General features: G+C 64.9%; 99 protein-coding genes, 1 other RNA gene and 1 pseudogene (2 of these 101 running past the window's edge). 44 read left to right on the top strand and 57 right to left on the bottom strand.

Annotated features, from left to right (window positions below; all coding sequences use genetic code 11):
* A protein-coding gene (locus ACLE20_RS11510) for an SDR family NAD(P)-dependent oxidoreductase (RefSeq protein ID WP_410940424.1) crosses the window boundary here: on the top strand, positions 1-541 show its 3' portion. It extends 425 nt beyond the left edge of the window; 541 of the gene's 966 nt are visible here — the last part of the coding sequence; its start codon lies off the left edge, out of view; the stop codon is at positions 539-541.
* 191 nt (positions 542-732) lie between these two features.
* Here the strand turns inward: ACLE20_RS11510 and ACLE20_RS11505 are convergent, their stop codons facing one another.
* The 4 genes from ACLE20_RS11505 to ACLE20_RS11490 all read right to left on the bottom strand — a co-directional run bounded on the left by ACLE20_RS11505 (position 733) and on the right by ACLE20_RS11490 (position 7,116).
* A complete protein-coding gene (locus ACLE20_RS11505; protein ID WP_410940423.1) occupies positions 733-3,864 on the bottom strand; it encodes an efflux RND transporter permease subunit in 3,132 nt (1,043 codons plus the stop codon).
* On the bottom strand, positions 3,861-5,300 hold the full coding sequence (locus ACLE20_RS11500) for an efflux RND transporter periplasmic adaptor subunit (RefSeq protein ID WP_410940422.1): 1,440 nt from the start codon (positions 5,298-5,300) through the stop codon (positions 3,861-3,863). The genes ACLE20_RS11505 and ACLE20_RS11500 overlap by 4 nt, the downstream gene beginning before the upstream one ends.
* A 238-nt stretch (positions 5,301-5,538) precedes the next feature.
* The gene (locus ACLE20_RS11495; protein WP_410940421.1) at positions 5,539-6,045 is read right to left on the bottom strand and encodes a DUF427 domain-containing protein; all 507 of its coding nucleotides are present in this window, start codon (positions 6,043-6,045) and stop codon (positions 5,539-5,541) included.
* A gap of 105 nt (positions 6,046-6,150) precedes the next feature.
* Positions 6,151-7,116, bottom strand: coding sequence for an alpha/beta fold hydrolase (locus tag ACLE20_RS11490; RefSeq protein WP_410940420.1), 966 nt, complete (start codon positions 7,114-7,116; stop codon positions 6,151-6,153).
* 80 nt (positions 7,117-7,196) lie between these two features.
* Between ACLE20_RS11490 and ACLE20_RS11485 the strand changes: the two genes are divergently transcribed.
* The 7 genes from ACLE20_RS11485 to ACLE20_RS11455 all read left to right on the top strand — a co-directional run bounded on the left by ACLE20_RS11485 (position 7,197) and on the right by ACLE20_RS11455 (position 13,815).
* Positions 7,197-7,808, top strand: a complete 612-nt coding sequence (locus ACLE20_RS11485) for a TetR/AcrR family transcriptional regulator (RefSeq protein ID WP_410940419.1) — start codon at positions 7,197-7,199, stop codon at positions 7,806-7,808.
* Positions 7,809-7,992: 184 nt separating this feature from the next.
* Positions 7,993-8,337 (top strand): DUF2147 domain-containing protein, encoded by a 345-nt coding sequence (locus ACLE20_RS11480; RefSeq protein ID WP_410940418.1) that lies wholly within the window; start codon positions 7,993-7,995, stop codon positions 8,335-8,337.
* A gap of 165 nt (positions 8,338-8,502) precedes the next feature.
* A complete protein-coding gene (locus tag ACLE20_RS11475; protein ID WP_410940417.1) occupies positions 8,503-9,555 on the top strand; it encodes a type III polyketide synthase in 1,053 nt (350 codons plus the stop codon).
* On the top strand, positions 9,552-10,058 hold the full coding sequence (locus tag ACLE20_RS11470) for an isoprenylcysteine carboxyl methyltransferase family protein (RefSeq protein ID WP_410940416.1): 507 nt from the start codon (positions 9,552-9,554) through the stop codon (positions 10,056-10,058). The genes ACLE20_RS11475 and ACLE20_RS11470 overlap by 4 nt, the downstream gene beginning before the upstream one ends.
* Complete coding sequence (locus tag ACLE20_RS11465; RefSeq protein WP_410940415.1) at positions 10,018-11,607, top strand: DHA2 family efflux MFS transporter permease subunit; 1,590 nt, start codon at positions 10,018-10,020, stop codon at positions 11,605-11,607. The genes ACLE20_RS11470 and ACLE20_RS11465 overlap by 41 nt, the downstream gene beginning before the upstream one ends.
* A 169-nt stretch (positions 11,608-11,776) precedes the next feature.
* Entirely contained in the window at positions 11,777-13,372 is a 1,596-nt protein-coding gene (locus ACLE20_RS11460) for an EAL domain-containing protein (RefSeq protein ID WP_410940414.1), read from the top strand.
* Positions 13,372-13,815, top strand: coding sequence for a BLUF domain-containing protein (locus ACLE20_RS11455; RefSeq protein WP_410940413.1), 444 nt, complete (start codon positions 13,372-13,374; stop codon positions 13,813-13,815). The genes ACLE20_RS11460 and ACLE20_RS11455 overlap by 1 nt, the downstream gene beginning before the upstream one ends.
* Positions 13,816-13,944: 129 nt before the next feature.
* Here ACLE20_RS11455 and ACLE20_RS11450 read toward each other — a convergent pair whose 3' ends face one another.
* The 7 genes from ACLE20_RS11450 to ACLE20_RS11420 form a co-directional block, all read right to left on the bottom strand.
* Positions 13,945-14,721: a molybdopterin-binding protein gene (locus ACLE20_RS11450; protein WP_410940412.1), complete on the bottom strand. Its 777-nt coding sequence runs from the start codon at positions 14,719-14,721 to the stop codon at positions 13,945-13,947.
* Positions 14,718-15,572, bottom strand: coding sequence for a cytochrome b/b6 domain-containing protein (locus tag ACLE20_RS11445; protein ID WP_410940411.1), 855 nt, complete (start codon positions 15,570-15,572; stop codon positions 14,718-14,720). The genes ACLE20_RS11450 and ACLE20_RS11445 overlap by 4 nt, the downstream gene beginning before the upstream one ends.
* A gap of 105 nt (positions 15,573-15,677) precedes the next feature.
* Positions 15,678-16,304 (bottom strand): hypothetical protein, encoded by a 627-nt coding sequence (locus ACLE20_RS11440; protein WP_410940410.1) that lies wholly within the window; start codon positions 16,302-16,304, stop codon positions 15,678-15,680.
* 69 nt (positions 16,305-16,373) lie between these two features.
* Complete coding sequence (locus tag ACLE20_RS11435) at positions 16,374-16,964, bottom strand: TetR/AcrR family transcriptional regulator (protein ID WP_410940409.1); 591 nt, start codon at positions 16,962-16,964, stop codon at positions 16,374-16,376.
* Positions 16,965-17,161: 197 nt separating this feature from the next.
* A complete protein-coding gene (locus ACLE20_RS11430; RefSeq protein ID WP_410940408.1) occupies positions 17,162-18,145 on the bottom strand; it encodes an aldo/keto reductase in 984 nt (327 codons plus the stop codon).
* A gap of 129 nt (positions 18,146-18,274) precedes the next feature.
* A complete protein-coding gene (locus tag ACLE20_RS11425) occupies positions 18,275-19,702 on the bottom strand; it encodes an MFS transporter (RefSeq protein ID WP_410940407.1) in 1,428 nt (475 codons plus the stop codon).
* Between the two features lie 82 nt (positions 19,703-19,784).
* Entirely contained in the window at positions 19,785-20,318 is a 534-nt protein-coding gene (locus ACLE20_RS11420) for a TetR/AcrR family transcriptional regulator (protein ID WP_410940406.1), read from the bottom strand.
* Positions 20,319-20,551: 233 nt separating this feature from the next.
* Between ACLE20_RS11420 and ACLE20_RS11415 the strand changes: the two are divergent.
* A pseudogene (locus ACLE20_RS11415) lies at positions 20,552-20,747 on the top strand (FAD-dependent oxidoreductase); the annotation flags it as partial.
* 140 nt (positions 20,748-20,887) lie between these two features.
* Here the strand turns inward: ACLE20_RS11415 and ACLE20_RS11410 are convergent.
* Positions 20,888-22,576 carry an FAD/NAD(P)-binding protein gene (locus tag ACLE20_RS11410; protein ID WP_410940405.1) on the bottom strand — a complete coding sequence of 563 codons (1,689 nt, stop codon included), beginning with the start codon at positions 22,574-22,576 and terminating at the stop codon, positions 20,888-20,890.
* Positions 22,577-22,950: 374 nt separating this feature from the next.
* Here ACLE20_RS11410 and ACLE20_RS11405 point away from each other — a divergent pair, with 374 nt between their 5' ends.
* From ACLE20_RS11405 to ACLE20_RS11385, 5 genes are all read left to right on the top strand, one after another.
* On the top strand, positions 22,951-23,877 hold the full coding sequence (locus ACLE20_RS11405; RefSeq protein ID WP_410940404.1) for a manganese catalase family protein: 927 nt from the start codon (positions 22,951-22,953) through the stop codon (positions 23,875-23,877).
* A 94-nt stretch (positions 23,878-23,971) separates the two neighbouring features.
* The gene (locus ACLE20_RS11400) at positions 23,972-25,141 is read left to right on the top strand and encodes a glycosyltransferase (protein ID WP_410940403.1); all 1,170 of its coding nucleotides are present in this window, start codon (positions 23,972-23,974) and stop codon (positions 25,139-25,141) included.
* Between the two features lie 64 nt (positions 25,142-25,205).
* Positions 25,206-27,650 carry a UDP-galactopyranose mutase gene (gene glf, locus ACLE20_RS11395; RefSeq protein WP_410940402.1) on the top strand — a complete coding sequence of 815 codons (2,445 nt, stop codon included), beginning with the start codon at positions 25,206-25,208 and terminating at the stop codon, positions 27,648-27,650.
* A 94-nt stretch (positions 27,651-27,744) separates the two neighbouring features.
* Positions 27,745-30,978 carry a glycosyltransferase gene (locus ACLE20_RS11390; RefSeq protein WP_410940401.1) on the top strand — a complete coding sequence of 1,078 codons (3,234 nt, stop codon included), beginning with the start codon at positions 27,745-27,747 and terminating at the stop codon, positions 30,976-30,978.
* On the top strand, positions 30,975-33,230 hold the full coding sequence (locus ACLE20_RS11385) for a glycosyltransferase (RefSeq protein WP_410940400.1): 2,256 nt from the start codon (positions 30,975-30,977) through the stop codon (positions 33,228-33,230). The genes ACLE20_RS11390 and ACLE20_RS11385 overlap by 4 nt, the downstream gene beginning before the upstream one ends.
* A 72-nt stretch (positions 33,231-33,302) precedes the next feature.
* On the opposite strand, the gene ACLE20_RS11380 is transcribed toward ACLE20_RS11385, so the two are convergent.
* Together ACLE20_RS11380 and ACLE20_RS11375 are read right to left on the bottom strand one after the other, a co-directional pair.
* Complete coding sequence (locus ACLE20_RS11380) at positions 33,303-34,226, bottom strand: TauD/TfdA dioxygenase family protein (protein WP_410940399.1); 924 nt, start codon at positions 34,224-34,226, stop codon at positions 33,303-33,305.
* A gap of 188 nt (positions 34,227-34,414) precedes the next feature.
* Complete coding sequence (locus ACLE20_RS11375; RefSeq protein WP_410940398.1) at positions 34,415-35,005, bottom strand: TetR/AcrR family transcriptional regulator; 591 nt, start codon at positions 35,003-35,005, stop codon at positions 34,415-34,417.
* Between the two features lie 97 nt (positions 35,006-35,102).
* Between ACLE20_RS11375 and ACLE20_RS11370 the strand changes: the two genes are divergently transcribed.
* Positions 35,103-36,110 carry an NAD(P)-dependent oxidoreductase gene (locus ACLE20_RS11370; protein ID WP_410940397.1) on the top strand — a complete coding sequence of 336 codons (1,008 nt, stop codon included), beginning with the start codon at positions 35,103-35,105 and terminating at the stop codon, positions 36,108-36,110.
* On the opposite strand, the gene ACLE20_RS11365 is transcribed toward ACLE20_RS11370, so the two are convergent.
* The gene (locus ACLE20_RS11365; RefSeq protein ID WP_410940396.1) at positions 36,111-36,659 is read right to left on the bottom strand and encodes a TetR/AcrR family transcriptional regulator; all 549 of its coding nucleotides are present in this window, start codon (positions 36,657-36,659) and stop codon (positions 36,111-36,113) included. It abuts the gene before it with no gap.
* A 146-nt stretch (positions 36,660-36,805) separates the two neighbouring features.
* On the opposite strand from ACLE20_RS11365, the gene ACLE20_RS11360 reads away from it, so the two are divergent.
* Together ACLE20_RS11360 and ACLE20_RS11355 are read left to right on the top strand one after the other, a co-directional pair.
* Positions 36,806-37,663 carry an alpha/beta fold hydrolase gene (locus ACLE20_RS11360; RefSeq protein ID WP_410940395.1) on the top strand — a complete coding sequence of 286 codons (858 nt, stop codon included), beginning with the start codon at positions 36,806-36,808 and terminating at the stop codon, positions 37,661-37,663.
* 155 nt (positions 37,664-37,818) lie between these two features.
* Positions 37,819-39,624, top strand: a complete 1,806-nt coding sequence (locus tag ACLE20_RS11355) for a methyl-accepting chemotaxis protein (protein ID WP_410940394.1) — start codon at positions 37,819-37,821, stop codon at positions 39,622-39,624.
* Between the two features lie 278 nt (positions 39,625-39,902).
* Here the strand turns inward: ACLE20_RS11355 and ACLE20_RS11350 are convergent, their stop codons facing one another.
* On the bottom strand, positions 39,903-40,382 hold the full coding sequence (locus ACLE20_RS11350; protein ID WP_410940393.1) for a PadR family transcriptional regulator: 480 nt from the start codon (positions 40,380-40,382) through the stop codon (positions 39,903-39,905).
* A gap of 446 nt (positions 40,383-40,828) precedes the next feature.
* Between ACLE20_RS11350 and ACLE20_RS11345 the strand changes: the two genes are divergently transcribed.
* Both ACLE20_RS11345 and ACLE20_RS11340 read left to right on the top strand, forming a co-directional pair.
* Positions 40,829-41,701, top strand: a complete 873-nt coding sequence (locus ACLE20_RS11345) for a DMT family transporter (protein WP_410940392.1) — start codon at positions 40,829-40,831, stop codon at positions 41,699-41,701.
* Between the two features lie 122 nt (positions 41,702-41,823).
* Complete coding sequence (locus ACLE20_RS11340) at positions 41,824-42,015, top strand: hypothetical protein (protein ID WP_410940391.1); 192 nt, start codon at positions 41,824-41,826, stop codon at positions 42,013-42,015.
* A gap of 51 nt (positions 42,016-42,066) precedes the next feature.
* Here the strand turns inward: ACLE20_RS11340 and ACLE20_RS11335 are convergent, their stop codons facing one another.
* The 4 genes from ACLE20_RS11335 to ACLE20_RS11320 form a co-directional block, all read right to left on the bottom strand.
* A complete protein-coding gene (locus ACLE20_RS11335) occupies positions 42,067-43,887 on the bottom strand; it encodes a methyl-accepting chemotaxis protein (RefSeq protein ID WP_410940390.1) in 1,821 nt (606 codons plus the stop codon).
* Positions 43,888-44,193: 306 nt separating this feature from the next.
* A complete protein-coding gene (locus tag ACLE20_RS11330; protein WP_410940389.1) occupies positions 44,194-46,014 on the bottom strand; it encodes a methyl-accepting chemotaxis protein in 1,821 nt (606 codons plus the stop codon).
* A gap of 166 nt (positions 46,015-46,180) precedes the next feature.
* Positions 46,181-47,866: an FAD-dependent monooxygenase gene (locus ACLE20_RS11325; protein WP_410940388.1), complete on the bottom strand. Its 1,686-nt coding sequence runs from the start codon at positions 47,864-47,866 to the stop codon at positions 46,181-46,183.
* Between the two features lie 2 nt (positions 47,867-47,868).
* Complete coding sequence (locus tag ACLE20_RS11320; RefSeq protein WP_410940387.1) at positions 47,869-48,357, bottom strand: MarR family winged helix-turn-helix transcriptional regulator; 489 nt, start codon at positions 48,355-48,357, stop codon at positions 47,869-47,871.
* Positions 48,358-48,528: 171 nt separating this feature from the next.
* On the opposite strand from ACLE20_RS11320, the gene ACLE20_RS11315 reads away from it, so the two are divergent.
* From ACLE20_RS11315 to ACLE20_RS11305, 3 genes are read left to right on the top strand one after another with little or no spacing between them, the layout of a single operon-like run.
* On the top strand, positions 48,529-50,322 hold the full coding sequence (locus ACLE20_RS11315) for a YbhB/YbcL family Raf kinase inhibitor-like protein (RefSeq protein ID WP_410940386.1): 1,794 nt from the start codon (positions 48,529-48,531) through the stop codon (positions 50,320-50,322).
* Positions 50,323-50,352: 30 nt separating this feature from the next.
* Complete coding sequence (locus ACLE20_RS11310; protein ID WP_410940385.1) at positions 50,353-51,393, top strand: alpha/beta hydrolase fold domain-containing protein; 1,041 nt, start codon at positions 50,353-50,355, stop codon at positions 51,391-51,393.
* A gap of 23 nt (positions 51,394-51,416) precedes the next feature.
* Positions 51,417-51,968 carry a DUF4142 domain-containing protein gene (locus ACLE20_RS11305; protein ID WP_410940384.1) on the top strand — a complete coding sequence of 184 codons (552 nt, stop codon included), beginning with the start codon at positions 51,417-51,419 and terminating at the stop codon, positions 51,966-51,968.
* 70 nt (positions 51,969-52,038) lie between these two features.
* Here the strand turns inward: ACLE20_RS11305 and ACLE20_RS11300 are convergent, their stop codons facing one another.
* The 3 genes from ACLE20_RS11300 to ACLE20_RS11290 form a co-directional block, all read right to left on the bottom strand.
* Positions 52,039-53,319 carry a Gfo/Idh/MocA family protein gene (locus ACLE20_RS11300; protein WP_410940383.1) on the bottom strand — a complete coding sequence of 427 codons (1,281 nt, stop codon included), beginning with the start codon at positions 53,317-53,319 and terminating at the stop codon, positions 52,039-52,041.
* A gap of 151 nt (positions 53,320-53,470) precedes the next feature.
* Positions 53,471-54,520, bottom strand: a complete 1,050-nt coding sequence (gene uvsE, locus ACLE20_RS11295) for a UV DNA damage repair endonuclease UvsE (RefSeq protein ID WP_410940382.1) — start codon at positions 54,518-54,520, stop codon at positions 53,471-53,473.
* Positions 54,520-55,584, bottom strand: a complete 1,065-nt coding sequence (locus tag ACLE20_RS11290) for a phosphoesterase (protein ID WP_410940518.1) — start codon at positions 55,582-55,584, stop codon at positions 54,520-54,522. The genes uvsE and ACLE20_RS11290 overlap by 1 nt, the downstream gene beginning before the upstream one ends.
* Positions 55,585-55,779: 195 nt before the next feature.
* Here ACLE20_RS11290 and ACLE20_RS11285 point away from each other — a divergent pair, with 195 nt between their 5' ends.
* The gene (locus tag ACLE20_RS11285; protein WP_410940381.1) at positions 55,780-57,954 is read left to right on the top strand and encodes a putative bifunctional diguanylate cyclase/phosphodiesterase; all 2,175 of its coding nucleotides are present in this window, start codon (positions 55,780-55,782) and stop codon (positions 57,952-57,954) included.
* A 30-nt stretch (positions 57,955-57,984) separates the two neighbouring features.
* Here ACLE20_RS11285 and ACLE20_RS11280 read toward each other — a convergent pair whose 3' ends face one another.
* Both ACLE20_RS11280 and ACLE20_RS11275 read right to left on the bottom strand, forming a co-directional pair.
* A complete protein-coding gene (locus ACLE20_RS11280; RefSeq protein WP_410940380.1) occupies positions 57,985-58,683 on the bottom strand; it encodes a BA14K family protein in 699 nt (232 codons plus the stop codon).
* Between the two features lie 251 nt (positions 58,684-58,934).
* Positions 58,935-59,345 carry a hypothetical protein gene (locus ACLE20_RS11275; RefSeq protein ID WP_410940379.1) on the bottom strand — a complete coding sequence of 137 codons (411 nt, stop codon included), beginning with the start codon at positions 59,343-59,345 and terminating at the stop codon, positions 58,935-58,937.
* A gap of 71 nt (positions 59,346-59,416) precedes the next feature.
* On the opposite strand from ACLE20_RS11275, the gene ACLE20_RS11270 reads away from it, so the two are divergent.
* The 5 genes from ACLE20_RS11270 to ACLE20_RS11250 all read left to right on the top strand — a co-directional run bounded on the left by ACLE20_RS11270 (position 59,417) and on the right by ACLE20_RS11250 (position 63,833).
* Complete coding sequence (locus ACLE20_RS11270; RefSeq protein ID WP_410940378.1) at positions 59,417-60,037, top strand: TetR/AcrR family transcriptional regulator; 621 nt, start codon at positions 59,417-59,419, stop codon at positions 60,035-60,037.
* Between the two features lie 96 nt (positions 60,038-60,133).
* Positions 60,134-60,460: a hypothetical protein gene (locus tag ACLE20_RS11265; RefSeq protein ID WP_410940377.1), complete on the top strand. Its 327-nt coding sequence runs from the start codon at positions 60,134-60,136 to the stop codon at positions 60,458-60,460.
* Between the two features lie 134 nt (positions 60,461-60,594).
* Positions 60,595-60,759 (top strand): hypothetical protein, encoded by a 165-nt coding sequence (locus tag ACLE20_RS11260; protein ID WP_410940376.1) that lies wholly within the window; start codon positions 60,595-60,597, stop codon positions 60,757-60,759.
* A 213-nt stretch (positions 60,760-60,972) separates the two neighbouring features.
* Positions 60,973-61,365, top strand: coding sequence for a hypothetical protein (locus ACLE20_RS11255; protein ID WP_410940375.1), 393 nt, complete (start codon positions 60,973-60,975; stop codon positions 61,363-61,365).
* A gap of 308 nt (positions 61,366-61,673) precedes the next feature.
* On the top strand, positions 61,674-63,833 hold the full coding sequence (locus tag ACLE20_RS11250) for a putative bifunctional diguanylate cyclase/phosphodiesterase (protein ID WP_410940374.1): 2,160 nt from the start codon (positions 61,674-61,676) through the stop codon (positions 63,831-63,833).
* 87 nt (positions 63,834-63,920) lie between these two features.
* Here the strand turns inward: ACLE20_RS11250 and infB are convergent, their stop codons facing one another.
* From infB to ACLE20_RS11165, 17 genes are all read right to left on the bottom strand, one after another.
* Positions 63,921-66,587, bottom strand: a complete 2,667-nt coding sequence (gene infB, locus ACLE20_RS11245) for a translation initiation factor IF-2 (RefSeq protein WP_410940373.1) — start codon at positions 66,585-66,587, stop codon at positions 63,921-63,923.
* A 136-nt stretch (positions 66,588-66,723) separates the two neighbouring features.
* On the bottom strand, positions 66,724-67,359 hold the full coding sequence (locus tag ACLE20_RS11240) for an RNA-binding protein (protein WP_410940517.1): 636 nt from the start codon (positions 67,357-67,359) through the stop codon (positions 66,724-66,726).
* Positions 67,360-67,429: 70 nt separating this feature from the next.
* Positions 67,430-69,040, bottom strand: a complete 1,611-nt coding sequence (gene nusA, locus ACLE20_RS11235; RefSeq protein WP_410940372.1) for a transcription termination factor NusA — start codon at positions 69,038-69,040, stop codon at positions 67,430-67,432.
* Between the two features lie 100 nt (positions 69,041-69,140).
* Positions 69,141-69,764, bottom strand: a complete 624-nt coding sequence (gene rimP, locus ACLE20_RS11230) for a ribosome maturation factor RimP (RefSeq protein WP_410940371.1) — start codon at positions 69,762-69,764, stop codon at positions 69,141-69,143.
* Between the two features lie 161 nt (positions 69,765-69,925).
* Positions 69,926-71,503, bottom strand: coding sequence for a glutamine-hydrolyzing GMP synthase (gene guaA / locus ACLE20_RS11225; RefSeq protein ID WP_410940370.1), 1,578 nt, complete (start codon positions 71,501-71,503; stop codon positions 69,926-69,928).
* Between the two features lie 103 nt (positions 71,504-71,606).
* On the bottom strand, positions 71,607-72,245 hold the full coding sequence (locus ACLE20_RS11220; RefSeq protein WP_410940516.1) for a 5'-methylthioadenosine/S-adenosylhomocysteine nucleosidase: 639 nt from the start codon (positions 72,243-72,245) through the stop codon (positions 71,607-71,609).
* Positions 72,245-72,697, bottom strand: coding sequence for a PaaI family thioesterase (locus tag ACLE20_RS11215; protein WP_410940369.1), 453 nt, complete (start codon positions 72,695-72,697; stop codon positions 72,245-72,247). The genes ACLE20_RS11220 and ACLE20_RS11215 overlap by 1 nt, the downstream gene beginning before the upstream one ends.
* Positions 72,698-72,760: 63 nt before the next feature.
* Entirely contained in the window at positions 72,761-73,267 is a 507-nt protein-coding gene (locus ACLE20_RS11210) for a TspO/MBR family protein (protein ID WP_410940368.1), read from the bottom strand.
* A 10-nt stretch (positions 73,268-73,277) separates the two neighbouring features.
* A complete protein-coding gene (locus ACLE20_RS11205) occupies positions 73,278-74,372 on the bottom strand; it encodes a DUF1513 domain-containing protein (protein ID WP_410940367.1) in 1,095 nt (364 codons plus the stop codon).
* 4 nt (positions 74,373-74,376) lie between these two features.
* Positions 74,377-75,513: an imelysin family protein gene (locus ACLE20_RS11200; RefSeq protein ID WP_410940366.1), complete on the bottom strand. Its 1,137-nt coding sequence runs from the start codon at positions 75,511-75,513 to the stop codon at positions 74,377-74,379.
* The gene (locus ACLE20_RS11195; protein WP_410940365.1) at positions 75,513-77,084 is read right to left on the bottom strand and encodes a di-heme oxidoredictase family protein; all 1,572 of its coding nucleotides are present in this window, start codon (positions 77,082-77,084) and stop codon (positions 75,513-75,515) included. The genes ACLE20_RS11200 and ACLE20_RS11195 overlap by 1 nt, the downstream gene beginning before the upstream one ends.
* Positions 77,085-77,191: 107 nt before the next feature.
* A complete protein-coding gene (locus ACLE20_RS11190) occupies positions 77,192-78,478 on the bottom strand; it encodes an imelysin family protein (RefSeq protein ID WP_410940364.1) in 1,287 nt (428 codons plus the stop codon).
* Between the two features lie 160 nt (positions 78,479-78,638).
* Positions 78,639-79,928 (bottom strand): RsmB/NOP family class I SAM-dependent RNA methyltransferase, encoded by a 1,290-nt coding sequence (locus ACLE20_RS11185; protein WP_410940363.1) that lies wholly within the window; start codon positions 79,926-79,928, stop codon positions 78,639-78,641.
* A 124-nt stretch (positions 79,929-80,052) separates the two neighbouring features.
* Positions 80,053-80,364, bottom strand: a complete 312-nt coding sequence (locus tag ACLE20_RS11180; protein ID WP_410940515.1) for a septal ring lytic transglycosylase RlpA family protein — start codon at positions 80,362-80,364, stop codon at positions 80,053-80,055.
* A 387-nt stretch (positions 80,365-80,751) separates the two neighbouring features.
* Positions 80,752-81,624: an SDR family oxidoreductase gene (locus ACLE20_RS11175; RefSeq protein ID WP_410940362.1), complete on the bottom strand. Its 873-nt coding sequence runs from the start codon at positions 81,622-81,624 to the stop codon at positions 80,752-80,754.
* Positions 81,624-82,775, bottom strand: coding sequence for a tRNA epoxyqueuosine(34) reductase QueG (gene queG, locus ACLE20_RS11170; protein WP_410940361.1), 1,152 nt, complete (start codon positions 82,773-82,775; stop codon positions 81,624-81,626). Before queG ends, ACLE20_RS11175 begins: the two co-directional genes overlap by 1 nt.
* Positions 82,756-83,448 carry a glutathione S-transferase family protein gene (locus ACLE20_RS11165; RefSeq protein ID WP_410940360.1) on the bottom strand — a complete coding sequence of 231 codons (693 nt, stop codon included), beginning with the start codon at positions 83,446-83,448 and terminating at the stop codon, positions 82,756-82,758. Before ACLE20_RS11165 ends, queG begins: the two co-directional genes overlap by 20 nt.
* A 198-nt stretch (positions 83,449-83,646) precedes the next feature.
* On the opposite strand from ACLE20_RS11165, the gene ACLE20_RS11160 reads away from it, so the two are divergent.
* Positions 83,647-84,453, top strand: coding sequence for an undecaprenyl-diphosphate phosphatase (locus tag ACLE20_RS11160; protein WP_410940359.1), 807 nt, complete (start codon positions 83,647-83,649; stop codon positions 84,451-84,453).
* Between the two features lie 103 nt (positions 84,454-84,556).
* Here the strand turns inward: ACLE20_RS11160 and ACLE20_RS11155 are convergent, their stop codons facing one another.
* The 5 genes from ACLE20_RS11155 to ACLE20_RS11135 all read right to left on the bottom strand — a co-directional run bounded on the left by ACLE20_RS11155 (position 84,557) and on the right by ACLE20_RS11135 (position 87,686).
* On the bottom strand, positions 84,557-84,721 hold the full coding sequence (locus ACLE20_RS11155) for a hypothetical protein (protein ID WP_410940358.1): 165 nt from the start codon (positions 84,719-84,721) through the stop codon (positions 84,557-84,559).
* A gap of 239 nt (positions 84,722-84,960) precedes the next feature.
* A complete protein-coding gene (locus ACLE20_RS11150) occupies positions 84,961-85,941 on the bottom strand; it encodes a complex I NDUFA9 subunit family protein (protein ID WP_410940357.1) in 981 nt (326 codons plus the stop codon).
* Positions 85,942-86,085: 144 nt separating this feature from the next.
* On the bottom strand, positions 86,086-86,373 hold the full coding sequence (locus ACLE20_RS11145; protein ID WP_410940356.1) for a DUF1330 domain-containing protein: 288 nt from the start codon (positions 86,371-86,373) through the stop codon (positions 86,086-86,088).
* A 57-nt stretch (positions 86,374-86,430) separates the two neighbouring features.
* Positions 86,431-87,144: an orotidine-5'-phosphate decarboxylase gene (gene pyrF, locus ACLE20_RS11140; RefSeq protein WP_410940355.1), complete on the bottom strand. Its 714-nt coding sequence runs from the start codon at positions 87,142-87,144 to the stop codon at positions 86,431-86,433.
* Between the two features lie 230 nt (positions 87,145-87,374).
* Entirely contained in the window at positions 87,375-87,686 is a 312-nt protein-coding gene (locus ACLE20_RS11135; RefSeq protein ID WP_410940354.1) for a hypothetical protein, read from the bottom strand.
* Positions 87,687-87,823: 137 nt separating this feature from the next.
* Here ACLE20_RS11135 and ACLE20_RS11130 point away from each other — a divergent pair, with 137 nt between their 5' ends.
* Complete coding sequence (locus ACLE20_RS11130) at positions 87,824-88,483, top strand: peroxiredoxin (RefSeq protein WP_410940353.1); 660 nt, start codon at positions 87,824-87,826, stop codon at positions 88,481-88,483.
* Positions 88,484-88,808: 325 nt separating this feature from the next.
* On the opposite strand, the gene ACLE20_RS11125 is transcribed toward ACLE20_RS11130, so the two are convergent.
* From ACLE20_RS11125 to ACLE20_RS11100, 6 genes are all read right to left on the bottom strand, one after another.
* Positions 88,809-89,891: an ABC transporter ATP-binding protein gene (locus tag ACLE20_RS11125; RefSeq protein WP_410940352.1), complete on the bottom strand. Its 1,083-nt coding sequence runs from the start codon at positions 89,889-89,891 to the stop codon at positions 88,809-88,811.
* 8 nt (positions 89,892-89,899) lie between these two features.
* The gene (locus ACLE20_RS11120) at positions 89,900-92,149 is read right to left on the bottom strand and encodes a glycoside hydrolase family 2 protein (protein WP_410940351.1); all 2,250 of its coding nucleotides are present in this window, start codon (positions 92,147-92,149) and stop codon (positions 89,900-89,902) included.
* 10 nt (positions 92,150-92,159) lie between these two features.
* Positions 92,160-92,987, bottom strand: a complete 828-nt coding sequence (locus tag ACLE20_RS11115) for a carbohydrate ABC transporter permease (protein ID WP_410940350.1) — start codon at positions 92,985-92,987, stop codon at positions 92,160-92,162.
* On the bottom strand, positions 92,984-93,880 hold the full coding sequence (locus ACLE20_RS11110) for a carbohydrate ABC transporter permease (protein ID WP_410940349.1): 897 nt from the start codon (positions 93,878-93,880) through the stop codon (positions 92,984-92,986). The genes ACLE20_RS11115 and ACLE20_RS11110 overlap by 4 nt, the downstream gene beginning before the upstream one ends.
* A gap of 330 nt (positions 93,881-94,210) precedes the next feature.
* Entirely contained in the window at positions 94,211-95,479 is a 1,269-nt protein-coding gene (locus ACLE20_RS11105) for an ABC transporter substrate-binding protein (protein ID WP_410940348.1), read from the bottom strand.
* A gap of 113 nt (positions 95,480-95,592) precedes the next feature.
* A complete protein-coding gene (locus ACLE20_RS11100) occupies positions 95,593-96,645 on the bottom strand; it encodes a LacI family DNA-binding transcriptional regulator (protein ID WP_410940347.1) in 1,053 nt (350 codons plus the stop codon).
* A 417-nt stretch (positions 96,646-97,062) separates the two neighbouring features.
* Between ACLE20_RS11100 and ACLE20_RS11095 the strand changes: the two genes are divergently transcribed.
* The 9 genes from ACLE20_RS11095 to ACLE20_RS11055 all read left to right on the top strand — a co-directional run bounded on the left by ACLE20_RS11095 (position 97,063) and on the right by ACLE20_RS11055 (position 105,115).
* The gene (locus tag ACLE20_RS11095; protein WP_410940346.1) at positions 97,063-98,169 is read left to right on the top strand and encodes a BMP family ABC transporter substrate-binding protein; all 1,107 of its coding nucleotides are present in this window, start codon (positions 97,063-97,065) and stop codon (positions 98,167-98,169) included.
* An 88-nt stretch (positions 98,170-98,257) separates the two neighbouring features.
* Entirely contained in the window at positions 98,258-99,373 is a 1,116-nt protein-coding gene (locus tag ACLE20_RS11090; protein WP_410940345.1) for an ABC transporter permease, read from the top strand.
* Complete coding sequence (locus tag ACLE20_RS11085; RefSeq protein ID WP_410940344.1) at positions 99,370-100,287, top strand: ABC transporter permease; 918 nt, start codon at positions 99,370-99,372, stop codon at positions 100,285-100,287. Before ACLE20_RS11090 ends, ACLE20_RS11085 begins: the two co-directional genes overlap by 4 nt.
* A gap of 28 nt (positions 100,288-100,315) precedes the next feature.
* Positions 100,316-101,089, top strand: a complete 774-nt coding sequence (locus ACLE20_RS11080) for a cysteine hydrolase family protein (RefSeq protein ID WP_410940343.1) — start codon at positions 100,316-100,318, stop codon at positions 101,087-101,089.
* Entirely contained in the window at positions 101,086-102,627 is a 1,542-nt protein-coding gene (locus ACLE20_RS11075) for an ABC transporter ATP-binding protein (protein ID WP_410940342.1), read from the top strand. Before ACLE20_RS11080 ends, ACLE20_RS11075 begins: the two co-directional genes overlap by 4 nt.
* A 1-nt stretch (position 102,628) precedes the next feature.
* Positions 102,629-103,309 carry a cysteine hydrolase family protein gene (locus ACLE20_RS11070; protein WP_410940341.1) on the top strand — a complete coding sequence of 227 codons (681 nt, stop codon included), beginning with the start codon at positions 102,629-102,631 and terminating at the stop codon, positions 103,307-103,309.
* A 3-nt stretch (positions 103,310-103,312) separates the two neighbouring features.
* Positions 103,313-104,086: a 5-formyltetrahydrofolate cyclo-ligase gene (locus ACLE20_RS11065; RefSeq protein ID WP_410940340.1), complete on the top strand. Its 774-nt coding sequence runs from the start codon at positions 103,313-103,315 to the stop codon at positions 104,084-104,086.
* A complete protein-coding gene (gene hpxZ / locus ACLE20_RS11060) occupies positions 104,086-104,460 on the top strand; it encodes an oxalurate catabolism protein HpxZ (RefSeq protein ID WP_410940339.1) in 375 nt (124 codons plus the stop codon). Before ACLE20_RS11065 ends, hpxZ begins: the two co-directional genes overlap by 1 nt.
* Positions 104,461-104,464: 4 nt before the next feature.
* Positions 104,465-105,115: a GntR family transcriptional regulator gene (locus tag ACLE20_RS11055; RefSeq protein WP_410940338.1), complete on the top strand. Its 651-nt coding sequence runs from the start codon at positions 104,465-104,467 to the stop codon at positions 105,113-105,115.
* Between the two features lie 65 nt (positions 105,116-105,180).
* Here the strand turns inward: ACLE20_RS11055 and nudC are convergent, their stop codons facing one another.
* A complete protein-coding gene (gene nudC / locus ACLE20_RS11050; RefSeq protein WP_410940337.1) occupies positions 105,181-106,158 on the bottom strand; it encodes an NAD(+) diphosphatase in 978 nt (325 codons plus the stop codon).
* Positions 106,158-106,511 carry an HIT family protein gene (locus ACLE20_RS11045; RefSeq protein WP_410940514.1) on the bottom strand — a complete coding sequence of 118 codons (354 nt, stop codon included), beginning with the start codon at positions 106,509-106,511 and terminating at the stop codon, positions 106,158-106,160. The genes nudC and ACLE20_RS11045 overlap by 1 nt, the downstream gene beginning before the upstream one ends.
* Positions 106,512-106,692: 181 nt before the next feature.
* On the opposite strand from ACLE20_RS11045, the gene ffs reads away from it, so the two are divergent.
* The 3 genes from ffs (at position 106,693) to ACLE20_RS11030 (ending at position 109,204) form a co-directional block, all read left to right on the top strand.
* Positions 106,693-106,790: signal recognition particle sRNA small type (ffs, locus tag ACLE20_RS11040), an RNA gene on the top strand.
* A gap of 131 nt (positions 106,791-106,921) precedes the next feature.
* Entirely contained in the window at positions 106,922-108,808 is a 1,887-nt protein-coding gene (locus ACLE20_RS11035; protein WP_410940336.1) for a DNA polymerase III subunit gamma/tau, read from the top strand.
* Positions 108,809-108,880: 72 nt separating this feature from the next.
* On the top strand, positions 108,881-109,204 hold the full coding sequence (locus tag ACLE20_RS11030) for a YbaB/EbfC family nucleoid-associated protein (protein WP_410940335.1): 324 nt from the start codon (positions 108,881-108,883) through the stop codon (positions 109,202-109,204).
* Between the two features lie 29 nt (positions 109,205-109,233).
* Here ACLE20_RS11030 and ACLE20_RS11025 read toward each other — a convergent pair whose 3' ends face one another.
* Entirely contained in the window at positions 109,234-109,863 is a 630-nt protein-coding gene (locus tag ACLE20_RS11025; RefSeq protein ID WP_410940334.1) for an MOSC domain-containing protein, read from the bottom strand.
* Between the two features lie 82 nt (positions 109,864-109,945).
* Between ACLE20_RS11025 and recR the strand changes: the two genes are divergently transcribed.
* Together recR and ACLE20_RS11015 are read left to right on the top strand one after the other, a co-directional pair.
* Entirely contained in the window at positions 109,946-110,551 is a 606-nt protein-coding gene (gene recR / locus ACLE20_RS11020; protein WP_410940333.1) for a recombination mediator RecR, read from the top strand.
* Positions 110,552-110,564: 13 nt separating this feature from the next.
* Positions 110,565-111,809 carry a lytic murein transglycosylase gene (locus ACLE20_RS11015; RefSeq protein ID WP_410940513.1) on the top strand — a complete coding sequence of 415 codons (1,245 nt, stop codon included), beginning with the start codon at positions 110,565-110,567 and terminating at the stop codon, positions 111,807-111,809.
* 12 nt (positions 111,810-111,821) lie between these two features.
* Here the strand turns inward: ACLE20_RS11015 and ACLE20_RS11010 are convergent, their stop codons facing one another.
* Positions 111,822-112,956, bottom strand: the 3' portion of a protein-coding gene (locus ACLE20_RS11010; RefSeq protein ID WP_410940332.1) for an MFS transporter. It continues 521 nt past the right edge of the window; 1,135 of the gene's 1,656 nt are visible here — the last part of the coding sequence; its start codon lies beyond the right edge, outside the window; its stop codon occupies positions 111,822-111,824.

The raw sequence follows: 112,956 nt of genomic DNA, 5'->3' as shown, positions 1-112,956 counted from the left end.
CATCGCCTCGCTCATCGCCGATGGCGGGCGGTTGGTGACCTTGTCGTCGGCCGGTCATCGCTTCTCCGATGTCGATCTCGACGATCCGAATTTCGACCGCGCGGACTACGATCCTTGGGCCGCCTATGGTCGCTCCAAGACAGCCAATATCCTCTTTGCCGTCGAATTCGACCGGAGACACAAGGCACGTGGCCTGCGCGCCTGTGCGATCATGCCCGGCGGCATCCGCACCGAGCTCGGTCGCCACATGACGCAAAGCGACGAGGAGGCACTGGTTGCCTCGATCAACGAAACCAACGCCAAGGCCGGCCTGCCGCCCTTCGCGTTCAAGACGATCCCGCAGGGTGCGGCAACATCGGTTTGGGCTGCCATTGTCGCCGATGCGGATCTTGTCGGTGGACGCTACTGCGAGGACTGCCATGTCGCCGAGATCGTCGAGGGCCAGGCGCTGCGCAACGGCGTTCGCGCCTACGCCGTTGACGGGGAGCGTGCAAAACAGCTCTGGGCGAAAAGCGAAGAATGGGTCGGGGAGCGCTACTGAGCACTCCTTTCCCTCAAGAGCGAGAGGAAGGCGGCGGCCCGGACGACAGGGCCTCCGATCCCTCCGCCCGAGCCTCCGCCAAGAGCGGTATCAAGCTGGTTGGGCTCAGTTGACGCAGAACCGCCCGGTTGCGGACTGATGCTCGAGATCATCCCATCTTCGACCAGCCAAGGACCGGCTCGGGCGGACTATCACTCAGCCGCCAGAGGTTGGGGCGTGCCCTCTGACAGCGGTGCGGGGGTGTGTGCGGTCGGCTCGCGGCGGAGGAGTCTCGCCGGCAGGCGCGACAGGCGGTCCATTTCCACGAAGATGACCGGCGTGATGAACAGCGTCAGTGCCTGGGAGACCAGAAGGCCGCCGACGATGGCGATGCCGAGCGGCTGGCGCAGCTCGGAGCTGGCGCCGGAGCCGAGCGCAATCGGCAGCGCACCGAGCAGCGCACAGAAGGTGGTCATCATGATCGGGCGGAAGCGGCGCAGGCAGGCCTCGTGGATCGCCTCGCCCGGGGTGATGCCGGTGCTCGTGCGCAGGGTTTCGAGCGTCACGTCGATCATCATGATCGCGTTCTTCTTGACGATGCCGATCAGCATCAGGAGGCCGATGATCGCGATGATCGACAGATCGAAGCCGGTCACCTTCAGTGCGACCAGTGCCCCCAGCGCGGCCGAGGGCAGACCGGAGAGAATGGTCAGCGGGTGGACACAGCTTTCATAGAGCACACCCAGCACGACATAGATGGTCAGCACCGCCGCGAGGATCAGGATCGGCATGGAGCCTTGTGACTGCTGGAAGATCTGCGCCGAGCCGCCATAGGCGGTAAAGACATCGGCCGGCACACCAATCGCGGTCTTGATCCGGTCGATCGCCGCCGTCGCGTCGCCGAGCGACACGCCCTCGGGCAAATTGAAGGAGACAGTGGTCGAGACCAGCTGACCGGTCTGGTTGATCGTCACGGGGCCGATCGTCCGGGTGACATGAGCGAAGTTCGACAATGGCACCAGCGCACCGCCAGCGCCGGGAACCCGGATGCGCGACAGAGAATTCTCGTCCCAGGCGCGTGCCGTGTCATACTCGACGATCACATTGTAGCTGCTGCCGGTCGACTGGATCTGTGTCGGTGCATAGGTGCTGAAGGCTTGTCGCAGCGTGGTGCGCAGCACGTCGGCAGAGATGCCGTAGCTGGCCATTTTCTCGCTGTCGATGGCGATCTCGGCCTGCAGCGCCTTGTTCTGCGCGTCGGAGACGAGGTCGGTGAAGCGGCCGTCGCGGCGCATGGCCTGCAGGATCTTGTCGGCCCAGAGGTTGGTCTCGGCGGCATCCAGCGCCTGGATGACGAGCTGATACTGGCTGGCAGTCTGTCGTCCCCCGAAGCGGATGTTCTGTTGCGGCGTCACGTAACCTTGAATGCCCGGTATGCTCGCGATCGCCTTGCGCAGCTCGGTCACGGTCTGGTCGAGCGGCGGGCGCTCCGCCTTGGGCTTCAACTCCACGAACATGGTGCCGTTGTTGAGCGGCGAGCGGGCGCTGCCGCCGGCGATCGACATGACATGGGCAACGGCCGGGTTCCGGCGCACGAGATCGGCCGCCTTGTTCTGCAGCTCCACCATGGCGGGGTAGGAGATATCCTGCCGGGCGCGGGTGGAGATATTGAGCCGGCCTATGTCCTCCGTGGGAAAGAAGCTCGTTGGCAGCACCATGAACAGATAGGCGGAGAGGCCGAGCGAGGCGAAGAAGACGAGCATGACCACGCCGCGGTGGCGAAGGCACCAGGCGACGGACGCACCATAGGCGCGGGTGATTGCAGCAAAGCCGGCATCGAACCAGCGGATGAGGAGCGGCGGGCGCCGATGCCCGCCGGAAATGCGCGCGCCAAGCATCGGCGTCACCGTCAGCGAGACGACCACGGAAGCGAGGATGGCGATCGACACCACCATGCCGAATTCATTGAAGACGCGTCCGACGACGCCACCCATCAGCAGGATCGGCAGGAAGACCGCGATCAGCGAGATCGACATGGAGATGATGGTGTAGCTGACCTCGGCGGAACCCTGCAGGGCCGCCTCGCGCACCGGCATGCCGGCTTCCACATGCCGCAGGATGTTCTCCAGCATGACGATGGCATCGTCCACCACGAGGCCGACGGCGAGCGTCAGCCCAAGCAGGGAAATGTTGTCGATACTGTAGCCCAGCACATACATGGCCCCGAAAGTGGCCACCAGCGAAAGCGGCACGGCGAGACCGGGAATGATCGTCGCGGTGAGATGGCCGGTGAAGAGATAGATGACGAGGATCACGAGGCCGATCGTCAGGATCAGCGTGAACTGAACGTCCGAGATCGCCTCGCGGATCGGTATCGAACTGTCGTTCATCACGAATGTCTCGACCGAGGCCGGCATGACCGCATGCAGCGCCGGCAGCTTGGCGCGGATGGCGTCCACCACCTCGACCGTATTGGCGCCCGGTTGGCGTTGGATGGCGAGCAGGATGGCGCGATTGCCGTCATACCAGCTGCCGGTCTTGTCGTTGGCGACGCTGTCCTCCACAGTCGCCACGTCGCTCAAGTGCACCGGCGCGCCATTGGGCGTGGCGATGACGAGCGAGCGGAACGACGCCGCATCGGTGCGCTGGGTATTGGCGCTGATCGTCAGGCTCTGCTGCTGGGTCTGGATCGCGCCGACAGGCAGCTGGCTATTGGCCGCCTGCACCGCCTTGTTGACCGTATCGATGCTTAAGCCACGGCTGAGGAGCTTGTCCGGGTCCACCTCGATCCGGACGGCATAGGTCTGCGCTCCATAAACCGTCACCTCGGCCACGCCGGGCAGCGTCGACAGCGAGGGGGAGATGATGTTCTCGGCGATATCGTCCAGCTTGCTGCGCGGCATGGTATCGCTGCGCACGGCCAGCAGCATGACCGGCGCATCGGCCGGATTGGTCTTGCGGTAGCTCGGCGGCGTCGTCATGTTGGCCGGCAATTGCCGGTTGGCAAAGGAGATCGCCGCCTGCACGTCGGCCGCCGCCGCATCAATGTCGCGGCTCAGGTCGAATTGCAGAACGATGTTGGTGTTGCCCAGCGAGTTGGTGGCGCTGATCTCACTGATGCTCGGAATGGTCTGGAATTGCTTGATCAGCGGCATGGCGACCGAGCTTGCCATCGTCTGCGGCGATGCGCCGGTCAGCGAGGCGGAGACGCTGATCGTCGGGAAATCGACCTTCGGCAGGGCGGCGACCGGCAGGAGATGATAGCCGGCGAGCCCGGCCAGCAGCATGCCGATTGCGAGAAGCGTGGTGGCGACCGGCCGCTCGATGCAGAAGCGCGGAATCATCGGGCAAGCTCCACGGCAGGCTCATGCGGGATGTCGGTGAATGGCTCGGCCGAGGCGAGGTCGAGCGGCCTGTCGCTGAAGGTCTCCTTCACCGTCTGGCCCTGATAGAGCTGGGCCTGGCCTTCGGTGACCACGTGATCGCCGGGGGCGAGGCCGGCGAGGACCGAGGTCCAATCGCCATTGACGCGGCCGACGGTCACCGGCGTTACCACGACCTTGCCGTCGCGAATGACATAGGCGATCGATCCGTCCGGCCCTGGGCCGATGGCGACCGTGGGCACGATCACCTGGGGATCGTCATTCTTGAGATGCACGACCAGATCGACCGCCTGGCCGGGCCATAGCGCGCCCGAGGGATTGTCGAACCGCGCCTTGACCAGGATGGTCCCCGAGGCCGGGTCGATCGCATTGTCGAAGAAGGAGATGGTGCCGCTGCGCACCGACGCCTTGGGCCCTGCGGGAAGCGTGGTCACGCCGACCGGCGCCTTGGCCAGCGCCCGCCGCAGAGGCTCCAGCAAGCGCTCCTCCAGATGCACGCCGACATAGATGGGGTCGAACTTGACGATCTTCACGATCGGGGCGCCGGAGGAGAGATAGGCGCCGGGGCTGACCAGGACCTCGCCGAAGCGGCCATCGAAGGGCGCGCGAATTTCGGTATGTTCGAGCAACACCTGATCGGCGGCGCGCGCGGCCTTGTCCGCCTCCACCGTGGCGGCAGCCGTGTCGCGCGCCGCTTGCGCCACGTCGAGGGATTGCTGCGTGCCGGCTTCGGCCTTGACGAGATCGCGCGCGCGACGCAGCGCCGTCTCCGCCTCGTCGAGCGTGGCGCTGTCGCGCAGGATCGCGGCATCGTCCTTGGTCACGGCGGCGCGCGCCAGCCGATCATCGAGCCTGGCGACCAGGTCGCCGACCTTCACCGTCTCACCGTCGCTGGCGAGGATCTCCGTGACGATGCCCTGTTCCCGGGCGGCGAGCGTCGTCGTCTGATCGGCCGTGGCGAGGCCCGTTGCCGGAATATCGAGTGGCAGAACGCCCGTCTGCGCCGCCACGGTGGTGACCGCCGCCGGTCCCGCACCACCGTGGCGGCCGCCGCCCTGGCCAGGCACACCTTGGCCGGACCCACCCAGCCCCGAACCCTGGCGGCCGCCGCCTTGGCCGGCAGCCTTGTCAGCGTTGGGATCCGCGATCTTGTCGGCGCCCGTTTCGACGTCCTGGCCCCCATGGTGAGGCTTGCCCCCACCGCCGGCAATCGTGCTGCCGCTCTCAGCCGATGCGGTCTGCTGAGTGACCGGCGGCAGCATTGCGCTCAGTCCGGGGATCTCGAAGGGAAGCTGCGCCTGCAGCCGGCTCGCTGCAGAGGACAGCTCGGCGCGCCATGTCCAGACGCCGGCGCCGATCACGGCGAGGAGGGCGACGGTGATCCAGAGCTTTTTCATGCGGGGTCCTCATGCGGCGGCAGGAACCAACGGCTCGGCTGAAGCAGCACCTGGTCGCAACGCCTGAAGAGCGTCACGCAAGCGCGCTTTCCGCGTATGAGTACAGCCTGAATTGCGGCGCCAAAAAGACACAATTCGCGCCGCAGCCCCAGATAAGGTCTTCTATCGGCTTAAATTTTCGTAATGTAACCGAGGCTTTGCGCACCGCGACCCGGACAAGTGCCGGGTCCCGCGCCCGTCACCAGAACTCCGTCCCGGGCGGGCCCTTGAACGGGCCGGCGACGGTGGAGGTGATCCATCCACCATAGAAGGGCCCGGCTTGGGGCACGACAGATTCACCGTCGACGAGGCACTCGTCCATCGGCTGCGGGTAGAAGGCGATGAAATCCTTGATGACCCGAAAGGTGTCGGTTGGATGCGGGTAGGACCAGGCCGCGTTGCGGCTTACCTTGTCGGCGGACACGACATCGAAATAGCGCGCCTCCCCCTTCCATTCGCAGACCGACCTTTGGCTGGTCTCACGAAGCAGGGAAAGATCGACATCCCCCGGAGGGAAATAATAGGTCGGCGGATGGCTCGTTTCGATCGTGCGGATGCCGGCCGTGGTCTCCGCGAGGATCCGGCCTGCGAAGATGATCTTGAGATGGTTGCGCACCGGCTGGGCGATGCTCGGTCTCGGGAAAGACCAGACGCTCTCCTGCCCCGGCAGGCAGGGATCTGGAACGGGATGCGGACGCTTGGGCATGATGTCCTCCAATTTCAGGGAAACATGCCACCGCATCGACGGTTTGCAAGACGTGAGGAGGGCGAACGAGATCTGCCAGACGGCTGATCCGGCAGATCAAAGGACTTACGGCAAGGGGACCGTCTTGCTGAAGGATGCCAGATCCTCGTTGAAGCGGTCCGCTTCTTCGAGGAACGGTGCATGCCCGGACTTCGCATAGACCGTCGAACGAATGGCCGGGTTCAGCGCCTTGGCGCGAGCAAGGCTCGCCTGCGCCTTCACCAGCGCGTCCTGTTCGCCATAGAGCATCAGAACCGGCACCTTGATCGCCGGCAGCGCATCAGCCGCCGAAACGGTCATCGATGGAACGCTGCGGGTCATCAGCCATGAGGCGGTGGCTGCATTGGCGAGCAGTCGTTCGAAGCTGCGCCGATCCGGCTGCGTTTCGAAGCAGAGCGACAAGAAGTCACGCACCGCATCGAGATGGGTCTTCAGATCCTGAGAAGCGAGGCCAGCATAGGCCTTGGGCTGCGGCTGCAGCAGATCGGGCTTGAGTTCGACGACCCCGCCGACATAGACCAGCCCGCCGAGGTCGTCGTCCCCATAGGCCGCAACATAGTTGGTGATCACCGCGCCGCCGAGAGACCAGCCGACCAGGATCGGCTTGCGCGCCTTGGCGCCCTGCAGCACTGCGCGCAGATCGCCCGCCCACAGCCGTCCATCACGATAGGCCTCTGCACTCTCCGGCTTGCCGGACACGCCATGGCCGCGCAGATCGAAGGTGATGAGGCGATAGTTGGACAGCGCAGCGCTTTGCAGCTGCTTCTCCCAGTTGAGATGGCTGCCGAGCAATCCATGAATGAACACGATGGGTTGCCCGTCCGCCCTGCCCGCTTCCTGGACGGCGATCGCGACGCCATCTGCAGACGTGACGGTGTAGCTCTTTTCAGCCGCTCCCGCCGGCGTTGCCGTCACCCCTGCGATGAGGGCCAGCCAGAGGGCGAGCAGGAACGCGGCGAAGGGTGCCGGTTTGCGGCTGAACCTCGTTGAATTTGAAACGGCCGGCACGGCGCGTCCAGAGACGATGGTCAAGTGCGATCTCCTTATCTTGTAGCGATCGCTACAAACTACGGACTTGCGCTTGGCTGTCAATCCTGTTTTTAGTGATCACTATGGATAAACTGACGAAGACACGGCGGGGCGGACCACGCAGCTTCGATCGCGATGAGGCTCTCGACATCGCCATGCGCCTTTTCTGGCGCCATGGGTTTGAAGGCGTGTCGCTTAATGATCTGACGTCCGCAATCGGAATCGCACCCCCAAGCCTCTATGCTGCCTTTGGCAGCAAGGCAGGGCTCTATCGCGAGGCGCTGGAGCGATATTCCGCATGGAGAGAACCCGGCGATTTCGGCCCGGCTATGGATCTGCTCACCGCCGTCCGTCAGTTGCTCGACCGCGCCATCAACTCTGTCACCGATCCCGAGGGAGAACGCGGCTGCATGATCTCCAGCGGAATGCTTGAATGCGGGGAGGATCATCTGGCGCTCGCCCGGGACCTGACGGACCGACGACAGGCCATGCGCGAGTCGATCGCTCTCAAGCTTCAAACCTGGCTGGATCCTGACCAGGCCGCCTCGCTGTCCCGCTATCTGATGACGGTTCTGCTCGGGCTTTCCGTCCAGGCACGAGACGGCGCATCGCGCGAGGACCTGCAGGAAATCGCCCGTCAGGCGGTGACGGCGGTCGAGGCCCGAGGGCTGGCCGGGGCGTCGAGCGGCGGCTAACCCGAAAGGCCAAGCTCCGGCCACCTTCGATCATTTGCCGGCTACCAGTCGCGAGCACCATTATTTCGGACCAGCTGGGGCTGCTTGACACGGTAACACGCCTTCGACGCAACAGTTTTCGAAATACGCCCCTTGTCGGGGAGCCCAGAGAGTCCATGTCTCTCCGAGCCAGGAGGATATCGTCGTGAAGCGCTGGATCGTCATTGCCGTCTTCGCTTTGGGCTCCGCCGGCTCAGCCGCGGCCGCCGATGCCGTCGTCGGAACCTGGAAGACGGAGAACGGCGAGCTTTCGGTGATCGAGCCCTGCAAGTCCGGCTTCTGCATCGTTGCCAAGACCGGGCAATATGCCGGACAAAAAATCGGCTCCGTCACGTCGCAAGGGGATGTCTATGCCGGTCGCATCACCGATCCCCGCAACAAGGCGACCTATAGCGGCAAATTGACGGTGGCCGGCGACAGCCTGAAGCTGCGTGGCTGCGCGACGCCGGTTCTGTGCAAGACCCAGACCTGGACCCGGGCGGATCGTTGACCGGGTTCCTTCGAGGCGGCGCAGCGGCGGGACGGCCCCCGTCCTGTCCGACCATGATCGACTTTCAGGACCGGGTTGCAGGGCGGATCTGAAACCAAACTGTGCTTGCGCTCGTCTTACCTCTCCGCGAGCGCTGTGTTCGCCCTCGTGCCGAGAAAGATCCTCATGCCCGACCCCGTCAAGCTCCTCTCGATCGGAGTGGCTGTTCCGCCCAACATCATCGACCAAAGCGACGCGGCCGTCGCCGCGCATGAAGCCTTCTCCGCCCGCTTCGGCGATTTCGACCGTCTCGTGAAGGTGTTCGACAGCGCCGGCATCAAACGCCGCTACGGCGTGCGCCCGATCGACTGGTATCTCCGAACATCCGGCTGGCAGGAGAGGAACGCCGCCTATATCGAGGGCGCTGGCGATCTCTTCGTCGAGGCGGCCAGGAAGGCACTCGACGCAGCCGGGCTTTCGCCCTCCGAGGTCGATGTCATCGTCACCGTCTCCTCGACCGGGATCGCGACTCCGAGCCTCGACGCGCAGGCGAGCGGCCGGATGGGCTTCCGCGAGGATGTCCTGCGCGTGCCGGTTTTCGGTCTCGGCTGTGCCGGCGGCGTGTCGGGCTTTGCGATTGCCGCCAACCTTGCCGCGGCAAGGCCCGGCTGCATCGTGCTCCTCGTTGCCGTCGAAACCTGCACGCTGGCCTTCCGAATGGACAAGCTGACCAAGGCAAATATCGTCGCGACGGCGCTGTTTGGCGATGGGGCGGCGGCCTGCGTCATCGCATCCTCCAGCCACGGCATTGCCGAGGTCGAGATGAGCGGTCAGCATACCTGGCCCGACACGCTGGATATCATGGGCTGGAGTGTCGAACCGGAAGGGCTGGGCGTGATCTTCGATCGCGCGATCCCGCCCTTTGCCGAGGCCAAGATCGAGCCCGCGATCAGTACGATCCTCTCCTCCGGCGATTTGACGCTTGCCGAAATCGACCGCTTCGCCTGTCACCCGGGCGGGGCAAAGGTGATCGACGCGCTCGAGACTGCGCTTCATCTCGATCCGGGCAGGCTCAATCACGAACGCGACGTGCTGTCCGACTATGGCAATATGTCCGCGCCGACCGTGCTCTTCGTGCTCGAGCGGCTGATCCGGTCCGGTCTTCCGCCCCGCACGCTGATGACCGCCATGGGCCCGGGGTTTACGGCGAGCTGCGTCTCCTTAAAGGCTGCGGCATGATTTGGTCGGTGCTTCTGCTCTTCGCGGTCACCTGCGAGCGGCTGTTCGAGCTCGTGCTGGCGCGGCGCAACACCGCAGGCTTGCTGGCGAAAGGCGGGGTCGAGGTTGCCGCCGGTCACTATCCGCTGATCGTGCTCCTCCATGCCGCCTGGCTGGCGGGTCTCTGGCTGCTTGCCACGGATGCCCCGCTGCATCCGGTCTGGCTGGCTGTCTTCGGCATGCTGCAGATCCTGCGCTTCTGGACCTTGGCCACGCTCGGCCGGCGCTGGACGACGCGCATCATCACCGTTCCAGGCGAAACGCTGGTTGCCGCCGGCCCCTACCGTTTCATTAGGCATCCGAACTATGTGGTGGTGATCGGCGAGATCGCCGTGCTGCCGCTCTGCTTCGGGCTGCCGCTCTACGCGCTGTTGTTTTCGCTCGCTAATGCGGTGATACTCACGATCCGCATCAAGGCGGAAAATGCCGCGCTTGCAGGATCGCCCCGTGCCCGGTCATCGTGACCTCCAGCCTGCTGTAGAAAGACCGATCCTTGTCTGGATGGGCTTTCTTGCCATGTGCATCGGCATGTTCATGGCGATTCTCGACATCCAGGTCGTGGCGACCTCGCTTCCAACGATCCAGGCGGCGCTCGACATCGATCCGGAGCAGATGAGCTGGATCCAGACGGCCTATCTGATCGCCGAAGTCGTCGCCATTCCGCTCACCGGCTTCCTGACCCGCGTGCTCACCATGCGCTGGCTGTTCGTGGTCTCGCTGTCGGTCTTCGTCATTGCCTCGGCGGGATGCGCGACGAGTACCAGCTTTGCCCAGCTGGTCAGCTGGCGGGTCCTCCAGGGTTTTTCCGGCGGAACGCTGATCCCCTCCGTCTTCTCTGCCGTCTTCATCCTGTTTCCGGAGAAGCGGCAGGCGCTGGCAACGACCATTGCCGGCGTGCTCGCCGTACTCGCACCGACGGTCGGTCCCATCATCGGCGGCTGGCTCACCGAGCGCTATTCCTGGCACTGGCTGTTCCTGATCAATGTGCTGCCCGGCCTCCTCGCCGCTCTCCTGGCCGCGCGCACGCTTCCCCGCCAGGCGGTCGCCCTCGCGCAGGCGCGGCAGATCGACGCCGTCGGGCTTGTGCTGATGGCCGTGGCGCTCGTCTGCCTCGAGCTTGGCCTCAAGAACGCGCCCACCAGTGGTTGGCTGTCTGTCTCGAGCGCGGGGCTTTTTGCCCTCTCGCTCGTTGCGGCCCTCCTCTTCATCCGCAGGACGCTCGCCAACCCGCAGCCGCTGGTCGATCTGCGCCATTTTCAGGACCGGAACTTCCTGGTCGGATCGACCTTGAGCTTTGTGCTCGGCATCGGTCTGTTCGGGTCGGTCTACCTGATCCCGGTCTTCCTCGCCTTCGTCCGGGGACATAATGCGCTGGAGATCGGGCTGACCATGCTGGTCACCGGCGTCGCGCAGCTGTTGACCGCACCTGTCGCCGTCGCGCTGGAAAAACGGATGGATCCGCGTCTGCTCTCCGGGATCGGCTTTGCGATCTTCGCCCTTGGCCTGGCTTTGAGCGCCTGGCAGGACCCGCAAACGGATTTCGACCAGATGTTCTGGCCGCAGGTCATCCGCGGCGTGGCGATCATGTTCTGCCTTCTGCCGCCGACCCGGCTGGCGCTCGGCAGCATCGACCCCGACCGCGTTCCCGATGCGAGCGGCCTCTTCAACCTCATGCGCAATCTCGGCGGCGCCATCGGCATCGCGCTGATCGACACGATCATCTACACCCGCTCGGAGCCGCTGATCGGCGAGATCACGACGCGACTGCAGCAGGGCGATGTTGGCACGGCCGCCTTCATCGGCGCGCCCGCAGAGGTCATCGCAGGTCACTCCGGCCCCTTCGATCCGGACATGATCGCCACGCTCGACCCCTTGATCCAGACGGCGGCCACGGTACAGGCCCTGAACGAGGCCTGGATGATCGTCGCCCTCCTGACCGCTCTCGCCCTCCTCTGCCTCCCCTTCGCCAGACCGCCGGCCGCATCCGCAACGCCTCAGTCAGCCGATCCCTGACTCGAAGATGGATTGGTAACCCTAAAGTTGCAACCCAGGATGATCGGCGAAGGAAGTTGCCGAACGTCAGCATTCGCTAACCATTGAGGCCTTAAGTCTTTTCACATCGAAAGGCTGGGCCACCATGAACACGCTGAGTTCCCCTCTACCGGACCTGTCCGCACAACCGATGGCGTCACCGAGCGCCGAGCGCATCCTCAACGGCCTCGTCCGCCCGGTTCTGGCGATCGATGCGGGCGGGCTGGTCGTCTATGCCAATTCTGCGGCCGAAGCTGCGTTCGAAGGCTGGGTCGCCGGCCTCGACCTGCGCGATCTCCTCCCCGGCTTCACTTTGTCCCTGATCTCTCCGGTTGGGCCGAGCGTCCAGCGTCTCGCCTGCCGGAGGAACGAGGCCTATGAGGTGACTCTGTCGCCCTTGCCGGGAGAGGGTTTCGTCGTCGAATTGCGGCTTGCAGCAGGCACGGCATCCGTCGCTCTCACGACCGAGCGTGACGAACTGACCGGTCTTGCCAAGCGCAACACGCTGATGGCCCACCTCGACGACGCGCTTGCGCAGGAGGATGGGCTCACCACCTTCGCGGTGCACTGCATCGATCTCGACCGCTTCAAGACGGTGAACGACACGCTTGGCCATGCGGTGGGCGACCTGTTGCTGAAGAAGGTTGCCGACCGGCTTTTGGCGGCCTGCCGCAGGAGCGATCTCGTCGCGCGACTGGGTGGGGACGAATTCGTCGTTCTGCAGCGCGATGTCGAGGATCTAGCCGCTGCCGAGCGTCTGGCTGCGCGAATCGTCGATCTGGTCGGTCGGACCTATGTGCTCGGCGGCCACACGATCAATATCGGCGCCAGCGTCGGGGTGGCCTTGCGGGGCGCGAGCACACAGGCCCGCGATCTCATCCGCAACGCCGATCTGGCGCTCTACGAGGCGAAGCGCGCGGGGCGTAGCCGGTTCCGGCTGTTCGAGAGCAGCATGGACACCGGCCTTCAGGAGCGCCGGGAAATGGAGATCGACCTGCGGCGGGCCCTGGCGCTCAAGCAGTTCGAGCTCAGCTATCAGCCCTTCATCGATCTCTCCACCGACCAGGTGATCGGCTTCGAGGCGCTGCTGCGCTGGACGCATCCGACCAAGGGCAATATTCCGCCCCTGCACTTCATCCCGCTGGCGGAAGAGAATGGACTGATCGTCAAGATCGGCGAATGGGTGCTGCGCCAGGCCTGCATGGAGGCGGCGACCTGGCCAGAGGAGATGATCATCGCCGTCAATGTCTCCCCTCTCCAGTTCAAGGCCGATACGCTGCTCGAGACGGTCTCCTCGGCGCTGGCCCGCTCGGGCCTTCCGGCCCACCGGCTGGAGATCGAGATTACCGAAGGCGCTCTGCTTGACGATACCAGCAATGTGCTGGTCACGCTCGCAGCGCTCCGTGCGCTCGGCGTGAAGATCTCGATGGATGATTTCGGGACCGGCTATTCCTCGCTCGCCTATCTGCAGAAATTCCCCTTCAACAAGATCAAGATCGACCGCTCCTTCGTGGCGACCGACAATGCCGACAATGAGGCGATCCTGAAAGCCGTCGCAGGGCTCGGGGCAAGCCTCGGCATGGCGATCACCGCCGAGGGCGTCGAGACGGCGGAGCAGCTTGCGCGCATCCGCAGCGAGCGCTGCACCCATGTCCAGGGCTACCTGACCGGACGCCCCATGCGGCCCGACCTGATCCCGGACTTCTTGAAACGATCCCCGTCCACGATCCAGAACGAGACCGCCTGATGACCGCCAACCTCCACCGCCTCGTCTATTACAGTCGCAACCATGTCTCCGCCGACGCCGCCTCCTTCAAGGCGGCTGTCGATGACATCCTGGCTAAGAGCCGGATCAACAATGCCCGCGATGACATCACCGGCGCCCTGCTTTTCAATTCCGGCTGCTTCGCCCAGGTCCTGGAAGGGCCGCTGGAGACGGTCGAGGCGACCTTCGAGCGGATCCAGCAGGATGAACGGCATGGCGAGGTTTCGCTTCTCGCCTTCGATCCGGTTCCGCATCGCTCCTTTCCCGATTGGGCGATGGGCTTTATCGGACTGTCCGATGCCGATGCTGCCCGCTTCTCCGGCATCGCCGCCTCCAGCGGCTTCGATCCCTCCCGCTTAAGCGGCCAGGAGATCCACCGGCTGCTTCGCGACCTGACGCTGGAGGAAGAACAGGCGCATGCCTGATCCAGCTTTGGGATTGCAGACAATCGACAGGCGGAGGCATTCCCGGCCGGCCTCGGAAGGACGGCCGCGGAGCAGCGCGGCTCCCTCCTGCGAGCCGGCGGCTTACTCATCGTCCCGCGAAGTTTCCGCTTAGATGCCGGCATACCATTCGTAGCCGCGGTCTTCCCAATAGCCGCCATTTCCGCCCCAGAGCGTGGCGAAGCTGTCGACCAGTTCGATGCGCATGATGTATTTCGCCTGTTTATAGCCGAGCTGCCGCTCGACCCGCAGACGCAGGGGAGCGCCGTGGCCGATGCTGAGATCCTGGCCGTTCATCTGATAGGCGACAATGGTCTGGGGGTGGACCGCGTCGATCAGGTCGATGCTTTCATAATATCGGCCACTGCCGTCGAGGGTCTTCTCGAGCTCGTCGGCACAATGCAGCACGACAAACCGGGCCGTCGGCTTGAGCCCGGTCAGCCGCAGCAGGCTGGCGAGCGGAACGCCGGTCCATTGGCCGATGGCGCTCCAGCCTTCGACGCAGTCATGGCGGGTGATCTGCGTGCGCGCCGGCAGCGCCTTCAGGTCGGCGAGCGAAAACGCGCGCGGCCGCTCGACAAGGCCGTCGACCTTCAGCCGCCAGGCTGCGAAGTGCCCTTCCGCGAGTTCGGCATAGTCGTCGCCGTCGGGCGCGCTCGTACCATTGACCCTGAACGAGGGCGAAATGTCCTTCGCATCGAACTCGCGCGCCAGGGCATCGCGTCCCTGGAGCAGCCTCTGCGCCTTCATGGTCAGGCTCTCGGCGGAGCGGAGGACATGCGCGACGTCGGCATTCTGGTCGAGAAGGTCGCAGCCGCTGAGTGTCAGGGCACTGGCGCCGAGCGTGCCGCCGATGAGGAAGCGGCGGCGGGAAAAGATCCGGCTCATGACTGCGGGCCCTTCTCGGTAATTGCATAGCGTCCGGTGATCATCGAGCGGATGTTGTTCCAGGTCCCCGACAGGATGACCATTGCCACATGGACGACAACGAAGAGCACCAGAGCGGAGGCCGTGATGAAGTGGATGGTGCGCGCCGACTGCCGCCCGCCAAAGAGATCGACCAGCGCCGGAAGGGCGGCATCGACCCCGGGCGACATGGTGAGCCCGGTCAGGACCATCAGCGGCAGGAGGACGACGATGACGGCCAGATAGGTCAGCTTCTGGAGCGCATTGTAATGCCTGGCCTCGTCCCCTTCCGGAAAGCGCAGACGTGCATGGTCGAGCACTTCGCGACCGAGATGGCGCGGCGAGAGCTCGCGCACCTGGGGCGCCAGGTCGCGCCGGAAATGTCCGCTCAGGAGGCCGATGCCGAGGTAGAGCGCACCATTGATGACGAACAGCCAGGCGAAGAAGAAATGCCAGCGGCGCCCGGCGGCCAGATCCTGGAACGACGGCAGGGTGATCCAGTTCGGAAAGGCTCGGGCGGTCTGTTCGCGCTCGACGGTCGAGACGCCGAGGACGCCGGTGGTCGGAACCTCCAACCCCGCAATGCGGACAAAACCACGCGGCTCGCCAGCCTCCTCCACAGCGCCGATTGTCAGCAGGGCGGGATCGCCATTCGCACCATAATGGCCCCAATAGAGTTCCGGATGAGCGTTGAAGATCTGCAAACCACTCAACAGGAGGACACTCAGGCAGAGCACGTTGACCCAGTGCGTCAGCCGGGTCGCGATCGAGTGGCGGCGGATGAAGATCGTCCGCGGTTTGTCGGCATTGTCATGGGAGGCGGTCTTGCGCATCGCAGCGTCTTTCGTCGGTGTCATCGGACGGCTGCGACAGGGCAGCCGTGCATTGGAAAGGCCGGCCGAAGCAGGGGGCGGCTGCTTCGACCGGCGACGGCGTGGTTACATCGGCGGAACCACACCATTCTTGCCGACGACCACCTGGTGGGCGATCGGGCCGGTGGCCGCCTTTTCGGCGGTGATGAAGACAACGGCGCCGGGAACGAGATCCTCCTTGGTTGCCGCAGCAATGGTGACGACCGGCGTGCCATCCGGAATGGCGATTTTCTTTTCCTTGCCGTGATAGGTCACGGTGACGGTGCGACCATCGACACCCTTGACGGCATCGGCGACAGTGGCATTGGTCATGCTGCTCTCGGGCTTCAGATCCCAGCCATAACTGCCCTCGCCCGTGCCCTTCATCGCAGGCGGGAAGATCAGAACCTCGAGCGCACCATCACCGCCACCGGCCTTCGGCAGCGATGCGATCCCGACAAAATCGCCCGGCTTGATGTCGGTGACCTTGGCATTGGCGACGCCGGCGATCTTCCAGCCATCGGCCAGAGCGACGTCGACGGTTTCGCCCTCGCGTGTCTTCACCTTCAGCGTCGACGCCGAATAGGCGACGACATTGCCGCGGACATGAATGGGCGCGGGCTTCGCGGCTTCGGCATGTGCAGAAGCGATCAGCGGCGAGACAGAGAGGATGCCGGTCAAGCCCAGCAGCAGAACGCGGGGGAGAAGCTTCATGGATTTCTTCCTACTAGTTGGTAGTTTCTTGAGACGCAGTTACTCCGGGTGGCTCCAGCCACCGCGGAATTAGTGTGAACCGGTCGGTGTCAGTCGATCGAGGACCGGCTTCAGAATTGCAGCGAAGACATCCGGTCTGCCATAGGCCCTTGCCGACAGCATGGCACCATAGACCGTTGCCAGGAACGCTTCGGCTTCGATACTCGGCTCGCTGGCAAGTTGAAGCACGCCCTCCCGTGCGCCGCGCTCCATCACCGATGCCAGCCAGCCGGAGATGAAGCGAAAGAACTGGGTGACCTCATCGGCAACATCCTGCGGCAAAGATGGCAACTCGCTGGCAAGCATCGCGCAAACGCAATAGGGACGGCTCGCATCGGCGATGCACTGGGCCCAATGATTCGCATAAACCGTGAGGATATCGAACGCATTCGGAACGCGCGCCTCGAGCTCCGCGACGTTTGCCTGCCCGTCTTCCCGATAGCGCCTGACCAGTTCCCGAACCAGATCGACCTTGCTGGGGAAATGGTGATGGATACTCGCCTTGCGAATGCCAACGACAGTTGAGATATCGGCATAGCTGAAGCCGTTATAGCCGCCATTCATGATGAAGTGCCGGGCGGACGCGAGAATGTCGTCGGCAGTGGTGGACAGGTTGCTCATGGCTTTGTCTACCTTCTAGTAGGCAGGCCGTCAAGCCCTTGGTCCGAATTGTCTGGGGCAATGACAAAGCCCCGAGGTGAAGGATTGGTCCCACGCCCTGCAGGACATGGGTCCGAGCGCAATTCGGCCGCGCGAAGGCGGCCAGCCCGCCGATCCCGGGTTTTGCTCGAAGGTCGCGCGTCGACGCCATCCGCTCGTCAGGAGAAGCCGGCGACCGCGTGCGGAACGTAGCCGGATTCGAGAGCGTCGATCTCTTCCGGCGTCAGCCTGATCGCAAGCGCCGCAACGGCATCGTCCAGATGGTGCAGCTTGGTTGCTCCGACGATGGGTGCGGTGAGTTCCGATTTCGATAGAAGCCAGGCAAGCGCAATCTGCGCCCGCGGCACCCCTCTCTGCTGCGCGATCGTGGCGACCGATTCGACCACGCGCCGATCGGCATCCTCCGTCACCTGCCTGTAGAGGCTCCGGCCGAACTCGTCGCTTTGCGAGCGGGTGCTCTCCTCGCTCCAGTCGCGCGTCAGGCGGCCGCGTGCCAGCGGGCTCCAGGGGATGACGCCGATGCCCTCCGCCTTGCAGAGCGGCAGCATCTCCCGTTCCTCTTCGCGATAGAGCAGGTTCAGGTGGTTCTGCATGGAGACGAAGCGGGTCCAACCATGCGCCTGCGCGGTGGACAGCATCTTTGCGAACTGCCAGGCATACATGGAGGATGCGCCGATATAGCGGGCCTTGCCCGCCTTCACGACATCATGCAGGGCCTCCAGCGTTTCTTCGATCGGCGTGTGAGGATCAAAGCGATGGATCTGGTAGAGATCGACATAGTCGGTTCCCAGCCGCCTGAGACTGGCATCGATTTCCGAGAGAATGGCCTTGCGCGACAGGCCTGCGCCGTTCGGTCCGGGCCTCATTCGGCCATGCACCTTCGTGGCGATGACGACGTCGTCGCGTGTCGCGACATCCTTGAGGACCCGGCCGAGGATCTCCTCGCTTGTCCCGTCGGAATAGACATTGGCCGTGTCGAAGAAGGTGATCCCCAGTTCGATCGCCTTGCGGATAAAGGGTCGGCTGTCCTCTTCCGTCAGGGTCCATGGGTGGCTGCCGCGGTCGGGCTCGCCATAGCTCATGCAGCCGAGACAGAGGCGGGAGACTTCGAGGCCGGTCTTTCCGAGACGCGTATAGTCCATGATGATGTCCAATCTTCAGAAGTGCATGATGCTTGAGGGGTTGAGGCCAAGGTGGGGCAGGCGCGCCAGGAATCCACCAAAGGGCATGATCAATCGCGAAGACCGGCGTCGAGGACGCACCGTGCTTGCTCACCTTCCGGAAGGGACCTCCTTGGCCGATGGGAAGAGACCGGCGGAAAGCCATCCGGCGAGGAGAAGGCAGAGGGCGATCGCGATCGCTGCGACGCTATAGGCGTAACCCACGGACTGGACATCGGTTGCAGACCCGAGGATCGCGAAGAACAACCCGCCGATGATCGCCGCGGCGAAGGCGCCGCCGATCTGGAGCATTGAATTGACGAGACCGGAGGCCAAGCCCGACCGCGTCTTGCCGACTCGCTGGACGACGCTTTTCAGAAGGTTCGGAAGCGCGATCCCTTGTCCGATCCCGATCAGAAACAGTGCAGGCGCAAGGAAGCGGGCCTGATCGCTTAAGATGAGAGCCGCCGTTGCAAACAGGCCGAAGGCTTGCAGGCCCATGCCGACGGCGGCGGAATAGCGCCCGAAGCGGCGGAGCGCGTGCTCGCTGGCAAACGGGCCGAGCACGAAGCCCGCAGCCGCGGGGAGGATGGCGAGACCCGCCTCGAAGGGCGTGCGGCCAAGACCGCTCTGCTCATAGACCGAAAAGACAAGCCAGAACGCCGCAAGCGCATAGAAGAACAGGGCCGCCATCAGCCCACGCTTCAAGCCTGGCACGGTCAGCAGGCTAGGTGCCAGGATAGGATCGCCGCCGGCAGCCTCCAGGCTGCGCTCATGCCGCCAGAACAAGAGGAAAACGGGCAGCGAGGCGGCCAGCATCAGGACCAGCCAGAGCGGCCATCCCTGCTCGCGACCTTCGATCAACGGCGCGATCAGCGCCGCGAGCGCGAGCGCGATCAGCAGGGCGCCGCTCAGATCCAGCTTGCTCGGCCTGTCAGCCCGGGTTTCGCGCAGCACGACGAAGGCTGAGGGCGCGGCAATCGCGATCACCGGAAGGTTGATGAGGAAGATCGCCCGCCATCCAAGCCCGAAGAGATCGAGTGCGATCAGCGCGCCGCCGAGGAACAGGCCGGCCATCGAGGCGACGCCGAAGGTCAGCGCATAGAAGCTGAGCGCCTTCGATTTTTCATGATCCGGAAAGATCGCATTGATCGAGGCAAGCGCCTGCGGCGCCATGATCGCCGCGGCAAAGCCCTGGAGGATCCGACCGATGATCAGGGCGGAAGGAGACCAGGCGAAACCGCAAAGCGCCGATGCGGCCGCGAAGCCGAGCATCCCGCAGAGAAATACGTTCCGTCGGCCATAGAGATCGCCGAGCCTGCCGCCGGTGATCAACATGACTGCATAGGTGGTCGCATAGCCGGAAATGATGAGTTGCATGGTCGATGCGGAAGCGTGGAAGTCCTCACGGATCGACGGTAGCGCCACGTTGACGATGAAGAAGTCCAGAGGCGGCAGGAACGCTCCGGCCAGGAGAATGACCAAAGCCGTCCAGCGGCGCGGATCGGGTTCACTTTCTCGAATGCGGTTCTGTTTCACATGTCTCTCCATATCGGTCGTGAAGACGGCCGACCTTTGGAAATCGCCAAGGATTTAGGAACTATTTGGTTCCAAATTCGAGTCAGTCGAGCGCTTTCAGTGCGATATCGATCATGGCCTTCGTCTCCTCGCGGTCTGCACCCGCCTTGCCCAGCACCCGCATGCCCTGAATCTGGCAGACGAGGAAACGCGCCAGCGCCCGCTCGTCCCGGGAGCGGTCGATTTCACCCAGGGCCTGCGCGCGGATGATCGCCGCCGCATAGAGATCCTGCATGCGCCGGAACAGGCGGGAGACCCGGGGCGCCACGTCCTGATCCGCCGGCAGCATCTCGACCGCCGCCAGAACGACGAAACATCCGCGTAAGCCTTCGCTGCCCGAGGACGGTTCGACCTGCCGCAGGAGTGCAGCGCGGATCGCGGCTTTCGGCGAGGGATCGGACTGCAGAATGTCGCCGACCGTGCGAACCGCCTCGTCGATATAGACATCGAGCGCCCGGAGATAGGCGCCGCGCTTGTCGGCAAAGGCCTTGTAGAAACTGCCCCGCGAGAGCGCCATCCCGTTGAGCAGGTCGGGAAGCGAGGCATCGTGAAATCCCCGATCCCAAAACACGTCCATCGCCTTGCGAACGGCCTCATCGACCTCAAATTCGCGGGGACGTCCAACGGGAGCGGAAATTTGAGTGCGCTTGACCATGACGCCAATATGGAACCATTCGGTTCACAATTCAAGCGTAAGCTTGCAATTCCTGAACCGCCTGCGCCGCGACAGCGGGGAGACCGGCATGGCGCTTGAGCTGGGGGCCCGTGGCGGATAGCGTCCTGGCTCGCTTCGTGGAGTGCTTCGAGACAATGCCCGGTCCCTTCGTCGTTCCCTTTCATGGTGATGCAGATCTTCCCGAACGGGTGGATCTCGTCGTCATCGGTGGCGGCATCATCGGGGGCATCGACGACACTCGAGCTTGCAGAGCGCGGCCTGACGGTCCCTCTGTGTAGGAAGGGCGGGATCGGGCATGAGCAGTCGAGCCGCAACTGGGCATCGGCCCGACCGCGGGCAGGCCGATGGCGGATCTCGTGATCGGCCGGCCACCCCTGGTCGATCCCCATGACTTTCGCTTCAGCCGCTTCTCCGACGGCTCGAGGATCCGCATCATCGGCGGGTTTTGACGCTCACGCGGAGCGGACCAATCAGGCGAGCGCCCACTGTTTGGGCTGAAGCAGGGGTTCGGCGGCCATGTCGTCGGCAATTGCCAGGGCGATGATCTCTCCAATATCGCGCGCACTGGTGATGCCCTGGACGAAGGGCAGCTTGTGCAGCAGGAAGGAGATGGAGCCGCAGTAAAGCCGGTTCGTCAGATCGGCTTCGAAGACCGGGCGGAAGCTCTCGTCGAGATCGACGCCGCCCGTGCGCACGATGCCGGTCTCGCCGCCCTCCAACGGTCCGGAGGCCTTGGTGGCGGCCTTGCGCACCAGCCCTTGGGCCTTCAGGCTTGGGAAAGGTATATCCCGGGCCGAAAGCGGATGCTGGCCGGTTGCGTCGATGAAAGCCTCGAACTCGAACTGCCCCTCCTCGGTCTTCACCACCGCCCCGCGCGCCACCTGCTTGTTGTCGATCTCGCTGTCCTGGCCAAGCGCCATGATGTCGAGCTTGCCGGCGCGATGGAGAGCCAGCAGCCGGTGGATCGACTGGTGCGGCACCGTGGCATAGTCGTCGACGAAGACCGTCTTGAAGTGCTTGTGGAAGCGTGCGAGATCGTCTTCATCGAGATGCGGGATCGCGCGTGCGATCACCTCATGCATGCGAAGGATCGCATAGCGCCATTCCACCGTCTTTCTTTCGGCCTTGTTGGCCTCCGCCTCAGCAAGGTTGCGCGCCGCCCAGACGAAGGGATCGGCCTCCTCCCGTGCCCGGAAATAGGCCTTGTCGATGGTCTCCACCGTGAGCAGGCCAAGCCCGATCTCGGCGGCATAGGCGGGATCGCAGGCGGCAAGCTCTCGCCGGAACAGCTCGAACACCGCGTCCAGCAACTGGCTGCCGCGCGTGGCGATCAGCGCGTCAACGGCCTCGGGAGTACAGATGGACAGGGGGCGATAGGGGATCTCGCAGTAGAAATCAGCCTCGGGGAGCACGCCCTTGCGCGACATCATCGTGGCGTGGAAGCCCTCCGTCTCCGGCTTCGGATGATAGCGAAGACTGTTCGCCTCATCGAGGAGAAACACGCCGTGCTTGGTTGCGACCGTAATCAGCGCATCGATCCCGCTCAGCGACGTGCCCAGGATACCGACCTTGCAGGGCGGAATGGTCTTCAGCACCGGCGCAGGCCAGGGTGAGACGAAATAGCCTGGCCGAACCTCGGTCGTCTCCGGAAAATCATGACCGGTCGCGAGCACCACATGGTCGAAGCTGTAGTCAGTAGTCTCGCCGCTGCCTGACTGGCTCTTCAGGCTGATATCGGACTTGTGAAGCGTGATGTCGACCACCCGGCTCGACGCCTTGATGTCGATCCTGTGGCCCTTCGCGCGGCCGATCTCGATCAGCTGGTTCAGCTGCTGCTGCAGATAGTCGCCGAGCACGATGCGGGGGTAGAATTCCCGCTCGTTGATTGAACTCCGCTCGACGCCGAGCTCCGCAAGCCTCTCGTCTGACTGGCGCGACAGCCACGCAACCAGGCTCTCGCAGATTGGCGGCAGCTCGATGCTGGCGATATTGGAAAGCATGGCGCGGTCGTTGAGATCCGGATGGTAGGGCGTTCCCTTGCCCGGCTCGGCATCGCTTTCAAAGATCGTGATCGTCAGCGGCTGATTGATCTGGTTCAGACCTTTCAGCGTATAGATTCCAGTCGGTCCGGAGCCGACGATCGCGACAGTCAGGGTCATACGCCATACTTTCTTCGTAAGAAGATGTTCAAGATGCAGAGTGAACTATTCCCTATCCCCGACGTTCCCTTCCTTCGGACTTTTTTCCGAAAGATGATGGGTGAGGGTCGAAAAGGGCCTTTTGACGGGCGTCGGCTGCGCGTCGATTGTTGAGCATCGCTGCGGATCGCAGCCGATCGCACCGTAGCCCGCCGCTGGGCATGCCGCTTCTCAAGGCAGCACTTCGAGTCTTCAGCTTTCTTGTCGCGGGTGAACAAGAATGTCGATGCCGTCGGAAAGGCGTTTGCTTGTCGCAGCAAGAATACCGTCGAGCCTTTGGAACAGAGAATGGCAGGGCTGGTTGAGCAGGGGAAACCAGAGAAGGGGTATTCTCCATGTTCATGCGCGTCGATCAGCTTCAGGCTGAGCTTCCGGCACCCAAACGGGCCGATCCCAATGCCGCCGCCGCCCTGCAGGAGCTGCTGGGCGGGAAATATGGCGAGATGTCAACGCTCGGGAACTACATGTTCCAGTCGTTCAACTTCCGCTCGAAGGAGAAATTGCGGCCGTTCTACAGCCTTGTCGCCAGCATCACGGCGGAGGAGCTCGGCCATGTCGAGCTGGTCAGCAACGGCGTGGCGATGCTGGCGAATGGCCCGGACAAGAAGAATGGCGATGCCGGCGACGGCGGCGACATTTCCGGCGCACCCTTCGAGGATATGAAGGATATGCGTCTTGCCGCAGCCTTCCTTTCCGGCGGCGGTGGCGCCATGCCCGTCAACAGCAATGGCGTCTCCTGGAACAACGACTTCATCACCACCACCGGCAATGTCGTCGTCGATCTCCTGCACAATTTCCACCTGGAATGCGGTGCCCGCCTGCACAAGCTGCGCGTCTATGAAACGCTGACCGACCCGACCGGGCGCGAAGTCTGCGGCTATCTCCTCGTCCGCGGCTCCGTGCACGCCCACGCCTATGCACTGGCCCTGAAGAAGATCACCGGCGTCGAGATCGAGAAGTTCCTGCCGACACCGAACATCCCGCTCTCCAAGATCCCGGAATGCCAGAAATATCTGGACGAGGGCTCGCATCGCCGCCTCTATACCTTCAGCCCGAACGACTACAAGGAGATGGCGGGCATCTGGGGCAATGGCGAGGTCGCCCTGCCTGACGATCCGGCGGGCGAGCTGGAAGTCGTGGACGGCATGCCGGAAGGCGGCAAGATCCACCAGCTGGTCGGCGTCCCCTCGGCATTTACGCCGGACTATGCGCCGGAAGAAATGTTCGAGATCGCCGAAAAGCTCTACAAGAAGTCGCGCTGATCGCACGACAGGCAGGCTCTAGGGGCCAAACTGAATTCAAAAAGCGCGGACCGTCTGGCCCGCGCTTTCCCGTATCCAGCAACCGGACCCTTCCATGCCCTCTTCGCATCTCCCGCCCCGACGGATCGTCGTTATCAGCGATTTCCAGGATGGGTCTTGGAGCGACGCTCCGTTGGCGGATGTGGAGACGATGCGTCAGGAATGGATGAGCGGCAGCCGCGGAATGCCTCTTCCGGTCGGTCCGCGGCCGGATGAGGTCGAGGTCGATGGCGGCTATATCGAGCGCCTGCCGCTCGCCTGCGTGAAGGCGGGGCTGGTCGAGACGGCGGAGATCTGGACGCATTGGCGCGGCGAGACCCCGCCGCCTGCCTGGACGCGCGGCAGCCCGCATCTGCTGCGCCGCGCCTTCCGCATGAACGGCCCGCAGGCGCCCTTCTCCTCCAATGACATGCTCGGCCATATCGAAGCCTTCGGCCCGCCGGAGATCCTTTGCGTCTGGGGGTTGGGCGTCTCCGAGGAGATCATGGAGGCCTGCCGCGACAGCATCCGCATCTACAATTCCATCGACGCGCCGGCCCTCAGGATTCCACCCGAGGTCAGCCGTCATTTCGACCTCGTGCTGACAGGCGCCGAGTGGCAGTCGGAAGCGGTCAGGGCGCGCCATCCGGACATGCAGACCGCCATCATGCCGGTCGGTCCGGAATTCGCCTCCAAGACGACATTCCGGCCGCTCGGCCTGCCCAAGATCTACGACATCATCTATGTCGCGGCCGCTCAAGCCTACAAGCGGCACGATATCCTGTTCGACGCCCTGGCCCGGCTGCCACGCAACATTCGCGCGCTCTGCGTCTGCGGCTATGGCGAGCTTGCCGATGCGTTTCGTGCGCGGATCACCGAGCTCGGCCTGTCCGTCGAGATCATCGGCCCGCCGGGCGTTGCTTTCGACGAGGTCAACCGCCTCATGAACCAATCGCGGCTGGGCGTCGTCTGCGGTGTGGACGATGGAGCACCGGCGATCCTGACAGAATATATGCTGGCCGGCATTCCGGTGCTGGCGAACAGCGCGCTGACCTGCGGGCTGCAATACATCACGCCAGACACGGGCCGCGCTGCACCGGCCGAGCAGTTCGGCCAGGCGATCGCCGCGATGCTGGCGGGGATCGAGGCCTATGCACCGCGTCAGACCGTGCTCGACCGCTGGACCTGGCCGCACACGATCGCACTGCTTCGTCCGCTCATCGAGGACGCGCGGAGAAAGAAATAGAAGAGGATGAGGAACCTTCGGTGCATCACCCAGTTCGGCAGCACTAGCTGCGCGAGGATGCTCCATGAATGTGTTGAGTTCGTTTCTGACCAACTCCGAAACGAAGCTCCCGCCGGACATCCCCCTCATCTGTTTCTCGCATCTGCGCTGGGACTTCGTTCTCCAGCGCCCCCAGCACCTGATGCAGCGCTTCGCTGCTGAGCGGCAGGTGTTCTATTTCGAGGAATTTATTCCGACCGACCACCATCTGGCCTATCTGGAAATCCATCCCTTCGACGGTACGACTGTCAAGGCGATCCGTCCGCGTGTGCCGCATTGGTGGAGCGAGACCGAGCGGGAGGCCGCACTTGCGCGCCTGCTCGACGATCTGATCGCGCTCCATGGGGGACGCAAGCCGATCCTCTGGTTCTACACGCCGATGATGTTCGCCTTTGCGCGCCATGTCGATGCGGCTGCCGTCGTCTATGACTGCATGGACGAGCTCGCCAATTTCAAGTTTGCCCCGCCGCAGCTGAAGGAAACGGAGCGGGCGCTGATGGCTCGCGCCGACGTGGTGTTTACCGGCGGCGTCAGCCTTTACGAGGCGAGGCGTGATCGGCACGACAACATCCATGCCTTTCCCTCCAGCGTTGATGTCGCCCATTTTCGCGCCGCCAGGCAGCCAGTCGCGGCGCGGGACGATCAGGCGGGCATTGCCGAACCGAGGCTCGGCTATTACGGGGTCATCGACGAGCGGCTCGATCTCGCCTTGATCGCCGAGGTGGCGGCAGCAAGACCGGCTTTGTCCTTCGTCTTCGTCGGTCCGGTCGTGAAGATCTCGCCGGACGAGCTGCCGCGTGCGGCCAACATCCATTATCTCGGCCAGAAATCCTACGCCGATCTGCCGGCCTATCTCGCCGGCTGGCAGGCGGCTTTGATGCCCTTTGCGCGCAACGAGGCGACCCGCTTCATCAGCCCCACCAAGACGCCGGAATATCTGGCTGCGGGCCGGCCTGTGGTCGGCACGCGGATCACCGATGTCGTGCGCAGCTTTGGCGACATGCCGGGCGTGTTCCTGGAAAACGAGCCAGATGCCTTCGCCCGCGCCTGCGACGCGGCGCTGGCACTGTCGCAGAGCGATGACACATGGCTTGCGGCCGTCGACGAGCGGCTGAAGAGGAACTCCTGGGACACGACCTTTCGCGGCATGTCGCAGCTTCTCCAGGAGGCCGTGGCACGGGTCTCGACGCCCGCAGCCTTTGAAGGCATCGTCGCGGCCGATCCGGCGAAAGCCGCCATCCTGCCGGCCGCGATCCTGCCGCTTCCGGTCAAGGCCCCCGCTGCACGGCCCCAAGCCCCTGCACTTCGCAGCACCGCAAGAGCGGGCAGGCCGCCCTATGACTACCTGATCGTCGGTGCAGGCTTTGCAGGCTCTGTCTTGGCCGAGCGTCTGGCTGCCGACGGGAACAAGCGCGTCCTCCTCTGCGACAAGCGCCCCCATATCGCCGGCAATGCCTATGATCACCATGACGCGGCCGGGATCCTCGTCCATCGCTACGGACCACACATCTTCCATACCAACAGCGAAGACGTCTTTAACTACCTGTCTCGCTTCACGGAATGGCGGCCCTATGAGCACCGGGTGCTCGCCGAGATCGGTGACCAGCGGCTGCCTATTCCGATCAACCGCACCACGCTGAACGCGCTCTATGGGCTCGATCTGCGCTGCGATGCCGATGCCGCCGGTTTCCTGGCCGCCCGCGCCGAGCCGCAGGACCCGATCCTCACCTCGCGCGATGTCGTGGTCTCCCAGGTCGGCACGGCCCTCTACCAAGCTTTCTTCGAGGGCTATACGCGCAAGCAATGGGGCCTCGATCCCTCGGCACTCGACCGGGCGGTGACCGCCCGCGTGCCGACCCGCACCAGCACCGACGACCGCTATTTCCTCGACACGTTCCAGGCCATGCCGCGCGAGGGCTATACGCGCATGTTCGAGCGCATGCTCGACCATGAGAATATCACCGTGATGACCGGGACCGATCATTCCGAGCTGAAGCGGGACCGTCTCGCACCCCATACGATCTTCACGGGGCCGATCGACGAATATTTCGACCACTGTTACGGACCTCTGCCCTATCGCAGCCTCGAATTCCGGCATGAGACGCATGATGTGCGCCGCATGCTGCCGGTCGCCGTGGTCAATTTCCCTTCGGAAGACGTGCCTTATACGCGGGTAACCGAATACAAGCACCTGACCGGCCAGATTCACCCGAAGACCAGCATCAGCTATGAATTCGCCAGGGCCGAGGGCGACCCCTACTATCCGATCCCGCGACAGGAGAACCAGGCGCTCTACAAGACATACGAGGCTCTGGCCCGCGAGCGCCAGGACGTGACCTTCGTCGGGCGGCTCGGCACCTATCGCTACTACAATATGGACCAGGTGGTCGGCCAGGCGCTCGCCACCTATCGCCGCCTGCGGGCCCGCTCGGAAACGGGAGCCGCGCTCGCCGGCAGCCTTCATGAGTGACCCGTCTTCTGCAGGACGGGGACCCGTCCCGGGCAGCGGGACGGCTCGCCCCCTCCGGCTGGCGCTTGCAACCGATAGCGAAGACCCTTCCGGCATGGGTGAACACATGCTGGCGCTTGCCCAGGCTCTCGAAGCGGCTTCATCGGCGAGCGAGATCGGCGGACCAGCCTGGGACGTCACGCTGGTCGCGACCTCGCCCCGAGCCCTGCCGCTGCTGCAACGGGCCGCGCGGCGCGGCGTGGCCGTCAAGGTGGCGGAGACGGAGGAGGACCTCTCTGGCTGGCTTCGCTCGGCCGGAATCGATCTTCTGCATGTGCACGCCGGGATCGGCTGGGAGGGGCATCGCCTGGCGGCAGCCGGTGCGGCCTGCGGCATTCCCGTCATCCGCACGGAACATCTCCCGTATCTTCTGACCGACCCGGAACAGCAGCAGGACTTCGCGACAGCGGCGCGAGACGTGGCGCGCCATATCCTCGTCTCGCAGGCTTCGGCCCGGAGTTTCGAGGATGCAGGGCTCCCGGCAGAGAAACTGGCGGTCGTGCGCAATGGCGTCTTCCCGCTTGCACCCGGCGGCGATTCATCGGAGCTCCGCCGCGCACTCGGGCTCGGCAACGCCCTCGTGCTGCTGACCGTCGCGCGCTTCACACCGCAGAAGGATCACGCGACGCTGATTGCTGCCATGCCCTCCATCCTCGCCACTCACCCGGACGCCGTCCTGCTACTGGTCGGGACGGGCGAGCTGCACCCTTCGATCGAACGGCAGGTCGCCGAGCAGGGCCTGTCGTCAGCGATCCGCTTTCTCGGCCAGCGCGACGACATCGCCGATCTGATGGCCATCGCCGACCTCTTCGTGCTCCCCTCGCGCTTCGAGGGGCTGCCGCTTGCCGTGCTCGAGGCCATGTCGCTCGGAACTCCCATCGCCGCCACCCGCATTGGCGGCACGCTGGAGGCGCTGGGCGAGGCGCATTCCCTCTTCGCGCCACCGGGCGATCCGCTCGCCCTTTCCGCCCTTGTCGCCGATGCGCTCCGTGACCCGGACAAGCGGGCGGCAGCAGGGGCAGCCGGCCGGCAACGCTATTCCGAACAGTTTTCCGCGGACCGCATGGCGGGGCAAACCGCCGCGCTCTACCGCGAGGTTCTCCGCGAGGCTGATCCTCGCCCGCACGACTTCACGCATAAGGATGCTTTCATGCAAAAACTTCGCATCGGCTTCATCGGGGCCGGCGGCATTGCCAACCGCCATCTGGACATCCTGGCCGGCTTCGAAGATGTGGCGCTGGTGGCCTTTTCCGATCCGGATCTCGGCCGGGCCGAGGCGGCGGCCATGCGGTTCGGCGCCAAGGCCTTTGCCGATCACCGGGCCATGCTCGACGCGGTGCCGCTCGATGCCGTCTATGTCTGCATCCCGCCCTTCGCCCATGGCGCGCCGGAGCATGATCTGATCGCCCGCGGCATCCCCTTCTTCGTCGAAAAGCCGGTCAGTCTCGATCTGGGCACTGCAGAAGCCATCGCCGCGGCGATCGCCGAGAAGAACCTGATCACGGCGGTCGGCTATCACTGGCGCTATCTCGACATTGTCGACGAGGCGCGCGGGCTGCTGGCGGAGAACCCCGCCCAGCTTCTCTCCGGCTATTGGCTGGACAGCACGCCGCCGCCGCAATGGTGGTGGAAGGAGGATCAGTCGGGCGGGCAGATGATCGAGCAGACCACCCATCTCCTCGATCTCGCGCGGTTTCTAATCGGCGAGGTGACCGACGTCTACGGGCGCACCGGCCACAAGGACCGACCGGACTATCCGGGTCTTGACGTGCCAACGACGACGACCGCCAGCCTCACCTTCGAGAGCGGCGTGATCGCCAACATCGCCTCCACCTGCCTGCTCGGCTGGAACCACCGCGTTGGCCTGCATATCTTTGCCGACCGGCTGGCGATCGAGCTGACAGATCGCGACATCATGATAGATGTCGGACGCGGCCGCCCGGTCCGCGGCGCCGATGGCGACCCCGTCTGGCGGGAGGACCGCGACTTCGTCGACGCCGTGCGCGGGATCGAGAACCGTATCCGCTGCCCTTATCACGATGCGCTGGCGACGCATCGCCTGGCGCTTGCCGTCATGGCCTCGGCGCGTTCCGGCGAACCCGTCCACCTCCCGCTGCCGGGCATCGAGCGCAAGGCCCTGGCGCCGCTTCAGCCGCAGCCGCGCCCGCAAGCGCCGCCGCAGGGCATGGCCCCTGGGCACCGCAAGATCCGATCGCTCGGCATCGAAGCGCCTGGCCGGGCCTATTTCTTCGAATATGAGGAGGGCCCTCCGGCCGATGGCCATGTCCGCCTCGATACGCTTTATACCGGCCTCTCCGCCGGCACCGAGCTGACCTTTCTCAAGAACACCAATCCCTATTTCCGCTCCCGCTTCGATGGCGGGCGCGGCGTGTTCATCGAGCACGAGCCCGACCTGCATTACCCCGTTCCCTTCCTCGGCTATATGGAGGTCGGCCGGGTCAGCGAGAGCCGGGCGCATGGCTTTGCCGAGGGCCAGGTCATTGCCACCACCTATGGCCACAAGACCGGCCACACCGCCGACCCGTTCCATGACGTGCTCGTGCCGCTGCCAGAAGAGATCGATCCCGTGCTGGGCGTGCTCGTTGCGCAGATGGGCCCGATCGCCGCCAACGGCATCCTCCATGCCGATGCGGAAGCTTTCGGAGCCCATGTTCCGGCGCTCGGGAGCGGTGTGCGCGATCGCCCGGTCATCGTCATCGGCGGCGGCACCGTCGGCCTGATGACGGCGCTCTTCGCCCGCTCGCTCGGAGCCTCCGACGTGATCATCACCGACCCCTCCGACTATCGCCGCGCCAAGGCCGAGGCGCTGGGGCTGACCGCCATGACGGAGGACCAGGCTTGGCAGCATGCCAAGGCCCGTTGGCATGACGGCGCTATGGGCCGCGGCGCCGATCTCGTCTTCCAGACGCGGGCGCATCCGGGCAGCCTGCACACGGCGTTGAAGGCGCTGCGTCCGCAGGGGACCGTTGTCGATCTCGCCTTCTACCAGGGCGGGGCCGACGCGCTGCGGCTCGGCGAAGAGTTCCACCACAACGGCCTGTCGATCCGCTGCGCCCAGATCAACCGTGTCCCGCGTGGCCTTGCTCCGCTCTGGGACCGCCGCCGCCTGGCGAAGGCGACGGTCGATCTCCTGAAAAGCGAGGGCTCGGCAATCCGCGAACACATGATCACCCACATCATCCCCGTGGATGAGGCGCCGCGATTCCTCTCGCATCTCGTCGAGGAGCGCCCGGACTTCCTGCAGGTCGTCTTCCAGGTGAGCGAATGATGATGGAGGAGAGCCCCATCCGGATTCTCTTCGTCTTCGCCTGGTTGGTGGTCGGCGGGGAGGAAACGGAGGTGCGGCTGCTCGCGCAGCATCTCGACCCGAAACGCTATCGGATCGATGTCGTCGCCTGCTTTCGCAAGCCCGGCATGCCGGAGCAGACGCATGAGCAGCTTCGCGCGCTTGGCGTCCACGTCGATACCGCGCCCTACAGCCTCTCCTTCGAGGATACGGTCGCCTATCTCGAAGGCAAGATTCCGGGCTATGACGTCGTCATCTCCTGCCAGAACGTCGCCGATGTCTATCCGGCCCTCGAACGCCTGCATCTGCGGCCACCCCTGATCGAACATGGCGGGCTGGTCTTAGAGGCACTGGCCGGGCCGAAACATTTTACCAGCCGCTATGTCGGCGTCTGCCGCTCGATCCGGGATGCCGCTGCGGCCCGGATGGAGGGGCGCGAGGCGCACGCGCTGGAAATCCCTTCCATGGTCGATCTCGCCGCCTTCGATCCAAGCGTCCGCCCGACCATGCGCGCGAGCCTCGGGATTGCGGAGGAGCAGGTTCTGATCGGCTGGGTCGGCCGGCTCGACCCGAAGAAAAATGTCGAGGACTTCATCACCGCGGCCGCCCAGATCCGGACGGCCGCCCCGCCGGCGCGCTTTCTCGTGATCGGTGGCCCCGATGCCTTTCTGCCGGACTATGCGGTGCATCTGAGAAACCTTGCCGACGAGCTGGGGCTCTCCGATGTGCTGCAGTTCCTCGGCGACCGGAAGGATATCCCCGACCTGCTCGCCGCCATGGATATCTTCGCCTGGCTCTCCAGGGGTGAAGGCATGCCGCATGTGATCGCCGAAGCCGGAGCCGCCGGCCTTCCGGTGATCGCGACGCCGGACAATGGCGCGCTTCAACAGATCGAGGACGGGGTTTCCGGCCTCTTCGTGCCCTATTCTGACCCCCGCTCCGTTGCTGAGGTCATGCTGCGCCTGATCCGCGATCCTCATCTGAGGACCCGGCTCGGCGGTGCGCTTCGCCAAACGGTCGAGACGCGCTATGCTGTCGACGTCGTGGCGCCGCAATGGACGGCGCTGATCGACGAGGTCTTGCGCGAGCGGCAGGCCGCACGGCCGAGTGGGCTCTTCAAGTCCTTCGTCCAGGGCGGCTTCGAATGTTCGACCCACCGGCTGCGCCAGCGCGAGGGCGAGGCGGAAGGCGTGCGGCTCGACATGCTGGACGCGATCGGCCATGACCGGCATGCAGCAGCGGACTACCGCCAACTCGGCACGCTCGGCATCCGCACGGTGCGCGATGGCTTTCGCTGGCATCTCATCGAGAAAACGGCCGGCCACTACGATATGGCGAGCATTACCCCAATGCTCGAAGCGGCTGCGAAAACCAAGACCCAGGTCGTCTGGGACCTCCTCCATTATGGCTGGCCGGACGATCTCGACATCTGGTCGCCCCGCTTTGTCGATCGCTTCGCGGCCTTTGCCGGCGCCTGCGCCGCTCATGTCCGCAGCGTCAGCGATGACGTGCCCTTCTATTGCCCTGTCAACGAAATCTCCTTCTTTTCCTGGGGCGGTGGCGATGCCGGCTATTTGAACCCCTTCGCCAACCGGCGCGGCTTCGAGCTCAAGGTGCAGCTCGCGCGCGCTTCGATCGCGGCGATGGATGCCATCTGGGCGGTCGATCCGCGGGCGCGCTTCGTCCACTGCGATCCCGTCATCAATGTCATCACCGACCCGGGCCGCCCGCACGAATCACAGGTGGCGGAGGGGCATCGCCAGTCGCAGTTCCAGGGCTGGGATCTGCTCTCGGGGCGGCTGTGGCCGCAGATCGGCGGCCATCCGCGCTATCTCGATATTCTCGGCGTCAACTACTACTTCAACAACCAGTGGATCCATGGCGGACCGCCGATCGACCTTGGCCATCCGCTCTACAAGCCGTTCCGCGCCATTCTCGCCGAAACCTTTGCCCGCTACGGGCGGCCGCTGATCATCGCCGAGACCGGGATTGAGGACGAGCGGCGGCCGGCCTGGTTCGATTATGTGTTCGGCGAAGCTCTGGCCGCGATCAAGGCCGGGGTGCCGCTCGAAGGGCTCTGCCTCTATCCCGTCGTCAACCACCCTGGCTGGGACGACGGCCGCGCCTGCCAGAACGGCCTGCTGTCCGCCACCGGCGGCGAGGATGGCCGGGTCGTCTACACGCCGCTTGCCGCGGCGCTGGAGAGGGGCATGGAGCGGCTGATGCAGCTTTGAAGGGTGAAACGTCATTGGGCAGGACCGAGGGCGCAGCCGGATCCTTGATCGAAGCCGGCCGCGGCACGCCGGCTAGGCCACCTTGGCCGTTGGCTTTGCCGTGACCGAGAGCGCAATGCTGGGACGTCCGTCAACGCCGACGGGCACGTCGCCATCGATGGTGACCCGCCGGACGATGCGGTGCTGGTCGCCATAGTCGTTGACGGCATAATGCTGCGTGGCCCGATTGTCCCAGATCACGACGTCGCCGCTTCGCCATTTCCAGCGCACGGTGTTTTCCGGCGCCGTCACATAAGACTGGAAGAGATCGTAGAGGACGGCGAAATCGCGCTTGGAGAGGCCGACGAAGCGCTGGACGAAATTGCCGAGGAGCAGCGAGCGCTCGCCCGTCTCGGGATGGACGCGAACGACAGGATGCTCGGTCTCATAGACGGTGGCGCTGAACACCTCCTCATAGTGACGCCGCTCCTCGGCAGTCGCCCTGGGGCGGATGGAGGCATAGTCGTAAAGGTTGGAGTGAACGGCGCGCAGATTATCGGCCAGTAGCCGCAGCGGTTCCGGCAACGATAGATAGGCCGCATGGGTATTGGACCAGATCGTGTCGCCGCCGGCTTCCGGGATCACCACGCCGCGCAGGACCGAGAATTTCGGATAGGCGTCCACAAAGGTGACATCCGTATGCCACTGGTCGGCGCGGCCGCCGCCGCGGCTGGAATCGAGATTGAGGATCGAGGCGCTGCTGCCATAGGCGCCTTGAGTCGGATGCGGCACCAGGGCGCCGAGCCGACGGCCGAACTGCTCCTGCGCCTCGTCGTCCAGGTGATCCTGTCCGCGGAAGAAAACCACCTTATGGGCTAGAAGCGCATCGTTGATGGCGGCGATCGCCGCGTCCGGAAGATCGCCGGACAGCCGGACATTGCGGATTTCGGCGCCGACCCGGCCTCCGATCGGAACGATCTCCAGCGGTGCGGCCTCTGCGAGGGAAACAAGCGTCATGATGGACCATCCAAAGACTGAGGGACAGGAAGATCGACACTGCGATCCATGCCGTTATAATTATCTAGTAGGTTTGTAGACTTTACAGGTCGTTTGTTTCGGCCGAAGTCCCGCGAGCAGAAGCAGCGTTCCAAATTTCTCTGTTCCGCTGAAACGCGTTTACCGTCGTGGGTTTGAGACTTGGCGGGTCAGCCGAGCGCCGCGGCGATCAGGCTGCGAAGTGTCGCGATCGCCTCTGCCTCGCTGCAGGCTCCTCGCAGACGCGCCGACGCCAAGGCCTCGCCGGCGCCGACAAGGCCGATGCAGCAGCGCTTGAGATCATCCGGTGCGAGCCGACTATGCGGCTGCAGCACAGCGACGAACATCTCGACGCTGGCGGCGAGCAGTTCCTCAAAAACCGCCGCCTTTTCCTCACTGCCGGCCAGCGCTGCGCCCACCGCCTGAAACTCGCCCTCGGTCTCCGTCGCGCATTGGATATAGGCGGTCGCGAGCAACGCGATGGTCGTCCCGGCCTCTTGCGGGTCGCGGGCCATGGCCGACTGGAAGGCCTGTACTTTCTCTCGATCAATCTGGCGATAGAGCGCGATCAAAAGGGCGGAGCGCGTCTCGAAGTGATCATAGACGACAGGCTTGGAGACACCGGCGCGCACGGCGAGATGACCGAGTGTGAGACGGTCTGCGCCTTCCTCGCGCACGATGACAAGCGCGACGTCGAGAAGCTGACGTCGCCGCTCATCACGGGTCAGCCGCTTCGACGGCGCATCTTGTTTATCCGACACATCTTGCATCCGCTTGGTCAACCTTGATCAACCTACCAAAAGTAGATATTCCTAGAGCTACCAAAGGTAGCTTGAAAAACAGCGGAAGGAAACACTGATGTCCCGCAAACCTATCCTCCTCATGGGCGGTTCCGGCGCGATCGGGCGCCTCAGCGCCACGTCCTTGCGCCGCCGCTATCCGGATGTGCCTCTGCTGATTGCCGGGCGCGATCTGCCGAAGGCCGAGGCCCTTGCCGACGAACTCGGTACGGCCGAAGCGGTTTCTCTCGACGTCGATGCCGATGATCTCGGGCTTGGCGACCGGTCTGTCGATGCCGTCGCCGTCTTCTACCATGATACGCGCCAGGCAGGCCTGCGATACGCCCGGGCGCGCGGATTGCCGCATCTCAGCATCTCCTCCGGTATTTTCGAAATGGCGCCGGACATCGCGCTCTTCATGCAGGAGCCGAAAGCTGGGGCAATGGTGCTCGGCTATGAATGGCTGGTCGGCGCCACGACGCTCCCCGCGCTGCAGCTTGCGGCCTCCTTTCAGCGCATCGACCGGATCAGCATCGGCGCCCTTGTCGACGAGGAGGACCAGGGGGGCCCCGCGGTCGCGGACGATTTCGCGCGGCTGGCGAGACTGATGCCCGGAGCGCTGACCCGCCGTGGCAGCAGCGCAATCTGGCGAGAGGGCCCCGAAATGGCGGCCACCTTCCGGGCGATCGACGGCACCGTGATTGCCGCATCCGGCTTTTCCTCGGTCGATGTCGCGGGCCTTGCCGCGGCGACAGGCGCAGGGGACGTTTCCTTCGATCTCGCGACGGCCATCTCCTCCAGCCGCCGTAGTGGCGGGCCGCTTTCAACCGAGATCATTATTGGCATTGCCGGCCTCGATCTCGATGGACAGGCGCGCCGGAGCCGTCACGCCGTCTTCCACCCCGGTGGCGCGGCGCCGTTGACCGCCTTGGGCGTGACGATGATCCTCGAACGCTTGACCGGACTTGATGGCCACGCGCCGACTGCGCCGGGCCTCTACTTCCCCTATCAGGTGCTCGATCACGCCGCCTATCTGTCAAGACTGGAGGTGGAAGGCGGAGCGGTGATCGGCCTCGAGCTCGACTGATCAGGCGGCCGCTGCCCGTGTAGCGGACTCGAGACTGTCGCCGACGGCGCGCTGCATGGCCGTAGGATCATCGAAGACCGCGATCATCACGGTCGCGCCTTCGAGCCTCGTCAGCGCATCGGTGGCGAGGGTCGCCGCGGCTTCCCTTGGCAAAGCGCGCATAAGGATCGCGATCATTTCGTCTTGGAGCGCTTGGAAGAAGCTGCGGACGGCCTGTTTGGCGAGCGGTGTTTCGTCACCGACGCCATAGGCAAGATGAAGCGCGACGCAGCGCTTGCGGTCGGTGAGGCTGTCGGCGATCGACATGATCAGCGCGCGATAGGCCGAAATCCAGTCAGCCGTGTCGTTCCGCCCCTGCGCGAGCGTGTCTTCCAGGAGCAGGTCCATGACTGCCGGAACGAGCGCCTCCTTGTTGGCGAAGCGCATGTAGAGCGAGGCCTTCTTCAGGCCAACGCGCTCAGCGAGATCCTGCATGGAGGCGCCGGCATAGCCCTTTTCGCGGAACAGCTCCCGCGCGGCCGTGACGATCTCCTCGCGTGCGACTTTCATGATTCTGCGTCTCCGTTGACAGCAAGCCGCAGACTATCATCCCCCGCCGGGGTTTACAAACGACCGATCGGTAGTATTTTCTCGACCTGACCGAAACGGGTCGTGGCGCTGCTTGCTCTGGGTCACGGCAGAAGAAGGAGACTGACATGACCACGCTCTACAAGACCCAGGCCGTCGGCGACGTGACGGTGTTCTACCGGGAAGCCGGGCCGCGAAATGCGCCGGTTCTCCTGCTCCTCCACGGCTTCCCCTCGTCCAGCCATATGTTCCGTGATCTTATTCCCCGGCTTGCCGATCGGTATCGCGTCATCGCTCCCGACCTGCCGGGCTTCGGCTATACGCAGGCACCGGCCCGCGGCGCCTTCGACTACACCTTCGACAATCTCGCCAAGGTTCTTGATGGTTTCACCCAAGCGCTGTCGCTCGACCGCTATGCGCTCTACGTCTTCGACTATGGCGCGCCGACCGGATATCGCCTGGCGGCCGCGCATCCGGAGCGGGTGACGGCCATCATCAGCCAGAACGGCAATGCCTATCTCGACGGCTTCAGCGACGAATGGGGCCCATGGGAGGCCTATTGGCGGGACCCGAGCCCGGAACATCGCGAGGCCTGCCGGGCATCGCTCTCGCCTGAGGTCATCGAGCATTGGCAATATCGCACCGGGACCGATCCGGAGCGTCTGGGCCCGGACGGCTATGGCCTCGATATTGCCCTGATGGCCCGGCCGGGTGCCGAGGAGATCCAGCTCGACCTCATCCTCGACTACCGGTCCAATCTGGAGCTTTACCCCGCTTTTCAGGACTATTTCCGAACCCACCAGCCGCCATTGCTCGCCGTCTGGGGCCGGCATGACCCGGCCTTTATCCCGGCAGGTGCCGAGGCCTATCGGCGTGACCTGCCCAAGGCGCAGATCCACCTCCTCGATACCGGCCATTTCGCGCTGGAGACCCATGCGGCCGAGATCGCAGCGATGATCCGCAGCTTCCTCCCGGCCCATCTTTGACAGGGGACGACGCGGATCGACTGTCCGATCATGGTCCGTCCGCCGAGGCTTCTCTCGGCGGACGTTGGCGCGCTATGCCTAGTTTGAAAGCGATGTCTTAGGTAAAATTTAAGTAACAACATTCATATTGCCGGCATCAAACCGAAGGGTGCAGGATGAAAAACCTTAAGATCGCCACCGGGCTTTATCTTCTCCTTGGCCTGCTGATGATGGGCTTTGCGACGGCGACGGCATTTCAGCTGCATGCTTCATCCCAGGCGATCTATGCCCAGCGCTACGAGATGCTGCGCACCGAGGTGGAGACGGCGCTGTCGATTCTCACCTTCTATCACCAGAAGGAGCAGGCCGGCGAACTGACGACCGATCAGGCCAAGGCTCAAGCCTTCTCGGTTCTGACATCGCTGAAGTTCGAGCCCGACGGTTACTTCTTCGGTTATGACAAGTCCGTCACCATGTTGTTTCATCCAGACCCCAAGCGGGTCGGCCAGAACTACCGCGGCAAGGCGGACAGCAACGGCTTTTCCTATCGCGACGAATTGGTACGCGTCGGGTTCGAGGGCGGTGGACGGGTCGATTTCTTCGGTCCGAAACCAGGGTTGGAAGGCGACAATTACCGCAAGAGCGCCTATGGCCGCGCCTTCACACCCTGGGACGTCGTCGTTGTCACCGGCCTCTACATGGATGATCTCGACGCCTATGTTCAGGGCCAGATGGTCAGGGCCGGTTCGGTCTGTCTCGCCGTCGCCCTGATCGGGCTTCTCGCCGCCACGCTGGTCATTCGCAATCTCTCCCGGCCGCTCAAGGCGGTGCATACCGCGCTGCAGGCGGTGGCGGACGAGGACACCGGCATCGAGATCCCGCATCGCGGCCTTCGCAACGAAGTGGGCATGATGGCGCGGGCGACGGAGGAGCTCCAGGTCAAGATCCGCGAACGCCACGCCATGGCGGTCAAGCAGCGGGAGCAGGAGCAGGAGCTTTCCGGCGAGCGCGAACGCAGCGCCGCGCTGATCGAACAGGAAGCCCGCGAACAGGCCTTCGCCGTCAATACGATCGGCGTTTCGCTGGCGACGATGGCGCAGGGCGATCTCACCGTCCGCTGCGCCGATCTCGGCCCGAAATATGCGACCCTGCGCGACAACTTCAACGAGGCTCTGGCCCGGCTCGAGGAAGCGATGAGCCATGTCTCGCTGAAGGGCGCGGATATCGGCGTCAGCAAGGAGGAGATCCGTAAGGCCTCCAACGAACTCGCCCAGCGCACCGAGCGCCAGGCCGCCAATCTGGAAGAAACCTCGGCGGCCATGGATGAACTGTCCGTGACCGTTCGGCAGACATCGGAAGGGGCCCGCGACGCGGCCAAGCGCGTGCAGACCGTCAGCGCCGAGGCTCAGTCCAGCGATCTCGTCGTCAACAAGGCAATCTCGGCCATGAGCGACATCGAGAACTCGGCCCAGGAAATCGGCAAGATCATCGGCGTCATCGACGAGATCGCCTTCCAGACCAATCTTCTGGCGCTGAATGCCGGCGTCGAGGCCGCCCGCGCCGGCGAAAGCGGCAAGGGCTTCGCGGTCGTTGCCCAGGAGGTGCGCGAACTCGCCCAGCGCTCCGCCGCCGCCGCCAAGGAGATCAAGGAACAGATCCAGCGCTCGAGCACCCAGGTGGCGCAGGGCGTGGCCCTGGTCGGGGAAACCGGCCAAGCGCTGAAGCGCATTGCCGGGCAGATCACCGATGCAAACGACATCGTCACCAAGATCGCCCACAGCGCCCAGGAGCAGGATACGACGCTCCGGTCGATCACCAGCGCGCTCAACCAGCTGGATCTGGCCACGCAGCAGAATGCAGCCATGGCCGAAGAGACGACCGCTTCGGCAGAAGTGCTGGCAAACGATACGGGCGACCTCCTGACCCTGATCGCCGGCTTCCGCGTCAGCACCCAGGCTCAACTCTACAAGCGCGCGAGCTAGCGCGGCGAAATCTCGTCGAGCCGCGGTCCCATCCGCGGCGCTGGAGCCATCTGCTTACGCATATAGGGATGACCGGTCATCCCTGCTCTTCGCACCGCCGATCGTTTCGCAAAAGACACGGTTAATCAGCGTCCTTGATCTCCTCTCTGCCGATGGCGGGATCGGTCACTCAGATCGCGGATAGCATTCTCGTCTTCAACCTGTCGGGACCCGCCCTGCTGCGAAACAGGCGTCCTGAAGAGGCGAGCCGAGGCTGCAGGCCTCGGCTTTCCCTTCCGTCAGCGCTGTTCCGCCTCGCGCGCGGCCTTGACCAGCAGCTCGACCAGGTCTGTCGCCGCCGCCGGATCACTCGCCAGCCGACGGACGAGAACGTCGCGCAGATTGAGGAGCGCGGCGTCGACGCCGCGCGGCAGTTGCGGCTCGTTCCGCTCGCGCCCGCGTGTCTCGCGCTCGCCACGGAAACGGCTCGCCCTGGCGCCGATCCCCGCAAGGCGGGAGAGGATCGCGTCGGCGAGCGCCTGGTTTTCGGCGAGGTGAGCCTGGCCGGCTTCGGTGATCGTATAGAGCTTCTTGTTCCCTTCGGGCTCGGCCGTCACATAGCCTGCCTCATCGAGGAAGGTCAGCGTCGGATAGACGACGCCGGGGCTCGGCGCATACCAACCCTCCGTCAGTTCCTCGATCCGCTTGATGAGATCGTAACCGTGGCGCGGTGCCTGGGCGATCAAGGCGAGTGCGAGGAGCCGCAGATCGTTCTGCATGAGCATGCGCCCCACACGAAAGTCCTCCTCACCGTCATGACCGCCGCCTAAGGGCCCGCGACCGAAGGGGCCGCGGCCTTGGTGGTCATGACCATGCGGGCGGCCACGCCGGCCGCTCATCCAGGCAATGATATTTTGCTCGTCGTTCTCATGATGACGTCCACATCGTCCGAACATCGCTGTCTCCTTTAGTCTGCGACATATCTTAAGATAGCACCCGACACGATATATCTCAAGACTGTTTTTGAACGCGTTCAGGTGCGTGGGCAGGATGGTACGGGGACGAGGACAATGCGCACGCTCAAGCGCGCGCCTTCGGCTCGTGTCTTAATGGCGTCAGAGCGGCGGCAGGATTTCGGGGGGCCCTTGAACCGGCTTCGCCATTGATCCGGCCCTGCCTTCGCCCTACACCGGCGCTGTCGGATTAAGGTAAGGCGAAGATCACAATGGCAGCAGCAGAGCCGCGGGCGTTTCTCGGCATCGCGCTGGCCTGCGCTGGCTATGCGTGCTTCGCCCTTCAGGATGCGATCGTCAAATTGCTGGTCGTCACCTATGCGGTGCCGCAGATCCTGTTCATGCGCAGCCTGGTGATCGTCGTCATCGCCCTGCCGCTCGCCCGCTTTCTCGGCCATTCATCGATCATGAAAAGCAAGCATCGGGGCACGCTGGTGCTGCGCGCGGCTTTGATGCTGGCGGCCTGGTTGCTCTTCTACAATGCCGCCCGCCATCTGGGGCTTGGCGAACTGACGACGCTCTACTTCTCGGCGCCGATCATCGTGATTCTTCTGTCGATCGTGGTGCTGAAGGAAGAGGTGAACCGGGCCCGCTGGCTCTCCTGCATCGGCGGATTTATCGGCGTGGCCGTCGCGGCCAATCCGACCCAGGCGCCGAGCCTCATTCCCGCGCTGATGTGCATTCTCGCCGGCGCATTCTGGGCCTGGAGCACGGTGCTCGTGCGCCTGGTGAGCAAGACCGAGACGACGCTGGTGCAGATGGGCGCGACCAGCCTTCTCTTCGCGCTGGCCTGCGCACTCTCCTTCCCCTGGGTCTGGAAGACCCCGGATTTCGAGGCCTGGATGCTGATGATCGGGCTCGGCCTGGTCGCCGCGCTCGGTCAGTATCTGCTTTACGAAGGTTTCCGCCATGCCCCGGCCTCGGCGCTTGCGCCGGTCGAGTATACCGGGCTGATCTGGGCCTTCCTCTATGGCTATGCCATCTGGGCCGAGGTTCCCTCGCTCACCGTCGTGCTCGGCGCCTGCCTCATCGTCGCCTCCAGTGGGATCCTGGTCTTCGGCGAACGGCGGCGGATCGAGGTTTGATCGGCTCATTCAGCCGATTGCTGCCAGGATTTAAGCCGGGATCGGCGTCGGCCTGATGCAAGGCGCTGGCCTTCGTCGCCGTCTCGGTTCATACTCCTCTCGTCTGATCCGCAGGAGACGCCATGTTCCTCAATACGGACAATTTCCGACCGCCCCGCTGGGAAGATCCCCGGCCCGAGCCCAAGCCGCCGATCCTGACCAAGAGACAGGAAAAGGTGATGGTGCTGGTGATCCTCGTCAACCTGCTGCTGATGCTGGTGGCGCCGATCGGCGGCGCCTCCATCCTCTCGGCGCTCGCCTATTTCTTTCCCTGACGCGCGTCGTTCGCGGCCGTTGTTCCTGACTGCTTGGGCCTGTCGCCCAGGTCAGGCCGCGCGGCCGATGGGTCTGGAGCCCTGTTCGCGGATCGCCTTGCGTCGATTGAGCTTGAAGCGTGTCACGAGTTCGGTCAGCAACGAGGCGTCCTTCGAGAGCGCCTCGCTGATCGCGGTCGTCTCGCTGACCATCGCGGCGTTTTGCTGCGTCATCTGGTCGATCGAGTTGACGGCGGTGCTGATCTCCACGAGACCCGCCGCTTGTTCGCTTGCGGCGGTGGAGATCGCATCCACCTTGGCGTCGATCTCGACCACGAAACGGGTGATCTGATCGAGCGCCGCGCCGGTCTCGTCGACGAGCCGCACGCCGTTGACGACATCGCCCGACGAGGTGCGGATCAAAGCCGAGATATCCTTGGCGGCCTTGGCGGAACGCTGGGCGAGCTCGCGCACCTCCTGTGCCACCACCGCGAAACCCTTGCCGGACTCACCGGCGCGCGCCGCCTCGACGCCGGCATTCAGCGCAAGGAGATTGGTCTGGAAGGCGATCTCGTCGATGACATGGATGATCTGGCTGATTTCGGTCGAGGATCCTTCGATCCGGCGCATGGCATCGACCGCCTCGCGCACGACCCGGCCGGAGGAGGAGGCACAATCATTGGCCGCGCGCACCAGGCTTCGCGTCTCGCCGGCTCGCTCGGCGGAGGATTTGACCGTCGCGCTCACCTGTTCCAGCGCCGCCGAAGTCTGCTCCAGGGCCGAGGCCTGCTGCTCGGTCCGCTTGGAAAGCTCGTCGGCCGCGGCATGCATCTCCCGGGCGCTGCCGGAAAGCGCCGCGGTCTTGCTCAGCACCTGCTCCAGCGTTTCCTGGAAGGTGGCGATCGAATTGTTGAAGTCGCGGCGCAGAGGATCGAAGCGATCGGCAAAGGGCTCGTCGATGGTAATGCGGATATTGCACTGGGCGAGCCGCTCCAGCCCGGCACCGAGCGTCTCCACCACCACCTGCAGCTCCTCGGCTTCCAGCTCACGAAGGCGCTGGCGCTCGGCCTGGTCGGCATCGGCCAGTGCCCGGTCGCGATCGGCGGTCACGCGCAGCTGCTGCCGCTCGATCGCGGCCGCACGAAAGACCTCGACCGAGTGCGCCATGGAGCCGATCTCATCGGCCCGACCGGTATAGGGCACCTCGTCGCTGTAATCGCCCTTGGACAGAACGCTCATATAGCGGCCGAAATCGATCAACGGCAGGATCGCCCGCCGGCGGACGAACCACAAACCGCCGATGAAGATCAGCACCGAAATGCCGCTGCCGAAGGCGGCCGCGAGCGAATAGGTGACACTCGCCTGGCCGGCCGTGGCAACCGAAACATCGAGTGTCGCCGCCGCCTCGTTGGCGAGCTCCCGAACCTTCGCATCATGGGCGTAGAAGGATTGCCGAACCGTCTCGAGCGACGGATCCTCACCGCGGGAGACCGCTGATTCATAATCAGTAAGCGCCTGCCAGAACACCTCGCCGGTTGGAATGACCTCCTCGTCCAGCCGCGCCCTTAGATGTTCGTCGAGCTTTGCCAACTTCCAGAACCGTTTGCGCTCTTCGAAGGACGCCTTCAGCGCCTGGCTTTTCGCGCTGTTGGCGGCTGCAAGCTCGGGCTTGAGCGCCGTTTCGTTGGCCAGCATATAGGCCTCGATGACATAAAGCGGCGGCGGCAGAATATCGGCCACCAGATCCTTACCGTTGGCGATTTCCGTATAGACCGGACCGCCGACCTTCAGTTCGCGAAAAGCGGCGGTCTGCACACCGATCGAGGCGGCGAGACCCAGTGTCACGATGAGACCAAACAGAACAAGCAGACGCGAAATTGTAAGCCGGCGCACGAGCAAACTCCTGATGAGCATTGCAACTATGAAAAGCTAGACTTACCAATCTTATATGAGGCATATTCTAATGTGGCGTTAACTCGATAAGGGGGTGTTGACGCTTACCCGCTTCTGTACGGATTTGACGGTTTCCGCTTGCATGATGGCCACCTTTGCGCGGGCCGAGGTCATGAGAGCGCGCGGCCTCTTCGTCAGTCCAAGCCTCATGGAGACAGACAGCAAAAAGGGGAGGCGCCGGCCTCCCCCTTAGAGATTGCAATCAATGTTCGGATTCGGGCGACCTGGCGGCCAGCGAACGGTGGCTCAGGCAGCCTGGTTCAGAGACGGGGTCCCAGGCTCGCGGACAGCCTTCCGCCGGTTGAGCTTGAAGCGGGCCGCGAGTTCGTTGAGGTCGGACGCATCGGCGAACAGGCTCCGGCTGATCGCCGTTGTTTCTCCAACCATGGCGGCGTTCTGCTGGGTCATGTGATCGAGCGCGTTCACCGCGTCGCTGATTTGCTGCAGCCCGGTGGTTTGCTCGCGCGCGGCGATGGTGATCACATCCACCTTCTCGTCGATCTCGACCACGAAGCGGGTGATCTGGTCGAGCGCGGCGCCGGTCTGATCCACCAGACGAACACCATTTTGCACTTCGTCGGAGGAGGCCTTGACGAGGGCCGTAATGTCCTTGGCGGCTTTGGCGGAGCGCTGGGCGAGCTCGCGAACCTCCTGCGCCACGACGGCAAAGCCCTTGCCCGCTTCGCCTGCCCGCGCCGCCTCCACGCCGGCATTCAGCGCCAGAAGATTGGTCTGGAAGGCGATCTCGTCGATGACATGGATGATCTGGCCGATCTGCATCGACGAGCCCTCGATCCGGCGCATCGCATCGACCGCATCGCGGACGATCTGGCCCGACGAGGTCGCGCATTCATTGGCCGCGCTCACCAGCTTGCGTGTCTCTCCGGCGCGTTCGGCCGAGGAATGGACGGTGACGCTGACCTCTTCAAGGGCGGCGGACGTCTTTTCGAGTGCAGCCTCCTGCTGCTCGGTCCGCTGGGAGAGTTCCTCGGCAGCCTCCTGCATCGACGAGGCGCTGCGCGACAGGGTCGCGGTCTTGCCAAGGACCTGTTCCAATGTCTCCTGGAATGTCGTGATGGAATTGTTGAAGTCGCGTCGCAGCAGGTCGAAACGCTCAGCGAAGGGTTCGTCCAGCGTCATCCGGATATTGCACTGGGCGAGACGTTCCAAGGCGGCGCCCAGCGTTTGCACGACGACCTGCAATTCCTCATCCTCGCGTTCCCGGAGCCGCTGCTGCTCGGCCAGTCGCTCCTGCGAAAGGGCCTGCTCCCGCTCCACGGTCAGCTGCATCTGCTGCCGCTCGATCGCGGCGGCCCGAAACACGGCGACGGAGCGCGCCACCGAGCCGATTTCGTCATCGCGTTCGATCAAGGGCACCTCCTGGCTATAGGTCCCGTGCGAAAGGATGCTCATATAGGCGCCGATTTCGACGAGAGGCGTGATGGCCCGGCGCCGTACGAACCAGAGACCGACGAGAAAAATCAGGACCGAGACGGCACTGCCGACAGATGTCGCAACGGCGTAGAAGATGCTCGACTGTTCAGCCTGGGCGACCGAACCTTCGAGCGTCGTCGTCGCCTGGCTCGCCAGTTCGCGAACCTTGGCGTCGTGATCGTAAAAGGCGTGCTGGACCGCATCGAGGGATGGAGCCTCACCCTTGCTCAGCGCCGCCTCATAGGCGTCGAGCGCGGCCCAGAAGGTCTCGCCGGTCGTCACCACCTCGTTCTCGAGCTTGGCCCGCAGCGTCTCGTCCAGCCTCGCCGTTTTCCAGAAACCCTTTCGATCCTCGAAGGACGCTCTGAGATCCTTGGTTTTCGTGCGGTTTACATCTGCGAGCTCCGGGTAGAGCAGCGCTTCGTTGGCCAGCATATAGGCTTCGATGACATAGAGAGGCGGCGGCAGAATATCGGCAATCAGATCCTTGCCGTTGGCGATTTCCGTGTATACCGGCCCGCCGACCTTGAGATAACGCATGGCGAATGTCTGAACGCCGATGGAGCTGGCAAGACCAAGCGTGACGATCATTCCGAAAAGAAGAAGCAGACGAGAAATGGTCAACTTGAGCATGGGGCGTACTCCGGACGAGCATCAACACTGTGGTACTTCTATCACAACACTCTAAATTTTATGTCTCTAACACAGCGTTAACGTGTATTGAGCGGCGTGGTGTTTCTGCTCCGCCGGCGGGTAGAGCGAAGGGAGACGGGATGGCCACGTCTCCCGTCCCCGCTTTTCATGCCGCTGCGCCGAGGATCGTCCGGCAATAGTCGCTGAGCAGATCCGGCCTGTCCGCCGGCGCACGGAAGGCGATATGCCCATCGGGCCGGACGAGGACCATGCTCGGCCGTGCGGAGATCCCGTAAGCGGCATGCGCAAGCCCATCAAAATCGGAGAGCGAGAGGATGGTCGGCGAGAGCGGCGCGGCCGAGAGCAGAAGACGCGGGCGCAGCCAGGGCCAGTCGCGCGCGGCCAGCGCAGCCCCCTCCAGAGTTTCGGCAGCCTCCGCTTTCCCTGCGTCGAAGAGCAGCAACGCCCAGCCGGTGGTCCATCCATCGGGATTGTCGATCTCGGCGAACAGAGTCGTGCGCCTGCCATCGGCGGTGACCAGTTTCGCATCCGGCGCCCGCTCGCCGGCATGCTTCGCGCCGTGGGGCAGGAGGTCGGCCAGGCCCCGCAGATGATCGACGCTGAGCGGGCTTTCGGGATAGGCGACGGAGAGTTGCTGCAGATCGTCGCTCCCCTGAAGCAGCGTGCCGACGCTCGGCAGCAGCTTGGCGGCAAGGCCGATCGCTGCGTCCTTGAGCGGCCCGCGATAGACGCTGTTTCGGAAGCCCTTGGCCTGGCGCTGATCGAGCGCGCGATGCTCGCCGCCCCGTTCGGCATCATAGGAAGCAAGCAAGGCCGGACCTGCCTGACCCGCGAGCACCATGGCCAGACGCCAGGCAAGGCCGACGGCATCATGCAGGCCGGCATTCATTCCCTGTCCGCCGATCGGCAGCGTGCGGTGGCCGGCATCGCCGGCGAGAAAAACCCGTCCCCGCGCATAGTGCTCCGCCACGCCATGGCGAAAGCGGCTATGGGTGAGCCAGATCGGGTCGCTTAGCGTCAGGCTCTCGTCCTCGGTGACCTCCCGGGCGATCGCCTGCATCTCCTCGAGCGTCGGATCGCGGTCGGGAATGCCGGTGTCGTCGGCGAGGAAGAACAGCCGGTGATAACCGCCCCAGACGGGCAGCACGCCGCAGAAACCTTTCGGATAATAGAAGAACCAGAGCGTGTCGGGCTCCGCCCCGCGCCGCCAGGTGAGCTTGGCATCGACCTGGCGATTCATGCAGTCCGGCAGGTTTTCCGGCTCGAAATCGAGCCCGAGCAGGCGGCGCACGAGACTGTCTCCGCCATCCGCGCCGATCAGATAGCGGCAGCGTATGGTTTCCGTCTCGTCCGCTCCTGTCGCCTCATCGTCGTCCGCGGCCGAGGCAAGCGTTGCGGTGACACCTTCGTCATCCTGGATGAACGCAGTCATCTTGCGGCCACGCTCCACCCGGCCGCCCTGCTCCTCGATCACCTGCGTCAGCGTCGTCTCGATCACATCCTGGCCGCTATAGAGCACCGGGCCGAACGGGCTTTTCACATCGGCGATGTGGACGGGATCGACGCGCTCGCCGTTGACCGTCGTGCGGATCTCGGTGATCGCATAGGCCTGTTCGGCCAATCGATCGCGCAGCCCAATCCTCTGCAGGAGCTCCTGCGGCCTCGCCCAGAGATTGTTGGCGCGGGAATGCGGCTTGGGCTCGCGCCGCTCTTCGACAATGCGGAAGCGGACGCCGTGATGAGCGAGCGCACAGGCGGTGACAAGACCGATCGGGCCGCCGCCAACGATGAGGACGTCTGTGTCGAATGCAGAATTACCGGAGAACGGCATGATCATTCCTTTTCAGAAGCGAAGGGGGAAACGGGCACGGCGTCCAGCGCCTGCGTCACGATCTCGGTCATCTCGCCGAGAACGGAGAGGGCGACGGACAGGCGCTCGGCGCCGATCCGCTCAAGCACCCGGGCGTCGATCGGTCCGGCCGCGCGCTCGGCCGTCTCCAGCGCCTGGCGGCCGGCATCGGTCAGAACGACCAGCTTGGCGCGCCGATGGTGCGGATTGGGCTCGAGCGTCACATGGCCATGGTCGACGAGAAGATCGACGACGCGCTGCACGCCCTGGCGCGTCAGCCCCATCGCCCGAGCGATCTCGGAGACGGACAGCGGCGTCGGCGCATAGCCGAGCGCGCCAAGCACCTGCCACCAGGCAGTGGTGAGCCCGGCCGGGCGGACGATGTGATTGCCCATGTCGACCAGTCGTCCATTCGCCTCGAAGATGGCAATGACCAAGGCACGGACAGGCGGAAGCGGATCTGGCGTTTTCATGGTGGGAGATCTGGAACATGACAACATGTTGTCAAGTTCGTTTGCGAATCTTTTCTCTTGCTCCGAGACGAGGTGAGGCAGGCGCGACTGTCGCCTCGCGGGCCAGTTGCATGAGCGAGGAACAAACCACGGACCACTTACTTAACCCGGTCATCACGGAGGCTCCCGCACATGAAATCCGCTTTGCCCAGCGCCCTGTCACTGCTCGCCCTTCTCTCTGCGCATCAGGCAGCGCACGCCCAGCAGGGCGATGGCACCGAGGTGCAGATCACCACCAATGTCTTCAAGCCCAACAAGGTGCTGCCGACCAGCGAGCGGATCGGTGCGCTGAAGCTGCCGGACGGCTTCAGCGTCGCGCCCTTCGCGCAGGGGCTCGGCAATGCCCGCATTGTCGCTGTTTCCGATGAGGGATTCGTCTATGTCAGCCGCCGGGAAGAAGGCGACGTTCTACTGCTGAAGGACGAGGATGGGGATGGCAAGGCGGACGGCCCGCCGGTGACGGTCGCCAACCGCGCCCAGGCCCATGGTCTCGCCATCAAGGACAAGACGCTCTACCTCGCGACCGTCAAGGAGGTGTTCAGCGCCGAGATCAAGCCGGACGGCACGCTCGGGCCGCTGACCATGATCATCGGCAATCTGCCGGATTCCGGCCAGCATCCGAACCGGACCCTCGCCTTCGGCCCGGACGGCATGCTCTATATTTCCGTCGGCTCGACCTGCAATGCCTGCAACGAGAGCAACCCCGAAAACGCCACGCTGCTGCGCGCCACGCCCGATGGGAAGAGCCGCACCATTTTCGCCTCCGGCCTGCGCAACACGATCGGCTTCGACTGGAATCCTGAGACCGGCGCGCTCTGGGGTCTCGATCACGGCATCGACCTGCTCGGCGACGAGGTGCAGCCGGAGGAGCTGAACCGGATCGAGCGCGGCAAGCAATATGGCTGGCCGCATGTCTATGGCGCTGGCGACATCTATCCGCAGTCCACCCCGATCGGCGGCGTGACGAAGCAGCAATGGCGCGATCAGAGCGAGCCTATGGTGATCGGCTATACTGCCCACGCAGCGCCGATGCAGATGGCCTTCCTCAAGGGCGGCAGCTTCCCGGACGACTATGCGGGCGATGCCTTCGCCACCATGCGCGGCTCCTGGAACCGCAATCCGGCCTCCGGATACGAGGTGGTGCGCATCCATTTCGAGAAGGGTGAGCCGAAGTCGATGGAGCCCTTCCTGACCGGCTTCCTCACCGATGGTGGCAAGACGCATTTCGCCCGCCCCGTCGGCCTGGCCTTCGCCAAGGATGGTGCGCTTCTCGTCAGCGACGACACCAACGGCGTCCTCTATCGCATCGCCTATCAGGGATCGGCCGTTAAGGCTCAAGCGACAGGCCCGGTGCCGGCAGAAGCGATGACCGCGCAGGGAAAGAAGGGCTTCGACGTGCCGCTTGCCCTTGCCCGTCCGGAAACGGAGGCGAAGGGCACCCTTACCGTCTCCTCCACCGCCTTCGAGGCGAATGGCGATATTCCGCTTCGCCATAGCGAATATGCCGATGGCGTCTCGCCGCCGCTGCGCTGGGACCGCCAGCCCAGTGCGGTCTCCTACGCGATCATCATGGAGGATCCGGATTCAAAGCCGGCCAAGCCTTTCGTGCACTGGCTTGCCTGGAACATTCCGGCCAGCGTCACCAGCCTGCCTGAGGGGCTCCAGGAGCAGCTGCGCCTGCGCGCACCCGAAGGTGTGCTTCAGGGCCGCAACACGGCGGGAACGCACGGCTATTACGGCCCGAAGCCGCTCGCCGGCGATCCTGCCCATGCCTATCACGTCCAGGTGCTGGCGCTCGACACGATGATCGACCTGCCGCCGACCGCCGATCGCGACCAGCTTCTCTCAGCCCTCTCCGGCCATGTCGTGGCCAAGGGCGAACTCGTTGGCCTCTACGCCCAGACCGTCCAACCGCCGAAGCCGTAACGCTCTCCTCCCCCCGACAAAGGACCGATCATGATTCGCCCTCTCTCCCTCCTACACGCCACGGGACTAGCCCTGACGCTGCTCGTTCCCGTGTCGGCGCACAGCCAGGACGCCAAGCCCGATCCGCAGATGCAGGCGGTCCTGGACCGGCTGGTGTCCTTGCAGGCCAAGCCCTTCCACACGCTCTCCGTTCCAGAGGCCCGCACCCAGGCAAGCCCGGCCGATGCCGCGCTCGCCGTCCAGCGCGAGAAGGGTATCTCTCCCGATCCCGAGGCAAAGGTCGCAACCCGCGACATCGCCATTCCGACCGCTGGCGGCGCCCTGCCCGCCCGCGTCTATCTGCCGGAGGGCAAGGGCCCCTTCCCCGTCATCCTCTATTTCCATGGCGGTGGTTGGGTCGTGGCCGATCTCAATACCTATGACGCCACCCCGCGCGCGCTGTCTCTCGGCTCCAAGGCGCTGGTCGTTTCGGTGGATTATCATCATGCGCCGGAAGCGAAGTTTCCTGCCCAGCACGAGGATGCCTGGGCCGCCTATCTCTGGACGGTCGAGAACATCCACACGCTGAACGGCGATGCCAAGCGCATTGCCGTTGCCGGCGAGAGCGCGGGTGGCAATCTGGCGGCCAATGTCGCGTTGATGGCCAAGGAGAGGAAGACGACCGAGCCGGTTCACCAGCTTCTCGTCTACCCGATCGCCGGCCGCGATGTGGACACGCCATCCTATCGCGCCAACGCCAATGCCGCGCCGCTCGGCAAGGCCGATATGGAATGGTTCATCGGCCATGTCTTCGTCTCGAAGGACCAGACCGCCGATCCGCGCATCGACCTCGTCTCCCGCAAGGACCTCGATGGCCTGCCGGCGGCGACCGTGATCACCGCCGAGATCGACCCGCTGCGCTCGGAGGGCCAGGCGCTGGCCGAGAAGATGCGGGCCGCCGGGGTCACGGTCAATCTGATCGATGTGACCGGCGTCACCCACGAGTTCTTTGGCATGGCCAAGGTGGTCGACAAAGCCAAGAGCGCCGTTGACGCGGCCAATGCCGATCTCGTCAAGGCGTTTGCCAAATGATCTTCCCATCAAGGACAGAGACGATGACCCTTTCCACCCTCGTCAAGGCCGCCAGCCTGACCCTCGCCGTCGCTCTTGCGGCACCGCCCGCGTTTGCCGAAGCGGTGATGGCCAAGCCTGCCGGCGATGCCGTGCCGATCATGACCATCGACCGCGCGACCTTCCTCAAGGTTCTGGCAAGCGCCAATGAGTTCGAGATCCAGTCGAGCAAGATCGCTCTGGAGAAGAGCCAATCGACGCCGCTGAAGCAGGCGGCGGAGATGATCATCGCCGATCATACCAAGGCAGCCGACAAGCTGAAGGCGACGCTGACTGGCAAGGGTGTGGCTGTACCGCCCCCGACGCTTTCGCCCAAGCACAGCCTGATGATCGACCAGTTGAAGGCTGCCGATGCCAAGGCTTTTGACCGTCTTTACCTCGACATGCAGGCGCAAGCGCATCTGGAGGCGGTCGCGCTGTTCCGCACCTATGCCGGCAGCGGCGACGACCAGGAGCTGGTGGGCTTTACCCGAGAGACCCTGCCGAGCCTCGAGACCCATCTCGCCCATGTCACCAAGCTGATCGCCGGCTCTTGATATCGCGAAAGGGGCCAGCCCTTGTTGAGAGCTGGCCCCTTTTCATCTTGCATCACGCAGCCTTGGCCGCTCACTTCATCATCACGGTTGCAGGCGGACCGCGGAAGGCGTCGCGCCCATCGACCGGCGCGAGCCGCACCGGAGCGCCAGTGGCGGCGGCTTGATAGATGGCCTCCATCAGCACATGATCCTGAACACCCTCCTCGCCAGGGGTCCGCGGGCGGCGATCATCGAGAATGCAGCTTGCCATATGGTCGATCTCGGCGGCGAACTGGTTCGGTGCCTGCAGGCTGACATCCGCCTTCTCGGTCGATTCGCCCTCGCGGCTGGTGATCACCAGCGACTGTCCCTCATAGCTATAGGCATTCGGCATGTCGGCCACGGCGGTGGCGAAGTTCAGCCGCTGGTGCTTGTCATCGCGCGCGCCATAGCTCGTCAGGCAATTGACGAGGACATTGGACGGAAAGCGTAGCGTAAAGGACATGGTCTCCTCGACCTCGGCAAATCGCGGATCGCCCGGCGGACTATAGACGCTGGCCATGATCTCCACCGGCTCCTCGCCGGTCAGGAAGCGCGCCGTGTTCAGACAGTAGAGGCCGATATCGGGCAGGGCCCCGCCGCCGGACATCGCCTTCTTGTGCCGCCACTGTTTCTCGCCATCCTCGGCCACTGTCTGCACATTGGTGGACGACATGCCGACCAGCCGGCCGAAGCGATTGCTGCGGGTCCATTCCGCGAGGCGCAGATTGTAGCCCTCATACTGGATGCGGTAGGCGATCATCAGCTTCACCGCCGCCCGTTCGCAGGCCTCGACCATCTTTCGCGCTTCCGCCGAACTGACCGACATCGGTTTCTCGCAAAGCACATGCTTGCCGGCGGCCGCCGCGCGTTCGGTGAATTCGCGATGCATCGCGTTCGGCAGAACGATGTAGACCGCCTCGATCGCCGGATTGTCCTTGATCGTGTCGAAGGTCTCGTAGCTGTAGCAGGCAGCGGGATCGATCCCATATTGCTGGGCGACCGCCTTCAGCTTCTCCGGCGTGCCGGAGACCAGTGCCACCACCTTGGCCTTCATGCACTGGGAAAAAGCCGGCAGCAATTGTTCGAGCGTAAGGCGCCCGAGCCCGACGAGCGCGAAGCCGACGCGCTCCTCCGGCGGCAGCGGAGCGGGCGTCGGGGGCGACGGCGTATCGGCCGGCGAGCGCCAGGCGTCGAACTTGACCTTGCCTTCCTCCACCCGGCCAACATCGACGTCGGAGGGGGCGGGGTAGGTATCAGCCGACGCACGCCCGGCAACGAGCAGGCCAGCGGCGCCGGCGCTGCTCAGTTTCAACAAATTGCGTCGATCCAACGTCGGTGTCCTCGCCATGGCATCATCCCTTTCGCTTCTGTCCGGCTTAACCGCCTGCATGGTTTCCCGTTCGAGGGGTCGGCTGATCGGGCGTCACGATTGCGTGACCTTCAAAGCGTTGAATGGAGATTTTCTCGAGAGACGATCCCACTCACGCTCCGGCACCTTCGTCCACCTCGTCGAGCACCGCATCTTCCTCTGCCTCGAGTGCATCGACCTCCGAGGCCTCGAGCCCGAAGCGGGCGGCCACATCGGGGGCATAGCGCAAGAGATCGGGCCGCAGGCGCAACAAAGCGAGATCCTTGGCCTTGGCCTCCAGCATCACATCGAAATCGAGCCCCTCGGCCACGCGCATGAAGGTCGCGAATTCGAACGGATTGACGAAATCGGCATGGCCGGTAAAGACCGGCGCGACATGGCGCACCGTTTTCTTGCGGGTGGCCTTGTCAATGCGGATCTGCTCGCGCAGCTCGGTGCGTGGCGAGGAGAAGTGGATTTTCGGCTGCTGGTCTTCCGGCCAGGTGGCAAGCACGGCCTGCAGCGTCTCGCGAAGATCCGCGCGCTCGGGATTGAGGCACCAGAAGTGCTGATAGTCGAAAATCAGCCGCACGCCGGTCTCGGCATGGATCCACAAGACGTCGGCGGCCGAAAAGCGCAGATCGTCATGCTCGAGCACCAGGCGTCGGCGCACCGGCTCGGGCAGCGTCTGCCAGGTTTGCGCCCAGCGCGCCCGGCTCGAGGGAATGTCACCATAGGTGCCGCCGACATGAATGACCATCACCGCTTCCGGCCCGAGCTCCATGAGATCCAGCATCTCGGCCTGCGACACGAGGTCCGCAATGCTCTTTTGGACAAGCACCGGATCGGGGCTGTTCAGCACCACGAATTGCGACGGATGAAAGGATAGCCGGATATCGAGCGCCTTTGCCTTCTCGCCGATGGCACGCAGCTCTGCCGCACTTTCGCGCACCATGCCGTGAAAGGCGGGAAGATCGGGATGCGTGGCATAGGGGGCGAGATCGGACGACATGCGGTACATGCGAATGTCGTGCCTCTGCAGATGGTCGAGGATCTGATCGACATAGCCGAGCGAGACCTTCAAATGCGGCTGGCTGGCATGGCGGCGCGTGTCGTTGCTCTTCAGGTCGTCGCGAGCCATGACCTTGACCGGAAAACCGAGCCGCGAGAGTCGTGCCGTCATCAGATTGTATCCTCGTTTGCATGCATGGACTCCCCGAAGCCGAGCCGATCGACGAACAGGTTCCAGTCGGCGTGGCGCAGCGCACCGCCGGAGGCGGCGCGGTGGCCCTTTCCATACTGCTCGTCGGCGCCTGGCGGCCGCACGTGCTCCAGAAACTCCAGAACATCGGCGCCGCGCGGCGCGCGGGCGGCAAAGTGCACCCAGCCTGGCCGGTAGCCGGTGTTGGCGGCGATCACGATGTCGCTGCGCAGCCGGCCGGTCCAGCTTTGGGCGATCAGCGGATGGATCTGGCAGGGAGAGGAGAAGCGGATGAGCGCCACCGGCCCGACGATCTTCGGCGGCGCCTTGCGCGCGTCCTCCACCGCGCGGCGCACCTCGTCGCGCGCAGCAAGCAGGCGTTCGGTTTCGGGAAAGCGGCCGTCGAGCACGGCCTTCGGTCCGTCCGCCTTCATCAGCAGGTCGAAGGCGGGCATTGCGTCGCCGCTGGCCGAACGACGCGGCGCATTGATGAGGGCTGCCGCCTTGCGCAGCGCCGTGATGCCGAGCGCACGGGCGGCCTCCATTTCCGCAAAGCCACTCCCCTCCGCCATGTCGCCGATCAGGCCGATGGCCGCCAGCCAGAGAAATGGCGCGGGATCGAGAATCGTGGCCGCGCAGCGATAGGCGAGCAGGCTGGAAGTGGGGATCGGATCGTCGGCGATGCCGCTGATGACCGTCGCGGACGTGGGGTAGCCAGTCGGTTCGTGATGATCGACGAGAATGACCGGCAGCGAGCCAACGGAGAGTGCGGAGGACACGCCGAGATCGGCGATGATGAGGCCGGTTATTTCGCCGGAGTCGTGACGCGCCTGAACCTCCGTGGCGAAGGCCGGCGAGAAGGCGTTCTCTCCCTTGCCGACGATCCGCATGGCGGGTGTCTGCCCCCTCGCCGTCGCCGTCTTCACCAGGATCACACCAGCGGAAAGCCCATCGGCATCATTGTGGAAGGCGACGAGAGGACGGGGCCCGAGGCGCGGAAGCGCTTCGGCGAAGAGGGCGGGCCGTGCAATGGCGGAGGGAGGCATCTGGGTCACGCGGCGACAACGCCTTCAGGCCGGCTTTGATCCAGATGAGTCTGCGTCGGAGCGCGCTGTCCGGTCTGCGCCCGCCCTTACTCCGTGCGAAACCGAACTTTACCGCCGCGTAACCATCTCTTTTTCCCAAGCCTTTAAGCAGCGTTAGCTATCACTGACCGAGTTGAAGAACAGGATCATCCGAGAATGAAGACGCTGCAGGCACAATGGGTTCTCCGATGGGCGCTGCCGGCCGCGCTCGCGCTGATCATCTGCGGCCTGTTGTTTGCTGCCTTAAGCTGGGCCGCCGAGAAGGCGGACGATGTGGCTACGGCGCGCCAGCGCGATCTGGTCACGCTGACAGTGTCCAAGCTGCAAGGCGCGATCGCCCATGACCAGGAAAGCGCCACGGTCTGGGACGATGCGGTGCGCCATACCGCAGCCCGCGATCTCGAATGGATGGACGGCAATCTCGGCACGTGGATGCACACCTATTTCGGCCATGATGCTGCAATCGTGCTCGATGCCGCGGCGCGGCCGATCTACAGTTTCATGGCCACGGATGAGGGCGTGCCCAGCGCGACGGACTTCGAGCGGGCCTATGCGCCGCTCGCCGCAAGGCTGCAGGCCCGACTGGCCGCCGGCGATACGGGCGGGACGAGCGACCGCATCCTCTCGATCGGCGAGGCTGACCTGACATGGGTCGGCGACCGACCGGCCATCGTCAGTGTCAAGCCGATCGTCTCCGATTCCGGCGCGGTCGAACAGGCGCCAGGCAGCGAGGCGCTGCATGTCGCCGTCCGCTTCCTCGATCGCGATCTGCCGGCCGAGATCGGCAGGGAATATGTATTCGACGCGCTGCGCTTCAGCGCCGAGGGCACGCAGGATCCCCGCTTTTCCCTCGTGCCGCTGCGCTCGGCCGCGGGCGCGACTATCGGCTATTTTCAATGGAAGCCGTTCCGTCCGGGCCATGTCGTGCTCGAGGCGACATCCGTGGCGCTCGGCTTGATGCTGGTGGCGATCTTCACCGGCTCCAGCCTCGCCGGCACCGCCCTGTGGCGCCGCTCGGTGCGACTTGCCGCCAGCCAGGACGCGCTGCGCCATCAGGCCTCGCATGACAGCCTGACCGGCCTTGCCAACCGTGCCTGGTTCGCCGAGCAGCTGAGCGAGCGCCTGAAGACCGCGCCGGCCGATGCGGCGCATGGCGTGCTGTTCGTCGATCTCGACCATTTCAAGGAGGTGAATGACAGCTTCGGCCATCCGGTCGGCGACCGGCTGATTACCCTGGCGGCCGAGCGTATGACCCGGCTCCTCCCGGATGCCTTGGTGGCGCGCATCGGCGGCGACGAGTTCACCATCCTGCTCAATCCGGAAAGCGTCGGCCGGGCAGAAGAAATCGCCGAGGCGATCGTCAAGGTTCTCAAGCAGCCGTTCGAGATCGATGCGGCGCATGTGGTGGTCGGCGCCAGCGTCGGCGTGGCGGTGGCAAACGGGATCTGCGATCCGGTCGAGCTGACCCGGCGCGCCGATATCGCGCTCTACCATGCCAAGGCCGCGGGCCGGAACGCCTATGCGATCTTCGGCACCCATATGGACGCACTGCTGCGCAAGCGCCGCAGCCTGGAGCAGGAGCTGCGCGAGGCAGTCACCGCGCGAACGCCGATCGAGGTGGTCTATCAGCCGGTCTTTGCCGCCGATGGCAGCGGTCCGATCTCGCTCGAAGCGCTGGTTCGCTGGAACCATCCGAGCGAGGGTCCGATCAGCCCCGCCGTCTTCATCCCGCTTGCCGAGGAAACCGGGCTGATTCATGAGATCGGGGCGATCGTGATCGAGGAGGCCTGCAGCATGCTGGCCGAGCTGCCGGGCATGACGCTCTCGATCAACGCCTCCTCGATCGAGCTCCAAACCGCGTCCTATCCGCTCAAGGTCCTGACGGCGCTGGCGCGCTGGGGCCTGCAGGCCGCGCGCCTGGAAATCGAGCTGACCGAAAGCGTCGTCGTCGCCGACAAGGCGCAGCTCGCTCGCTCGATCAGGCTTCTGCGCGAGGCGGGCGTGACGATCGCCATCGATGATTTCGGCACCGGCTACTCGACCTTCTCGCGTGTCCAGAGCTTCGAGATCGACCGCATCAAGATCGACAAGTCTTTCATCGACGATATGAACCAGGAAAACAGCCGCGCGCTGGTCGCCGCCATGATCCATATGGCGCAGGCCAAGGGTCTAAAGATCACGGCAGAAGGGGTGGAGACCGCCGAGCAGCAGCAAGCCCTTCAAGGCCTCGGCTGCGACCATCTCCAAGGCTTCCACCTTTCGCGGCCGCTGTCCCGCGCGGCACTCCGCTCGCTGGTCCTCGGCGCGTCCGCCGGGGCGCAAGCGAGCTAGAGACCGCGAAGCACGGCGAAAAAACCTTGCTCAGTCCAGCTGGCAGGGCCGGCGTTCTCCGCTGAAAGCGCGGTAGCTGTTGTCTTCCACCCGGTAGGAGGCATAGCGGGCACTGCAGCGCCGGATATGGTCGTCGGAAGGGCCGATATCGCCGACGAAGCCGTCTGCCTCGGACCCGTCGGACATGTTGATGGCCATGACTTCGCCGCCCTCGTCCGAGGCGGCGGGCAACGGACCGGAATCGGCCTGCTGCTGGAACGGCGAGACACAGCTGCGACGGCTGCCGCTGTAGGACCGATAGCTGTTGTCGCTTGGATCGTAGGAGCGATAGCGCCGCTCGCACCAGGCAAGATGATCCGGATTCAGCATCGGCTGCTGACCATAGTCCGCGTTGCTGTCCGGCCCGTTCGGCGCGATGGCGCCGGTGGCCTCCCGATCGATGCCGGGGTCCGAACCGAGCGGCGCATCGGCTTCCGTAAGCAGCGAGTCCTGGCCGGACGTCTCCTCGACCGGCGTCGGCTTGGGGAAGGTCAGAGCCGCGACGCGCTCGAGCTTCTGGGCGCCGGGTTCGACGACCTTGGGGCTCGATGTCCACAGATCGGAAATGTCGGCGCTTGCCAGCACCTGCGTTGCCGGCCGCGCCATCAGCGCCGTTGCACTGAAGAAACCGGCGGCAAACACGGCGGCCGAGGTGTAGATGGCCGCGGAAACCCACAACAACGTTCTCATTTGCCCAATCCTGCTTGCTGGCGCCTGTCCTGACGGCGCGACTTCCCTGTCTTCCTGATCCGGCTGAGGTCTTCGGAGAACGCACGACGTGCCGCGAGCCGGAGATGGCTGCGCAACGTGCTGCCCGGCAGGAAGGTTCCGCAAGAGGGGGGCGTGTGCTGACGATCTTGGACCGCCACGACACCGAGACGCCGTTGCGGTCGCGAGATGCCGATCGCGTGGACCTGCTTCGTGAGCCGGATAGGCCCTGCTCAGCCGGCACGTGTGGCGAGGAAGCGCCACTTGGCGACAGCGGCCTGACGGTGCGGTTCGGCCTCCGTCAGATAGCGTGGATCCTCGATCATGCCGATCAGGTCGGCAAGGCGCTGGTAGCGGACCAGCACAATGTCATCCCAGTCCTCTTCCGAACCGCCGCCGAATGTCGCCGTCCGTCGCCCCGCATGGACCAGCTCGGCAACGACGCCACGTTCGGCCGCGATCGCCTGAAACGCGCCGGCATAGCCCTCGTAATAGGCGGCACGGGCATCCGCCCGCGCGCCAGCAAAGCCTTGCGCGTAGAGTGGCTGCTTACGGAACCAGAGGAGGTTGACCATCGTCACGGAGCTTTCGCCAAGCTCGAGCGACTGAGAGCGCAGCCATACGGCAACGTCATTGTGAGACATGTTTTACCACCTGACATTTTTCGTTATTTTGTCAGTTCTTGACGTTTTCTCCTGATTTGTCAAGGTGAGACATGGCTTCCCGATCTGACAAAGAACAGGCAGCGCTCGCCGCTGCCGAGCGTGTCTTCACCCGCTACGGCTTTGTCCGAACGACGATGGGTGACATCGCCGCCGAAGCGGCCATGTCGCGTCCGGCGCTCTACCTCCTGTTCGCCGACAAGGAGGCGATCTTTGCTGCGGTCATTGCGCAGATGGATCAGCGCGCGATCGCCGACATCCGCACGCAGATTGCACTCCTCCCTAGCCGGCGCGAGCGCCTGCACCAGGCCTGCGGCGATTGGGGCTCGCACGGCGTGGCCCTGGCGGCGGCTTATCCGGATTCGGCCGATCTCTTCGATCTTCGCTTCGCCGCGGTCCGGCAGGCCTACGCGCATTTCCAGGCGCTGCTGGTCGAAATCCTCGGGGACACGGACGCAACGGCCCTCTCCTCTCCGCCAGACGAGATCGCTCGCAGCCTGACTTACGGCATGCGCGGCCTGCGCGAAACGGCGCGCGACGTGGACGAGATGCGCCGGCTGATCCGGCTGCATGTCGATGCCTATGCCTGGGCGCTCGATGCCAAGGTCGGCGGGAATGGCTCGGTTCGAGCGGTATCCGAGCGGCGGAGCGGCGCTTTGAAGCCGGCGTCCTGACGGACCGTCGATCGCTGGGGACGCGCGGCGCCGTCGCAGCCCTTGCCTTTGGCCGTTGCAGGGCCAGATCCCGAGCGACAAGAGGAGGAAGGCTGCATGAACACCGTGAACGAGCTGATCGTGGCGCTGGTGACCGGGTCCAACGAGGCAAGCCGCCTGGCGCCTTCGGACGTGACGCGCATGCTGGATCTTGCGGCGGTCATGGTGCGGCAGCTGACGCAGGACGGCGGCGAAAGTGCCGAAGGTTCGGTGGCACAGGCCATCGCAGCCGATGCGGCGCGCGCCGATTCGATGAACGCCGAGGCCTGGCAGGCGGCGCTGCGCCATGCGGCGCAACAGCTGCGCCATCTCCAGCCGGACGTCGAACCCGACCGCGCCCTCCCCGCCCATCGTCCCGACGGCGGCGATGGCGGCAACTACTAGTCTGTCTCGCAGCCCCAGGATCGCATGACAAACCACAAGCGTCACCGCTTCGAGGCATGCGTCGCCGTGAGCAACTCTCCTGGCCGGAACAAGCCAGGCCTTTGCCGGTTCCCCTGCAAGAAGAGGAACAAGCCATGACCGACACGAGCCCGGAACGCACCACGCCTGAGCAGGATCAGGGGAAGAAACAGACGACCGACACGGCGGGCGGCAGCCAGCAGCAGCGGTCCGACGCGCCCAAGGCAACGCCGACGGCCGACCCCAATGTCGATCCCGCCAACGATTGGCCGGCTGCCTGACATCGAAGCCGGGCACCGGTCTCATTGAGCGTCTCGAAGACGGATGTAGACCATCGGTTCATTCGGCTCTTCGCCTGCCGGTGGCCATCGCGCTGCGTGGAGAACGATAGCAGGACATAGCTGCACAGTTGTCGCAGCCGGGAACCGGCCTCCGGTCAGCTGGTTAAGCCTCTGTCGAACGGACCCTTCGTTCGACCGCATGGAGGATCCATCATGATCAAGATGACACTGACAGCCGCAGCGCTGTCTCTCGCGCTCGCCGGCTCGGTTCTGGCCCAGGCAGGTGGCGGCTCGGGCGGCTCGGGCGGCGGTGGCTCGACCGGCGGCGGCGCCTCATCGGGCACAAGCGGTGAGGCCGGCGGGACCGGCACGAGCGGCGGTAGCGGCGGTACGAGCACGGATGGCGGAACGAGCGGCGGCGGCACCACGACCGGCGGAGCTACGGGCACCGGAACCACCGGCGGCGCCGATACATCGACCGGCGGCACTGCGGGCAGCTCGACCAACTGCGCACCCGGCACGGCTGGCACCACCTCATCCGGCTCCACTGCGACCGGCGGCACCAGCTCCGGCGGTACGACAACCGGCGCAACGCCGGCCTGCTAAGCGGCCCCCCGGTTCAAGACGCTGCGGTGGATGCCTTCGGCACCCACCGTGCCTCCCTCCATACGCCAATCTCCCACCTCTGCGACGCTCCCCCCAGCCTCAGTCCATGGCTACAGCTCGCTGTCTCCACGCTGCGACATCGCGCGAGACGTGCGTGACGTCGAAGCCCTGCGATTTCCAGGACGCCTTCCTATCGCCATTCTTTTTTAGTCTTTCTCGATATACTCTGCATGCGGTGGTGGAGCGATCAGGTAAGACGGCATTTCAGGCGCAGGCAATCGAAGACACTTTTGGCGACCGGTTCATCCATGAGACGTGGCACACTCTCAGACTCTGCGGCTCAGATCTTCCAGGTCGTGAAGGTTACCCTGTTCTTCCTCATCTTCGCCCTCAGCCTGACGGCGCTGATGACGCATGTCGTGCGGACGATGATTGCCTCGGCCGACGAGATCGACGACAGGCACGCGGTCCAGACCGTTGCCTCGGCCATCAACAGTCTCAAGTCCAGCCTGGCCGCGACGCTCGAAGACAATGCCGTCTGGGATGAGGCCTATGCGAGCGTAACCGGCCCCAAGAGCGACAGCTGGATCTTCGACAACTGGGTCAAGCAGGGCGAACCTCTTTCTCTCTATGAGGGCTGCCTGGTCTCCGCCCCCGAAGGCCGCCTCATCGCCGCCTATTTTCGCCAGGAGACCTTCGAGCCGGAGGCGCTGTTGGGGCCGGATTATCGGGCTCTCATGACGGCCGCGGCCGCACTGGGCGACACGCTCGAGCTTGGGATACTCAGCCATGAGGGACGGGTGTTCCTCGTCGGCGCCCATGCGATCCGGCCCTTTTCGGCGGAGACGCAGCCGGGTCGCTCTCCGGTCCTGATGCTGGTGCGGGAGTTGACGCCACAGCTGGTGCAGAAGATCGGCGACGAGCACGATGTGAACCATCTGCGCTGGGAGCCGGAGTCGGCGAGGGATAGCGTATCGCTCGCCATTCCAGGCTCTTATGGGAGGACCGTCGCGCGTCTCGCCTGGGAGCGGCGCCACCCGGGCACGACGATCTATGCCGAAGTGCGACCCTTCGTGCTGGGCGCGGTTGCGCTGCTTCTGTTCTTTCTCGGAAGCATTCTCATCTTCGGCGCTCTCGCCATTCGTCGCCTCCAAGCTGCCGCCCGTGCCTCGCGCCTCGAAGCAACCCATGATGCCCTGAGCGGACTGATGAATCGCAAGGGTCTGATGCAGCTCCTGACGCAGATCACGGCAGAAGTGAACCAAACGACGGTCCACACGCTGCACCTTCTGGATCTCGACGGGTTCAAGGCAGTCAACGATGCCTGGGGGCATGCGGTCGGCGACGCGCTGATCGTAAAGGTTGGCGCCGCCCTGGCGCGGCTCGATGCGAGCACGATCGGTGCCGCGCGCCTCGGCGGCGACGAGTTTGCGCTTCTTGAGCGGGGCCCGGTCAACCCAGTGCTGATCGAGGAGCTTCTGTCGCTGTTCCGCCGACCCTTCCTGATCGACGGACGGCCGATCGAGGTCGGTGCCAGCATCGGTTCGGCCACGGCCGATGGATCGACCACACCCTCCGAACTCCTGCGCCGCGCCGATATGGCGCTTTACCGCGCCAAGGAGACGGGCCGCAATCGAGCTGTTGCCTATGACGCGACGCTCGACGGCGAACAGCTGCAACTTGCGGCGATCGAGGACGCGCTGCGCCAAGCCATCGACAGCGGCGCGGTGACGCTTGAGTTCCAGCCGCTCGTTTCCGCCGCCGATGGAGCCGTGGCTGGCGTTGAGGCTCTGGCGCGATGGGCGGGGCCAACCGGCCCGATCTCCCCGGAAGTCTTCATTCCCCTGGCGGAGAAAGCAGGGCTGATCGAGGCACTCGGCCGCCGCTTGTTGCACCTTGCGCTCAACCACGCTCGGCGCTGGCCGACCCTCGGCCTGTCGGTCAACATCTCGCCGCTGCAGCTCTGTCGCCCGGGCTTTGCCGAGATGGTCGTAGGCCTTCTGGAGGCGACGTCCTTCGACCCGGGCCGGCTGACCTTCGAGGTGACGGAAGCCGTGTTTGGCGCTAAGGTCGAACAGGCGCGCAAGACGATGGAAAGACTGCGGGCCGTGGGCATCCGTTTCGCCCTGGACGATTTCGGCAGCGGCTATACCAGCATCGATGCCTTGCGGCGCTTCGGCTTCGAACGCGTTAAGCTCGATCGCTCGTTCATTGCCGCGGCCGATGCGGAAGGCAACGGGGCGCAGGTGTTGAGCGCGACGATCAGCCTCGCTGCAGCTCTCAATCTGCCTGTTACGGCCGAAGGAGTGGAAATGCCGCATCAGGCGGTTGCGCTTCGCTTAGCCGGCTGCGACCAGCTGCAGGGCTTTCTCATGGGCCCGCCGCAAACGCCGGAGCAGATCGATCGCCTTGTTGCAGCAAGCACGGGCATCGACGCCAACGGGCGGGAAAGCCGGATAATCGGCTGACTGTGGCTGGAACGCCGTCGGGGCGGCATCGCCCGACAGGAAGACGGGCGCCAGGGGCACCCGTCTTCGAAGCAGACTGTCGATCGCTTAAAGCGTCCGCGTGACGTGCTCCACGCGGAAGCACTCGATTGTGTCGCCGGCGCGGATGTCTTCGTAGTTCTCGAAGGCCATGCCGCATTCCTGGCCGACATTGACTTCCGAGACCTCGTCCTTGAAGCGCTTGAGCGTCTTGAGCTTGCCTTCGTGGATGACGACGTTATCGCGCACCAGGCGAACACCGACGCCACGCTCCACCTTGCCCTCGGTGACGCGGCAACCCGCGACCTTGCCGACCTTGGTGATGTTGAACACCTCCAGGATCTCGGCATTGCCGAGGAAGGTCTCGCGCCGTTCCGGCGAGAGCAGGCCCGACATGGCGGCCTTCACGTCGTCCGTCAGGTCGTAGATGATGTTGTAGTAGCGGATCTCGATCCCTGCCCGTTCGGCTGCCTGACGCGCCTGCGCATTGGCACGCACGTTGAAGCCGATGATGGCGGCGTTCGAGGCTTCCGCCAGCGAGACGTCGGACTCGGTGATCGCACCGGCGCCCGAATGGACGATGCGGGTGCGCACCTCGTCGGTGCCGAGCTTGTCCAGCGCGCCGGCAATGGCTTCGATCGAGCCCTGCACGTCGCCCTTGATGACCAGCGGGAACTCCTTCATCCCCGAGGTCTGCAGCTGCGTCATCATCTGTTCCAGCGAACCGCGCTGGCCGGAATGACGGGCAGCGGCCTTGTCGCGGGCCAGACGCTGGCGATATTCGGAAATCTCGCGGGCGCGGCTTTCGTTTTCGACGACCGCGAACCGGTCGCCCGCAGCCGGCGTGCCGGAAAGACCCAGCACCTCGACCGGCATGGCCGGACCCGCTTCCTTCACATGCTCGCCCTTGTCGTTGACCAGCGCACGCACGCGGCCCCACTGATCGCCGGCGACGATGATCTGGCCAGGCCTCAGCGTGCCCGTCTGGACGAGAACGGTTGCAACCGAACCGCGGCCGCGGTCGAGCTCGGCTTCCACCACGGTGCCCTCGGCCGTTCGGTTCGGATTGGCCTTGAGGTCGAGGATTTCCGCCTGGAGCAGGATCGCTTCGAGCAGCTTGTCGAGATTGGTCTTGTTCTTGGCCGAAACCTCGACGTCGAGCACTTCGCCGCCCATGGATTCGACGAAGACCTCGTGCTGCAGAAGCTGCGTGCGGACCTTCTGCGGATCGGCCGACGGCTTGTCCACCTTGTTGATCGCCACGATGATCGGCACATTGGCCGCCTTGGCGTGGTTGATGGATTCGATCGTCTGCGGCATCACGCTGTCATCGGCGGCGACCACCAGGATGGCGATGTCGGTCGCCTGCGCACCGCGGGCACGCATGGCCGTAAAGGCGGCGTGGCCGGGCGTGTCGATGAAGGTGATCTTGTGACCGTTCTGCTCGACCTGATAGGCACCGATATGCTGGGTGATGCCACCCGCTTCGCCGGCGACCACGTTGGCGTGGCGAATGGCGTCGAGCAGCGAGGTCTTGCCGTGGTCGACGTGACCCATGATGGTGACGACCGGCGGGCGCGAGACGAGCTCGCCTTCCTGGTCCTTGACGTTGAAGATGCCTTCTTCGACGTCGGACTCGGAGACGCGCTTGACCGTATGGCCGAATTCGCTGGCGATGAGCTCGGCCAGGTCGGCGTCGATGACGTCGCCGGGCTTCATCATCTGGCCTTCCTTCATCAGGAACTTGATGACGTCGACCGCGCGTTCGGACATGCGCTGCGACAGTTCCTGGATGGTGATCGTCTCGGGCAGGACGACCTCGCGCATGACCTTCTCGCGCGTCTCCTGCATCTGGCTACGGCGGAACTTCTCCTGCCGGCGGCGCATGGAGGCGAGCGAGCGGCCGCGGGCGCCGGCCTCGTCGTCGAGTGCGGCGGTGAGGGTCAGCTTGCCCTTGCGACGTTCCTCATCGGTCTTTGGACGGGCCGGAACCTTGGCGGGCTCGGGACGAACAACCTTGCCGCGCGCAGGCGCAGCGCCCGGGCGGGCCGGACGGTCATCCTCATCAGCGCCGGTGCGGCGGCCGCGAACCGGCGCCGGAGCGGCCGGTGCTGCCGGAGCGGCGGGACGCGCGGCCGGGCGATCCTCGCCCGCGCGGCGCGCGACGACGGGGGCTGCGGCTTCCGCAACCGTCTCGACTTCCGGCTCGGGCTCGACGACCTTCGGGCGGGCCGCTTCTTCGGCGGCGCGGCGAGCCTCTTCTTCGGCCTCGCGCTTCAGCCGTTCGGCTTCCTCGGCCTGGCGGCGCGCTTCGGCTGCAGCTCGGGCCTTGGCTTCCTCGGCATCGCGGATCTGCGCTTCGGCGAGCGCGCGGCGGCGGGCATCGATCTCGCCCGGCGACAGCTGGTTCAGCACGACGCCGGTGCGCGGACGATTGGTATCCGGGCGGGCCGACTGGCCAGTCGGCTGCTGCGGACGCGGCGGCTGCGGCCGCGCGACCTGCTGTGGCATGACGCGCGTTTCCGGCTGGCGCGGCTGCGGCGAGGCGATCGGCGTGACCGGCTTCTCGTCTTCAGGGCGCGTCGTACGGCGCTTGCGGGTTTCCACCACGACAGCCTTGGTGCGGCCGCGGCCCATGTCCTGGCGGACAGTGCCCTGGCTCACGCCGGAGGGGCGAAGCGACAACGTCTTCTTGCCGGCTCCGCTCAGGGTCTTGTCGTCATTGTTATCGGTCATTCCGTTCCGTTCCTCAAAGGGCCGGATGTTTCGTCATCGGACCCCGTCATTCGATTGTCTTGCCATTGCCGGCGCCGCGGCCTTGGCCGGCGCGCCTTTCGTCATCTTCGTCGGCTGGCGAGCTCCGCTCGTGACATCAAGGGGAAGATGGGCCCCGATACCGTTCGAGCGCTTTTGCGCGCTTCACTACACCCTCACCCGCCTGCCCTGCAAGCGCTGCGGCATGGATAAACGAATTACTTCCGAGCGAGCTGTCGAGTTCCGCTGCGGTGAACAAGCGGAAGGCCGGAATTTCGCTGCCGTCCTCGACGGCGAAGCTCATGGCCTTGCGCGCCTGGCTGATCTTGCGCACGCCATCCGGGGCTGCATCGCTTGCGTGAAATGTAGCGAGCGCGGCCAAACCGCGCACAGCTTGTTCGGTCTTCGAGGCGCCGGAGATGAACTGCGCAGCCTTGCGCGCCATGTTCATCATCCCGATCAGCTGCTGGGCCAGCAGCCGGTCCACCTCGTCGGGGAGCGAAGGCTCCGCCTTCACCTCGGCCTTGAGCGCCCGCGCAAAGAGCTTGCGGGCGATCGCCTTTTCCAAGATCGCCCGCTCGGCGGTCACCCAGCAGCCGCGGCCGGGCAGCTTGCCCTTCAGGTCCGGGACCACCTGGCCGTCGGGGCCAGCAACGAAGCGGATCAGACGGTCTTCCGTCTCGCCGCTCTCGCGCGTCACGATGCACATGCGTCCGTTCACGGGCAGCTCGTCGTCCTTCACATCCGCAGCCATGCCTTCGGCTGCAGCACCGGTCTCGTTGTCGCTGATCATGACGGGAACGCCTACGGGCGAAGGAAGGCGCTTAAGCCTCTTCCTCGTCCGCACCTTCCGTTATCTGGAGTGCCTCCTGCTCGCGTGCAAGGTCTTCCTCCGTAATCCAGCCGGCCGCCAGCCGCGCCTGCAGGATCATGGCTTCCGCCTCGGCACGCGAAACCTCGAGCTTGGAGAAGAGACCTTCGAAGCGCTTGGTCTCGCCATTCTTGCGCTCCGACCAGCCAACCAGATCGTCGGCCGCGCAGCCGGCGAAGTCTTCCACCGTCTTGATGCCGTCCTCGCCGAGCGCCACCAGCATATGGCCGGTCATGCCGTCGATCGTGCGCAGCTCGTCGGCAACGCCGAGCGCCTTGCGCTTCTCGTCCATCTCGGCCTCGATCTTTTCCAGATATTCGCGGGCGCGCGTCTGGATCTCGTTGGCCGTGTCCTCGTCGAAGCCCTCGATCGAGGCGATTTCATCGAGATCGACATAAGCGAGCTCTTCGACCTGGGCGAAGCCTTCCGATGCCAGCACCTGGCCGACCATCTCGTCCACATCAAGCGCCTCCATGAACAGCGCCGTGCGGTCGTTGAATTCCTTCTGGCGGCGCTCGGATTCCTCCTGCTCCGTCATGATGTCGATGTCCCAGCCGGTCAGCTGCGAGGCAAGGCGTACGTTCTGGCCGCGACGGCCGATGGCGAGCGACAGCTGCTCGTCGGGCACCACCACCTCGATGCGCTCGGCATCCTCGTCGAGAACCACCTTGGAGACTTCGGCCGGCTGCAGCGCATTGACGATGAAGTTGGCGGGTTCCGGCGACCAGGGGATGATGTCGATCTTCTCGCCCTGCAGCTCGCCGACGACGGCCTGGACGCGGCTGCCGCGCATGCCGACGCAGGCGCCGACCGGATCGATCGACGAATCGTTGGAGATGACGGCGATCTTGGCGCGCGAGCCGGGATCGCGGGCGACCGACTTGATCTGGATGATGCCGTCGTAGATTTCCGGCACTTCCATGGTGAAGAGCTTGACCATGAACTGCGGATGGGTGCGCGACAGGAAGATCTGCGGCCCGCGCTGTTCGCGGCGGACGTCGTAGACGAAGGCGCGAACGCGGTCGCCATAGCGCATGTTTTCGCGCGGGATCATCTCGTCGCGACGGATGATGCCTTCGCCACGGCCGAGATCGACGATGACATTGCCATATTCGACGCGCTTGACCGTGCCGTTGACGATCTCGCCGACGCGGTCCTTGTATTCGTCAAACTGCCGGTCACGCTCGGCCTCGCGCACCTTCTGCACGATGACCTGCTTGGCCGACTGAGCGGCGATGCGGCCGAAATCCATCGGCGGCAGCGGATCGGCAATGAAGTCGCCAAGTGCTGCATCCGGGTTGCGGTCGCGCGCCAGCTCGAGCGGGATCTGCGTCGAATAGTCTTCGGCCTGCTCGACCACTTCCAAGAGCCGCTGAAGACGGATTTCGCCGGTCTTGGAGTTGATGTCGGCGCGGATATTGGTCTCGGAGCCATAGCGCGAGCGCGCCGCCTTCTGGATCGCATCCGCCATGGCGGCGAGAACGATCTCGCGGTCGATCACCTTTTCCCGCGCGACGGCATCCGCGATCTGCAGAAGTTCGAGCCGGTTTGCACTCACTGCCATGGTCAGGGTCTCCGTAAAAAGCTTTCGCCGGCCCGCGGGAAAAGCCCCGTCGTCCCACCGGACTTGAAACAGTCACTATGCCTTGCCGGCCCTTGCCGGCTCACTCCTCGTCGGACGACGCTTCGTCCTCGAAATTCTCGTTGGCGGCCAGGCGCGCGGCCTTGGCCTTCTTGTCGGCCGCCAGCGCATCGCGGATCAACTCGTCGGTCAAGATCAGCCGTGCTTCTGCCAGCGCCGTGAAAGGAATGACAACCAGCGGCTCTTCGCCGGGGGCCGGCTGGTCGCGCTCGAGCGTGAAGCCATCCTGGTCGGCGGAGACGATCTTGCCGCGGAAGCGCTTGCGGCTTTCGACCAACACCGAGGTCTCGAGCTTGACGAAATGCCCGGCCCAACGCGAGAAATCAGAGCGGCGCACCATCGGCCGGTCGATCCCCGGCGAGGAGACCTCCAGATGATAGGCCTTGTCGACCGGATCCTCGACATCGAGCACCGGCGAGACCGCCATGGAGACTGCCTCGCAATCCTCCACCGTCATCGTTCCGTCCGGCCGCTCGGCCATGATCTGCAGCGTCGCGCCGTTCTGGGCCGAAAGGCGCACGCGCACCAGCCGGTAACCCATGGGGATCAGCACGGGCTCGACAATATCGGCGATCCGCCGGTCGAGCCCGGTTTCGGCAATCAGCCGCGTCTCGTAAGCCGTCTCGGCTGCCACAGTCTCGGACAAGCGCTCGTTCTCCCGGTCATCCGGTAATAAAAAAGAGCGGGTCCTGACGGGCCCACTCTTCATCAACCGATCAAGAATTTCGCTGCTCTATACGCTCCATGCCTCGGAAATGCAAGCGTTTCGCGATGACGACAAACGCGCGATCCCCGCGCTTCCTCAGCTCACTCCCACTCGATCGTCCCCGGCGGCTTGCTGGTGACGTCGTAGACGACGCGGTTGATGCCGCGGACTTCGTTGATGATGCGGGTGGCGGTGCGGCCGAGGAAGGCCATGTCGTAGGGGTAGAAATCCGCTGTCATGCCGTCGACCGAGGTGACGGCGCGCAGCGCGCAGACAAAGTCATAGGTGCGGTAATCGCCCATGACGCCGACAGTCTGCACGGGGAGCAACACCGCGAAGGCCTGCCAGATCGTGTCGTAGAGGCCGGCCTTGCGGATCTCGTCGAGATAGATGGCGTCCGCCTTGCGCAGGATCTCGAGCTTCTCGCGGGTGACGCCGCCGGGGCAGCGGATGGCAAGGCCCGGGCCGGGGAAGGGGTGGCGGCCGACGAAACGTTCGGGCAGGCCGAGCTCGCGTCCGAGCGCGCGCACCTCGTCCTTGAAGAGCTCGCGCAGCGGCTCGACCAGCTTCATGTTCATCCGCGCCGGCAGGCCGCCGACATTGTGATGGCTCTTGATGGTGACCGAGGGGCCGCCGGAGAAGGAGACGCTCTCGATCACATCCGGATAGAGCGTGCCCTGGGCGAGGAAGGCAGGCGCGCCCTTGCCGTCCTCGGCGATCTTCTTCGCTTCACCTTCGAAGACCTCGATGAAGAGGCGGCCGATGGTCTTGCGCTTGACCTCCGGATCGGTCTCGCCGGCGAGCTCCGTCAGGAACAGGTCTGAGGCATCCACATGGACGAGCGGGATGTTGTAGTGGTCGCGGAACATGGTCACGACCTCGTCGGCCTCATTGAGCCGCATCAGGCCGTGATCGACGAAGACGCAGGTCAGCTGGTCACCGATCGCTTCATGGATGAGGACGGCGGCGACGGAGGAGTCGACGCCGCCGGACAGGCCGCAGATCACGCGTCCGTCGCCGACATCCTCGCGGATCTTGCGGATCATCTCGGCGCGATAGGCGGCCATGGTCCAGTCGGACTTCAGACCGACGATCTTATGGACGAAATTGGAGAGGAGCTTGGCGCCGTCCGGCGAATGCACCACTTCCGGGTGGAACATGGTGGTGTAGTAGCGCCGGCTTTCGTCGGCCGCGATGGCGAAGGGGGCGTTTTCCGACGTGGCGATGACCTCGAAGCCGTGCGGCAGCTGGGTGACGCGGTCGCCATGGCTCATCCACACCGGATAGCGTCCGCCGACCTCCCAGAAACCCTCGAAAAGCGGGCTCGGCCGCTTGATTTCCACATCGGCGCGGCCGAACTCGGCCGCATGTCCGCCTTCCACCGTGCCGCCGAGCTGCACGCAGAGCGTCTGCTGCCCGTAGCAGATGCCGAGGATCGGCACGCCGCTATCGAACACCGCCTGCGGCGCCCGCGGGCTGCCTTCCGCGGTCACCGAGGCCGGGCCGCCGGAGAAGATGACGCCCTTTGGGCGCATGCGGGCAAAGGCGTCCTCGGCTGAGTTGAAGGGGTGGATCTCGCAATAGACGCCGGCCTCGCGCACGCGCCTGGCGATCAGCTGGGTGACCTGGCTGCCGAAATCGATGATGAGGATGCTGTCGGGATGGGCTATCTCGGTCATGCCAAGCCTTTCGCGCGCGTAATCATGGCGAGCCTTTAAATAAAGGCCGGCGGAAGTGCAACGCTTGGGGCGGGTTTGGCGGCGTTTCGCTCACAATGCCGGATCAGAGCGGGAGCACGCCGCTTTCGATCTCTGCTTCCAGCCGGTCGACCACGGTGGCGAGCTTGCCGTCGATGACGTCGAGATATTCGGTCCAGTCGCCGACATGGCGCAGTTCCGCCTTGCCGTCGGAGATGCCGCGGAGCGCGATCAGCGGCACATCGAAGCTCTGGCAGGCCCGCAGCACCGCAAAGGTCTCCATATCGACCATGTCGGCAGCAATCTCGTCATAGACCGCGCCGGAGACGATGTTCGCGCCGGTGGAAAGGCTCGCCTCCGCAACGCCGGCGATCCGCAGCGGCAGCGGCACGACCACTGGCAGCGAGAGAAAGGGCGTTGCCCCCTTCTCGAAACCGAGCGGCGAGGCGTCCATGTCGCGATAGGAGACCGAGACGGCCTGGTAGACCTCCGTCTGTTCGAGCCGGGCGGAGCCGGCCGAGCCGAGCGAGACGACCAGATCCGGCCGCTGGCCTTCGAAGGTCAGCGCGGCGAGCGCCCGCATCAGCGCCACGGCCGCCTCGACGGGTCCGACGCCGGTCATCAGCGGGGTGAAGCGGGCGCGCAGTTCGGCACCATATTCGGCCTCCGCCGCCATGGCATAGAGGATCGTCTTAGACCCGGCGGTTTTCAGCGGCGGCGGCATCATTCGGTAAAACCTTCCCGGTTGCGGACGACCATCTTGGTCGCGGTCATGGAGGCGATCAGCTTGGGCGGCGCATCCTGCGACATGGCATAGCCGCGTCCGTCTGAGACGATGATTGTCGTGCCGGGCTTGGTCACTTCGCCGCGAAACAGGAAGCGCTCGCCGCGGCCAGGCGACAGCAAATTGACCTTGAACTCGATGGTGAGCAGGCCGGCATCGGGATCGAGCACGGAATAGCCGGCATAGGTGCTCGCTGTTTCGAGCGCGGTGGAGATGATGCCGGCGTGGAGAATGCCGTGCTGCTGCGTCAGCCCCTCGTCAAAGCCAAGCTCGATTTCGACCATGCCCTGCTCGATGCGCGTCAGCTCGGCGCCGATCGTACGCATCACCGCCTGGCGGTCGAAGCTTTTGCGCACACGGGCGCGAAAATCGGAAAAGGTGGGCTCGATCATCGTCGTCTCAGGCAAGGCCGGAAGGCAGGGAGACACTGGCATGCGGCATCGCAAGGGACAAGCTCAATTGAGGAGAAGGATCGAGCCGTTGAGCAGGCTTGCAAAGGCGACCCAGGCGGCGTAGGGCGCAAACAGGATGGCGGCGAGCCCATCCTCGCGGCGCACGGTGAGGATGAAGCCGAAGATCGAGATCAGCAGCGCCAGGATCACGATCAGCGCTAGCGCGAGCTCATGCAGGCCGAAGAAGAGCGGCGACCAGGCGAAGTTGAAGAGCATCTGCGCGAACCAGAAGCGCATGGCCTTGGAGTGCCGGTCCCGCAGCCAGGTGCGCGCGCCGACATAGCCGATGATGATGTAGAGCACCGTCCAGACGGGCGCAAAGATCCAGTTCGGCGGGTTGAACACCGGCTTGTTCAGCGACTGGTACCAGTCGCCCGGCACATTGATGATGCCGATCGCCAGGCCGATGCCGAGGACCAGGAGGATGAAGAGGCTGTAGACGAAAAACGGGCGCATGGGGTTGAGATAAGGCGGCCAATCGAGGTCTGACAGGGTGCGGCGCTCTCTCATGACAACCGTCTCATGCGGTGATCCGGGCGATGTGCTGGTCCCAGGCGAGCGGGCTTTGCGTCTGCGCAAAGAGACCGTCATAGGAGGAGACGGCAAAGCCGCTGCGGGCGGCGGCGATGCCTGCGGCATCGATGAGGCTCCGCGTCTCGACGAGCCGCCCGCTGGACGCCTCGACCGTGACCACGGCACCACCCTTGGGCGAGGCCAGTCCGACGAAGCCGCTCTCGCGGTTGACCGCGATGGCGCCGACATAATTAGCGAGCATCAGGCTCGCCTCCTCGGGCAGGCTCAGGAAGCGGATGTCCTCTCCCGGCCGAAAGGAGCCGGCGAGCGGCGGCAGGTCGTTGCGCGGCCCCTCATATTGGCAGGCAAACCAGATGCGCCCGTCCGCGCCGAGATCGACATGGCGGGTGGAGAGCTGGGCCAGATCGGGCGGCATGGCATGGCGCTCGATCAGCGCGCCGCTCTCGGTGCCGATCAAGGCGAGCGAGGGCTGCATGCGGTCGAGATTGAGCTTGGTGCGGCCGAAGTCCGGATGGGTCTCGATGCCGCCATTGGCGACGATCAGCATCTGCCCGCCGGGCGACAGCGCCATGTCGTGCGGGCCGATGCCATAAGAGGGAAATTCGCCGATGCGGCGATAACCATCCGTGCCGTCATAGACGCCGATCATGCCCTGGCCCGCATCGATGTCGTTTTCCGTGGCATAGAGCAGCCGGCCGTCCTGGGAAAAACAGCCATGGCCGAAGAAATGCCGCCCCTCGGCCGCCGCGATTGTCAAGGGTGGGGTGCGGTGGGAAAGATCGACCACCAGCGCGAAGGTTCCGGGCCGGCGGGCGAAGGCGACAGCGCGGCCCGCGACCGGCGAATGACAAAGACCATGCGCCCGGGCCGGAAGCCGCACGCGCTCGACCACCTCGCCTCGCTCGGTCACGGTCGCCAGGCCAAAGGTGCCGTCGGGGTCACGGAAGGCGGCGGCATAGACGGCGTCGGTTGCCGTCATCGCCATCGCCGCCCGTGGCGCCAGGCTTGCCGCCCAGGCCGACCCGGCCATGGCCAGGAAGGCGCGCCGGTCGATCAGCGGCGAGGAGGGCCAAGGGCTCATGCCATCAATCTCCATCCCCAAAGGAAAAACCGGCGCCGAGGCCCATGGCCGCGCCGAGATCGAGGTTGAGGCGCTGGAGAAGATCATTGGCATGCCGGGAGACGAGCAGCAATGCGGCGCGCCCTTCCGCCGTCGCCAGTGTCTCATCCACCGGCCGATCGACCGCAGCGGCGGCGGCGGAGAGCTCGGCCATGACCGCGCGGATGGCGGTCGCCACCGGCGCATCCTCCGGCGGCACCAGGCTTTGCATCCGCGCCGCATCGAAGAGGCTCTGCAGCCCATCGACATTGGCGCGGATCGAAGCGATGGTCAGGCCCGAGCGCCAATAGACGGCCAGGCGCGGGCGTCCGGGATCCGGCTTGCCATCGACCGTGCCGGCGAAGAAGGGCCGCAGCCGCTGGTCGCGCATCGTCTCGAGGCCGTGCACGAGGACGCCCAAAAGCTCGGTCGCCGCTTCCCGCTCCGTGCGGTAGAGCGGATTGCCGGGTCCGGGCGTCTTCCAGGCCGTGGCGACGCCATCGGGCACGTCCCAGGCGGCGACCAGTTCCCTGCCAAGCCCGGCCAGATTGGCAGCAATCGCCGCCCCGTAGCGGCAGCGGAAGGAGTGCGGCTCGGCGGTCAGCGTCTCGGCCTCTGTGCCGTTCAAGATGTAGTCGAGCGCGCCCAGCCCCTGCACGGCGACGCTCTTGCCCGTGAGCGTCTCGACGGCGGTGGCGGTCTCGTCTTTTTCCGCGATCAGCCGCTGCACCTGTTTCAGGCCCAGGCTCTTGCGGTCCGGGAAGAACAGGATGCGCTCGAAACGATTGGCCTCGAGAACCGGACCGACACGGACGATCTCGATGCGCGCCCAGGCGAGCGCCGTGTCGCGAAAGGCCGAGCGAAACGCCTCGATTCCCTCCGCCGACGGGGCGGCGCAGATCCGGGGCGCCAGCTCGGCCATGATGTCGGCCTTCTCCGCGAAGATGCGGTAGCCGGGGCGGATGAAGCCGTCGACGGCGCCGGCCATGGCGGCGGGAACGGCGGCGGTGACGAGCCCCTGGCCGGCGGCCGGCGTGCTGGCATCATCATCCGCCTCCTGCGCCCCGGCAACGGAGGCGAGGGAGAGTGCGACGGCGAGGGGAAGGAGAAACGACAGACGCATCAGAGCGACTCCACGAAAGCAAGCAAGGCGCGCCGCTCCGGCGCGGAGAGGTCTGAGTAGCGGTCCCGTGCAGCCTGCCCTTCTCCGCCATGCCACAGGATGGCTTCCTGAAGGGTTCGCGCCCGCCCATCATGCAGGAAGCCGGCGCGCGGATCCACCTCCGATGCCAGGCCGATCGCCCAGAGCGGCGGCGTACGCCATTCTCGCCGGCCGGCCCGATCAGGCCTCTCTTCGCCGCCCGGGCCAGGATCGGCGAGCCCCTCGCCCATATCGTGCAGCAGAAGATCGGAATAGGGCCAGATGAGCTGGAACGCGAAGGGTACTGGTGCTTGACGGCCGGTGACGAAACTCGGGCGATGGCAGTCGGCGCAGCCGCTGCGGAAGAACAGCGCCTTGCCGGCCAAGACCTCCGGCCTTTCTGCCCCGCGGCGGGCCGGCACGGCGAGATGGCGCGCATAGTCGGCGACCAGCTTGAGAACCGGATCCGGCGCTTCGACCGGGCCGAGGCGGGCCTGGACGCCATCCGGCGCCGCAAGACACGCCGCCTGCGCAACGGTGCAATCGCCGCCGCTTTCCGACCGCTCCGGGGTCGAGATGCCGAGATCGGTGGAGAAGGCCGTCGCGGCCTGGGCGCGGATGTCCGGCATCTCCGCCTTCCAGCCGAAACGGCCAAGAGCGGACTGAGCCGTTGCCGGGTCGATGACAGTGATCGCCCGTCCGCTGATACCATTGCCGTCGCGGTCGTCAGGGTCGGCTCCGGCGAGAAGATCGGCCGGATGGATCGCTTCGATCAGGCCGAGGCCGGTCATGGCGGGGGCAAGGCGGGGCGAGACATGGGTTGCGGGATCGAGCGGCCCATAGGCGAGATCGGTGAGCGCAATATGCGGGCGGCGGAGCGTCACCTGCTCGCCGCCGGCCAGCGTCACCGTCTCGGTCTCGAAACGGATGACCGGCCGCGCTTCCGCCTGCTGCCCGGGAACGGCGCTCGTCTGCAGCTGCCGGCCATAGGTCGGATCGCCTTTGTCGTCGGCGCCAATCAGCCGAAGGACGAGCGACGGTGGCGGCTCCCCTTCGTCGAGCGCATGGCCGCGTCCATCGCGGACATGACAGGTGGCGCAGGCGCGGGCATTATAGAGCGGCCCGAGCCCGTCGGAGGCCTGGGTGGAGGATGGGGCCGAGACCCAGAGCTTCTCGAAGAGCGCATTGCCGAGCTCGAATTCGCTGCGCGCCGCCGCGTCGAGCAGGGGCGTCGGCTGGGACAGGCTGTCCCGCCCGGCCAGGCGGACGAGCGTCGCGGCACCACCCGCCATGGTCTCGAAAGGCTGCAGCCTGTCGAAACGATCCGGAAGGCGGGTCGCCGTCGCAACGCGCGGACGATCGGCGGGTGAGAGATCGTCGCGGAGCATCGGCCGCTCCACGGCCTCCAGGCCCGAGGCTTTCGAGGGATCCGGCTCCCGCTCGGATGACAGACGCTCGGACGACAGGCCGTAGCCGATCGACGCCGACAGAACGGCGGCGAGCAAGGCTGCCGCGATCGGCAGGCTCGGACCGGGAAGACGGAGCGCGGTCATCCGGGCAGACATCCTCAAGGACCCCTGGTCTGTGATCGATCGGCCTGCGGCAAGGCAGTCACCGACGCCCCTCGCCGCGCCTCTAGAGCGGCGAGGGGCACGTGCGGTTATTGGAAGACCGCGTTCGGATTATCGAGGCTGTCGGAGCCTTCGAGCTCGATCTGCCCGAGATCCAGAGCGGCGATGACCCGCTCGACCGTCTTCGCCTGAGCGATCAGCCCGTCGATCGCCTTCTGCACGACGGCATTGCCCTCGACATTGCCTTCGGCGATCATCTGGTCATAGGCTTCGACCGTGCGGCCGCGCTCGGCCATGGCCTGCATGGCGGCCACGGTGACGGAAAGCTTCTCCGTCATCTCCTTGTCGAGCGCCGGATCCTTGGCGGCCACCAGGGCGGAAAGCGAAGGACCTGTCAGCTTGGTCCCGTCCACGCGGGTATAGTCGCCCGTATAGGCCGACTGGATGCCGATCGCATCATGAAGATGGGAATTGTAGGTGTTGTCGGAGAAGCAGTCCTGCTCCTCCTCCGGGTCATGCAGCAGAAGGCCGAGCTTCATGCGCTCGCCAGCGAGTTCGCCATAGGAAAGCGAGCCCATGCCGGTGAGGATCGCGCCGATCCCGGCCTTGGGGTCGGCCTCCACCGCCTTGCTTGCCTCGCCTTCCGGCGCCCAGGCCTCGACCATGGTCTTCAGATCCGAGACGAGCAGGTCGGTCGCGGCCTTCAGATAGGCGGCGCGCCGGTCGCAATGGCCGTTCGTGCAGGCCTTGGTGTCATAATCCGTAGAGGGCCGGTTGCCGGCGCCGGGTCCGGTGCCGTTCAGGTCCTGCCCCCAGAGCAGGAACTCGATGGCATGGTAACCGGTCGCGACATTGGCCTCGATTCCGCCGGCTTCCTGCAGAGAATTGGCCAGGAACTCGGGTGTGATGTTGGTCGCATCCACGGTCTGGCCGTCGATTTCGATCTTCGGATTGGCGATCACATTGGCAGTGAAGAGCGCGTTCTCGTCGCTCTCGGTGCCATAGCTTGGATCGACATAATCGATCAGGCCTTCGTCGAGCGGCCAGGCATTCACCTTGCCTTCCCATTCATCGACGATCGGATTGCCAAAACGGTAAACCTCGCTTTCCTGATAGGGATTTCGGGCGACGAGCCAGGCGTCCCGCGCGGCCTTCAAAGTGGCCTCGCTCGGACTGGCGATCAGCGCATCCACCGCCTTGTCCAGCGCCTCGGCCGTCGTCAGCGCATCGGAAAATTTTGCGTGGGCCAGGGCGGCATAATGCTTGAGAACCGCGGGCGCATCGACCGGCGCGGCCGGGGTCACGGCATGGGCGGCCAGCGTGGAGGTGCCGAGCGAAAGCGCCAAGGCGGCGACACGAAGCAGCGTTTTGGACAAGATCCTCTCCTGAGTTCGGTGTCGGGAACATGCGGGAGGAGCGCGGTCATCAAGGCCCCGAAGCCGCGCCGATCCTCGCCGCCTTCATGGCCGAAAATTAAACCTGTGTCAAAGAGTATAGTTTAGAAGCCGCAGAAAAGAGGCTGCTTTTCTGTCGCGCTCAGACGCGCCGCTCCAGGCTGGCGAAGAAGAAGCCGTCGGTGCCGGTGCGCGCTGGCGTCAGTGTCAGCGTCGTGCCGTCGCCGCTCCAGGGAGTCGGGGCCTCAGGGCCGAAGAGTGTCGTCCAGCGCTCGATCGCCGACGTTGCGGCGTATGCCGGATGATCGGCCAGGAAGCGCTCGACCTGGGAAACGTTTTCCTCCGGCAGCACCGAACAGGTGACGTAGATCAGCCGGCCGCCCGGACGGACATAGCGGGCAGCGGCGGCCAGTGCCTCCTGCTGCTGCGCCTGGCGTTCCTCGATATTGCGCGGTGTCAGACGCCATTTGGTATCCGGCCGGCGCCGCCAGGTGCCGGTGCCCGTGCAGGGCGCATCGACGAGCACGGCATCGCAGCGCCCCTCAAGCGGCTGCAAGGCTGCCGGGCGATCATGAACCTGAACATTGCGCGTGCCGGCCCGCTTCAGGCGCTCGATGATCGGCGCCAGCCGCTTGCGATCCGCATCGAACGCATGGACCTGGCCCTTATTGTCGAGCGCCGCGGCGATGGCCAGCGTCTTGCCGCCGCCGCCGGCGCAATAGTCGAGCACCTGTTCGCCCGGCGTCGGGAGAACGAGATCGGCGACGATCTGCGACCCCTCGTCCTGGACCTCGAACCAGCCCTTCTGGAAGGAGAGTTCGGCCGTCACATTGGGAAGGCGCGACAGCCCTTCGCTCGGCGGCACGCGCAGCCCATGGCGGGCGATCGCCGTTTCGATGACACCGGCCTCGGCCAAAGCCTTTTCGACCTTTGGCCGATCGGCCTTCAGCGTGTTGACGCGCAGGTCCAGCGCCGGGCGACCGGCAAGCGCCTGCGCCTCCGTCAGCCAGTGCGACCCGAAGGCCGCCTCGAAGGAGGCGACCGTCCATTCCGGAATATCGGCCTGAACATGAAGAGGTGCGTCGGCAAGGCTTCGCGTGGAGAAGGCGGAAAGGGCGGCATCGGAAAGCGGCGGGGGCGCAAAACGGTCGTCCTCCAGCGCCTGCGCTAGGCTCTCCGGCGTCAGGCCCCATTGACGCAGCATGACCGCGTGGCCGAGCGCGGTCGGGCTGTCATCGTCCATCAGATAGGCGTGCGACAGTTTCATGCGCAGCGCGTCATAGACGATATTGCCGATCGCAGCCCGGTCGCCCGAGCCGGCGAAGCGGTGGGAGAGGCCCCAGTCCTTCAGCGCATCGGCCACCGGTCGGCGGCGCGCCTCGATGTCAGTGAGGACCTCGATCGCTCCGGAGAGCCTTCCACCCAGTCGCATGTTCAATCTCCGTTTGGCGCCCTGTAGCGGCCGGCGGCAGCAAGAGCAAGCGGAAGCGCGCGGGTGGAAAAATCAGGGACCGCCGGGAACAATCGCTCCAGCGGTTCATTCTCCTGCCGTCTCGTCAGCCGATGACGCGATAGCAGACGCTGGCCGTGCCCGAGGAGACCATTCCGATATTGGATGCGGCAGCCTTGGAGAGATCGAGGACTCGGCCCCGAATGAAGGGTCCGCGATCATTGATGCGGACGACGACGGACTTGCCGTTGCGCTTGTTGGTCACCTGGACCTTGGTGCCGAAGGCGAGGCTGCGATGGGCAGCGGTAAGATAGGATGCATTCATCCGTTCGCCGGACGCTGTCCGGGAGGTCAATGCGTACCAGGAAGCGCCACCGCAGCCCGGACCCTTTGCCAGTGCCGCCACTGGCGACGTGATGGTTGCCCCGAAGACAACACCTGCCGCCAGCACGGCAGCCCCCAAAGTCTTGCGCGTCAAAAAGTCGTTCCCTAGCTGGTCAATCGGATGGCCGGCTTGTCGGGACGAAAAATGGCAGAAACGTGCTTCAACCGTTAAGGTCTGGTTAGGGAATACTGTCGAGAGCGATAGTTTAAAGAGATCTAAAAATTTTAATCTCTTCTTGGATCAGCCAAATGACAGTGGATTCAGCGACTCCACTTCGCGACACTGTCGCCAAAGAAAACCGTTGTCGCCCTGTGGATAAATTGAGATTGAATTTTTAATAATGCGGCTCGGGCAGCGTCTGCCAGTGGCTTTCCAGCATCATATCTCGCTTTGGTTGTACCCACGCCCGTGCGATCTTTCTCAACCGCCCCAATTCCCCGCCTCCCAGAGGGCGGCAAGGGACTGGCGGTAGTTTGGGTAGAGGAAGGCGTAGCCGGCGTCGCGCAGCTTTGCATTGGAGACGCGCTTGTTCTCGCCGTAGAAGGAGCGGGCCATGGGGGTGAGCGTGGCGGTCTCGAAGGGGATTTCCGGTGGCGGGTCGATGCCCATCAGCCGGGCGGCCTCGGCCACCACGTCCTGCGGCGGGGCCGGCTCGTCATCCGTCACATTGTAGATGCCGCCGAGGCCCCGCTCGATGAGGAAGCGTGTGGCGCCAGCAATGTCTTCGACGCGGATCCGGTTGAAGACCTGGCCGGGCTTCACGAGCCGGCGGGCGGTTCCCTCGGCCAGATTGCGAAACCCGTTGCGTCCCGGCCCGTAAATGCCCGAGAGGCGGAGCACTGCCACCGGCAGGCCGGCTGCCTCGCCGAAAGCCAGCCACTGCGCCTCTGCCTCGACCCGCTCGCGCGAGCGATCGGAAACGGGATGCAGCGGCGTCTCCTCATCGACCCAGGCGCCGCCATGATCGCCATAGACGCCGACGGTCGAGAGATAGCCGGCCCAGGCAAGCTCCGGCATCAGGGCCTCGAGCGCCGGCTGGCCCGGCCGCATCAGCGGATCGCCGGCCCTGCCCGGTGCGATCGACTGAATGAGATGGGTGGTGCGGGCCATCGCCTCCAGCAAGGCGGGCGAAAGCGTTTCCCCATCGAAAATCAGCGGTGTCACGCCCTGGACGGCCAGCCGCGCCGCCTTGGTTTCGCTGCGCGTCGTGCCGGTCACGCTGTCGGCAAGCGGTAACAATTCCTTGGCGATGGCAGTGCCGGAAAAGCCGGCACCGAGGATCAGGACATGCATCAGGCGGCTCCGGCGCGGTTCCATTCGTCGATCACCTCCTGCGCAACTTCGCCGCCGCGATCAAGAGCGGCGAAGTCTCGAGGCGCGAGAAGACGCGACAAGGCCCAGACCGCCATGGCCCGCACACCCGGATCGGGATCGGCGAGCAGCGCCCGGCAGGAAGTGACCAGCGCGGCATCGCCGGAATTGCCGGCCGCAATCAGGCAGTTGCGCAAAAACCGGTCGCGGCCGATGCGCTTGACCGGCGAGCCGGAGAAGAGCGCGCGGAAGCCGGCATCGTCAAGGGTCAGCAGATGGTCGAGCGCGGGCGCGCGGAGATCGTCGCGTGCCTTGAGCTTCATCTCCCGCGCTTCCTCGGCAAACTTGTTCCAGGGGCAGGCGGCCAGGCAATCGTCGCAGCCATAGATGCGGTTGCCGATCGCCGGGCGCAGCGCCGGGTCGATCGGGCCCTTATGCTCGATGGTCAGATAGGAAATGCAGCGGCGCGCATCGAGCTGGTAGGGCGCCGGAAAGGCATCGGTCGGACAGGCGGCGAGGCAGGCGCGGCAGGAGCCGCAGTGATCGCGCTCGGCCTCGTCCGGCTCCAGCACGGCAGTGGTGAACAGGCTGCCGAGGAAAAGCCAGGAGCCGAAGTCGCGGCTGACCAGATTGGTATGCTTGCCCTGCCAGCCGAGCCCGGCTTGTTCGGCAAGCGGTTTTTCCATCACCGGCGCCGTATCGACGAAGACCTTCACATCTTCGCCGGCGCGGGCGGCAAAGCGGGTCGCCATCTCCTTCAGCCGGCCCTTGATCAGGTCGTGATAGTCGCGGTTCTGCGCATAGACGGAAATCGCGCCCCTGTCCTTCTCGGCCAGGATGGCGCGGGGATCATGGTCAGGACCGTAGTTCATGCCGACCATGACGATGGAGCGGACCTCGCTCCAGAGCGCGCGCGGCGAGCTCCGCCGCTCCGCGGTTTCCGCCATCCAGCCCATGCTGCCATGAAAGCCGGCTCTAAGAAAGGCGGCGAGCCGCTCGGGCGCCTGCGGAATCGTGTCGGGCGTGGTGATGCGACAGAGGTCGAAGCCCTTGTCGGCGGCCTCGGCCTTGACGAAGCGGGTGAGGCGCGCGCTCAAGCGTGCCTCGCCCGGCTCAGAAGTCGAGATCCGCATAATGCGACACCGGGGTCAGCCCCCGCACACGCTCTGCCAAGAGCGGGCGGAAGGAGGGGCGGGATTTCAGCCGCTGATACCAGTCCTTGGCGACCGGCGCTTCCGACCAGTCGATCTCGCCCATGTAATCAAGCACGGACAAGGCGGCGGCGGCGGCAAGATCGGCATAGGAAAGACGATCGCCGGCCAGATAGGTGCGCGAGCCGGCGAGCCAGGACAGATATTTCAGATGCTGGCGGATATTGGCGCGCGACAGGCGCAGCGCCTTGGAGTCCGGCGCGCCGCCGCCTTCGGCGGGCGTCATCTGCAGCTTGAAGATCCGCTCACGCACTAGGGGCCGCGTCACGTCGGATTCCATCTTCTGCAGGAACCATTCGGTCAGCCGGCGGATCTCGGCGCGCTGGAAGGGGTCTTCGGCCAGCAGCCGGCGCTCGCGCTTCAAGACGCCATTGGTCTCGTCCAGATATTCGGAGATCACGGTCGCCCCGCAGAGCGCCCGCATGCTGTCGTCCAGATAGACCGGCAACGTGCCGGCCGGGTTGAGCGCCAGGAAGTCGCGGCGCCGCTCCCAGGGCTGCTCCTCGGCAAGGTCGGTCTGATAGCCGTATTCGGAAAGGATCAGCCGCACGAAACGCGAGGCGGTGGACATGGGATGGTGATAAAGCGTGGGCATCGATGAGGTCGGGCTCGATCGTCGGAGGATAGCGGTCATATAGGGCAGCCGGACCGCTCTGGCCAAGGCAGGGTGAAGACGGCTATGAGAATGCTGCGCTGCACGCTCATGGTGGCGCAGACCTGCACACTCCAGCGATTCACACCATCGCCCCAACGCCGAACCCTATCCGTCTTTGATTAAGGGATACTTTACCAGATGCCCGATCAATCGATCATCAGTGCGCTCATCCTCGGCCTCATCGAGGGCCTGACGGAGTTCATCCCGGTCTCCTCCACCGCCCATGTGCTCCTCGCCGGCCATTTCCTCGGCTTCCAGTCTCCAGGTAACACCTTCGCCGTGCTGATCCAGCTCGGCGCGATCCTCGCCATCCTGCTCGTCTATTTCCAGCGGCTCCTCAAGATCGCGCTCGGCATTCCCAATGATCCCGCCGCACGCCGCTTCGTCCTGTCGATCCTGCTCGCCTTCCTGCCCGCCGCCGTGATCGGCGCGATCGCGCATGATTTCATCAAGACGGTGCTGTTCGAGACGCCGGCGCTGATCTGCGTCGTGCTGATCGTCGGCGGCGTCATCCTGCTCGCCGTCGATCGCATGCCGCTCAATCCGCGCTACCGCGACGTGATGGACTATCCGCCGTCGCTCGCGCTGAAGATCGGTCTCTTCCAGTGCCTGGCCATGATCCCCGGCACGTCGCGCTCCGGCGCCACCATCGTCGGCGCGCTGCTGATGGGCACGGACAAGCGCTCGGCGGCGGAATTTTCCTTCTTCCTCGCCATGCCGACCATGCTCGGCGCCTTCGTGCTCGATCTCTACAAGAACCGCGACGCGCTCAGCTTTGATGACGTTTCGCTGATCGCGATCGGCTTCATCGCCGCCTTCGTCTCGGCGCTTTTCGTGGTCCGCTCACTGCTGGCCTTTGTGTCGAGCCGCGGCTTCACGCCCTTCGCCATCTGGCGCATCCTCGTCGGCGTCGCGGGCCTGATCGGCCTCTTCCTCGTCGGCTGAGGTTCACAAAAACAAACCGCATGCGCCGGTTCCCCGGAACGCATGCGGTTCGCCTGGCCCCCGCCATAAACAGCGCTCCGCGAAATCGCGGAGCGAAAGAGGATCAGTTGCGGGAGAGCGGGCCGATCGAGGCCGTGGTGCAGGGGTCGACGCCATAGGCCGGCGCGCAATTGTCGTGGCTCATGGCCACCGTCTTCGGTGCGGCAAGCGAGCCCGCAACCACCACCAATGCCGCGCACGCAAAAAAGATTGCGATCGACTTGCCCATGAAAACTCTGCCTTTCGAGATGACGAGACGGCGTCCTTGCCACGGTCAGGTGGCCAAGCGGCGCGGCCCTCGTCTAAGTCGAGGGACCATGACGATCAATAGCGCGACATGTTGAATCGCTGGTAAAGGCCAAGAGCAATTTTGCACTGCGGCAGAACTGCAACTGTCAGCCTCACACAACGCAAAACGCCGCCAGCAGAGCGGGCGGCGTTGCCTTAGTCTTATGGTGGTGCAGAGCCTCAGGCGGCCTTGCCGGAGCGGGTATATTGCCCCTGCGGCCTGTAACGCACGAGGTAGGAAGGCAGGATCGCTTCGACCAGCGTCGGCTCGATGCCGAAAGCCTTGAAGGTGCGGCCTTCTTGCTCGGCGTTCTTCGAGACGACATTGTCCTTCTTGAGCAGCGTCACCTGATCGGGGGTGAGCGGCGGCGTGATGAGCGGGATCAGCGAGGCGACGCTGCCGATGAGCGAAGCGATGCCGAAGGGCAGCGAGACGAAGCCGCGCTTGCGGTCGATCGCCGCGAGCATCCGCTCCAAGCATTCGCGGAAGGTCAGTACTTCCGGCCCGCCCAGTTCGTAGATCCGGCCCTTCTCCACCTTGCCTTCGATCGCGCGCGCCACTGCCTCGGCCACATCGGCCACATAGACCGGCTGGAAGGCGGTCTTGCCGCCGCCGATCAGCGGCAGGGCCGGCGCAAAGCGGGCCATTTCAGCAAATTTGTTGAAGAACCCATCCTCGGGGCCGAAGACGATCGACGGCCGAAGGATCACCGCATCCGGCTTGATCTCAAGAATGGCCTTTTCGGCGCGGCCTTTGGTGCGGGCATAGGCGGCCTCGCCCTTCTCGTCCGCGCCGATGGCGGAGATATGGGTCAGCGACGCGCCGGCCGCGCGCGCGGCCTCGGCCACGGCCTTGGCGCCGAATTCCTGCACGCTGTCGAAGGTGTTGCGGCCGGCCTCGAACAGAATGCCGACGCAATTGACGACATGATCGGCGTCGCGAACGGCGGCGTCGATCGAGCCGCGGTGGCGCAGGTTCGCCTGGACGAAGGAGATCTGTCCGACATTGCCGAGCGGCTGCAGGAAGAAGGCGAGGTCCGGCCGGCGAACGGCGACACGAATGCGGAAGCCGCGCCGGGCGAGCGCCCGCACCACATGCCGACCGACGAAGCCGGAACCGCCGAAAACGGTGACGAGCGGAGGAAGATTGGCAAGGGTCATGGGGGCGCGCTCCGAGAAATGGGCCTGATCGTGTCCGCTACATAGCTCAAGCCGGGGCGGCCGGAAAGCCTTGTCGCTCGGCCCTTTGCCGCACCCGCCCCGCAGCCGCCGAAAGCGATGCCGAGGATGTGCGCCGACTTTCGCTCAGACGCCTTCCACCACCACCATCTCCGCATCCGCCACCTCTTGGCGGATCGCGGCGGCGCGCTGATAGTCGGGCGAGTTGTAACAATCGACGGCGGCCTGCAGCGAGGGAAACTCGATGACGACATTGCGCCCCCGCGCCGTGCCTTCCAGGGGCTGAAACGGCCCGCCGCGGGCGAGAAACACCGCGCCATAGCGCTCGAAGGCGGGCTTGGCGGCGGCCACATAATCCTTGTAGCGCTCCGCATCGCGCACATCGACGCGGGCGATCCAATATCCCTTGGCCATGGTCAGTCTCCTCCTCGGTTGTCTGTTCGTCGACGCACCTCGGCATCGACGATGGATTCAATTGTTGGACGGCCAGGCAGCGCGGCGCATGTCGTCGAGAATGGCGCGGGTCGCCGCACGCGGATCCTCCGCCTTGACGATCGGCCGGCCGACCACAAGGTGGCTCGCGCCGGCAACGATCGCATCATAGGGTGTCACCACGCGTTTCTGGTCACCATGATCGGCGCCGACCGGGCGGATACCGGGTGTGACGACCGCGAGATCCGGCCCGACCGTGGCGCGCACGGCCTCAGCCTCGGCGGCCGAGCAGACGATGCCGCCCATGCCCGCCGCGCGGGCCTGGGCAGCGCGGGAGAGGACCAGCGCCTCCGGCGTGTCGCGATAGCCGGCCTCGATGAGGTCCGCGGCATCCATCGAGGTGAGCACGGTGACCCCGAGCAGGCAGAGGCCGGAGCCCTTTGCGGCCTCCACTGCTGCCGCCATCGCCTTCGGATAGGCGTGCAGGGTCAGCATGAACACGCCCATCCGCGCGATCTGCTCGACGCCCTTGGCAACCGTATTGTCGATATCGAGCAGCTTCATGTCGAGGAAGACGCGCTTGCCCTCGGCCGTCAGCTGGCGCGCGAGCTCAAGACCGCCGACGAAGGCCAGCTGATAGCCGATCTTGTAGACCCGTCCCGCATCGCCCACCTGGTCGACGATCGCGCGTGCCTCCTCCACGCTCGGCACGTCGAGCCCAATGATCAAGCGGTCCTCTGCACTGTCCCTCATGGCGCGCCCTTCTTCGTCCTTTTTTGTCCCCTCGCATGCGCGCGGCAGAGCTGCAACCGAAAAGCGCCGGCGCTTATGGCGCCGCCGGACCATTCAAGGCGGGATAGCTGCCATAGACGATGACGGCGATGATCAGGACGGCGGCGGCGAGAAGGACGAGATAGCGCATCCCCATGGGAGCTCTCCGGCAAAGCCCGCCAACCGCCGGGCCGCAGCAGGGTTCCCGCCGCCTAATGCAGCGCGCGGGCCCAGGCGGCATAGGGCGTGTTGGCCGCCATATGGCGGTTATAGTCGGGCGCGCCATCCTCCCACCAGACCGGACCACGTTCGCCGAGACCGCGCTTGGCCGCATCGACCGCCCGGCGCGCTGCGGCGAGCCGCTCCGGGTCGCCCTTTGCCGCCCGCACCGCGCGGCGCGCCGCCATCAGGCCGCGGACCAGCCGCTGGCGCTCCTCCTCCGGCAGGCGTGGATCGCTCAGGCGCCAGAGCCGGCCTTTCACGAGAAAGTAGCGCCCATCCGGCGTCCTCGGATGCTCGGTCACATCTCGCTCTCTCTCGTTCCAAAAGCGCGAAAACGAGAGCAAGGCGACCAGTGTTCCGGCGCTGAAAAGAAAACGCTATTCCTTGATCCCTGCAAACGATGGTGCAAGGTTTGCCGCAAAACAGGAAAGGACGCATCATGAGCTTGCGGATCAACGATATCGCCCCCGATTTCCACGCCGAGACGAGCCAGGGGCCCATCGACTTTCATGAGTGGATCGGCGATGGCTGGGCCGTTCTCTTCTCGCATCCGAAGAACTTCACCCCCGTCTGCACGACCGAGCTCGGCACCATGGCAGGGCTGGAAGGCGAATTCCGCAAGCGCGGCGTCAAGATCATCGGCATCTCCGTCGATCCGGTCGAAAGCCATGAGCGCTGGAAGAGCGATATCCGCACCGCCACCGGCTTCGATGTCGAATATCCGCTGATCGGCGACAAGGATCTCAAGGTCGCCAAGCTCTACGACATGCTGCCTGCCGGCGCCGGCGACAGTTCGGAAGGTCGCACGCCCGCCGACAACGCGACCGTGCGCTCGGTCTTCGTCATCGGTCCGGACAAGAAGATCAAGCTCATCCTCACCTATCCGATGACGACGGGCCGCAACTTCGACGAGATCCTGCGCGCGATCGACTCGATCCAGCTGACCAGCAAGCACCAGGTGGCGACCCCCGCCAACTGGAAACAGGGCGACGACGTGATCATCACCGCCGCCGTCTCCAACGAAGACGCCATCACCCGCTTCGGCAGCTACGACGCAGTGCTCCCCTACCTGCGCAAGACCCGCCAGCCGGGCGCGTGATCGAGGCTCGGCGAGCTGAGGGAAGAAAACCCTTCGGCCTGCCGGTCTTCGGATCACGTCCCTTTCTGGCCTTTCTGTTTGGACCGGCGAGCCCGTCTGGCCATACAGATTAGAGGTGGCAAAGACCCCCTCTGGCCTGCCGGCCATCTCCCCCACAAGGGGGGAGAGACCGTGGGGCAGCCGCTCGCCAAGCCGTTCACCGACCTAGCTGCGATCTCTGTTGGTTCACTCCTCGTGGGAGCGCACCTCTAGGTTTCTCCCCCCTTGTGGGGGAGATGGGCGGCAGCCCAGAGGGGGTCTTCTCGACGCCCAGCCCGACTCTCGCCTACCGAATCCGCACCCCATCCTCCGCAAACAGCAGCGCGCGTGCGGGATCGAACCCCACCCGCAGCACCTCGCCGGCCTTCAAGCTGCGGCCATTGCGGGTGGTGACGATGATCGCTTCGCCGGAGGCGGAGCGGCCATAGGCGAAGGTTTCGCCGCCCAAGTGCTCGAACATGTCGATGGTGATGGGCAGGCTTTCTGCGTGGTCGTCGCTGAAATGCTCCGGGCGTATGCCCAGCTTGACCGGCGTGCCGGCGGCGGGCACGGCGCTCGCAAGCGGCACGGCGACTTCCTTGTCGGCAAAACCGTCGAGCCGGACGAGGGCGCGCCCTCCCTCCGCCCCGGTCACGCGGCCGGAGAAGACGTTCATCTTCGGCGAGCCGATGAAACCGGCCACGAAGAGATTGGCGGGATCATCGTAAAGATCGAGCGGCGCACCGACCTGCTCCACCCGGCCGGCCCGGAGCACGACGATCTTGTCGGCGAGCGTCATCGCCTCCACCTGGTCGTGCGTCACATAGATGATCGTCGCCTTCAGTTCCTTGTGCAGCCTGGCGATCTCGACGCGCATATGCACGCGCAGTTCCGCATCGAGGTTCGACAGCGGCTCGTCGAACAAGAAGACGTCCGGCTCGCGCACGATCGCCCGGCCGATGGCGACCCGCTGGCGCTGGCCGCCGGAGAGCGCCTTCGGCTTGCGGTCCATCAGCGCGCCGAGTTCGAGGATCTTCGCCGCCGCATCGACGCGTTTGGCGATTTCCGCCTTGTCCATTCCGGCGAAACGCAGCGCGAAGCCCATATTTTCCCTGACCGTCATATGCGGGTAGAGCGCATAGGACTGGAACACCATGGCAATGCCGCGCCTCGACGGATCGACATCGTTCATCACTTGGCCGCCGATCGTCAGCCTGCCCGAGGAGATATCCTCGAGCCCGGCGATCATGCGCAAAAGCGTTGATTTTCCGCAGCCCGACGGGCCGACGAAGACGACGAACTCGCCCGATTTGAGATCGAGATCCACGCCCTTGATGACGTCGAGGGCGCCGAATGTCTTGCGGATGCCTGAAAGCGTGACGTCGGCCATGGTGCTCCTCAGGCGCTGACGGTGAAGGTGACGGTCTGGTCGGCAAAGGCGGCGCAGGCGGCATGAAGCGTGATGGTGCCGGCCTCATCGCCCGCCTCCAGCCAGAAGCCGGTGACCCCGCCCTTGAAGCTCTGCAACGACGGGCCGATGATCCGCCCCGGCCCTTCCAGCGTGAACTGCACCGGTTCCTCAAAAAAGGGCAGGATATTGCCGGATTGGTCGAGCGCCCGCACTATCACCCGCACGGCATCCTTCTCCCCGGCTTTCAGCGCCGTGTCGTCCGGCGCGACTTCGAGCGTCGTCGGTACCGGATCGGCCGGCAGAGTGATGGTTTTGACCGGCTTGCCGTCGACGAAACCGGTGATGACCCCCTCGCGCCAGATCCGCCCCCAGGTCCCGAATTCCGATGGCGTGACGGTGCGCAGGTCGAGGATGACGGGGGGATGGGCGAGATGGGGATAGGTGTCGCGGTCGGGCTCGACGCGCTTGGCATCGAAGTCGCCGAACTTGATCTCCACATAATCGCAGTTGGTGAGGATGATCAGCGGCAGGACGCCGCCGATATTGCGCTCGCCGCGCGCCCAGTAGGTCACGGGCTGGAGCACAACGTTCTTCTCCGGCTCGCCCTGCGAGGCGTAGGCATAGGCGGCGAATTTCGGCTCGCGGAAAGTATCGAGCACGCCGTGATAGCAGATCCGGTCGCCCGAGCCGAAATCCTTATGGGTGTTGTAGTCGAACATGCACCAGCCGGTGGAGCCGGAGATGTCCTCGCGGCCGGCGACGGCATCGAGGATCAGCAGGTGTCTCGTCACATGTTCGGCCTGGCGCTGCTCCTGGTCGAAGCGCTTGGTCGGATACATGTGGCCGTTATATTCGGTGATCATATAGGGGATCGGCTTGGTGATCCCGGTCGTTTCCACCCGGTCGCGCAGCACGATCCGCCCGCGATTGTTGCCCGGCATCTCCTCCTGGCCGAGGATGAAGTCGTTCATCGTGTAGACGTCTTCGAGCAGCTCGGAATTGGTGATGAAGCGCACGCCGCCGGTCTGGCGGGTGGAATCGAGCGCCCGCGCGACGCGATTGGTCTCGGCGTAGAAGTCGTGGTCGTCCTGGCTCTCATTGATGCGCACGCCCCAGATGATGATCGAGGGGTGGTTCCAGTCGCGCTCGATCATGCGGCGGACATTGTCCACCGACTCCTTCTTCCAGGTCTCGCCGCCAATATGCTGCCAGCCGGGAATTTCCTCGAAGACCAGGAGGCCGATCTCGTCGCAGCGGTCGATGAAGCTTTTCGCCTGCGGATAATGCGAGGTGCGCACGATGTTGCAGGCGAGATCGAATTTGAGGATCTCGGCGTCCTTTTCCTGCGCGCGCCTTCCCATGGCATAGCCGGAATAGGGCCAGGCCTGGTGGCGGTTGAGCCCGCGCAGCTTGAGAGGCCGGCCATTGAGCAGGAAGCCGGTCGGCGTGAACTCCGCCGTGCGAAAACCGAAGCGGCTGGAGAGCGCATCATTCGCCTCCGGCCCTTCGAGCGTCACCGTCAGGCTGTAGAGCACGGGAGTGTCGATGTCCCAAAGCGACAGGCCCGTGAGGCCGGAAAGGGTCAGCAGCGTCGAAGCGCCGGCAACCGGTGCACTCACCTCCTTGACCAGCGCACCGTCGGCGTCGGTGAGCCGCGCCGTCAGCGTGCCGGAGAGCGGCTTGCCGTCCGGATTGGCCAGATCGGCACGCACGGTCACCGTCTTCGTGTCCGACAGTGCATCCGGCGTCTCGATCTTCAGCCTGGCAATCGAGACCGGGCTTGTTACCTTGAGCCAGACGTCGCGATAGATGCCGGCATAGCAGAGATAGTCGATCATGCCGCCAAAGGGCGGGATCTCCGGGTTCTCCGACCCGTCGATCTTGACGGTCAGCAGATTGTCGCCCGGTCTCAGATGGTCGGTCAGCCGCGCCTCGAAGGGCGTATAGCCGTCCTTGTGGGCGATGATCGGCGTGCCGTTGAGGAAGACCTCGCTATCGGCCATGGCGCCGTCGAAGACGAGCGAAACCTCCTTTCCGGCAAAAGCCTCATCCCAGGCGATCGTCTTTTGATAGGTGAAGGCCTTCTGGTAGCGGGTCTCGTCAAAGTAATTATAGGGCAGCTCCACAGCCGTGTGCGGCAGGCGCACGGTCTCCCCCTCAATCGGCGCGCCTGCGCGGGCGCGGTCGAAACCCTCCGCGAAGATCCAGTTGGCGTTGAAGCGGTCAAACTTGCGCATTGTCGACGTCCTATTTCACAGAACCGAGCATGCCGGCCACGAACTGGCGCTGCATGAGGAAGAAAACGAAGAGGGTGGGAAGGGTGGCGAGGATGACGCCGATCATGACGACGCCGAAATCAGGGTAATAGGCGGAGGCGAGCGAGGAGACGACGAGGGTGATCGTCTTCGTCTCGTTCGATTGCAGCACGATCAGCGGCCAGAGATAGTTGTTCCAGCTGGTCATGAAGACGATGACGAAGGCCGCCGCATAGGTGGAGCGCATCACCGGCACGTAGATGTAGAGGAAGATCTGCCACTCCTTCAGCCCATCCACCTTGGCTGCGTCACGCAGCTCGGTCGGGAAGGCCTTGGTCGCTTGTCGGAAGTAGAAGATGATGAAGGCGGAGGCGATCGACGGAAGCAGGATCGCCACATGCGTGTTGATGAGCCCGGCCCGCCCCATCATCATGAAGAGCGGGATCATCAGCGCCGCGAAGGGCACCATCAGGGTGAGCAGCACCAGCGAATAGATCCGGTCGCGCATCTTCGAGCGGAACATCTCGAAGCCATAGCCGGCAAGCGAGGAGACGATGATGGTCAGCACCGTCGTCAGCACCGCCACCTTGGCCGAGTTCCAGAAGACGAGCGGCACATCCACCTGCGTGAAGAAGTTCGCGATATTGGTGGACAGTGCACCGCCGAAACTGACCTTGCCCTTGATGATGTCGATCGAGGAATTGGTGGCCGAGATCAGCATCCAGATGAAGGGGAAGATGGAGAGGAAGGCGGCGACGCTGAGCGCCACATAGGTCAAGAAACGCGGCAGGCTCAGAGAGGTGACGGCGGTCCGGCTCATGTGCGGTCCCTCGCGGCATAGAATTGCAGGAAGGAGAGCACCGCCACCATGACGACGATGACGTAGGAGACGGTCGCCGCATAGCCGAAGCTCGGCATGTAGCGGAAGGTGAGATTGTAGATGTAGAGCGAGAGCGTGATCGTCGCATCCGCCGGCCCGCCCTTGCCCTCGGTCAGGTTGTAGACCTCGTCGAAGAGCTGGATCGTGCCGATCGTCGAAATGATGGTGGTGAAGAGGATCACAGGTTTGAGCATGGGCACGGTCAGGTAGGTGAAGCGCGCCCAGGCCGGCACGCCGTCGATGCGGGCGGCCTCGTAGATCGAGCGGTCGATGTTCTGCAGCGCCGCCAGGTAGAAGATCATGTTGTAGCCGGTCCAGCGCCAGGTAATGGCGATGATGACCAGCACCTTGGCCCAGAAGGGCTCGGTCAACCAGCCGATCGGCGAGGCGATGAGGCCGATGCCCATCAGCGCCTGGTTGATGACGCCATCGACCGAGAACATGCTCTTGAACAGCACCGAGTAGGCGACCAGCGAGGCGACGCAGGGCAGGAAGATCGCGGTGCGGAAGAAGCCTGAGAATTTCAGCCGCTCGGTGTTGAGCAGCGAGGCAAGCATCAGCGCCAGCAGGATCATGATCGGCACCTGCACGACGAAGAAGATCGTCGTGTTGGTCAGCGCCTTCAGGAAGACCGGGTCGTTCGACAGGCGGACGATGTTTCCGAAGCCTGCAAACTTCATCATCATGCCCTTGCCGGAGAAGAAGGACAGATAGAGCGAGCGGAAGATCGGGTAGACGAGGAAGGTGGCAATCAGGATCAGCGCGGGGGCGATGAACAGCCAGCCGTTGACATCATAATAGCGCTTGAGGCCGTGGGTGTTCGCGGTGGCCATGGGAAAGATTCCGGCGTTGGATCATGGGATATCGAGGCCGAGGGGAAGTCCCCCTCTGGCCTGCCGGCCATCTCCCCCACAAGGGGGGGGAGAGACCATGAGGCGCGCGCCTGCCCAAAAGCGTTGAAGGGAGACAAGTCCTTTCCTCGCAGGATGACGCCTTGCGAAGGATCGCTCTGTGGTTCCAGGCTGCGGTCAGAGCGAGGGGGTTCGGCTCGGTCTCTCCCCCCTTGTGGGGGAGATGGCCGGCAGGCCAGAGGGGGTCTTTGTCGCCTCCGTCGGCGGGCAAGAGGCGGTTTCTCTCTTACCCGCTGATAGGAAGCACAAAGACTACTGGATCTGCCCTTCCGCCTGGGACTGGATCTCCGTCAGCACCTGATCCACCTGGGCGCCCTGGGCGAGCGAGGGAAGGTGGGCGGTGACGGCCGTGTCCACTTCGTTGGTGAAGACGCCGTAATTGACGGCGGGGACCTTGGAGAGCCAGTCGGAGAAGCTCTGCCAGACTTTTTCGCCGCCGAAGAAGCTGTCAGCTTCCATATAGGCGTCGCCCGTACGGGCGGCGAGCAGCGAGCCGACGGCGCCGCGCTCGGTGAGGATCTTCTGGTAGAAGCTCACATCCTTGGCATAGACGGTGTTGAGGAAGTCGATCGCCTCATCCTTCTCCGCCGAGCTTTCCATCACATACCAGCTGGAGCCGCCGAGGTTGGAGGCCTGGCTCGCGCCGTCGATGCCGAGGCTCGGGATCGGCGCCACGCCCCATTTGCCGGCCTGGTCGGCCTGCGCCTTGACCGTGCCGGTGATCCAGACGCCCGTCACCATCGAGGCGACATCGCCGGAGGTGAAGGTGCTGACCCAGTCGGTCCAGCCTGACGCGGTCTTGACGACGCCGCCCTGCAGCATCTTCTGCTGCACCTCGAGCGCGGCCTTCAGCGCCGTGTTCTTCTCGATGTTGAGGCCGCCTTCGCTGTCGAAATACCACTGACCGCCGGACTGCATGAGAATGCGGGTGAAGCCGGCATCGGTGACATCGAGCCCGATCATCTTCTTGCCGGTCTTGGCCTCGACCTGTTTGCCGATCTCGATGAACTTGTCCCAGGTGAGGTTCTGCATGTCTTCCGGCTTGTAGCCCGCCTGCTCCAGATAGTCGCGGCGATAGAAGAGGCCGGTGACGCCGGTGTCGAAGGGCATGCCATAGGTCTTGCCCTCGACGGTCATCAGATTGACCTTGTAGGGGGCGAAGCCGGAATAATCGACCTTGCCGGTCATGTCGGCAAAGGCGCCGGGGAAGGACTGAAGATATTTCTGCGCGCCGTAATCCTCGATCAAGACGATATCCGGCAGCGCGTCGGTGGTATTGGAGGAGAGCGCGGTCTGCAGCTTCTGCTCCACATCGGCCTTGGCGAAGTCGACAATGTTGAAGGTCGTATCCGGATGCTGCGCGGTGTAGCGCTCGCCCGCTTCCTTCATGATGGCAACGTTGAAGTTCGGGTCCCAGCACCAGATGGTGACTTCACCGGCAAAAGCGGCTGAGGCCGAAAGCAGGCCGGCTCCGGCCAGCGCCGTTGTGGCCAGCCGGCGCAATAGCGTCGAACGATCCATGTTTTCCTCCCTTGATGACGACAGCTCCACCTGTCTGGCGGCAACTATCGGGGAGAAACACAAAAGGCGCAACAGAAAATTTAGTAAATATTTATTGCAGCTGCGAAGAGCACTCAGCCCGGCTTGCGGCAGCTTTCACGCCAGATGATTTCGGTCGGGATCGAGACGTGCTTGGCATAGCTGCGCCCCTGCAGCCGCTCGATCAGGAGATCCACCGCCGCCTCGCCAATATGCTCGCCATGGATCCGCACGGTGGAGAGCGGCGGGTTCAGGAACTGGGCAACGGGGATGTCGTTGAAGGAGACGACGGCGATATCGTCCGGCACGGATAGCCCAGCCTCCCGCACCGCGCGATAGGTGCCGATCGCCACATTGTCATTGGCCGTCAGGATGATATCGGGCCGCACATCGCGGGCAAGAGCCTCGCGCGCCAGCCGGTAGCCGGTTTCGAGCCGCAGGTTCTGGCCGGAATTGCAGCCATCCCCCAGCACCAGAAGAGCGGGGTCGAAGGTGCCGCGCTCCTTCTGCCAGCTCATATAGGCCCGGCAGCGACGCTCGGCGAAGGGCAGGATCTCGCCGTCCAGATGTTCATGGCTGCCGATGAAGGCGATGCGCTGGTAACCGAGTGCCGCGATCTGGTCGAGAAGGCGCTGCGTCGCAGCATGAAGATCGCTATGGGCGCAGTCGAGATGGTCTTCCGGCGGCACGAAATCGGCAAAGACAAGGTGGCGGCACTGGGCCTCCAGCCAGGCGGTCTCGCGTTGCGACTGCTTGCCGATGGCGATCACCCCGGAGGCGCCGTCGAGCACTGCCGGATCCGGCGGTGAATCGGCATGGAAGACCTTGACGATGTCGGCCTTCAGCTCGCGGCATCGGTTCTCGATGCCGAGCCGCACGCCGATATAATAGGGATCGGCCACCTCGTCCGAGAGGGGCAGGAAATGCACGATGACGAGGCGGACCGGCGCGAGCAGCTGGGCCGGCGGCGCAACGATCTGCCCGCGCTGGCGGTTTCGCGGCGTCGCATAGTTCAGCGCCTCGGCCGTCTCGATGATCGCCTGACGCTTGGCGACCGAGATCGACAGTGCCGGATCGTAGTTCAGCACGCGCGACACCGTGGCGGAGGAGACGCCGACGGCCTTGGCAATTTCCTTGATCGTGACCATGAACGCTGTTTCAATGTCTGACCGCGATGGGCTCGCGGAAGGATCGGCACCGCGATCAGTAAAAATTTACTTCACCGCAAGGCTCTTTATGACGGAGGTGCGGGGGAATGCCAAGCTGAGCAGGAGGGCAACCGCCAAAATCCCGAGAAAATCTGCGCCCGGTCTCCGTCCAGCATGCGCCACTGTATGCAACAAGGCTGCTTGTGACTAAAAAATGAACAATTCTGGTGCGAAGTGCGGAAATTGTGCAGAGTTGGTCTGGCCTTCGCGCACCAGCAAATTGAGGTCTTCCCGAAAAACGAATGTAAGTCGAGAGCTTAGGGGGCCCGGTGTCCTCAGCTCTCGTCTGGCATATAATTTGCGAGACTGGTTTCCGAAGAGCCGGCGCATGGGGCGCGGCTTGTCGGAGGTCCCTTCATGCCTGCCTTTGAACTATCCCGCCGCTCGCTCTTGAAAACCGGTGCCGCCGGGCTTGCCGCCGCCACCCTGCCCCTCTCCTTCGCGCGCGCCCAGTCGGCCGTCACCGTCGGCATCGTCTATGTCGGCCCGCGCGACGATTTCGGCTGGAACCAGGCGCATGCGGTGGCGGTCGAGGCGTTGAAACAGGTCGAGGGCGTGACCGTCATCGAGGAAGAGAACGTTCCAGAGACGGATGCCGTGTCGAAGTCGATGGAGTCGATGATCAATATCGACGGCGCCAATCTGATCCTCGCCACCTCCTTCGGTTACTACAAGCCCTTCGTCCTCGATGCCGCCAAGAAATATCCGGACACGCAGTTCCGCCATGCCGCGCCGCTCTGGAGCAAGGACAGCGATCCGGCCAATGCCGGCTCCTATTTCCCCTATCTGAACCAGGCCCATTATGTGGACGGCGTCGCCGCCGGCCTCTCGGCCCCTTCGGGCAAGATCGGATTCGTCGCGGCCAAGCCCATCCCCTCGGTGCTCTCCAACATCAATTCCGTCCTACTCGGCGCCCGCAGCGTCAATCCCAACGCCACCGTCCGGGTGATCTTCACCGGCGAGTGGTCGCTGCCCGTGCGCGAGGCGGAAGCCACCAACGCTCTGGTCGATGCCGGCTGCGAGGTGATCACCTGCCATGTGGACAGCCCCAAGGTGGTCATCGAGACGGCCGAAGGGCGCGGCGTGAAGACCTGCGGCCACAATGCCTCGCAGGCGCCGCTCGCGCCGAAGGGCTTCATCACCGGCGCGGAATATAAGTGGGAGACGATCTACAAGTCCTATGCGGCCGACATCGCTGGCGGCAAGACCCTGCCGAACTTCCTGGTCGGCGGCTTCGACAAGGACATGCTCCAGAACACCGCCTATGGCGCCGGCGCGACGCCGGAGGCGATCAAGGCGGCGGATGCCGCCCGCGCCGCCCTCGTCAAGGGCGAGCCAATCTACAAGGGCACGCTGAAGGACAATACGGGCAAGGTCGTGGTCGACAAGACCTATGACAATTACGACCCCTATCTCGACGGCATGAACTGGCTCGTGGAGGGCGTGCAGGGCTCGATTACCTGATCGGATCCCCTGCCGACTTGCGCCATGGCCGGGGCGCCTGATCGCCCCGGTCACCTCTCCCCCTCTCCTTCCCCGCATGGAGACGCGCATGACCGTCACGCTCGACACCGCCGCTCCAGCGCGCGCCGCGCGCGGCCCCTCGATCGGCACCTTGAAATTCGCCGAGGCGATCCTGATCCCCGTCGGTGCCATTCTGGTCTCCGCCCTGCTCTTCGCCTTCTTCCTGCTGCTGCTCGGCAAATCGCCGCTGACCTTCTACGCGCTGATCTGGACCGGCGGCTTCGGCTCGGTATTCTCCTTTCAGAATACGCTGCAGCGCGCCGCACCCCTGATCCTCACCGGGCTTGCCTTCGCCATTCCCGCCCGTATCGGTCTGACGATGATCGGCGCGGAAGGGGCGCTGGTGCTCGGCGGGTTCTCTGCGGCGGCGGTGGCGATCCCGCTGGTCAGCGCCGCCGTGCCGCCGGTTCTCACCCTGCCGCTGATGGCATTGGCCGCCATGGCGGCCGGCGGCTTCTGGCTGGGACTCACCGGCTGGCTGCGCCATTATCGCGGCGTCAACGAGACCATCTCCTCGCTGCTCCTCTCCTATATCGCCATTGCCATCATGAACTTCTTCGTGGAAGGGGCGCTGCGCGATCCGGCCTCGGCCAACAAGCCCTCCACCATGCCGATCGGCGAGGCCTACAAGGTCGGCCCGATCCCGGGTACGGATGTGCATTGGGGGCTGGCGGCGGGCATCATCCTGGCGATCGGCCTGCATGTGCTGATGACGCGGACCACCTACGGCTTCGCCGCCCGCATGACCGGCGGCAATCCGCGGGCCGCGCAGGCCCAGGGCCTGCCGGTCGGCTTCCTGCTCGTCTCGGCCTGCGTGATTGCCGGCGCCTGCGCCGGTCTCGCCGGTTTCTACGAGGTGGCAGCCATCCATGGCCAAGCCAATGCTTCGCTGGTGGCGGGCTATGGCTTCACCGGCATCCTCGTCGCCTTCCTCGCCCGCCAGACGCCGATCGCCATCATCCCCGTCGCCATCCTGTTCGGCGCGCTCGCCGCAGCCGGCGGCATCATCCAGCGGCGCATGGGCCTGCCGGATGCCACCGTGCTCGTGCTGCAGGGGCTGATCTTCGTCGTGCTTCTGACCAGCGAGACCATGTATGGCCGCATCGGCTTCCTTCAGCCCCGCAGCCTGGAGACCCGCACATGAACGATCTTCTGGTCACCGCCCTCATCGCCATGCTCGGCGGCGCCATCCGCGTTTCGACCCCCTTCATGTTCGTGGCGCTCGGCGAATGCCTCACCGAGAAGTCGGGCCGCGTCAATCTGGGGCTCGAGGGCTCGCTGGTGCTCGGCGCCATGGTCGCCTATGCCGGCTCCTATCTCACCGGCAGCCCCTGGCTCGGGGTGATCGCTGCGGGGCTGGCCGGCATGGTGCTCGGCGCCATTCACGGCTTTCTCTGCCGCCTGCCGCGCGTCAACGACATGGCGGTCGGCATCGCCATCATGAGCTTCGGCACCGGCCTCGCCTTCTTCTTCGGCAAGCCCTTCATCCAGCCGAGCGCGCCACGGCTCGATGCCATTCCGCTCGGCGGCTGGACCGGCGATCCGCGGCTTGCCCAGGCGCTGGAGATCAACCCGCTCTTCTTCGTCGGCCTGGCGCTCGGCATCTTCCTCTGGTGGGCGCTCAACAACACCCGCTGGGGCCTGATCGTGCGCATGACCGGCGACAGTGCGGCCTCTGCCAAGGCGATGGGCGTCTCGGTCGATCTCGTCCGCTTCCTCGCTACCGCCACCGGCGGCTTCATGGCCGGTATCGGCGGCGCTTTCCTCTCCCTCTATTATCCCGGCTCCTGGAACCAGGGCCTCTCCTCGGGCCAGGGCCTGATGGCGGTGGCGCTGGTTATCTTCGCCCGCTGGAAGCCGCTGCGCTGCCTGGCCGCCGCCCTGCTCTTCGGCGCCGCCGGCGCGCTCGGGCCGGCTCTGCAGTCGATCGGCATCTCGCAGGGCTACTATTTCTTCAACGCCGCCCCCTACATCCTCACCCTCTTCATCATGATCGCCTCCGCCCAGTCGAAATCCGCCGCGCGCGAAGTGCCCGGCGAATTGTCGATCAACCGCTGACGCCCCACGCTTTCCAAGGGAGACCGCCATGGCAACGCCCAAACCCGACACATTGGACGAACGCATCGCCGCCGCGCTGGTGCCGGGCGGCACGGTGCTTGCCGCCGATCCCTATCCCTGGCCCTTCGATGGCGACTGGGGACCGCACAACACGGCGCTGATCGTCATCGACATGCAGACCGATTTCTGCGCGCCGGGCGGTTATGTCGACAGCATGGGCTATGATATTTCGCTGACCCGTGCGCCGATCGAGCCGATCCAGCGCGTGCTCGCCGCCATGCGGGGCGCCGGCTATTTCATCATTCACACCCGCGAGGGCCACAAGCCGGATCTCTCCGACCTTCCCGCCAACAAGCGTTGGCGCTCGCAGCGCATCGGCGCCGGCATTGGCGATCAGGGCCCCTGCGGCCGCATCCTGGTCCGCGGCGAGCCGGGCTGGGAGATCATCCCCGAATTGCAGCCGGAGCCGGGCGAGGCGATCATCGACAAGCCGGGCAAGGGGTCCTTCCTCGCCACCGACCTCGAGCTGACGCTCGCCACCCGCCGCATCCGCAATATCGTGCTCACCGGCGTCACCACCGATGTCTGCGTGCACACCACGATGCGCGACGCCAATGACCGCGGCTATGAATGCCTGCTGCTCGAGGATTGCTGCGCCGCCACCAAGCGCGAGAACCATCTGGCGGCCGTCGACATGATCAAGATGCAGGGCGGCGTTTTCGGCGCCGTGTCCAACTCCGCCGATTTCATCGCCGCCCTTCCCGCCGGCCGGCCCGGCGCGCTGAAGGGGGCTGCCGCATGAGCGCGCTGGCCGAAAGCTCCCTTCCCGCCCCCCGGGCGCCCTCGCTCACCGTCGCCGGCATGACCAAGACCTTCGGCCGCTTCACCGCGCTCGACAATGTCTCGCTTTCGGTCAAGGCCGGGTCCTTCCACGCCCTGCTCGGCGAAAACGGCGCTGGCAAGTCGACGCTCGTCAAATGCATCATGGGCTTCTACTCCCCCGATCGCGGCACGCTGACGCTCGACGGCACGCCGATCGAGGTGAAGAGCCCGCGCGATGCGCTGGCCCAGGGCATCGGCATGGTCTACCAGCATTTCACCCTGGTGCCCTGCCTGACGGCCGCCGAAAACCTCGTCATCTCGCGTGCCGATACGCCGGCGGTGATCGATTGGGCGAGAGAAAAGAAGACGCTCGCCGCCTTCATGGAGACCATGCCCTTCTCCGTGCCGCTCAACGCCCAGGTCTCCTCGCTCTCGGCCGGCGAAAAGCAGAAGCTCGAAATCCTCAAGCTGCTCTATCTCGGCCAGCGTTTCATGATCCTCGACGAGCCGACATCGGTGCTCACTCCCGGCGAGGCCGACGAGATGCTGGGCCTGCTGCGCGGCATGACCGAGCGCGGCGAGATCACCGTGCTGATGATTTCCCACAAGTTCCGCGAGGTCAAAAGCTTCTGTGACCATTTCACCGTGCTGCGCCGCGGCCGGCTGACCGGCGAGGGGGATGCGCAGGGCTCGAGCGTGGCCGAGATGAGCCGGATGATGATCGGCGATACGCAGGTGCGCGAACGCGCCGTGCGGGCCGTCGTCGAGAAGAAGCCGGACGTGCTCGATCTTGCCGGCATCTTTGCCGAGGACGAGCAGGGCCTGCCCGCCGTCCATGCGATCAACCTCAAGGTCAAGGGCGGCGAGGTAGTGGGCATTGCCGGCGTGTCGGGCAATGGCCAGAGCGCGCTGGTCGAGGTGCTCTCCGGCCAGAGGCCGATGACATCGGGCGAAATCCGCGTCAACGGCAAGGAGTTCCGCCCCAGGCGCGGCGATTTTGACCGGTTCAAGGTCTTCGGCCTGCCTGAAGAGCCCTTGAAGAATGCCACGGCGCCGCGGATGAGCGTGGCGGAGAACATCGCCTTTCGCACCTTCGACAAGCCGCCGATCACCCGCTTCGGCTGGTGGATGAGCCCGCGCATCCTGCGCCGCCATGGCGAGGCGCTGATCGCCCGCTACAATGTCCGCACCACCTCGCCGGATGCACCGATCGAGGCGCTGTCGGGCGGCAATGTGCAGCGCGCCGTGTTGGCGCGCGAGCTCTCCGGCGATGTCGACGTGCTGATCGTCGCCAATCCCTGTTTCGGGCTCGACTTCGCCTCCGTCGCCGATATCCGCTCGCAGATCATGGAGGCACGCAACCGCGGCGCGGCCGTGCTGCTGGTCTCGGAGGATCTGGACGAGATCCTGGAGCTCGCGGACCGGGTGGCGGTCATGTCCGGCGGGACGATCACCTATGTCGCGCCGATCGAGGAAACCGACCGCAACATCATCGGCCAGCATATGGCGGGGCATTGAGATGATTTCCGTACCTGCTCGCCCCTACCCCTATTCGCTCGACCCCGCCCGCACGGCGCTGGTCGTTATCGACATGCAGCGCGACTTTATCGAGAAGGGCGGCTTCGGCGACAGTCTCGGCAATGATGTCGCCAGGCTGGAAGCAATCGTGCCGACCGTGGCGGCGTTGATCGACCTCTTCCGCAGAGAGGGCTGGCTCGTCATCCACACGCGCGAGGCGCACAAGCCTGACCTTTCCGACTGCCCCCCGGCCAAGATCCGCCGGGGCAATCCGTCGCTCAAGATCGGCGAGGCCGGCGCCATGGGGCGTCTCCTCATCAGCGGCGAGCCGGGCAATGCCATCCTTCCCGCTTTAGCGCCGATTGCCGGCGAGATCGCCATCGACAAGCCGGGCAAGGGCATGTTCTACGCGACCGGCATCGAGGCTGTGCTCGAGGAGCGTGGCATCACCCATCTGGTCTTTGCCGGCGTGACCACGGAGGTCTGCGTTCAGACTTCCATGCGCGAGGCGAATGATCGCGGCTATGAGTGCCTGCTGATCGAGGATGCGACGGAAAGCTATTTTGCGAACTTCAAGCAGGGGGCGATCGAGATGATCGTCGCACAGGGGGGAATCGTCGGCTGGGTGGCGCCGTTGGCGGCGCTCAAGACGGCGGTAGCACAGGCCAAGGTGGAGGCTTAGACCATGAGCGAGCGTGGGCGCTGGGCAGGACGCCATGCCGGCAAGGACAGGGTGCGGGAGCGGGTCTGGAAGACGCTGGAGGAGACCGGCATCGCCATCGGTCCGGCCTTGAGCATGATCCCGAATTTCTCCGGCGCCGACATGGCCGCTTATTTCCTGGCGCAGACGCCGGAGTGGAAGGCGGCCAAGACGGTCAAGACCAATCCCGATGCGGCGCAGATGCCGATCCGGCTGCGCGCGCTCTATGAGGGCAAGACGGTCTATGCGCCAGTGCCTTATCTGACCCGGGACTTCCCCTATCTGCGCATCGATCCCGCCCGAATGAGCGCCATGGGCATCTCCTTCGAACTCGCAGCAACCGCCCAAGGTTTTGTCGACCATGGCGAGCGGATCGGCTTCGAGGCGGTGGAGCGGCTGGATTTCTGCGTGGTCGGCTCGGTCGCCGTCAGCCGCACCGGCGGGCGGACCGGCAAGGGCGCGGGCTTTGCCGATCTCGAAACGGCGATCTTCCAGGAGCTCGGTCTCTTGCCGGAAACGACGCCGATCGTCACCACCGTTCATTCCTGCCAGCTGGTGCCGGATGCCGATGTGGTGCTGGAGCCGCATGATGCGCCGCTGGACATGATCGCCACGCAGAGCGAGCTGATCATCACCGAATGCCGGCGCGCCCGTCCCGAAGGGGTGGACTGGGAGCGGATCCGCCCAGATCAATTCGCCACCATCCCCTTCCTCACCGAGCTGCGCGCCCGCATGCTCGCCCGGCGGAGGACAGGCTGATGGTGCTCAACGATCCGGCGACGCTTGAAGCCGTTCAGGCCGCTTTTGTGGCCTATGAGGCCGCGCTCCTTGCCAATGACAATGCGACGCTCGCCGGCTTCTTCCTCGACAGTCCCGTTACCCTGCGCTATGGCCTTGCCGATCTGCAGCATGGCTATGACGAGATCGTCGCCTTCCGCGCGACGCAGGCGCCGTTTTCCCGCCGGCTCGAGCGGACGGTCATCACCACCTATGGTCTGGATGCCGCCACCGCCTCGACCCTCTTTCGCCGGGACGATGCGCCCGGACAGATCGGCCGGCAGATGCAGACCTGGGTGCGCACCGCCGATGGCTGGAAGGTTGCGGCCGCCCATGTGAGCATGATGGACGGATAGACCCTTGCACAGCCCCCTCGGCCGGACCTCGACCGAAGACATTCGCCGGCAGCTGTCGGACCGGATCATCAGCGGCGCCCTTCCGCCGGATGCGATTCTCGACGAGACGCAGCTGGCCGCGGAATTCTGCGTGTCCCGCACGCCGGTGCGCGAGGCCTTGAAGCTGCTCGCGGCCAGCGGCCTGGTGCGGCAGAAGCCGCATGGGCGAACCCGCGTCGCGCGCCCGGAGGCGGCGGCGCTCAAGGGCATGTTCGAGCTGATGGGCCATCTGGAGGCGCTGTCGGCCGAGTTCTCCGCCCGTCGCATGAGTGCGGCCGAACGCAACCGGCTGAATGCCCTGCATCAGGACATGGCGCTCATGGTCTCAGACGGCGATCTCCCCGCCTATATCCGCGCCAACGAGCTCTTCCACGAGGCGATCTACGCCGGCGCCCAGAACACCTATTTGGAGGAGGTGACGAAGAGCACGCGCCAGCGGCTGCAGCCCTTCCGCCGCGCGCAGTTTTCCGGGCTCAATCGCCTCGCCCGCTCGCATGCCGAACATGGGCGCATCGTGGAGGCGATCCTGCGCGGCGAGGCGGAAGAAGCCGGCCGGCGCATGGCCGACCATATTCTGATCGTCGAGGATGCCTGGAACGAGTTCGCCGGCGGCTGAGCCCGGCGCACTTCTGTATAGTCCCACCCCGAAGCGATCGCGCTTCGGGGTGGGAATCTTCGAGCTCACGCCTTCGGCCAGTCCAGCCAGTCGCGCATCAGGAGATGGGCGATGGCGCCCTTCGGCGGCGAGCCGCGCTCGCCCTCCTCCAGCGGCTGGCCGGTATTGTGGGCCAACATGGCCCGCGTCTCGGCGCGGGTGAACCAGCGGCAATCTTCGAGCTCCAGATCGTCGCGGTGGATCTCGCGCGATTTCGCCTCGGCAAAGCAGCCGATCATCAGGCTGTGCGGCATGGGCCAGGGCTGGGAGGCGTGATAGCGCACCCGGCCGGTCTTGATGCCGGATTCCTCCAGCGTCTCACGCCGCACCGCGCTCTCGATCGTCTCGCCTGGCTCCAGAAATCCGGCAAGGCAGGAATACATGCCCGGCGGGAAATGCGGGCTGCGGCCAAGCAGGCAGAGATCGCGCTCGACATCGATGGTCAGCATGATGACGACCGGGTCGGTGCGCGGAAAGGCGAGATGCCCACAGGCCGTGCAGGCCCGGCGATAACCGCCGGCCTTCGCCTCCATCGGCCCGCCGCATTTGCCGCAGAAGCGGTTGGTGGCGTTCCAGGAGATCAGGCTTGAGGCCTGGGCGAACTGGCCGAGCAGCGCATCGCCGATCATCGCCTGGCGAAACAGCGTGCGGCCGTCGGCAAGCTTGTAGTCCTTCTCCAGCGTTTCCACGCTCTGGCGCACCGGCACGGCGAGACGCGGCTCGCCGGAGGGCAGGAAGCCGAGCAGGACCGTGTCCTGGAGCACGGGATCAAGACCGGCGAGCTCATAGGGGGCGAAAAGCGGGTCGATCACCTGCTCGTCATGCTTGACCACCAGCTTCCCCTCGGCAAAGGCGAAGAGATGGGCGCCCTCGGTGGCCAGCGCCTGCTCCAGGCAATCATCCGGCCGGTTTTCCGATTGCCGGTCGAGCGTGTTGCCGGCAAAGGCCACCAGCGTGCTCGGCTCCGGATGCGGGCCCAAAAGGTCGAACATGCCGCTCGTCATCAAAGCTCTCCCATCAGTCGCGCAAGAAAGGCGCTGCGCGCCGCCTCGGTCCATGGCTCGGCCGTGCCGAAACCCCAGACCGGCCCCGGCCAGTTGGCGTCGCCGTCATGCCGCGCGATCACATGCACATGCAGTTGTCGGACGATATTGCCGATTGCGGCAATGTTGATCTTGGTCGCCCCGCTTGCCCGCTTGAGCGCTCCGGCGGCGTGGTTGACCTCCTGAGCAAGGAGCGCCTGCTCGGCCGGCGAGAGGTCGAAGACCTCTTCTATCCCCGGCCGCTGCGGCACGAGCAGCAGCCAGGGCCAGCGGCCATCCTTGTGCAGGCGCAGGTCACAGAGGTCGAGCGTCATCAGGCTGTCGCTGTCGCGTTCCAGCCGCGGGTCGAGCGCAAAGGCGGGAAGCGGCGTGGTCGGATCAGGGGTCAAGCGCATCCTCTTTCAGCCGCGGTCGGGGCCGCCTGTTTTGACAGGACGCTCAGAATCTTCAAGGCCCGGCTTGCATTCGCCCCCGATAATGCCGATATGGAGGCCGGGAGGTTGGTGGTGGACGAGCCACTCGCCAACCGGGTCAGGTCCGGAAGGAAGCAGCCCCAACGAGCACCGGCACGGGTCATCGTGCCAGCCTCCCACCCTTCGCCGCCTGGCGCCGCAAGACGGCGGCCTTCCTGCGGCGACACTGACAGCGCCGCCGTTCGCAAGCCGCTGACCTCGCGCGACCGGCCTTGCGTGCTGCCGGGACAGACGGAACAAGCGGCCACGACATGAGCGACGCCACTCCCTCCACGACCGATGAAAAGCCCGCTGCCTATCGCGTGCTGGCCCGCAAGTACCGCCCGAAGGACTTCACCGATCTCATGGTCGGGCAGGAGCCGATGGTGCGTACCCTCACCAATGCCTTCGAGACCGGCCGCATCGCCCAGGCCTATATGCTGACCGGCGTGCGCGGGGTGGGCAAGACGACTACCGCCCGCATCCTCGCCCGCGCGCTCAACTACAAGACCGCTGAGATCGACCGACCGACGATCGACCTGCGCCTGCCCGGCGAACATTGCCAGGCGATCATGGAAGGCCGGCATGTCGATGTGATCGAGATGGACGCCGCCTCCCATACCGGCATCGATGACATCCGCGAGATCATCGAGCAGGTGCGCTATCGCCCGGTTTCGGCGCGCTACAAGGTCTATATCATCGACGAAGTGCACATGCTCTCGACCCAGGCCTTCAACGGTCTGTTGAAGACGCTCGAGGAGCCGCCGGAACATGTGAAGTTCATCTTCGCCACCACCGAGATCCGCAAGGTTCCGATCACCGTTCTCTCGCGCTGCCAGCGCTTCGACCTGCGCCGCATCGCGGCTGCCGATCTCGTCGGCCTTTTCACCACCATCCTCGCCAAGGAAGGCATCGAGGCCGAGCGCGATGCGCTCTCGATGATCGCCCGTGCCGCGGAAGGCTCGGCGCGTGACGGCCTGTCGCTGCTCGACCAGGCGATCGCCCATGGTGGCGGGCGCGTCGAAACCGATGCGGTGCGCGCCATGCTGGGTCTCGCCGACCGGGCCCGCATCGTCGATCTGTTCGACCATGTCGTGCGTGGCGACGTGAAGGCGGCGCTCGGGGAATTCGCGGCTCAATATGAGGCCGGCGCCAGCCCGCCGGTGGTGCTGACGGATCTCGCCGATTTCACCCACCTCGTCACCAAGCTGAAATTTTCGGACGATGCGGCCAACGACCCCTCGCTCAGCGAGATCGAGCGCCAGCGCGGCGGCGAATTTGCAGGTTCCGTCGCCGTTTCCACCCTGTCGCGGCTCTGGCAGATGCTGCTCAAGGGCATCTCGGAGACCGAAAGTGCCTCGCGTCCCGCGGGGGCTGCGGAAATGGTCCTCATCCGGCTTGCCCATGCCGCAAGCCTTCCCTCGCCGGAAGACGCGGCCCGCCGGCTGATGACGCTCTCCGGCAACGAGCCGCCTCGCCCGCCATCCGGCGGTGGTGCGCGCTCCTCCTCCGCCCCTTCCGGCAACGGCGCCTCCGCCCCGGCCATGACCACGAGCTCCGCCCAGGTGCGAGCCGGCGAACCGGTGCAGCGCATGACCGGCAATGGCGCCACCATGCTGCGTGCCGTGCCCGATAGCGGCGCCGCGCCGGACTCGCGAATCGAGCCCGCCACGCCCGAGCCAACACCGACGGAGCAGGCGACGGTCCCCGTTCGCTCGGTCGCCGACATTGCAGAGCTCTGCGCCCGCAACCGCGACATCCGCCTGAAAACGCTGGTTCGCAACTATCTCCGACTCGTGAAACTTGAGCCCGGCCGGCTGGAAGTGAACCTGCCCGAGGATGCGCCGAAGACGCTGGTGGCCGATCTGCAGCGGCGGCTCGAGGAATGGACCGGCATCCGCTGGATGGTGATCGTCAGCCGCGAGCCCGGCCAGCCGACCCTGATCGAGGTCGAGACGGAAGCGCAGGAAAAACGCCTGAGCGACGCCCGCCAGGATCCGGACGTCGCGGCGATCCTTGCGCGCTTTCCCGGCGCGCGCATTGCCGATGTGCGAATCAAGCTGGCCGAGGCCGAGGTCGTCGAAGAGATGGCGCCCGCGCCGGCAACAGCCGAATCGGAAGAGGGCGATATTCTTCCGGGCGACGACATCGAACGATAGACGCCGGAGATGGCGGCGTAACCCACCGCACGGCATCCACCTGAACGACACGCAGCAGATGAGGAGAACGCAATGCGCGACATCATGGGCATGATGGGCAAGGTCAAGGAAATGCAGGCCAAGATGGAGAAGCTGCAGGAGGAGATCGCCGCGCTCGAAGTCGACGGCACCTCCGGCGGCGGCCTCGTCACCCTGCGGCTCGACGGCAAGGGCGTGCTGAAAAGCCTGAAGATCGATCCCTCGCTGTTCAAGGAAGACGATGTCGAGATCCTCGAGGACCTGATCGTCGCCGCCCACAAGGACGCCAAGGACAAGGCGGAGGCCCAGACCGCGGAAAAGACCCGCGAGCTGACCGCCGGCCTGCCGATCCCGCCCGGCATGAAGCTGCCGTTCTGATCGGCAGGCGAGCTCCGCCCCTCAATCGTTCAGCCAGGCCCGTGGACGCGGTCGAGCTCGGCCGCCACGCGGGCGGCGAGCGGCGTCGACCGCCAGCGGCCGACCGTCTCGGGCTTCAGCGCCTTGACCTTGCTGGTCAGCAATTCGCCCATCAGCAGGCGCTCGCCTTCATAGGGCGTGACGCGGACCGGGTCACCCGCCTCGATCAAGCCGGCTCTCAGCACGCGGCAATAGAAGCCCGGCTGGCCGAGTGCGGTGAAACGGCGGGTGAAATGCGGGTCGCCCATGCGCAGCGCGAGCGTCGAGCAGGGCATGCGCGTCGCGGTCACCTCCAGCGTCACCCGATCCGTCTCGAACCGGTCGCCGACCGCGATCGTCCGGCTGTCGATGTTGGCGATCACCAGGTTCTCGCCGAGCAGCCCGGGAGGCACATCATGCCCAAGCTCGGCCGACCAAGCCTTGAGATCCGCCGAGCCCAGCCCATAGACCGCCTGATCCGGCCCGCCATGATAGGTCCGATTACAGACGGCATCGCCTTCAAGACCCAGCTCTCCTAGGAAAACCGGGCCGTCGGCCGGCCTTTTGTCGATTCCGGTGCGTGATTTGCGTCCGCCCAGCTGGATGGGCTGGCCGATACAGACCGCCGCGATCGCTCTCATCATGCACTCCTTCCGGCCCAGGGGCAGCGTGGGCTGTCGCAAAGCCGTTTTTCTCAGGGGCTTTATGGGCTAGAAGAGCGCCATGGCAAAGCGAGTCACCGGCCCCGAAATTGAAAAACTCATCCAGCTTCTGGCAAAGGTGCCGGGCCTTGGGCCACGCTCGGCCCGCCGGGCGGCGCTGCATCTGGTCAAGAAGAAGGACCAGCTGCTGGGACCACTGGCCGAGGCGATGGGCGAGGCGCATCGCAAGGTGCGGATCTGCTCCACCTGCGGCAATGTCGATACCAGCGATCCCTGCAGCGTCTGCACCGATGCCCAGCGCGACCATTCGGTGATCATCGTCGTCGAAGACGTGGCGGATCTCTGGGCGCTCGAGCGCACGGGCGCGATGAACAGCGCCTATCACGTGCTCGGCGGCACGCTCTCACCGCTGGATGGCATCGGCCCTGGGGATCTCAACATCCGCACGCTGGTCGACCGGGTGACGGACGGCGAGGTGCGGGAGCTGATCATTGCCGTCAACGCGACCGTCGAGGGCCAGACCACCGCCCACTACATTACCGACCAACTGGAAGGGCTCAACGTCCGCATCACGCGGCTTGCTCATGGCGTGCCGGTCGGCGGCGAGCTGGATTATCTCGACGACGGCACCCTGACCGCGGCGCTGCGCGCCAGGACGGCGATCTGACACCATGCTTCTGATGACCTCCCTCCGCCGCACCCTTCTGGCCGCGCTGACGACCGCGCTTCTCACCTTGCCGATCCCGGCCGCCGCCTCTTCTAAGGCGGAGACCGAGGCGCAGTTCCGCCGCTGGCTGCAGACGGACCTTTGGCCGGAAGCGCAGAGAGCCGGCATCTCCAAGCCCGCCTTCGACGCCGCCTTCGCCGAGGTGAAACTCGACTGGGATCTGCCGGACCTGGTGCCGCCGGGCGCGAAGCCGCCGGGAGAGCAGAAGCAGAGCCAGGCGGAATTTGCCTCCCCCGGCGCTTACTTCTCCGAGCAGCGCCTGCAGGGACTGGCGACCACCGGCCGGGCGCTCGCCAAGACGCATGCGGCGACGCTCCGGCGCATCGAGAAGACCTATGGCGTGCCGGGGCCGATCGTGCTCGCGATCTGGGGCCGCGAATCGGGCTTCGGCAAGGCAAAGATCCCGCATCCGATCATGGACGTGCTTGCCACCAAGGCCTTCATGTCCACCCGCGGCGAGCTGTTCCGGCGCGAGCTGATCGCCGCCCTGCATATTCTGGAGTCGGGCGATGTGCGTGAAGCCGACATGCGGGGCTCCTGGGCGGGCGCCATGGGCCAGCCGCAGTTCCTGCCCTCGAGCTTCCTGCAATATGCGGTCGATTTCGATGGCGACGGCAAGCGCGATATCTGGACCTCAGTGCCTGATGTGCTTGGATCCATTGCCCACTATCTATCGCTGAAGGGCTGGCAGCCCGGGCGGGATTGGGGCTACGAGGTGACGATCCCCGCCAATGTCTCCTGCTCACAGGAAGGACCGGACCGGGCAAAGCCGCTCGGCCAGTGGGCCACGTCGGGTATCGCCCGTGTCTCCGGCAAAGCCCTGCCCAAAGGCGAGGGCATGATGCTGGTGCCGGCCGGGCGGAACGGGCCAGAGTTCCTGGTGACGCAGAACTTCTACGTCATCAAGGAATATAACAATTCCGATCTCTACGCGCTGTTCATCGGCAATCTCGCCGACCGGATCGGCGCGGGAAGCGGGGCCTTCCACGGCGCCTGGGGCGATGTCGGCAAGATGCTGCGCTCGGACGTGCTGACCATGCAGAAGCGGCTGGAAGCTCAAGGCTACGACATCGGCAAGGCCGACGGTCTTGCCGGCTACAAGACCCGCCGATCGATCGGCGAATGGCAGGCCAAGAACGGCCTGTCCCCTACCTGCTTCCCCGATCCGACCTTGAAGAGCCGCCTCGCCCGCGGCTGATAGCTGCTCGCGTCAGTGCTGCAAATCGACCTGGCGCTTATACTGCTCATATTCATGCGGCAGGATGGTCTGGCGCTCGATGAGGCGGTGGACCACAGGGGCGCCTGCCCCACGATGCAGCGCCCGCAACCGCTCATGCACGGCGGCATCGTCCTTGGTGCGGCGCTGGTTGTGGCGGACATAGTCCACCCAGGTCGGAACATGATAGGTCTCGGTCCAGATGCGCGGCTTTTCGAGATCGCGCATCAGCGTCCATTGCCCCGCCCCATCGCGGATGCGCACCCGTCGGCGCTCGGTCATCGCCTCCAGGAAGGCCTCCACATCGCCGGGATCGATCTCATAGTCGATCATCACCACGATCGGCCCGCTGCGAGGCTTGAGATCGAGCTCCAGCGACGGTTCCTGGAAGCTGCCGAGCGGATCGAGGTTGAGTGACTTGAACTCCGGCAGGGCATAGCGGAAGCCGACGGCCGCACCCACCAGCATGACGAGGGCGGAGAGCAGCAGCGCCGTCGGCGCGCCATAATTCTCTGCCGCCAGACCCCAGAGCCAGGAGCCGAGCGCGATGCCGCCGAAAGTGGTGGTCTGGTAGAGCGACAATGCCCTGGCCACGACCCAGCGCGGGGTGGAGAGCTGTACGGTGGTGTTGAACAGCGAGAGCGCCAGCACCCAGCCGCCACCGGCGAGCAACATGGCAAGCCCTGTGATGATTTCCGAGCGGCTGACGGCGGCGATGATGGCGGAAAGCGCAAAGCCGAGAAAGGCGATGCGGACGACGATTTCGCCCATCAACGCTTCCCGCAGGCGCTGGCTGAGCAGCGCCCCGCCGATCGCGCCGATGCCGAAACAGCCGAGCAGCACGCCGAAGGTCAAAGGCCCGCCGGCAACCAGATCCCGCGCGACGAGCGGCAGCAGTGCGAGGATGGCGCTCGCCGACAGGCCGAAGAGAAAGCCGCGCACCAGAACTTTCAGGATATTGGGCGACATGGCGACATAGCGCAGCCCCGCGCCGACCGCGCGCGCCAGCGGCTCGCGCGGCAGTGCATTCAGCGCCGGTGCCCGCTTCCAGCGAAACAGGGCGAAGAGGATGGCAAAATAGCTTACCGTATTGACGGCGAAGGCGGCGGCGGCCCCGGCAGCCGCCACG

The organism is Rhizobium sp. YIM 134829, from assembly GCF_046546455.1.
This window is presented reverse-complemented; position numbering and strand designations above follow the sequence as displayed.

Excerpts from the sequence above, each read along its gene's own strand:
- ACLE20_RS11350 (WP_410940393.1), bottom strand. The coding sequence starts at position 40,382 with ATGCAGAACGATCTGCGGCTCCTCGCACTCGCCTTGATCGCCCAGGCA.
- ACLE20_RS11100 (WP_410940347.1), bottom strand. The coding sequence starts at position 96,645 with ATGGTCACGATCAAGGAAATTGCCAAGGCCGTCGGCGTCTCCTCCGCC.
- ACLE20_RS11440 (WP_410940410.1), bottom strand. The coding sequence starts at position 16,304 with ATGAAGCTTCTCCCCCGCGTTCTGCTGCTGGGCTTGACCGGCATCCTC.
- ACLE20_RS11320 (WP_410940387.1), bottom strand. The coding sequence starts at position 48,357 with ATGAAAACGCCAGATCCGCTTCCGCCTGTCCGTGCCTTGGTCATTGCC.
- hpxZ (WP_410940339.1), top strand. The coding sequence starts at position 104,086 with ATGGTGCTCAACGATCCGGCGACGCTTGAAGCCGTTCAGGCCGCTTTT.
- ACLE20_RS11185 (WP_410940363.1), bottom strand. The coding sequence starts at position 79,928 with ATGCGACTGGGTGGAAGGCTCTCCGGAGCGATCGAGGTCCTCACTGAC.
- ACLE20_RS11095 (WP_410940346.1), top strand. The coding sequence starts at position 97,063 with ATGCCTGCCTTTGAACTATCCCGCCGCTCGCTCTTGAAAACCGGTGCC.
- ACLE20_RS11080 (WP_410940343.1), top strand. The coding sequence starts at position 100,316 with ATGGCAACGCCCAAACCCGACACATTGGACGAACGCATCGCCGCCGCG.
- ACLE20_RS11345 (WP_410940392.1), top strand. The coding sequence starts at position 40,829 with ATGGCAGCAGCAGAGCCGCGGGCGTTTCTCGGCATCGCGCTGGCCTGC.
- ACLE20_RS11430 (WP_410940408.1), bottom strand. The coding sequence starts at position 18,145 with ATGGACTATACGCGTCTCGGAAAGACCGGCCTCGAAGTCTCCCGCCTC.
- ACLE20_RS11370 (WP_410940397.1), top strand. The coding sequence starts at position 35,103 with ATGTCCCGCAAACCTATCCTCCTCATGGGCGGTTCCGGCGCGATCGGG.
- ACLE20_RS11465 (WP_410940415.1), top strand. The coding sequence starts at position 10,018 with ATGCCGCGCTTGCAGGATCGCCCCGTGCCCGGTCATCGTGACCTCCAG.
- ACLE20_RS11450 (WP_410940412.1), bottom strand. The coding sequence starts at position 14,721 with ATGAGCCGGATCTTTTCCCGCCGCCGCTTCCTCATCGGCGGCACGCTC.
- ACLE20_RS11305 (WP_410940384.1), top strand. The coding sequence starts at position 51,417 with ATGACCCTTTCCACCCTCGTCAAGGCCGCCAGCCTGACCCTCGCCGTC.
- ACLE20_RS11250 (WP_410940374.1), top strand. The coding sequence starts at position 61,674 with ATGAGACGTGGCACACTCTCAGACTCTGCGGCTCAGATCTTCCAGGTC.
- nudC (WP_410940337.1), bottom strand. The coding sequence starts at position 106,158 with ATGACGAGCGGCATGTTCGACCTTTTGGGCCCGCATCCGGAGCCGAGC.
- ACLE20_RS11155 (WP_410940358.1), bottom strand. The coding sequence starts at position 84,721 with ATGGGCAAGTCGATCGCAATCTTTTTTGCGTGCGCGGCATTGGTGGTG.
- ACLE20_RS11090 (WP_410940345.1), top strand. The coding sequence starts at position 98,258 with ATGACCGTCACGCTCGACACCGCCGCTCCAGCGCGCGCCGCGCGCGGC.
- ACLE20_RS11255 (WP_410940375.1), top strand. The coding sequence starts at position 60,973 with ATGATCAAGATGACACTGACAGCCGCAGCGCTGTCTCTCGCGCTCGCC.
- ACLE20_RS11065 (WP_410940340.1), top strand. The coding sequence starts at position 103,313 with ATGAGCGAGCGTGGGCGCTGGGCAGGACGCCATGCCGGCAAGGACAGG.
- ACLE20_RS11175 (WP_410940362.1), bottom strand. The coding sequence starts at position 81,624 with ATGCATGTCCTGATCCTCGGTGCCGGCTTTTCCGGCACTGCCATCGCC.
- ACLE20_RS11045 (WP_410940514.1), bottom strand. The coding sequence starts at position 106,511 with ATGACGCTCGACCTCTGTGACCTGCGCCTGCACAAGGATGGCCGCTGG.
- ACLE20_RS11130 (WP_410940353.1), top strand. The coding sequence starts at position 87,824 with ATGAGCTTGCGGATCAACGATATCGCCCCCGATTTCCACGCCGAGACG.
- ACLE20_RS11390 (WP_410940401.1), top strand. The coding sequence starts at position 27,745 with ATGGGTGAACACATGCTGGCGCTTGCCCAGGCTCTCGAAGCGGCTTCA.
- ACLE20_RS11110 (WP_410940349.1), bottom strand. The coding sequence starts at position 93,880 with ATGGCCACCGCGAACACCCACGGCCTCAAGCGCTATTATGATGTCAAC.
- ACLE20_RS11340 (WP_410940391.1), top strand. The coding sequence starts at position 41,824 with ATGTTCCTCAATACGGACAATTTCCGACCGCCCCGCTGGGAAGATCCC.
- ACLE20_RS11495 (WP_410940421.1), bottom strand. The coding sequence starts at position 6,045 with ATGCCCAAGCGTCCGCATCCCGTTCCAGATCCCTGCCTGCCGGGGCAG.
- guaA (WP_410940370.1), bottom strand. The coding sequence starts at position 71,503 with ATGACCGAGATAGCCCATCCCGACAGCATCCTCATCATCGATTTCGGC.
- ACLE20_RS11470 (WP_410940416.1), top strand. The coding sequence starts at position 9,552 with ATGATTTGGTCGGTGCTTCTGCTCTTCGCGGTCACCTGCGAGCGGCTG.
- ACLE20_RS11420 (WP_410940406.1), bottom strand. The coding sequence starts at position 20,318 with ATGGACGTGTTTTGGGATCGGGGATTTCACGATGCCTCGCTTCCCGAC.
- ACLE20_RS11485 (WP_410940419.1), top strand. The coding sequence starts at position 7,197 with ATGGATAAACTGACGAAGACACGGCGGGGCGGACCACGCAGCTTCGAT.
- ACLE20_RS11455 (WP_410940413.1), top strand. The coding sequence starts at position 13,372 with ATGACCGCCAACCTCCACCGCCTCGTCTATTACAGTCGCAACCATGTC.
- ACLE20_RS11105 (WP_410940348.1), bottom strand. The coding sequence starts at position 95,479 with ATGGATCGTTCGACGCTATTGCGCCGGCTGGCCACAACGGCGCTGGCC.
- ACLE20_RS11200 (WP_410940366.1), bottom strand. The coding sequence starts at position 75,513 with ATGCGTCTGTCGTTTCTCCTTCCCCTCGCCGTCGCACTCTCCCTCGCC.
- ACLE20_RS11150 (WP_410940357.1), bottom strand. The coding sequence starts at position 85,941 with ATGACCCTTGCCAATCTTCCTCCGCTCGTCACCGTTTTCGGCGGTTCC.
- infB (WP_410940373.1), bottom strand. The coding sequence starts at position 66,587 with ATGACCGATAACAATGACGACAAGACCCTGAGCGGAGCCGGCAAGAAG.
- ACLE20_RS11195 (WP_410940365.1), bottom strand. The coding sequence starts at position 77,084 with ATGACCGCGCTCCGTCTTCCCGGTCCGAGCCTGCCGATCGCGGCAGCC.
- glf (WP_410940402.1), top strand. The coding sequence starts at position 25,206 with ATGAATGTGTTGAGTTCGTTTCTGACCAACTCCGAAACGAAGCTCCCG.
- ACLE20_RS11330 (WP_410940389.1), bottom strand. The coding sequence starts at position 46,014 with ATGCTCAAGTTGACCATTTCTCGTCTGCTTCTTCTTTTCGGAATGATC.
- ACLE20_RS11265 (WP_410940377.1), top strand. The coding sequence starts at position 60,134 with ATGAACACCGTGAACGAGCTGATCGTGGCGCTGGTGACCGGGTCCAAC.
- ACLE20_RS11215 (WP_410940369.1), bottom strand. The coding sequence starts at position 72,697 with ATGATCGAGCCCACCTTTTCCGATTTTCGCGCCCGTGTGCGCAAAAGC.
- ACLE20_RS11165 (WP_410940360.1), bottom strand. The coding sequence starts at position 83,448 with ATGCCCACGCTTTATCACCATCCCATGTCCACCGCCTCGCGTTTCGTG.
- ACLE20_RS11355 (WP_410940394.1), top strand. The coding sequence starts at position 37,819 with ATGAAAAACCTTAAGATCGCCACCGGGCTTTATCTTCTCCTTGGCCTG.
- pyrF (WP_410940355.1), bottom strand. The coding sequence starts at position 87,144 with ATGAGGGACAGTGCAGAGGACCGCTTGATCATTGGGCTCGACGTGCCG.
- ACLE20_RS11145 (WP_410940356.1), bottom strand. The coding sequence starts at position 86,373 with ATGGCCAAGGGATATTGGATCGCCCGCGTCGATGTGCGCGATGCGGAG.
- ACLE20_RS11085 (WP_410940344.1), top strand. The coding sequence starts at position 99,370 with ATGAACGATCTTCTGGTCACCGCCCTCATCGCCATGCTCGGCGGCGCC.
- ACLE20_RS11275 (WP_410940379.1), bottom strand. The coding sequence starts at position 59,345 with ATGTCTCACAATGACGTTGCCGTATGGCTGCGCTCTCAGTCGCTCGAG.
- ACLE20_RS11210 (WP_410940368.1), bottom strand. The coding sequence starts at position 73,267 with ATGAGAGAGCGCCGCACCCTGTCAGACCTCGATTGGCCGCCTTATCTC.
- ACLE20_RS11360 (WP_410940395.1), top strand. The coding sequence starts at position 36,806 with ATGACCACGCTCTACAAGACCCAGGCCGTCGGCGACGTGACGGTGTTC.
- ACLE20_RS11205 (WP_410940367.1), bottom strand. The coding sequence starts at position 74,372 with ATGAGCCCTTGGCCCTCCTCGCCGCTGATCGACCGGCGCGCCTTCCTG.
- ACLE20_RS11385 (WP_410940400.1), top strand. The coding sequence starts at position 30,975 with ATGATGATGGAGGAGAGCCCCATCCGGATTCTCTTCGTCTTCGCCTGG.
- ACLE20_RS11460 (WP_410940414.1), top strand. The coding sequence starts at position 11,777 with ATGGCGTCACCGAGCGCCGAGCGCATCCTCAACGGCCTCGTCCGCCCG.
- ACLE20_RS11075 (WP_410940342.1), top strand. The coding sequence starts at position 101,086 with ATGAGCGCGCTGGCCGAAAGCTCCCTTCCCGCCCCCCGGGCGCCCTCG.
- ACLE20_RS11290 (WP_410940518.1), bottom strand. The coding sequence starts at position 55,584 with ATGCCTCCCTCCGCCATTGCACGGCCCGCCCTCTTCGCCGAAGCGCTT.
- ACLE20_RS11380 (WP_410940399.1), bottom strand. The coding sequence starts at position 34,226 with ATGACGCTTGTTTCCCTCGCAGAGGCCGCACCGCTGGAGATCGTTCCG.
- nusA (WP_410940372.1), bottom strand. The coding sequence starts at position 69,040 with ATGGCAGTGAGTGCAAACCGGCTCGAACTTCTGCAGATCGCGGATGCC.
- ACLE20_RS11505 (WP_410940423.1), bottom strand. The coding sequence starts at position 3,864 with ATGATTCCGCGCTTCTGCATCGAGCGGCCGGTCGCCACCACGCTTCTC.
- ACLE20_RS11270 (WP_410940378.1), top strand. The coding sequence starts at position 59,417 with ATGGCTTCCCGATCTGACAAAGAACAGGCAGCGCTCGCCGCTGCCGAG.
- ACLE20_RS11410 (WP_410940405.1), bottom strand. The coding sequence starts at position 22,576 with ATGACCCTGACTGTCGCGATCGTCGGCTCCGGACCGACTGGAATCTAT.
- ACLE20_RS11025 (WP_410940334.1), bottom strand. The coding sequence starts at position 109,863 with ATGAGAGCGATCGCGGCGGTCTGTATCGGCCAGCCCATCCAGCTGGGC.
- ACLE20_RS11015 (WP_410940513.1), top strand. The coding sequence starts at position 110,565 with ATGACCTCCCTCCGCCGCACCCTTCTGGCCGCGCTGACGACCGCGCTT.
- ACLE20_RS11070 (WP_410940341.1), top strand. The coding sequence starts at position 102,629 with ATGATTTCCGTACCTGCTCGCCCCTACCCCTATTCGCTCGACCCCGCC.
- queG (WP_410940361.1), bottom strand. The coding sequence starts at position 82,775 with ATGCGGATCTCGACTTCTGAGCCGGGCGAGGCACGCTTGAGCGCGCGC.
- ACLE20_RS11220 (WP_410940516.1), bottom strand. The coding sequence starts at position 72,245 with ATGCCGCCGCCGCTGAAAACCGCCGGGTCTAAGACGATCCTCTATGCC.
- ACLE20_RS11160 (WP_410940359.1), top strand. The coding sequence starts at position 83,647 with ATGCCCGATCAATCGATCATCAGTGCGCTCATCCTCGGCCTCATCGAG.
- ACLE20_RS11125 (WP_410940352.1), bottom strand. The coding sequence starts at position 89,891 with ATGGCCGACGTCACGCTTTCAGGCATCCGCAAGACATTCGGCGCCCTC.
- ACLE20_RS11260 (WP_410940376.1), top strand. The coding sequence starts at position 60,595 with ATGACCGACACGAGCCCGGAACGCACCACGCCTGAGCAGGATCAGGGG.
- ACLE20_RS11475 (WP_410940417.1), top strand. The coding sequence starts at position 8,503 with ATGCCCGACCCCGTCAAGCTCCTCTCGATCGGAGTGGCTGTTCCGCCC.
- uvsE (WP_410940382.1), bottom strand. The coding sequence starts at position 54,520 with ATGACGGCACGACTCTCGCGGCTCGGTTTTCCGGTCAAGGTCATGGCT.
- ACLE20_RS11030 (WP_410940335.1), top strand. The coding sequence starts at position 108,881 with ATGCGCGACATCATGGGCATGATGGGCAAGGTCAAGGAAATGCAGGCC.
- ACLE20_RS11500 (WP_410940422.1), bottom strand. The coding sequence starts at position 5,300 with ATGAAAAAGCTCTGGATCACCGTCGCCCTCCTCGCCGTGATCGGCGCC.
- ACLE20_RS11310 (WP_410940385.1), top strand. The coding sequence starts at position 50,353 with ATGATTCGCCCTCTCTCCCTCCTACACGCCACGGGACTAGCCCTGACG.
- ACLE20_RS11400 (WP_410940403.1), top strand. The coding sequence starts at position 23,972 with ATGCCCTCTTCGCATCTCCCGCCCCGACGGATCGTCGTTATCAGCGAT.
- ACLE20_RS11035 (WP_410940336.1), top strand. The coding sequence starts at position 106,922 with ATGAGCGACGCCACTCCCTCCACGACCGATGAAAAGCCCGCTGCCTAT.
- ACLE20_RS11240 (WP_410940517.1), bottom strand. The coding sequence starts at position 67,359 with ATGGCTGCGGATGTGAAGGACGACGAGCTGCCCGTGAACGGACGCATG.
- ACLE20_RS11115 (WP_410940350.1), bottom strand. The coding sequence starts at position 92,987 with ATGAGCCGGACCGCCGTCACCTCTCTGAGCCTGCCGCGTTTCTTGACC.
- ACLE20_RS11315 (WP_410940386.1), top strand. The coding sequence starts at position 48,529 with ATGAAATCCGCTTTGCCCAGCGCCCTGTCACTGCTCGCCCTTCTCTCT.
- ACLE20_RS11325 (WP_410940388.1), bottom strand. The coding sequence starts at position 47,866 with ATGCCGTTCTCCGGTAATTCTGCATTCGACACAGACGTCCTCATCGTT.
- ACLE20_RS11445 (WP_410940411.1), bottom strand. The coding sequence starts at position 15,572 with ATGCGCAAGACCGCCTCCCATGACAATGCCGACAAACCGCGGACGATC.
- ACLE20_RS11405 (WP_410940404.1), top strand. The coding sequence starts at position 22,951 with ATGTTCATGCGCGTCGATCAGCTTCAGGCTGAGCTTCCGGCACCCAAA.
- recR (WP_410940333.1), top strand. The coding sequence starts at position 109,946 with ATGGCAAAGCGAGTCACCGGCCCCGAAATTGAAAAACTCATCCAGCTT.
- ACLE20_RS11365 (WP_410940396.1), bottom strand. The coding sequence starts at position 36,659 with ATGAAAGTCGCACGCGAGGAGATCGTCACGGCCGCGCGGGAGCTGTTC.
- ACLE20_RS11285 (WP_410940381.1), top strand. The coding sequence starts at position 55,780 with ATGAAGACGCTGCAGGCACAATGGGTTCTCCGATGGGCGCTGCCGGCC.
- ACLE20_RS11120 (WP_410940351.1), bottom strand. The coding sequence starts at position 92,149 with ATGCGCAAGTTTGACCGCTTCAACGCCAACTGGATCTTCGCGGAGGGT.
- ACLE20_RS11280 (WP_410940380.1), bottom strand. The coding sequence starts at position 58,683 with ATGAGAACGTTGTTGTGGGTTTCCGCGGCCATCTACACCTCGGCCGCC.
- ACLE20_RS11435 (WP_410940409.1), bottom strand. The coding sequence starts at position 16,964 with ATGAGCAACCTGTCCACCACTGCCGACGACATTCTCGCGTCCGCCCGG.